This window comes from Candidatus Kuenenia sp. (genome assembly GCF_027493735.1).
GTDB classification, from domain to species: Bacteria; Planctomycetota; Brocadiia; order Brocadiales; family Brocadiaceae; genus Kuenenia; species Kuenenia stuttgartiensis_A.
Genome location: NZ_JAOSKF010000012.1, coordinates 105,418 through 220,760, shown reverse-complemented (window position 1 = coordinate 220,760; position 115,343 = coordinate 105,418). Strand labels below are relative to the sequence as shown.

Annotated in this window: 102 protein-coding genes and 1 tRNA gene (2 of these 103 only partly in view); 74 read left to right on the top strand and 29 right to left on the bottom strand. The window is 40.8% G+C overall.

Going from position 1 to position 115,343, the window contains the following annotated elements; all coding sequences use genetic code 11:
* Positions 1-409, top strand: partial view of an SBBP repeat-containing protein gene (locus M5U24_RS07575; RefSeq protein ID WP_099324078.1) — the end only. It extends 1,994 nt beyond the left edge of the window; only the last 409 of its 2,403 coding nucleotides appear in the window; its start codon lies beyond the left edge, outside the window; its stop codon occupies positions 407-409.
* Between the two features lie 88 nt (positions 410-497).
* Here M5U24_RS07575 and M5U24_RS07570 read toward each other — a convergent pair.
* A tRNA-Pro gene (locus tag M5U24_RS07570) sits at positions 498-575 on the bottom strand.
* A 463-nt stretch (positions 576-1,038) separates the two neighbouring features.
* On the opposite strand from M5U24_RS07570, the gene M5U24_RS07565 reads away from it, so the two are divergent.
* On the top strand, positions 1,039-1,296 hold the full coding sequence (locus M5U24_RS07565) for a hypothetical protein (RefSeq protein ID WP_099324079.1): 258 nt from the start codon (positions 1,039-1,041) through the stop codon (positions 1,294-1,296).
* Between the two features lie 89 nt (positions 1,297-1,385).
* On the opposite strand, the gene rtcA is transcribed toward M5U24_RS07565, so the two are convergent.
* The gene (gene rtcA / locus M5U24_RS07560) at positions 1,386-2,429 is read right to left on the bottom strand and encodes an RNA 3'-terminal phosphate cyclase (RefSeq protein WP_099324080.1); all 1,044 of its coding nucleotides are present in this window, start codon (positions 2,427-2,429) and stop codon (positions 1,386-1,388) included.
* 80 nt (positions 2,430-2,509) lie between these two features.
* The gene (locus M5U24_RS07555; RefSeq protein WP_164994828.1) at positions 2,510-2,854 is read right to left on the bottom strand and encodes a hypothetical protein; all 345 of its coding nucleotides are present in this window, start codon (positions 2,852-2,854) and stop codon (positions 2,510-2,512) included.
* 689 nt (positions 2,855-3,543) lie between these two features.
* Here M5U24_RS07555 and M5U24_RS07550 point away from each other — a divergent pair.
* The 12 genes from M5U24_RS07550 (at position 3,544) to M5U24_RS07495 (ending at position 14,699) form a co-directional block, all read left to right on the top strand.
* A complete protein-coding gene (locus tag M5U24_RS07550; protein ID WP_099324082.1) occupies positions 3,544-4,533 on the top strand; it encodes a MoxR family ATPase in 990 nt (329 codons plus the stop codon).
* A 9-nt stretch (positions 4,534-4,542) separates the two neighbouring features.
* On the top strand, positions 4,543-5,424 hold the full coding sequence (locus M5U24_RS07545) for a DUF58 domain-containing protein (RefSeq protein WP_099324083.1): 882 nt from the start codon (positions 4,543-4,545) through the stop codon (positions 5,422-5,424).
* A 73-nt stretch (positions 5,425-5,497) separates the two neighbouring features.
* Positions 5,498-6,475, top strand: coding sequence for a hypothetical protein (locus M5U24_RS07540; RefSeq protein ID WP_164994827.1), 978 nt, complete (start codon positions 5,498-5,500; stop codon positions 6,473-6,475).
* Between the two features lie 64 nt (positions 6,476-6,539).
* Complete coding sequence (locus tag M5U24_RS07535; protein WP_099324085.1) at positions 6,540-7,055, top strand: hypothetical protein; 516 nt, start codon at positions 6,540-6,542, stop codon at positions 7,053-7,055.
* A 177-nt stretch (positions 7,056-7,232) separates the two neighbouring features.
* Complete coding sequence (locus M5U24_RS07530) at positions 7,233-8,228, top strand: VWA domain-containing protein (RefSeq protein WP_099324086.1); 996 nt, start codon at positions 7,233-7,235, stop codon at positions 8,226-8,228.
* 156 nt (positions 8,229-8,384) lie between these two features.
* Entirely contained in the window at positions 8,385-9,299 is a 915-nt protein-coding gene (locus tag M5U24_RS07525; RefSeq protein ID WP_157820360.1) for a VWA domain-containing protein, read from the top strand.
* Positions 9,300-9,315: 16 nt separating this feature from the next.
* The gene (locus M5U24_RS07520) at positions 9,316-10,197 is read left to right on the top strand and encodes a tetratricopeptide repeat protein (RefSeq protein WP_099324088.1); all 882 of its coding nucleotides are present in this window, start codon (positions 9,316-9,318) and stop codon (positions 10,195-10,197) included.
* 459 nt (positions 10,198-10,656) lie between these two features.
* A complete protein-coding gene (locus M5U24_RS07515) occupies positions 10,657-12,498 on the top strand; it encodes a BatD family protein (protein WP_099324089.1) in 1,842 nt (613 codons plus the stop codon).
* Positions 12,495-13,364: a tetratricopeptide repeat protein gene (locus M5U24_RS07510; protein WP_099324090.1), complete on the top strand. Its 870-nt coding sequence runs from the start codon at positions 12,495-12,497 to the stop codon at positions 13,362-13,364. The genes M5U24_RS07515 and M5U24_RS07510 overlap by 4 nt, the downstream gene beginning before the upstream one ends.
* A gap of 514 nt (positions 13,365-13,878) precedes the next feature.
* The gene (locus tag M5U24_RS07505; protein WP_261341080.1) at positions 13,879-14,001 is read left to right on the top strand and encodes a hypothetical protein; all 123 of its coding nucleotides are present in this window, start codon (positions 13,879-13,881) and stop codon (positions 13,999-14,001) included.
* Positions 14,002-14,055: 54 nt separating this feature from the next.
* Positions 14,056-14,184 carry a hypothetical protein gene (locus tag M5U24_RS07500; protein ID WP_261341081.1) on the top strand — a complete coding sequence of 43 codons (129 nt, stop codon included), beginning with the start codon at positions 14,056-14,058 and terminating at the stop codon, positions 14,182-14,184.
* A 95-nt stretch (positions 14,185-14,279) separates the two neighbouring features.
* The gene (locus M5U24_RS07495) at positions 14,280-14,699 is read left to right on the top strand and encodes a hypothetical protein (protein WP_099324092.1); all 420 of its coding nucleotides are present in this window, start codon (positions 14,280-14,282) and stop codon (positions 14,697-14,699) included.
* A gap of 155 nt (positions 14,700-14,854) precedes the next feature.
* Here the strand turns inward: M5U24_RS07495 and M5U24_RS07490 are convergent, their stop codons facing one another.
* Positions 14,855-17,230: a PDZ domain-containing protein gene (locus M5U24_RS07490; protein ID WP_157820361.1), complete on the bottom strand. Its 2,376-nt coding sequence runs from the start codon at positions 17,228-17,230 to the stop codon at positions 14,855-14,857.
* A 304-nt stretch (positions 17,231-17,534) separates the two neighbouring features.
* Here M5U24_RS07490 and M5U24_RS07485 point away from each other — a divergent pair, with 304 nt between their 5' ends.
* The 4 genes from M5U24_RS07485 (at position 17,535) to M5U24_RS07470 (ending at position 24,074) form a co-directional block, all read left to right on the top strand.
* Positions 17,535-18,542 (top strand): HD domain-containing phosphohydrolase, encoded by a 1,008-nt coding sequence (locus M5U24_RS07485; RefSeq protein WP_099324094.1) that lies wholly within the window; start codon positions 17,535-17,537, stop codon positions 18,540-18,542.
* 103 nt (positions 18,543-18,645) lie between these two features.
* Complete coding sequence (locus tag M5U24_RS07480; RefSeq protein ID WP_099324095.1) at positions 18,646-18,834, top strand: hypothetical protein; 189 nt, start codon at positions 18,646-18,648, stop codon at positions 18,832-18,834.
* A gap of 487 nt (positions 18,835-19,321) precedes the next feature.
* Positions 19,322-22,654: a diguanylate cyclase gene (locus M5U24_RS07475; RefSeq protein WP_164994825.1), complete on the top strand. Its 3,333-nt coding sequence runs from the start codon at positions 19,322-19,324 to the stop codon at positions 22,652-22,654.
* Between the two features lie 346 nt (positions 22,655-23,000).
* A complete protein-coding gene (locus M5U24_RS07470) occupies positions 23,001-24,074 on the top strand; it encodes a DUF362 domain-containing protein (RefSeq protein ID WP_099324097.1) in 1,074 nt (357 codons plus the stop codon).
* A 145-nt stretch (positions 24,075-24,219) separates the two neighbouring features.
* Here the strand turns inward: M5U24_RS07470 and phoU are convergent, their stop codons facing one another.
* From phoU to M5U24_RS07435, 7 genes are all read right to left on the bottom strand, one after another.
* Positions 24,220-24,885 carry a phosphate signaling complex protein PhoU gene (gene phoU / locus M5U24_RS07465; protein WP_099326961.1) on the bottom strand — a complete coding sequence of 222 codons (666 nt, stop codon included), beginning with the start codon at positions 24,883-24,885 and terminating at the stop codon, positions 24,220-24,222.
* Positions 24,875-25,012: a hypothetical protein gene (locus M5U24_RS07460; RefSeq protein ID WP_157820363.1), complete on the bottom strand. Its 138-nt coding sequence runs from the start codon at positions 25,010-25,012 to the stop codon at positions 24,875-24,877. The genes phoU and M5U24_RS07460 overlap by 11 nt, the downstream gene beginning before the upstream one ends.
* Before the next feature lie 4 nt (positions 25,013-25,016).
* A complete protein-coding gene (gene pstB, locus M5U24_RS07455) occupies positions 25,017-25,784 on the bottom strand; it encodes a phosphate ABC transporter ATP-binding protein PstB (protein WP_099324098.1) in 768 nt (255 codons plus the stop codon).
* 64 nt (positions 25,785-25,848) lie between these two features.
* The gene (gene pstA, locus M5U24_RS07450) at positions 25,849-27,450 is read right to left on the bottom strand and encodes a phosphate ABC transporter permease PstA (RefSeq protein ID WP_099324099.1); all 1,602 of its coding nucleotides are present in this window, start codon (positions 27,448-27,450) and stop codon (positions 25,849-25,851) included.
* Positions 27,447-29,711, bottom strand: a complete 2,265-nt coding sequence (locus M5U24_RS07445) for an ABC transporter permease subunit (protein WP_099324100.1) — start codon at positions 29,709-29,711, stop codon at positions 27,447-27,449. Before M5U24_RS07445 ends, pstA begins: the two co-directional genes overlap by 4 nt.
* 131 nt (positions 29,712-29,842) lie before the next feature.
* On the bottom strand, positions 29,843-30,817 hold the full coding sequence (locus M5U24_RS07440) for a PstS family phosphate ABC transporter substrate-binding protein (RefSeq protein WP_099324101.1): 975 nt from the start codon (positions 30,815-30,817) through the stop codon (positions 29,843-29,845).
* A 78-nt stretch (positions 30,818-30,895) separates the two neighbouring features.
* Positions 30,896-32,275: a porin gene (locus M5U24_RS07435; RefSeq protein ID WP_099324102.1), complete on the bottom strand. Its 1,380-nt coding sequence runs from the start codon at positions 32,273-32,275 to the stop codon at positions 30,896-30,898.
* A 582-nt stretch (positions 32,276-32,857) separates the two neighbouring features.
* Between M5U24_RS07435 and nifU the strand changes: the two genes are divergently transcribed.
* Positions 32,858-33,712 carry a Fe-S cluster assembly protein NifU gene (gene nifU, locus M5U24_RS07430; protein ID WP_099324103.1) on the top strand — a complete coding sequence of 285 codons (855 nt, stop codon included), beginning with the start codon at positions 32,858-32,860 and terminating at the stop codon, positions 33,710-33,712.
* Positions 33,709-34,902, top strand: a complete 1,194-nt coding sequence (nifS, locus tag M5U24_RS07425; protein ID WP_099324104.1) for a cysteine desulfurase NifS — start codon at positions 33,709-33,711, stop codon at positions 34,900-34,902. The genes nifU and nifS overlap by 4 nt, the downstream gene beginning before the upstream one ends.
* Before the next feature lie 231 nt (positions 34,903-35,133).
* On the opposite strand, the gene M5U24_RS07420 is transcribed toward nifS, so the two are convergent.
* Positions 35,134-36,672: a DegQ family serine endoprotease gene (locus M5U24_RS07420; protein ID WP_099324105.1), complete on the bottom strand. Its 1,539-nt coding sequence runs from the start codon at positions 36,670-36,672 to the stop codon at positions 35,134-35,136.
* A 431-nt stretch (positions 36,673-37,103) separates the two neighbouring features.
* Here M5U24_RS07420 and M5U24_RS07415 point away from each other — a divergent pair, with 431 nt between their 5' ends.
* The gene (locus M5U24_RS07415; protein WP_099324106.1) at positions 37,104-38,519 is read left to right on the top strand and encodes a phospholipase D-like domain-containing protein; all 1,416 of its coding nucleotides are present in this window, start codon (positions 37,104-37,106) and stop codon (positions 38,517-38,519) included.
* A gap of 289 nt (positions 38,520-38,808) precedes the next feature.
* Entirely contained in the window at positions 38,809-40,641 is a 1,833-nt protein-coding gene (locus M5U24_RS07410; RefSeq protein ID WP_169703550.1) for a tetratricopeptide repeat protein, read from the top strand.
* A gap of 129 nt (positions 40,642-40,770) precedes the next feature.
* Here M5U24_RS07410 and tilS read toward each other — a convergent pair whose 3' ends face one another.
* Positions 40,771-42,219, bottom strand: coding sequence for a tRNA lysidine(34) synthetase TilS (gene tilS / locus M5U24_RS07405; RefSeq protein ID WP_099324108.1), 1,449 nt, complete (start codon positions 42,217-42,219; stop codon positions 40,771-40,773).
* Positions 42,220-42,479: 260 nt separating this feature from the next.
* Between tilS and M5U24_RS07400 the strand changes: the two genes are divergently transcribed.
* Both M5U24_RS07400 and M5U24_RS07395 read left to right on the top strand, forming a co-directional pair.
* A complete protein-coding gene (locus tag M5U24_RS07400) occupies positions 42,480-42,974 on the top strand; it encodes a DUF192 domain-containing protein (protein ID WP_197705320.1) in 495 nt (164 codons plus the stop codon).
* Positions 42,975-43,246: 272 nt separating this feature from the next.
* On the top strand, positions 43,247-43,885 hold the full coding sequence (locus M5U24_RS07395; RefSeq protein WP_157820364.1) for an SUMF1/EgtB/PvdO family nonheme iron enzyme: 639 nt from the start codon (positions 43,247-43,249) through the stop codon (positions 43,883-43,885).
* A gap of 29 nt (positions 43,886-43,914) precedes the next feature.
* Here M5U24_RS07395 and M5U24_RS07390 read toward each other — a convergent pair whose 3' ends face one another.
* The 3 genes from M5U24_RS07390 to hisD all read right to left on the bottom strand — a co-directional run bounded on the left by M5U24_RS07390 (position 43,915) and on the right by hisD (position 46,997).
* Positions 43,915-44,352: a Minf_1886 family protein gene (locus M5U24_RS07390; protein WP_099324110.1), complete on the bottom strand. Its 438-nt coding sequence runs from the start codon at positions 44,350-44,352 to the stop codon at positions 43,915-43,917.
* A gap of 198 nt (positions 44,353-44,550) precedes the next feature.
* Positions 44,551-45,618: a histidinol-phosphate transaminase gene (gene hisC, locus M5U24_RS07385; RefSeq protein WP_099324111.1), complete on the bottom strand. Its 1,068-nt coding sequence runs from the start codon at positions 45,616-45,618 to the stop codon at positions 44,551-44,553.
* Positions 45,619-45,674: 56 nt separating this feature from the next.
* The gene (gene hisD / locus M5U24_RS07380; protein ID WP_169703824.1) at positions 45,675-46,997 is read right to left on the bottom strand and encodes a histidinol dehydrogenase; all 1,323 of its coding nucleotides are present in this window, start codon (positions 46,995-46,997) and stop codon (positions 45,675-45,677) included.
* A gap of 394 nt (positions 46,998-47,391) precedes the next feature.
* On the opposite strand from hisD, the gene udp reads away from it, so the two are divergent.
* The 4 genes from udp to M5U24_RS07360 all read left to right on the top strand — a co-directional run bounded on the left by udp (position 47,392) and on the right by M5U24_RS07360 (position 51,394).
* Positions 47,392-48,171: a uridine phosphorylase gene (gene udp, locus M5U24_RS07375; RefSeq protein ID WP_099324113.1), complete on the top strand. Its 780-nt coding sequence runs from the start codon at positions 47,392-47,394 to the stop codon at positions 48,169-48,171.
* Between the two features lie 89 nt (positions 48,172-48,260).
* A complete protein-coding gene (gene era / locus M5U24_RS07370; protein ID WP_099324114.1) occupies positions 48,261-49,157 on the top strand; it encodes a GTPase Era in 897 nt (298 codons plus the stop codon).
* A gap of 2 nt (positions 49,158-49,159) precedes the next feature.
* Entirely contained in the window at positions 49,160-50,725 is a 1,566-nt protein-coding gene (locus M5U24_RS07365; protein ID WP_099324115.1) for a DUF2851 family protein, read from the top strand.
* 24 nt (positions 50,726-50,749) lie between these two features.
* Positions 50,750-51,394 (top strand): lysophospholipid acyltransferase family protein, encoded by a 645-nt coding sequence (locus M5U24_RS07360; RefSeq protein WP_099324116.1) that lies wholly within the window; start codon positions 50,750-50,752, stop codon positions 51,392-51,394.
* 843 nt (positions 51,395-52,237) lie between these two features.
* Here M5U24_RS07360 and M5U24_RS07355 read toward each other — a convergent pair.
* The 8 genes from M5U24_RS07355 to M5U24_RS07320 form a co-directional block, all read right to left on the bottom strand.
* Positions 52,238-56,209 carry a tetratricopeptide repeat protein gene (locus M5U24_RS07355; protein WP_298202028.1) on the bottom strand — a complete coding sequence of 1,324 codons (3,972 nt, stop codon included), beginning with the start codon at positions 56,207-56,209 and terminating at the stop codon, positions 52,238-52,240.
* Positions 56,210-56,263: 54 nt separating this feature from the next.
* Positions 56,264-57,298: a glycosyl hydrolase family 8 gene (locus M5U24_RS07350; protein WP_298202027.1), complete on the bottom strand. Its 1,035-nt coding sequence runs from the start codon at positions 57,296-57,298 to the stop codon at positions 56,264-56,266.
* Complete coding sequence (locus tag M5U24_RS07345; protein ID WP_298202025.1) at positions 57,291-58,271, bottom strand: cellulose biosynthesis cyclic di-GMP-binding regulatory protein BcsB; 981 nt, start codon at positions 58,269-58,271, stop codon at positions 57,291-57,293. Before M5U24_RS07345 ends, M5U24_RS07350 begins: the two co-directional genes overlap by 8 nt.
* Before the next feature lie 97 nt (positions 58,272-58,368).
* Positions 58,369-60,252: an IS1634 family transposase gene (locus M5U24_RS07340; RefSeq protein WP_099324133.1), complete on the bottom strand. Its 1,884-nt coding sequence runs from the start codon at positions 60,250-60,252 to the stop codon at positions 58,369-58,371.
* Between the two features lie 18 nt (positions 60,253-60,270).
* Entirely contained in the window at positions 60,271-61,500 is a 1,230-nt protein-coding gene (locus M5U24_RS07335; protein WP_298202023.1) for a cellulose biosynthesis cyclic di-GMP-binding regulatory protein BcsB, read from the bottom strand.
* A complete protein-coding gene (gene bcsA / locus M5U24_RS07330; protein ID WP_157820365.1) occupies positions 61,497-63,770 on the bottom strand; it encodes a UDP-forming cellulose synthase catalytic subunit in 2,274 nt (757 codons plus the stop codon). The genes M5U24_RS07335 and bcsA overlap by 4 nt, the downstream gene beginning before the upstream one ends.
* A 164-nt stretch (positions 63,771-63,934) precedes the next feature.
* A complete protein-coding gene (locus tag M5U24_RS07325; RefSeq protein WP_211436218.1) occupies positions 63,935-64,087 on the bottom strand; it encodes a type II toxin-antitoxin system HicA family toxin in 153 nt (50 codons plus the stop codon).
* Between the two features lie 73 nt (positions 64,088-64,160).
* Positions 64,161-64,409, bottom strand: a complete 249-nt coding sequence (locus M5U24_RS07320) for a type II toxin-antitoxin system HicB family antitoxin (protein WP_099324121.1) — start codon at positions 64,407-64,409, stop codon at positions 64,161-64,163.
* Between the two features lie 495 nt (positions 64,410-64,904).
* Between M5U24_RS07320 and M5U24_RS07315 the strand changes: the two genes are divergently transcribed.
* The 14 genes from M5U24_RS07315 to M5U24_RS07250 all read left to right on the top strand — a co-directional run bounded on the left by M5U24_RS07315 (position 64,905) and on the right by M5U24_RS07250 (position 79,860).
* Entirely contained in the window at positions 64,905-65,156 is a 252-nt protein-coding gene (locus M5U24_RS07315; RefSeq protein ID WP_298202019.1) for a hypothetical protein, read from the top strand.
* Between the two features lie 223 nt (positions 65,157-65,379).
* Positions 65,380-66,240 (top strand): hypothetical protein, encoded by an 861-nt coding sequence (locus tag M5U24_RS07310; protein WP_157820366.1) that lies wholly within the window; start codon positions 65,380-65,382, stop codon positions 66,238-66,240.
* A gap of 280 nt (positions 66,241-66,520) precedes the next feature.
* Entirely contained in the window at positions 66,521-67,519 is a 999-nt protein-coding gene (locus tag M5U24_RS07305) for a hypothetical protein (RefSeq protein WP_197705322.1), read from the top strand.
* 116 nt (positions 67,520-67,635) lie between these two features.
* Positions 67,636-68,103, top strand: coding sequence for a GIY-YIG nuclease family protein (locus M5U24_RS07300; RefSeq protein WP_099324124.1), 468 nt, complete (start codon positions 67,636-67,638; stop codon positions 68,101-68,103).
* Positions 68,100-70,712, top strand: a complete 2,613-nt coding sequence (gene mutS, locus M5U24_RS07295; RefSeq protein ID WP_230408037.1) for a DNA mismatch repair protein MutS — start codon at positions 68,100-68,102, stop codon at positions 70,710-70,712. The genes M5U24_RS07300 and mutS overlap by 4 nt, the downstream gene beginning before the upstream one ends.
* A 287-nt stretch (positions 70,713-70,999) precedes the next feature.
* On the top strand, positions 71,000-72,016 hold the full coding sequence (locus M5U24_RS07290) for an Rpn family recombination-promoting nuclease/putative transposase (protein WP_298202016.1): 1,017 nt from the start codon (positions 71,000-71,002) through the stop codon (positions 72,014-72,016).
* 166 nt (positions 72,017-72,182) lie between these two features.
* Positions 72,183-73,199: a flotillin-like protein FloA gene (gene floA, locus M5U24_RS07285; RefSeq protein ID WP_099324126.1), complete on the top strand. Its 1,017-nt coding sequence runs from the start codon at positions 72,183-72,185 to the stop codon at positions 73,197-73,199.
* A gap of 334 nt (positions 73,200-73,533) precedes the next feature.
* Positions 73,534-74,316 carry an MlaE family lipid ABC transporter permease subunit gene (locus M5U24_RS07280; RefSeq protein ID WP_099324127.1) on the top strand — a complete coding sequence of 261 codons (783 nt, stop codon included), beginning with the start codon at positions 73,534-73,536 and terminating at the stop codon, positions 74,314-74,316.
* 13 nt (positions 74,317-74,329) lie between these two features.
* On the top strand, positions 74,330-75,076 hold the full coding sequence (locus M5U24_RS07275; protein ID WP_099324128.1) for an ABC transporter ATP-binding protein: 747 nt from the start codon (positions 74,330-74,332) through the stop codon (positions 75,074-75,076).
* A gap of 211 nt (positions 75,077-75,287) precedes the next feature.
* The gene (mlaD, locus tag M5U24_RS07270; protein ID WP_099326965.1) at positions 75,288-75,734 is read left to right on the top strand and encodes an outer membrane lipid asymmetry maintenance protein MlaD; all 447 of its coding nucleotides are present in this window, start codon (positions 75,288-75,290) and stop codon (positions 75,732-75,734) included.
* 4 nt (positions 75,735-75,738) lie between these two features.
* On the top strand, positions 75,739-76,341 hold the full coding sequence (locus tag M5U24_RS07265) for an ABC transporter substrate-binding protein (protein WP_164994755.1): 603 nt from the start codon (positions 75,739-75,741) through the stop codon (positions 76,339-76,341).
* A 152-nt stretch (positions 76,342-76,493) separates the two neighbouring features.
* Positions 76,494-77,429 carry a VacJ family lipoprotein gene (locus M5U24_RS07260; RefSeq protein WP_157820367.1) on the top strand — a complete coding sequence of 312 codons (936 nt, stop codon included), beginning with the start codon at positions 76,494-76,496 and terminating at the stop codon, positions 77,427-77,429.
* 22 nt (positions 77,430-77,451) lie between these two features.
* Positions 77,452-79,029 (top strand): bifunctional phosphoribosylaminoimidazolecarboxamide formyltransferase/IMP cyclohydrolase, encoded by a 1,578-nt coding sequence (purH, locus tag M5U24_RS07255; RefSeq protein ID WP_099326967.1) that lies wholly within the window; start codon positions 77,452-77,454, stop codon positions 79,027-79,029.
* Between the two features lie 222 nt (positions 79,030-79,251).
* The gene (locus M5U24_RS07250; protein ID WP_298202013.1) at positions 79,252-79,860 is read left to right on the top strand and encodes a phosphoribosylanthranilate isomerase; all 609 of its coding nucleotides are present in this window, start codon (positions 79,252-79,254) and stop codon (positions 79,858-79,860) included.
* Between the two features lie 10 nt (positions 79,861-79,870).
* Here M5U24_RS07250 and M5U24_RS07245 read toward each other — a convergent pair whose 3' ends face one another.
* The gene (locus M5U24_RS07245) at positions 79,871-80,095 is read right to left on the bottom strand and encodes a DUF2905 domain-containing protein (protein WP_099326968.1); all 225 of its coding nucleotides are present in this window, start codon (positions 80,093-80,095) and stop codon (positions 79,871-79,873) included.
* A gap of 196 nt (positions 80,096-80,291) precedes the next feature.
* Here M5U24_RS07245 and M5U24_RS07240 point away from each other — a divergent pair, with 196 nt between their 5' ends.
* The 32 genes from M5U24_RS07240 (at position 80,292) to M5U24_RS07085 (ending at position 111,531) form a co-directional block, all read left to right on the top strand.
* The gene (locus M5U24_RS07240) at positions 80,292-80,771 is read left to right on the top strand and encodes a nucleoside deaminase (protein WP_230408068.1); all 480 of its coding nucleotides are present in this window, start codon (positions 80,292-80,294) and stop codon (positions 80,769-80,771) included.
* Positions 80,772-80,823: 52 nt separating this feature from the next.
* Positions 80,824-81,261 (top strand): nucleoside deaminase, encoded by a 438-nt coding sequence (locus M5U24_RS07235; RefSeq protein ID WP_099324131.1) that lies wholly within the window; start codon positions 80,824-80,826, stop codon positions 81,259-81,261.
* A 679-nt stretch (positions 81,262-81,940) separates the two neighbouring features.
* A complete protein-coding gene (locus tag M5U24_RS07230) occupies positions 81,941-82,714 on the top strand; it encodes a lysophospholipid acyltransferase family protein (protein ID WP_298202010.1) in 774 nt (257 codons plus the stop codon).
* Between the two features lie 33 nt (positions 82,715-82,747).
* Complete coding sequence (locus tag M5U24_RS07225; protein ID WP_099324135.1) at positions 82,748-83,581, top strand: outer membrane lipoprotein carrier protein LolA; 834 nt, start codon at positions 82,748-82,750, stop codon at positions 83,579-83,581.
* Positions 83,581-84,213, top strand: a complete 633-nt coding sequence (locus tag M5U24_RS07220; protein WP_099324136.1) for a VTT domain-containing protein — start codon at positions 83,581-83,583, stop codon at positions 84,211-84,213. Before M5U24_RS07225 ends, M5U24_RS07220 begins: the two co-directional genes overlap by 1 nt.
* Positions 84,206-85,264, top strand: a complete 1,059-nt coding sequence (locus tag M5U24_RS07215) for a radical SAM protein (protein WP_099324137.1) — start codon at positions 84,206-84,208, stop codon at positions 85,262-85,264. The genes M5U24_RS07220 and M5U24_RS07215 overlap by 8 nt, the downstream gene beginning before the upstream one ends.
* 13 nt (positions 85,265-85,277) lie before the next feature.
* Complete coding sequence (locus M5U24_RS07210) at positions 85,278-86,159, top strand: hypothetical protein (RefSeq protein WP_157820370.1); 882 nt, start codon at positions 85,278-85,280, stop codon at positions 86,157-86,159.
* A 68-nt stretch (positions 86,160-86,227) separates the two neighbouring features.
* Positions 86,228-86,794: a DUF4823 domain-containing protein gene (locus tag M5U24_RS07205; protein ID WP_099324139.1), complete on the top strand. Its 567-nt coding sequence runs from the start codon at positions 86,228-86,230 to the stop codon at positions 86,792-86,794.
* A 224-nt stretch (positions 86,795-87,018) separates the two neighbouring features.
* On the top strand, positions 87,019-88,362 hold the full coding sequence (locus M5U24_RS07200; RefSeq protein ID WP_099324141.1) for a radical SAM protein: 1,344 nt from the start codon (positions 87,019-87,021) through the stop codon (positions 88,360-88,362).
* Complete coding sequence (locus tag M5U24_RS07195) at positions 88,340-89,503, top strand: ATP-grasp domain-containing protein (RefSeq protein ID WP_099324142.1); 1,164 nt, start codon at positions 88,340-88,342, stop codon at positions 89,501-89,503. The genes M5U24_RS07200 and M5U24_RS07195 overlap by 23 nt, the downstream gene beginning before the upstream one ends.
* A 267-nt stretch (positions 89,504-89,770) precedes the next feature.
* A complete protein-coding gene (locus M5U24_RS07190) occupies positions 89,771-90,067 on the top strand; it encodes a nucleotidyltransferase domain-containing protein (protein ID WP_099324143.1) in 297 nt (98 codons plus the stop codon).
* Positions 90,054-90,515, top strand: coding sequence for a hypothetical protein (locus M5U24_RS07185; RefSeq protein ID WP_099324144.1), 462 nt, complete (start codon positions 90,054-90,056; stop codon positions 90,513-90,515). Before M5U24_RS07190 ends, M5U24_RS07185 begins: the two co-directional genes overlap by 14 nt.
* A 377-nt stretch (positions 90,516-90,892) precedes the next feature.
* A complete protein-coding gene (locus M5U24_RS07180; protein ID WP_099324146.1) occupies positions 90,893-91,684 on the top strand; it encodes a hypothetical protein in 792 nt (263 codons plus the stop codon).
* A complete protein-coding gene (locus M5U24_RS07175) occupies positions 91,681-92,505 on the top strand; it encodes a polysaccharide deacetylase family protein (RefSeq protein ID WP_099324147.1) in 825 nt (274 codons plus the stop codon). The genes M5U24_RS07180 and M5U24_RS07175 overlap by 4 nt, the downstream gene beginning before the upstream one ends.
* A 193-nt stretch (positions 92,506-92,698) precedes the next feature.
* Positions 92,699-93,913 carry a beta-ketoacyl-[acyl-carrier-protein] synthase family protein gene (locus M5U24_RS07170; RefSeq protein WP_099324149.1) on the top strand — a complete coding sequence of 405 codons (1,215 nt, stop codon included), beginning with the start codon at positions 92,699-92,701 and terminating at the stop codon, positions 93,911-93,913.
* Positions 93,901-94,962, top strand: a complete 1,062-nt coding sequence (locus M5U24_RS07165) for a beta-ketoacyl synthase N-terminal-like domain-containing protein (RefSeq protein ID WP_099324150.1) — start codon at positions 93,901-93,903, stop codon at positions 94,960-94,962. The genes M5U24_RS07170 and M5U24_RS07165 overlap by 13 nt, the downstream gene beginning before the upstream one ends.
* A 25-nt stretch (positions 94,963-94,987) precedes the next feature.
* Positions 94,988-95,485, top strand: a complete 498-nt coding sequence (locus M5U24_RS07160) for a hypothetical protein (protein ID WP_298202005.1) — start codon at positions 94,988-94,990, stop codon at positions 95,483-95,485.
* A gap of 8 nt (positions 95,486-95,493) precedes the next feature.
* Entirely contained in the window at positions 95,494-96,048 is a 555-nt protein-coding gene (locus M5U24_RS07155) for a class I SAM-dependent methyltransferase (RefSeq protein WP_298201985.1), read from the top strand.
* On the top strand, positions 96,045-97,226 hold the full coding sequence (locus tag M5U24_RS07150; RefSeq protein WP_298201984.1) for a beta-ketoacyl-[acyl-carrier-protein] synthase family protein: 1,182 nt from the start codon (positions 96,045-96,047) through the stop codon (positions 97,224-97,226). Before M5U24_RS07155 ends, M5U24_RS07150 begins: the two co-directional genes overlap by 4 nt.
* Positions 97,223-97,810 carry a hypothetical protein gene (locus M5U24_RS07145; protein WP_099324153.1) on the top strand — a complete coding sequence of 196 codons (588 nt, stop codon included), beginning with the start codon at positions 97,223-97,225 and terminating at the stop codon, positions 97,808-97,810. Before M5U24_RS07150 ends, M5U24_RS07145 begins: the two co-directional genes overlap by 4 nt.
* Positions 97,807-99,114 (top strand): AMP-binding protein, encoded by a 1,308-nt coding sequence (locus tag M5U24_RS07140; protein WP_298201982.1) that lies wholly within the window; start codon positions 97,807-97,809, stop codon positions 99,112-99,114. The genes M5U24_RS07145 and M5U24_RS07140 overlap by 4 nt, the downstream gene beginning before the upstream one ends.
* On the top strand, positions 99,107-100,159 hold the full coding sequence (locus M5U24_RS07135; protein WP_298201980.1) for a radical SAM protein: 1,053 nt from the start codon (positions 99,107-99,109) through the stop codon (positions 100,157-100,159). Before M5U24_RS07140 ends, M5U24_RS07135 begins: the two co-directional genes overlap by 8 nt.
* Positions 100,156-101,517, top strand: coding sequence for a lipid biosynthesis B12-binding/radical SAM protein (locus M5U24_RS07130; RefSeq protein WP_298201978.1), 1,362 nt, complete (start codon positions 100,156-100,158; stop codon positions 101,515-101,517). The genes M5U24_RS07135 and M5U24_RS07130 overlap by 4 nt, the downstream gene beginning before the upstream one ends.
* Positions 101,502-102,254 (top strand): beta-ketoacyl-ACP reductase, encoded by a 753-nt coding sequence (locus tag M5U24_RS07125; protein WP_099324157.1) that lies wholly within the window; start codon positions 101,502-101,504, stop codon positions 102,252-102,254. Before M5U24_RS07130 ends, M5U24_RS07125 begins: the two co-directional genes overlap by 16 nt.
* A gap of 2 nt (positions 102,255-102,256) precedes the next feature.
* Positions 102,257-102,508, top strand: coding sequence for a phosphopantetheine-binding protein (locus M5U24_RS07120; protein ID WP_099324158.1), 252 nt, complete (start codon positions 102,257-102,259; stop codon positions 102,506-102,508).
* Positions 102,505-102,945 carry a 3-hydroxyacyl-ACP dehydratase FabZ gene (gene fabZ / locus M5U24_RS07115; RefSeq protein ID WP_099324159.1) on the top strand — a complete coding sequence of 147 codons (441 nt, stop codon included), beginning with the start codon at positions 102,505-102,507 and terminating at the stop codon, positions 102,943-102,945. The genes M5U24_RS07120 and fabZ overlap by 4 nt, the downstream gene beginning before the upstream one ends.
* Complete coding sequence (locus tag M5U24_RS07110; protein WP_099324160.1) at positions 102,942-103,790, top strand: class I SAM-dependent methyltransferase; 849 nt, start codon at positions 102,942-102,944, stop codon at positions 103,788-103,790. Before fabZ ends, M5U24_RS07110 begins: the two co-directional genes overlap by 4 nt.
* Before the next feature lie 133 nt (positions 103,791-103,923).
* On the top strand, positions 103,924-106,323 hold the full coding sequence (locus M5U24_RS07105) for an MMPL family transporter (RefSeq protein ID WP_164994746.1): 2,400 nt from the start codon (positions 103,924-103,926) through the stop codon (positions 106,321-106,323).
* Positions 106,320-107,774 carry an NAD(P)/FAD-dependent oxidoreductase gene (locus M5U24_RS07100; RefSeq protein WP_099324162.1) on the top strand — a complete coding sequence of 485 codons (1,455 nt, stop codon included), beginning with the start codon at positions 106,320-106,322 and terminating at the stop codon, positions 107,772-107,774. Before M5U24_RS07105 ends, M5U24_RS07100 begins: the two co-directional genes overlap by 4 nt.
* Complete coding sequence (locus M5U24_RS07095) at positions 107,764-108,594, top strand: glycosyltransferase family 2 protein (protein WP_298201973.1); 831 nt, start codon at positions 107,764-107,766, stop codon at positions 108,592-108,594. Before M5U24_RS07100 ends, M5U24_RS07095 begins: the two co-directional genes overlap by 11 nt.
* Positions 108,595-109,306: 712 nt before the next feature.
* Complete coding sequence (locus tag M5U24_RS07090) at positions 109,307-110,494, top strand: OmpA family protein (protein ID WP_298201971.1); 1,188 nt, start codon at positions 109,307-109,309, stop codon at positions 110,492-110,494.
* 83 nt (positions 110,495-110,577) lie between these two features.
* Positions 110,578-111,531 (top strand): DUF523 and DUF1722 domain-containing protein, encoded by a 954-nt coding sequence (locus tag M5U24_RS07085; protein ID WP_298201969.1) that lies wholly within the window; start codon positions 110,578-110,580, stop codon positions 111,529-111,531.
* 145 nt (positions 111,532-111,676) lie between these two features.
* Here M5U24_RS07085 and M5U24_RS07080 read toward each other — a convergent pair whose 3' ends face one another.
* The 4 genes from M5U24_RS07080 to M5U24_RS07065 form a co-directional block, all read right to left on the bottom strand.
* Positions 111,677-112,168 carry a hypothetical protein gene (locus tag M5U24_RS07080; protein ID WP_099324166.1) on the bottom strand — a complete coding sequence of 164 codons (492 nt, stop codon included), beginning with the start codon at positions 112,166-112,168 and terminating at the stop codon, positions 111,677-111,679.
* Between the two features lie 35 nt (positions 112,169-112,203).
* On the bottom strand, positions 112,204-113,106 hold the full coding sequence (gene murB, locus M5U24_RS07075) for a UDP-N-acetylmuramate dehydrogenase (RefSeq protein WP_099324167.1): 903 nt from the start codon (positions 113,104-113,106) through the stop codon (positions 112,204-112,206).
* 255 nt (positions 113,107-113,361) lie between these two features.
* Complete coding sequence (locus M5U24_RS07070; protein ID WP_295101938.1) at positions 113,362-114,999, bottom strand: 2Fe-2S iron-sulfur cluster-binding protein; 1,638 nt, start codon at positions 114,997-114,999, stop codon at positions 113,362-113,364.
* 12 nt (positions 115,000-115,011) lie between these two features.
* Positions 115,012-115,343, bottom strand: the 3' end of a protein-coding gene (locus tag M5U24_RS07065) for an Rnf-Nqr domain containing protein (RefSeq protein ID WP_099324169.1). It continues 1,087 nt past the right edge of the window; 332 of the gene's 1,419 nt are visible here — the last part of the coding sequence; its start codon lies off the right edge, out of view; its stop codon occupies positions 115,012-115,014.

Sequence of the window (115,343 nt, the reverse complement as noted above, 5' to 3'; positions counted from 1 at the left end):
AACAGGGCCGGAGGGAGATATTTATGTTGCCGGATTTACGAATGCTTCAAATTTCCCGGTTACCAGTGGGGTTCTTTATGCAAATTATAGCGGTAAGATAGACACCTTTATTTCACAACTGGATAGTGATCTATCTGCATTTTTGGGGAAAATATCGGGAAGTTTGAGCGATGAGAATAAAAACCCCGTTGAATCTGCTAAGATAGCACTGAAGGGAAAAACTACAAAAATTAAAAGGAAAACCTTTTCTGATGAAAATGGACTTTTCGAGTTTGGCAATTTAAAGGCGGATACGTATAATATTACAGCTACAAAGAATAGCTACAGGAAATACAAAACAAAGGTTGATCTGGAAGAGGGAGAAAAGAAGGAAATTAAGGCAGAGATGAAGAAAACAAAGACCCGATGAACAGCAAAAAAGAATCTTTTCGCGGTGGCTTAATTAATTACGTTAAAGCGGTGTTCCGCGAGGGATTAAAAAAGAGGTGAAACATAAGTGGTCGGGGCGAGAGGATTTGAACCTCCGACCTCCTGCTCCCAAGGCAGGCGCGCTAGCCAAACTGCGCTACGCCCCGTCATATTGAAAATATTCGTTTTTTCAGGTTAATTGTAGTTCACATTATACGTTACATCTGTATAAATACAAGCAAAAACAGAATAAAAACGTACCCATCATTGCCTACATGCCTTCGCTAGCACCTTATCATACTTACTTTACATTTTTTGACAAAATATTTAAATGTATGATGCTTCTAAGATATTATTTTACAAGAAGATAGCGCATGCATTCCGGCGTTTTAAGTAATAATGGTTAATTATTGCCCGCCAAAAAGCAAAAAACACCGAAAATCTTTTATTCTGTTTTCGATTAAATTTGCAAAAGAGTAGCATGGCATAAGTAATTACACCTCAATGTATTAAAAAAACAGTAAAATATTTTTTTACAAATGGAACAATATTTTGTGTTGCCTTGTTTTAAGATTGAGTTATAATCGTACCTTATTTTTTATTGTAATTTTGAAGGGGTAGGAGTAGTAGATGAACATTCAGCAAAAAGAAAAGTCGAGAAAAAAATATAACGAAAGAAGCCTTTCTTTAAAAAACGTATTTATTGACAAGGCGGAGAGAAGTTGTTTAATGTGCGGTAAAAAATTCATTAGCCGCGGGCCGCACAACAGAAGATGTGCGAGGTGCAATCAAAAGATTGATCAGGCGGCAGAAAATACATTTTACATGCCAACAGTGTACGGAAATGATGGCTCTGTAGGAGGCGAAACATACACGGTAGCTGAATAAAGATTAATCCTGTTTTTTTGACAAAAGGGCTATGCGATTATTGAAAAGCATAGCCCTTTTGTCATTTATCCGCGTTATTGTTACGCATGTTAAAGAGGTTTTATTGTTATAGAACCTTCTTCATTTATCCTGCCCGTTATTGTAACACCAATAGGGATAAACTGTTTTGTAATTTCAATGTTCGTTAACAGATGTTTGGTAATTATGGACGTGGTAAAGGTTGTCTCTTCCTCCTTTACCAGGGCAAGTGGCACAATAAGCTGATCGGCCAGGTATTCATCGAATACGCCTTTAGTTTTTAAAAAATTGTTTAGTTTGTTACACGCCTCTTCTGCTACCGTTTCAGCGCGTTTGCCAATTTCACCCAAGCTAAAATAACAACATTGGCTATATTCAAATTCCCCAATGAGAAGCAACAGGGTGCCCTTGCCGATTGCAGGCATTTCAAATAAGGCTATTTCATGTGGTATGTTTTGTACTGAAAACTGTTTCTGAGCCTCCATTTGTTGTCTTTTTGCGATGTTTGTGTCCAGATTGCTTACTACAGAGAGACCTTTAATCCGGAGAAGACGCCCCCTATCCTTTATTCGTATGGCGTGCTGTGTATGTGACGGACTTATTTTCATTACAACTTCGCCTCCGCCACGTGGATAAAAGCCGGCTCTCGTCGTTTGCATTTCAGCATCATATCCCATTTTTCTCAGGAAAAACAACCATTGCCGCTCAAGATAATCCGTACAAGGACTATGGCTTACATGCGTACCGCCGGTAATGGTGATTGTGGATGGGCCTTCTGCGAAACTGAGTGGATAGAATATCGTTTGTAATACAAGGGCAATTGAACCCGCAGTCCCGATATTGAAAGAATATGTTCCGTGCAGGATATTACCAGGATAAAATCTGATGGTTGTAGAGCGAAGGGTGTTCCCGGCTACCTCCGCATTGCAAATCCTGGCGGTAGCGTTTATTGCCTGTAAATGCTGATGGCTGATTCCGGGTGTTTTTCTGTTGGCTCTGATGCTATGTATTTCAAAAGGCTTTTTAGTAATGGCTGACAGAGAAAGCGAAGTCCGCAGTATTTGCCCCCCGCCTTCCCCAAAAGAACCATCAATTTTGATAATATCATCGGCCATAGTTGAAAGAAAAAGGGCAGAACATGAGAATGCCCTGCCCTTGCCATTTTGATTTTTATTATTACATTTTGTGTAAAGGCCTATTTGCTAAATCCACGTACAATCTGAACGAGTTCGTCAAGGTGTGAGAGATCGACCCCAAGGTCTCCGAGCGGCACGTAATTTGGATTTTTGGTTCCCTTTGTCATAGATTCTTTCATATCTTCGTCGGTTCTTGACCTCTGGTAGTCAGGGTCGCTGAAATCAGGCACTCCAAATTGTTTTCCAGCTTCAGAGCCTTTTCCATCAGAGCCGTGGCATAATTCGCAGGTATCTTTATAAATTAGTTTAACGTCATTTGCAGATGCAGTGAAGCTTGGTTGTACAAAATAGAGACTAAAAATTGCTGTTGTAGGAATAACACAATAACTAAAAAGTTTTTTCAACGGTAAGCCCTCCAATAAATAAAATGTTAATGTATTGTTATTAAGATTTTTCATAAGGCACGTTTCGCTTTTGATATTATCGCGAAAAGTCTTTTTCTTAAAAACATCACCCCCAATCAAGAATTATGATTAATAGGTATTATCAAATAAAATACCGGAATAAAGACCCTCTTTCGGCGCAAAATATCCTCCTTACACACGGTACTCTTTAACTTTAATAAAAAAATTATTCAAAATGTATTCTGTGAAAATACTGATTTATATCAGGCCGAAGTCGCAAGCAAAAATCGTAACATCCACTCCATAAGGTGTCAAGTACTTTCCGGCGTAAGCGAATATTTGCAAAATACATGTTCACATGCAAATACAATTATTATATAATCACATTTTTATGTTTGCAAAATAGGTCTGATTTACAACATCACAGCGACATTTTTATTTCAGATGTTGCAACGATTTCTTGGTAGATATATGTTTCATAACCTGCCTATGAAAGAAATAACCCTGACAGGGTTAATGCCCTGCCGACTTTGTGCAGGACTTAATAATAAAATGTCGCTGTAGTGATAACGAAGGAACAAATCAGGGGACAATTTTTGTTTATTTACACTGATTTATAATCAAAATAAATTCTCGCTAATTTACTTTATATCTTATAAACGAAAGATGAATTTGCTATGGAGGAATAAATGGATTCTGGTGTTAGAAGTATTACAGAAAGGGTAAAGGCGGAAAGTGATTTAATAAATACCCTTCTGTACGAGGTAGGTAAGGTAATTGTAGGACAAAAATACCTGATCGAGAGATTATTAATCGGGATGCTTTCCAACGGACATGTTTTATTAGAGGGTGTTCCCGGATTGGCAAAGACAATGTCCATTATGACCCTCGCAAAAGCAATGCATGCCTCCTTTCAAAGGATACAATTTACCCCTGATTTACTGCCTGCGGATTTGCTTGGCACGCTTATTTACAATCCCAAGAGCGGTGAATTTACCGTTCGCAAGGGACCGGTTTTTACGAATATCGTGCTGGCGGATGAGATAAACCGCGCTCCGGCGAAGGTGCAAAGCGCACTTTTAGAGGCCATGCAGGATCGGGAGGTTACCATTGGCGATGAGACGTTTAAACTGGAGGAACCGTTTCTGGTATTGGCAACTCAGAACCCAATTGAGCACGAAGGCACGTATCCGCTGCCGGAAGCACAGTTGGACCGTTTTATGCTGAAATTGAATATTACGTATCCTGACAAAAAAGAGGAACGTGAAATATTAGAGCGTATGGCTACCACCAAAAGCGATATTAAGGTAAATCCGGTAATTTCTCCGAACGATATCTTACGGTTACGCACGGTGGTGGACGGGATTTACATCGACGACAAGATTAAAGATTATATTATAGATATTGTCTTTGCCTCCAGAGAACCGAAGACGTATAACCTGGATTTGGATCAATTCATTGAATATGGAGCGTCTCCGCGTGCAACAATAAATCTGACATTAGCGGCAAAGGCGCACGCGTTTCTCAAGGGTAGGGGATTTGTCACTCCTCAGGACGTAAAATCTATAGGAATGGACGTCCTCCGGCATAGAATAATCATAACATATGAAGCAGAGGCAGAAGAAATACGGCCGGAAGATATTATTAATAAAATTTTTGATAACGTGGAAGTTCCTTAATTAACAGACATGATTTCAGCAGATGTTTTAAAACAAATTCGTCAGATCCAGATTCACACAAGCCGCCTTGTCAATGAAGCGTTAGTGGGCGAGTACCACAGTATTTTCAAAGGAGTTGGTATTGAATTCGAGGAGGTGCGCGAATATCAGCCCGGAGATGAAATACGGATGATTGACTGGAATGTGACGGCACGCATGGGACGCCCCTTTATTAAACGCTTTGTTGAGGAACGGGAATTAACCGTAATGCTTCTGGTGGATGTAAGCGCGTCAGAAAATTTCGGCTCGGTAAAATATTTAAAAAATAAAGTGGCAATAGAAATATGCTCTCTCCTTGCCTTTTCTGCAATTAAAAACAATGATAAAGTGGGTGTTATTATGTTTACGGATAAAATCGAGAAATTCATACCTCCGAAAAAAGGGGCAAAACACGTCTTCAAAGTTATTCGGGAACTTTTGTGTTCAAAGCCGTCGGGAAAAGGCACGAACATCGCCATGGCGCTGGACTACTTAAATAAGATTGCTTCCCGAAAGACGATTACCTTTATCGTGTCTGACTTCATTGCGGAAGAAAATGCTTATGCGCGTTCATTAAGAACCGCAAATAAGAAACATGATGTGATCGCGGTTAATATTATTGATCCGAGAGAACAGAAATTGCCCAATGTAGGTTTTATCGAATTAGAGGATGCGGAATCAGGCGAGAGAATAATAACAGATACCTCGAATTCAAGTGCAAGAAAAGAGTATAGCATGATGGCCCTACGGCAAAAAGAAGAACGGTCTCAATTATTTCGTTCAACAGGTGTTGATGAAGTTGTCGTTAATACTCAAAAAAATTACGTAGAACCCATAATTCGTTTTTTCAGAATAAGAGAGAAGAGGATTTAAAATCTTTTCACATGGTAGTTATATGCCCAACATAAAGCGCTTTATGCCCCTTTATAGACTATTTATAGTACTAATGGCAGCAGTATATACCTTACTTTCCTGGAGCGCAATCCAGGCAAGCGAATCGGGCGACCTTAATAACGTACCGATTGAGGTTGCAGCGAGTGTTGAGAAAAGCGATGTGACGATTGGCGACAAAATAAACGTAATAATTCAGGCAAAGAGTCCTGTTGGTGTAAATGTTACAATACCCGATCCCGGAGACCGTATCGGAGAATTTTTTGTAAAAGATGCGGGCGAGACAAAGGAAGCCGTCGGAGGAAAAGAGGGGGACAGGATTGTTGAACGCCGCTATATTTTGCGTTCTTACAAAACCGGGCTGCAAATAATTCCGCCAATAAAAATAAAATACCATGCAGAAGGTTACGGAGAGGGGGAAGTTGCTACAAATGAACTTGAAATAAACATCAAAGGCATGATAAAAGAAGGTGAAGAGATCACTGACATTCGTGACATTGCCCCTCCTCTCGGCATTGACACAAACTATGCGCGTTTACTACAATGGATTTTTGCAGGAGTTGCGGCAATTGCCCTGTTCATGCTCGCCTACCGGATATTGAAAAAGCAAAAGGGCGGAAAGCGTGTTCAAACAAGAGTAGCAGCAAAGAAGCTGCCACATGAGACAGCTTATGAATTGCTTGAGATATTATTAAAAGAAGACCTTGTCGGGAAAGGTCTGGTAAAAGAATATTATTACCGCATTACCAATATTTTGCGGCATTATATAGAAGACCGGTTTGGATTGTCCGCCCCCGAACGTACTACGGAAGAATTCCTGGTTGAAATGGCATATACAAATAAATTAAATACCGCTCATAAAAAATATATTCAGGAATTTCTTGAGAAATGTGACTGTGTAAAATATGCAAAATACGGCCCTTCTTTATTGGAAAGTCAGGAAACATACCATCTTGCAAGGCGGTTGGTAGACGAAACAAAGAGCGAAGGGGAAGGGAAAAAAGAAGAGGCCGTGATTGTTGATGCGAAATGATAATAGCAGATGTGTCGTTAATTACTGTTTTGTATCGCGTTAACCTTTTTAAAAAGGATGAAAAATGGTAAAAGCGCCGGAAAAATTTATGGAAACATATTTAAGTCGTGAAAAAGAGCTTAGTGGTAAAAAGGAAAGGAGACCTTCCCGTGAGCATGCAGCGGTATTCTCCCCGGAAAAAACGAACAGACTTAAAAGGAATATGCAAATAATCTGGGGAATTTATGGCACTCCGGAAATTAAGGAAATCCTGGCAAAAAAAGAGAGGATTCATTTTTTAGATTTGAAAAATGCCAGGGCTTGCCTGAATCTTTACTATGTAAACAGAGGGGTACTGGCTGAATACGAAGTAGATATGGGAGACCAAAGAGATCTTGCCGGCGCCAGGATATACAAGCAATCGGAAACGCTTATTAGTAGGTATTTCTATACGGAAAAGGGAGCGGAAGAACTATTGAAGTCAACAAATGAGGCGTACCAGGCTTTTGTCGATGCTCTTTCGGCAAATGATATAGAAGAAAATGCCCTATGGGATGCAATTGCAAAGCAAGAAAGCATTAAACTATCGCCGGGATATTAAAAACCTTCATGCATGCTGCTAAATCCTCTCTATCGAGAGGGGCCTGGGAGGGGTGTTATCTGTCCCGTTCCCAAACTCCAGCCTGAGAACGAGCATTTTTACATTTTCAAAAACCAAACTATTACCGTATATTTAATTTATATTATTAATACGTTTTTCCATGATATGTTGTTTTAAATGATTCTTCGAGACCCTTTATTACTACTGTTACTGGTTATTATTCCCTTTCTGTTGTATGTTTATTTCCGGCAAAAGGGAACACATCCGCTGATTTTTTCTTCAATAAGAAATCTAAAAAAATTAAAACCTTCACTTGCACAAAGGTATCGCCACATCATTGTTGTTTTACGCTCGCTGGCTATTGCATTATGTATTATTGCATTAGCGCGTCCGCAGCAAGGCAATGAACAAACAAAGGTAAAGACAGAAGGGATAGACATTGTTCTCGCCGTGGACATTTCAGGAAGTATGCTGGCGGAAGATTTCGAGATGGACGGCAAACGCCAGAACCGTTTGTATGTGGTAAAGCAGGTGGTAAAGGATTTTATAAACAAACGCTCAACCGACCCTATCGGCCTGGTGGTATTTTCGGCTAATGCCTACACACAATGCCCTTTAACGCTCGACTATGGGATATTACTGCAGTTTTTGGAAAAAACAGAGATTGGGCTACTTGAAGACGGCACAGCAATCGGCTCTGCGATTGCTTCCTCTGTAGACCGTTTGAGAAATACAAAAGCACAAAGCAAGGTGATTGTGCTTTTAACGGACGGCAGAAATAATTCAGGGCAAATTGACCCTCTTACCGCAGCGGAACTTGCACAGGCATTTAATATTAAAATTTATACGATCGGGGCAGGGTCAAAGGGATTGGTCCCTTATCCTGCAAGAGATTTATTTGGAAACAGGGTGATGAGACAGGTAAAGATAGATATTGATGATGAAAGCCTGGCGGAAATAGCAAATATTACCGGAGGCCGGTATTACCGGGCTACCGATACGGGGTCGCTCAAAGAAATTTACCAGCAAATAGATGCGCTCGAAAAAACAGAAACGGAAATAACCCATTACAAGGAATACAAGGAATTGTTTCATTATTTTCTGCTTCCGGCATTTGGGTGTTTATTGATTGAATTGTGCCTGAAAAAAACAAAATTAAGGAAAATTCCTTAATAACTGTGCCTGTTTTTACACATACTACAGAAAACAAAACTATTATATCGGGAATACAATTTACCACATATGCAATACGGCAATCTTAATTACTTATACCTGCTTTTCATTGTACCTGTTCTGGCTATAGGGTATATACTCTTCTTTCAAAGAAGAATGAGAGATTTAAACCGGTTTGCCAGTCTCGATCTGTTGAAGATGGCAGGCTTTTCCCTTAGCAGAAAAAAACAATGGCTCAAGGCTGTTCTGATGATTATTGGAGTCCTCTTTCTTATCATCACACTCATAGAGCCCAAATGGGGATATCATTGGGAAGAGGTGGAAAAAAAGGGCATTGATATTATGATTGCGGTTGATACTTCCCGAAGTATGCTGGCAGATGATGTAAAACCAAACCGCCTGGAAGTCGCAAAACGGGAAATTGAAGACCTGTTGAAAATACTGGAAGGCGACCGTGTCGGGTTGATTGCATTTGCGGGTAGGGCGTTTACTTATTGTCCACTCACCTCTGATTATAGCGCATTCCGGCTTTTTTTGAATGATTTGAATGTAAACATTATCCCCGTAGGCGGGACTGCAATAGCCGAGGCGATTTATAAGGGCATCGACGCCTTTGGCGAAAACGAGAACAACCATAAAGCAATGATAATAATTACCGATGGGGAAAACCACGAAACCGATCCATTAAAAGCGGCAAGTAAAGCAAAAGAAAAGGGGATAGTCATCTATACGGTCGGCGTTGGCAAAAAAGAAGGGTCGTACATCAAAATCATTGATGAACAGGGAAAAGAGACTTTATTAAAAGACGCACATGGGCAGGTAGTAAAATCAAGGCTGGACGAAATAACCCTGAATAAAATAGCGCTTGAAACAGGCGGACTTTATACACCCGCATATGGTACTAAATGGGGACTGGCGAAGATTTATAATGAAAGCTTCGCACAAATAGAAGGGTCTGTTTACAAGACACAAAGGGTTAAAAAATATGTAAACCGGTTTCAGATCCCCCTTTTCTTTGCCATTATTTTCATATGCCTCGAATGTTTTGTGAAAGAAACGAAATACTCTTGAGAGAAAAAAGGATTCTATGACGAATGTGCTGCCTTTCATTATAAGCGGTTGGTTGTTTCTCGGCTGGATAGACCCCTTTGCCGATCAGGTCCGGCAGGGAAATGAACTCTATAAAAACGGAAATTATGACCAAGCCCTGGAAAAATATCTTAACGTACAGGTAGATTCCCCAGATGTTCCGCAATTGAGTTTTAATGTTGCTGATACGCAATACAAGCGGGGTAAATACGATGAAGCACTTAAATCATTTGAGAAGGTGCTGAAAACGGGAACCCCGGAAATGCAGGCGAAAACCAGTTTTAACATAGGAAACACACTCTATAAGCAGGGGAAGATGGGCGAGGCATTAGACTGGTATAAAAAAACGGTTGATATTATTGATGAAATAGCACCAAAAAAAGGCGGTGAACTTGAACAATTAAAAAACGATGCAATGTATAATCATGAATTTGTCGAAAAAAAATTAGAGGAACAGCAACAACAGGGGCAGGATAATCAACAGGAACAGGAACAAGAACATAAACAAAGTGAACAGGAACAGCAAAATGACCAGAACGAAGGCGATGATCAATCTGCTGAAAATAAAGAACAAGAGGGTAAGGAACAAGAACCGGATGGAGGTAACCAGCCATCCGAAGATAAGCAGGAAGAAGATTTAAACAAGGAGAATGAACAACCTTCTCACGCGAATGAAGAGCAGCAGCAGCAGCAGCAGCAGAAAGATAAACCTCCTACACAGCAGCAGGATGCGCAAACCCAGGAAGAGGGAAATCGACAAATGTCGAAAGAAGAAGCGGAGCGTATTCTTGATGCGTTGAATCAGGTTGAAAAAGAGGCGAGACCAGTAAACAGAGAAAAACAACACCAGCCACACAGGTCGGTAGAAAAAGACTGGTAATTCCTAAGCTGGTAAAGCCGGAACCAAAAAAGTACTAATACATCGTTTCGTTAAAATGTGTACTTAAAAAAATGTCATTGCGAGGAGTGGAGCGACTAAGCAATCTCTTGTTCCTAAAAGACTTAAGATTGCTTCGCTGTCGCTCGCAATGACGGTATCAATGTAGATATTTTAATTAAACATTATACTAGATAAAAAATATGAAGCACGAAATACGAAACAAATTCTAAATTTCAATTCCACCCCCTGCACCCCCGCCAGCAGGGGACATTTTCCCCTTTTGGAGGGGGTTGAGAGGGAGGATTTTAGAATTTGTTTCGCATTTCGGATTTTACCATTAAATGTTTTGCCAAAAAGCACGCACTGACGAATGGAAGTGTGCAAAGAAATTACTGATAAGGTGCTAATTCAGAGTGGAGCGGTAAATAGGAATTTATTTGGTATAGGAAATATTTTAAAATGAAGAAACTTACAGGCTTTGTTTGGCTTTTTATGTTACTGGCAATTATTTTCGGAGGCATGGAAAAGGTATATGCCTCGGAGATTGGTTTAACCGTCACGGTAGATAAAAACATATTAACATTGGACGATAAGTTGAAACTCACATTGACCGTCTACGGCGCACAGGATGTATCTCAGCCAACATTCCCGGAAATAGAAGGCTTTAGCGTGTTGTATGGACCTCAAATTACCGCACAGACGCGAATAATCAACGGGGAGGTATCGATAAGCAAGGGATACACCTATATGTTGCAACCCGTTGCAAAGGGCAAATACACCATCGGCTCATCAACTCTGACGCACAACGGAAGGCAATATACCTCAAATCCGATAAATATTGAAGTGATAGAATCAAAACCTTCCACAGGCACAAAAACGATTGATCTTGATAAGTTGGTTTTTGTGGAATTGTATACGGATAAAGATGCGGCATATTTATATGAACAGGTAACCCTTTACTTCCGGCTCTATTTCCAGAAAGGATTGCCGGTTGCTGATATTGATTACACTGCGCCTGCTACAAGAAATTTTATGGAAGAAAAACTGGGTGACCAGCGCCAATATGAAGTAGTAAGGGATGGCATACTCTATAGTGTACTGGAACTGCGCACCGCGATATTTCCAATAGTGTCTGGAGAATTGGCAATAACGCCGGCAAAAGTAAAATGTAACTTAATTGTTCAGGAACAGAGGAATCGCAGGGGGACGCCGTTTGATGATTTTTTTAACGATTCATTTTTTGATGACTTTTTTGGCAGTGGACAAAGGAAATATCCCGTAGAAAGGACAACAAACCCTGTTCTCTTAAAAATAAAACCTTTGCCGGAAGACGGAAAACCAAAGGAATTTAAAGGCGCCGTGGGAAATTTTAATATGGAAGCTTCCGTTAAAACATCCCGGGTAAGGATAGGAGACCCGATAACATTGTCTATTTCTGTATATGGAGACGGGTATATTCAGACCATAAATGAACCTGAGCTGGCATTCAATAATGACGAAGATTTTAAGGTTTATCCCGCAGAAGCAACTACACAAATTACCAATAGAGAAGAAGTTCTTCGCGGCAGAAAAGTATTCAGCAAGGTAATTGAACCACAAAATACAGAGGTAAGAAACATCCCTGCAATCGTATTCAGCTATTTCGATCCTCGTGAAAATCAATATAAAACAATTACAAAAGAACCGATTCCTATCACGGTGGATTCATGGGAACAGGAAATACCCATTCAATTGGCACACTCTCTGGAAAAATCGCCGTCTTCCCGGCGGCAGGTACAGTTGCTAACACAGGATATCCTCCCCATCATGACCAATCTTTCTTCTTTGAAGAATCAGGGAAATCCTCTCTATAAAAACCCCTTCATCGTAGGAGGCCTTTTTCTTCCCGCTATTGCCCTGGCAACCACTTTTTTTGTTGTACGGCATAAAGACCGTCTTCAAACGGATATCGGTTATGCGAGAAACAGAAGGGCACGTTCCGTGGCAAACAAAAGACTCACCCTTGCGCAATCTGCGCTTTTTGGGGATTCATCCCCCATGTTTTATGCATACCTTTCCAGGGGAATTACCGAATACCTTGCGGATAAATTCAATATTCCCGCCGCAAGCGCGTCGGGTGGAAAAGTGGAGGAATTGCTGCGAAATAACAGAGTTTCGGATGACGTCATTGCTGAAGTAGCCCAATGCCTGTCTGATTTTGATTACCGCAGGTTTTCCAGCGACGCCGGCACGATAAATGAGAGGGAAAACTCTTTAAAGGTTGCAGCGCAGCTCATTACAAAATTGGAGAAACAACTATGATTCGAACACAATTCCAAATATTCATTTTTGTTATACTGTTTATTTTCGGAGGGGTGGCATTTGCAGATGCCCTTTTGAAGGATGAGGTGATAAAAATGTTTACCGCTGCAAACGAAGACCATTTGCAGGCCATGAAGCTCATAGCGGAAAAGAAACTTCCGGAAGCAAATAAAAAACTCGAAGAAGCCGCGCTACAGTATGAGATAATCCTTTCCAAAGGTTTTCGGCACGGCCAGATTCACTATAACCTCGGAAATACTTACTATCGTTTGGGAGAAGTGGGCAAAGCAATTTTAAACTATCGAAAAGCCGAGAGGTTGATGCCGGGAAACGCAGAGATTAAAGCAAACCTGAGACTGGCAAAAAACTCCATCGAAGACAAAGAGGTTATTCATGAGACGCCGGCAGTCATTCAACGGATATTTTTCTGGTTTTTCCTCTTGAATCAGAGTGGACTCGCGGTCTTTTCGGTATTAATTTATGTAATGACCATGTTGTTACTTATTGCGTTGGTGATTTTAAAATATAGATGGTTGAAACGTCTTATCGTAGGCTTCGCGGTTGGATTGCTGATCGCTGTTGTATCGCTGGGAATAAAAATGTACGTGGAACGGGGCATTGATCACGGAGTGATAATAGCAAAAAATTGTTTGGTGCGGTATGGTCCAGGGGAAGAATATGAAACGAAATATGAAATTCACGAAGGGGCGGAATGTGTCATTGAACAAGTAAAAGGGCAATGGTATAAGGTATATGTGCATGTAGGTATAAAACAGGGAGATCCCCTGCGGGCTGATGCTGATAAAAAAGAGGATAAGGAAATAAGAAGGGGCTGGCTGCACAAAGACGCCGTGGGCATCATTTAGTAGCGACGTGCCGGGTCTTCAGGCAGATAGAGATATGGGGGGTTAATAATCAGTGGATTTTAATCGTACAAAATCTGTGGTCACTGCAATTGTGAAAATCCAAAATACTAAACACGAAATCCGAAACAACTTCTAATGACAAAATGATTTGAAATTCTAAACGAGAGTATCTTTCGTATCTCGCTTTTCGTGCTTCATATTATTGCCTGCCTGTGCGTGATCTCATGCAGACAGGGATGTTTTGGATTTGTTTTGAATTTTATACTTTGTTATTCGGATTTGTTTCGTATTTCGGGAGCATTCCCGATTTTTTGTAAGCGTTCATGGAGTTGGAGCAAAACAACCCTGACAGGGTTTGAAACCCTGTCAGGGTTAACACTACTGTACGTTTTATTAAAACAGGCGGAAGTCACAAAAAATCGGGAATGCACCCCGTATTTCGTATTTTTTATTTCTTGTTTGTTTGGTTCTTGGCTATGCCATCTCAGGAATTTTAACATTTTTGGAGTTTATAATGGGCGGAATATACGGCAAATTAACGATTACCGCATTTATTTTATTTGTGGCAATCCAGGTCGGTTTTATTATCATGTGCGCAGCGTTTGGCAGAAGAAATAAAAATGTCTTAAAACCATAGAAATAGTAAAACGTAAGATAAAGTAAAAACGGCTGAATTATTTAGGGGATTTTTATGAAGACAATTAATTTAAAAGCTCATTTTGATGGCAAAAAAATACTTTTAGATGAACCATTTGACATTGAACCAGATACAAAACTCATCATAACTGTTTTGCCGAAGCACTTGGATGAAGAGCGGTAAGACTGGATGGTCATCTATACAAAGAGGCTTGCAACAGGCTTGTGGAAAAAATGAGCCAGAATATTCTACGGATTTAATAAAATTGGAGGAGAAAAATGACAGAGATTGATAAGCAAGACGAAAGAATTGGTTTCATCTTTGGTGGTGAGATTCCAGATGTCACGGAAGAATCTTTAGCGACATATCTGACCTACTTAAAGGAGCATATCGAATTGCCATGTGAGCTAACCGGCATCGAAGATTTTGATTGGGAAGAGTATTATGTGATTGGTCCAGGAGACCAAAAGGAGTATGAGAAGCTAAAAAAGACCAAACCCTCTTATACTGATAAGTACGATATGCTCTCGTTAGCAACTGAAGTAGATGAATGGGTGGGGATTTTGGTCAATTTGAAGCGAGTCTCAGATAAGAAGAAATTCACTTTACCATTAGCGGAGCTGAAAGCAACAGATGAGAAATTGAAGAACTATCAGTTGCTGGATGATTATTCTGTCTGGTTTGTAAATAATCGATAGCAAAGCGGTAAACAGGTATTGGTGATTGTGTGGTGAATCGCCGCATAACCGTTGCACACAGGTTGGGTCAAATGGGCAATTTTATCCTGTTTTTGCGATATGCATTCCCCACTTCAAAAAAATAGTACTGAATAGGGCATATGCTTCGCCCCTACTTACTTTTTGTTTAGGAGAAGGCCGCCATTTGCCCTGTAAAAGAGGGAATCCCCCCGTACAACATCACAAAAGACGTCGCTCTCTCCCTGGTTGTCAAGCAGCATGCCTATGCCGGTGATTTCTTCTGTTTTTGACGGAAAGGAAAAACCCTGGCTGCTGTCCTTTGCCCGGTAAACGTCATCTCCCTGAAAATCCGCCAACACTCCGATACCCTTCTCCATGCCCGCCCCCTGCGAGACGATTTCGCCCGTATAGATGTCATTCCCCATGGTATCAACAAGAAACCCTATGCCGGTATCGTGCCCACACCCCTGCGAAACGCCAAAAGAACACTCGTATTTGTCGTCACCCCCGTTATCCCCCAGTATTCCAATTGCAGAATGTATGCCGGCGCCCTGGGCATAGCGGCTTGCATAGTAGGTATCGCTCCCTTCGGAATCAAACAATAACCCCATTGAAAAATAATATCCGCTGCCCTGAGAGAAATAGTCGCCATAATACCTGTCCGAGCCTTTTTTATCTATTAATATCCCTATGCCACCGGAAGCCCCCACTATGGTAGTTTCAGGTCTGATGCCCATGCCCATTCCCTGCGACATGGATTGAAAGGATTTTTCAGGATCCCTGAAATCAGGGTATTTTCCGCCGGTAAAATAAAAATCGTTTCCATTATCATCTTCCAATATCCCTATTCCTTTTGTAAACCCGACTCCCTGCGAAAACTGGCGGCTGAAATAAACGTCGTTACCATTGGCGTCTATCAATTGTCCCAATCCAAAAAAACCAACCCCGCTATTCAACGCATTTCCGCTATAGAAATCATCGCCTTCATTATCTAGTAATAGCCCTACTCCAAATAAACCTGCTCCCTGCGCAAAATCCCGTCCCAAATACTTGTCATCACCTTTAACATCCTCAAGAATACCAATTCCAAATCTGCCGGTTCCCTGAACAAATGATTTTGCGGCATTATACGTGTCATTACCTGAAAAATCAATGCAAACGGAAACGGGTATTTCTTTACCCGATGCGCCTGCATTATTAGAATAATAATCATTTCCGCCAAGATCCACGATGACCGCTGCATCATTATAATAATAGGTAGCGCCGGTTCCACCGATGACGATCTTCCCTATGCTTGTATCCTGCACCAGTAAAACATCGCCGGCATAGTCATCGTCTCCCCCTGCTTCTTTACCGGAAGGAATTTTAATGTTATCTGCACCCTGGAGGAATGCTGGCAGGGTAAACGGCTGTAAAGCCGTTTGCGTCAGATCGCCGTCATATTTTTTTATATCTTCAATCCTGTGCAGCATCAGTGTTACGGCTTCAAATAATCCTGAAAGATCAACCTTTTGAGACAACTCAAGCACTCTTGCCATATCGGATGGCTCAATAGTTTCTTCCTGAACCCATATTTTTTGAGCGGATTGATACAAAAAATCAAACTCATCCTCTGTTAAAGCGTCAAACACTTCCTTGATAAGCGAAACACAGGGGACAATATCATTGATGAGCCTTTGTATGCTTGCCTGCAAGTCCCCCTCATGGTTTATTTCTTCTCTTTCTGAAAATTCAACATCTAATAACTTTGCCGCAGACAGCACCTGGCCGGCAATGCTTTCTTCCAGAAAAAGATCCCGGATAATTTTACCGGTTTCATACGTATTCATTGGATTTTGCAGCGAATAATCTATTATGGACAAACGAAACGGATTTGATGCTTCATTTGTCTGATATCCTTCCCTTACGTAAACTTCCTCCCCTATTCTTTGAATAGTATCGCTGCACATTTTTCTATATGCCCTGTTTTCCATTACAAAGTCCATAAACGATTGCCCTTGTCCTTTTTTGGCACCTTGGGTTAAAAATGTTTTCGGGGATAAAACAGGGAGACTAACGGGTTTTTTCACATTTTTTAAAAGTTTTGCGATAAGCTCCGGCCTGCACTCAATTACATTGCCATCCCTTAAGACCGTCAGTGTCGGAACGGCTCCGGCGCCCATAGTTTCTATACTATTTTTGAACCTGATTAAATTCTTCCCTTCATTATCGACAAGAGGTTCATTGTTAATCTTTGTTATAATATCTCCCGTTTTCATGCCTGCCTTTTCTGCCGGAGAACCTTTTGTTGTTTCTACAACCAAAATGCCTTTGTCCTTTTCATTTTCCATAAAGATGCCAATCCACCCCTTATTGAAATGTACCTTTTCCTTATCAAAGCCTGTCTCCGAAAGTTCAAAAAAATTTTCAGGAGAAAAGCTTACATCCCTGACTGATACCGGCACAGCCTCTTTTGCAAAGGCATGGTGAGGTAACATATTTACTGTAAGTGTACAAAAAAGGATTACCCTGTATAAAATTTTTATAACCATATTCATATTCATCCTCATTTATCTTCGTTCGTAACGAAGCAACCGCTTCGTTCTACAAGTTTGAAATTCCTAAGCCGGCATAGCCAGAACCAAACTAGAAATAAAAAACATGAAAACACTTTCCGGCAGCATAATCAACATTGTGTGTTTATACGCCCTTTATATTTGCTTGACAAGATAAATTAAAGCTAATATCATAACCAAACGTCACGTTTTTAACCCGCCGCGATGAGGCTTGCAGCATGGGTAAACCATCAGTACGCCCATCAAAAATAACATAACATTTAACCAATATACCTATACAATGGAACTTTTGTATCCGGAAAAAGAAAAACCACCATTAATCCTCGTTGTAGATGACGTTGAGGCACACCTTGAACTCATAGAAGCGGTATTGACCACAGAAAGATATAGGGTTGAAGCTACCACCGACGTAAAAAAAGCCATTCGGTTCACTGAAACTCATTCTCCTGAATTAGCCATTCTGGATGTAATGATGCCGGGGATGAATGGCTACGAATTGTGTAAAAGACTGAAGTCTACCTCCAGGAGAAAGTTCTTCCCTATAATCCTCGTGACAAGTCTCAATCAGGTAGAAGACAAAATAACAGGACTTGAGGCAGGGGCAGACGATTTTTTCAGCAAACCATTCAACACCCTCGAACTTATTACAAAGATTCGCTCCCTCATTAAACTTGAGAGACTCCAGGATGAACTGGAATGCTCAGAAGATATAATCTTTACCCTCGCAATTACCATCGAGGCTAAAGATTACTATACAAAAGGACATTCAGAAAGGGTTGGCAATTTGTCGGCGGAATTTGCCGGTTTTTTAGGATTTCCTGATAAAGATATCATTAGTATCAGAAAAGGCGGCATATTGCACGACATTGGAAAGATTGGAATAAATGAAGCAATACTTCTAAAAAGCGCCCGTCTTTCCGAAGATGAAACAACCCTGGTGAGAGACCACCCTGTGATCGGATCAAAAATCTGCAAACCATTATATTCCTTACGCCAGGCACTCCCTATTATAAGAAGCCACCACGAGAGATGGGACGGAAAAGGCTACCCTGACGGACTTACGGGCAATGAAATACCTGTTATGGCAAGAATGGTAAATATTATTGACACATTCGATGCGATGACGTCTATAAGACCTTACAGGAATGGTGTTTTTACGCGGGAAGAAGTCATAGCCACCATGAAGAAGGAAAAAATGTCAGGACAATGGGATCCCCATCTTACGGGAAAATTTATAGAAATGATGGAAAAGCAGTATCTGAATCAATGGCCGCTGAAAAGAGATTAACGTTAATGAGTCTGTGATTGGCTCATAGCAATCTGGCTAATGGCTATCGTTTTTAATCTGTACTACTATCCATCAACTCGTGGCTAAATAAAAAGGAGACTATGTGAAAAATATAACACTTGAAACTATTTGCAAAAAGATTACTGATCTGCAGCATGATATAAATCTGATTAAGAAGATTCTTTTAGAGGAGCCAGAGTTACGTGAAGATTTTATTTTACGGATAAGAGATATTGACCTGGAAAGGTCCATTATAGTTGATGACTTCAAAGAGAGATACGGACTAAAATAGTGTATAAGCTTGCCACTAAGGAAAGTCTTGACAAGAAGTTCAAAAGACTTCAGAAAAAAGACAAAGAAATGCTGCGGTTAATTAATCGGAAAGTACAAGAGATATTGGCAGATCCTTATCGTTTTAAACCGCTGAAAAAACCATTGCAAAATAAACAAAGAGTTCACGTCTGAGGATCATTCGTTTTGGTTTATGAGATAAATAAAAAAGAAAAGATTGTAACACTTTTCGATTTTGATCGTCATGATAATATCTATAAAGATTAACTACAGTGTTACGTTTTTTGACATTTGAATTTGTTTCGTATTTCGAATTTGGTTGCGGCCAAAGGCCGCGCCAGGAAATCTGTGGTTCCCTCGTCGGCAGTCTTCAGTCTACAATCGACAATCGGCAATCGGCAAATTGCAGATTGAGGACTGAGGATTGCAGATTGAGGATTGATGACTGTTAACAGATTGTTTCTTTAAATAATATGGAGTCTGGCAGTATGATAAAAATTGCCATAGCGGGTGCAGGAAAGGGCGGCAAAGCCCTTCTTGATATATTTCACAACAATGGCGAGACACAGGTAGTCGGCATAACCGATAAGGACAAGAATGCGCCCGCCCTGCGCCTCGCTAAAGAATGTGGAATTTTTAGTACAGATACCATTGATGAACTCTATTGTCAAAAACCAGACATTATTCTCAACGTTACCGGCAACGCTGAGATAAGTGAATATATCAGAAAATCTTCCCCCAATCCTGTAGAGGTTATAGAGGGTACAGGGGCAAGATTCCTCTGGGAATTAGTAAGTAAACAGCAAGAAGCCAGAAAGGACATGGAGGCACTGTATCAAAGCGGGCTACTCATTACACGATCTAAAAGTTTAACCGGCGCCCTTGACGAGGCGCTTGGTTCCGCCTTGAGGCTTACGGACACACCTGCCGGGAGCATTGCAATCATTGACGGCGAAGAAATGATTATGGCCTCTCAAAAAGGCTTAAGCCGCGATTTCCTGAAATCATTGCGATGGAAACCCAGAGGGGATGGCATTACCCGATATATACTGGAACAAACCAAGCCGGTCGAGTTTCAGGATGTTGAGAAGGAACCGATGTTTAATGATACGGTGATTTTAAAAGAAGGTATAAAATCTCTCCTTGCAGCGCCGCTCCTTCTAAACGGCAGTGTAGTCGGCATACTCTATTTAGACGATTTCAAGCCACGGGTATTTACCGAAAGACATAAAAACCTCATAAAACTCTTTTCTACAATGGCCGCCCAGACAATTGAAAAGTATAAATTACTCCACGACCTGGAAGCATCCTTAATGTATTTTCAGGGGATGCTGGATGATTCGGGCGACATAATTATCACCACTGACTGCGAAGGCAATATTGTGAAGTTTTCAAAGGGCGGCGAGAAAATTTTAGGCTACAAGGAACATGAGATCAGAGGCAAAAAATGCTCCGAACTCTACGTAAATAAAGGGGAACGGACGAATATCCTCGAAGCACTCAGGGGAAAGAGTTCTCTCTCCAATTATGAAACAACACTCCTCAAAAAAGATAACACCCCGGTTGATATAAGCCTCACTATTTCGGAGTTGCGGGATAAGACAGGTAACGTCATAGGCACCGTAGGGATAAGCAAAGACATTACCGAAGAAAAACGCATGAAAGGTGAACTGGAGAAGAAGAATAAGGAACTTGAGGAACTGACCAACAACCTGGAAGAAAAGGTGCTTGAGAGAACAAACGCGCTTGAAAAAATGAACAGGGAGCTTGTCAGGGCAAACGAACTGAAAGGACGTTTCATCGCAAACGCAAGCCACGAACTCAGGACACCTCTTCATTCCATAATAGGTTTCTCAGAAATACTGCTCCAAAAAACCTTTGGAGATTTAACCGAAAAACAACAAAGATACCTGAACACCATCTTTGGTTCTGCCAAACATCTCCTTTATCTGGTGAATAATATCCTGGATCTGGCAAAAATAGATGCTGGTAAGGCTGAAATTTCCTATCAGACATTTCCGGTGAAAAGCGTCATTGATGAAGTATTAGTGGTAATAAGGCCACTTGCGGACCGGAAGATGATAGTGCCTGAGACAGTGGTCCATCATGACGTCTATTTTACCGCAGACAAGATAAAGTTTAAGCAAATCCTCTACAACCTGATAAGCAATGCAATTAAGTTTACGGCGGATAGCGGCAATGTAGGCATTGCCATTGAAAAGATAATCAGCGATAAAAAAACCTTCCCATGGGTAACAGAATCGCAGGAGTTCCTTAAGGTCTCCGTGTGGGATACGGGAATAGGCATCAAACCGGAAGACAGAGAGCGGATCTTTGAGGAATTTGAGCAGATCGATTCCTCAAAATCCACGGAGGGCACGGGACTCGGCCTTTCGCTTACGAAAAAACTCGTGGAAATACACGGGGGACATATCACGGTTGAAGGCATTTATGGGCAGGGTTCGGTCTTTAATGTCTACATGCCCTTCATAGTCAGGGAAGGATACGGTGCTGTAAAGGCATCCATGACTTCCCTGACGGCCTTGCCAGAAGAAGAACAACAAGGGCCACTGATACTTGTGGTGGAAGATGATTTACCGACAGCCGAGATTCTGGACATCCATCTTACCCAGGCAGGTTACCGGGCAGCGCATGCCTATGACGGAGAAGAAGCATTACGTAAGGCAAAGGAACTCAGGCCATTTGCGATTACCCTTGATATTATGCTTCCAAAAAAAGACGGTTTGGCGGTACTTCAGGAGCTTAAGGCGGATGCGGAAACCAGAAATATTCCGGTAATAATCCATTCTATTGTGGAGAATAAAGAGCTGGCTTTTGCCTTGGGGGCAGCAGACTACCTGGTAAAACCAGTGGAAAAGACAACTCTTCTCGAGAAACTTTCGGAAATGTCTTTTGTCACAAAGAAAAGCCATTTTCCAGTAAACATTCTTGTTATTACCAGCGATGAAACCACCATGGGGACCCTTCATAGCACCATTGAAAATGAAGGGTTTCTGATGCAGACTGCCACTGATGTTGAAAGTGGACTTAGCCTTGCATTGGCGACAAAGCCGAATTCTATTATCATTGATTTGGGCATACAGGAGGGAGGATTTAAAATAATCAGAGAATTTCAGGAAAATCCCGCCTTGAAAGACATACCCATTTTTGCCATTGCCGCAGAAACACTTTCTCCAAACGAACGGTTGGAAATGGTAGATCAGATAGAATGGGTTTTATGGAGGGAATCATTAAGCTCAAAATCATTTATAAATCATTTGAAGGATATCGAGATCATGCACCCGAAAAGGGCGGGGCTTATTGATGAACTGACCATGATTTTCAATCACCGGTATTTTCAGATACGGCTGGTGCAGGAAACATTGAGGGCGGAACGATATAATCTGCCGCTGGCGCTTATACTTTTCGATATTGATCACTTTGACAACTATGTTGCCCGGAAGGGAGAGTACTATGGCAATCTCGTCATTAAAAAAACCTCCGGGCTTGTCAAGAAAAACACAAGGGGGTCTGATATTTTTATCCGGTACGGAAACAGCACTTTTGCCCTGCTGCTGACAAATACCATTATGTCGTCCGCAACCAACCTCGCAAAGAGATTTGTCTCAACAATCCACGATTATCCGTTCCTTTATGAAGAGGTTCAGCCTATGGGCAAGATCACCATAAGCCTGGGTCTTGTTGAATTTAAGGCGCAGTCTCCTGAAGAATTCGTCTATGCCGCCGAATTTTCACTCTCTGCTGCAGCAGCAAAGGGCAGAAACAGGGTAGAAGTGTATAGGAAAGGCGATAAAACATAAATACAGTATCAATTTAGAAATACAAGCAGTCATCATGTTTCATTTGCACAACACACAGAAACAATGAAAATGGTTTTATAACCATATCGTGTTGTAGTATATGTGCTTAAGCTATTTTTTGTAGTCTTACTTTCGAGGCAGAAGAATAGATGCTGATCAACCCTGTTTTACTGCATGCCGACAGGGGGGATTATTGGGGTGTTTGAAACTCCTAAACTTTAAATTAGGTTGGGTTTTTAAAAGACAAAAACCTAACGGCATTCATTTTTACCCACCCCTCCCAAAAGGAGGAATTTGATAATCCTTCTCTTGGGAGGGGTGGGTTTGTTCAAAGAAGGATAGAAATATGAAGTCTAAAGTATATTTTATAAAAACTGAAAATGGAGAAAAGGTCCCTTCCCTCGCTGAAAAAGCGGGAAAATTGTTTGATTATGCCAATTTTAAGGACGCCATTAAGAAAAATGACATGGTGGCGGTAAAAACAAGTTTCGGCGAAAAAGGGAATATCGGATACCTCAAACCACCAATTATTAAATCAATTGTCAACAAGGTAAAAGAGCATGACGGGAAACCTTTTTTAATTGAAACAAACACGTTGTACCTGGGGAGAAGGACAAATGCCGTTGATCATATCGCACATGCGCACGAACATGGTTTCAGTTATGAAAGTGTTGGCGCTCCGATCATCATCGGAGACGGCCTTTTCGGAGAACATGATGTGCAGGTAGAGATCAACCAGAAAATGTGCAAATATGCCCATGTTGCGGGAGTGGCAAGGGCGTCCAATGCAATCGTCTCTATTTCCCATGTAACAGGACACCTCGCAACCGGCATGGGGGCAACGTTGAAAAACATCGGGATGGGACTCTCTTCACGCGGTGGAAAATTATCACAACATTCTGGAGTCATACCGCAGATTCTTAAGAAAAAATGCACCACCTGCGGGGTATGCGGAAAGTGGTGTCCGGTTGGAGCGATTAAAATTGGGGAAGAATATGCAATCATTGACCCGCAAATATGCATCGGCTGCGGAGAATGCCTGGCAGTATGCCAGTTTCAGGCGGTAAAGATTGCATGGGACGAAAATGCCGTAAATCTCCAGAAAAAGGTGGCGGAACACTGTCTTGCTCTTTTAAAGGGAAAAGAAGGGAAGGCGGTTTTCTTTAACTTCCTCACGCACATTACCCATCATTGCGATTGTATGGACAAACCCTTTGAGCCTGATATTGCAGACATCGGCATCATCGCCTCATGGGACCCCGTTGCAATTGAAAAAGCGACCACCGATCTAATCAGGGAACACATCGGCAAGGACTTTTTTAAGGAATCCTGGCCAAAAATAGATTACACCGTTCAGATGAATTACGCCCAGGAAATAGGTTTGGGGAGTATGGCGTATGAACTGGTGAGTTGTGGATAAAAAAATTTGCAACACTTTAATCTTTGAAAAAGTAGAGGCGAAGCATTTGCTGTAAATTGTAATAAATGTATCCATACCCAAAATGGCAAATGCTTCGCCCCCTGCTTTTTCAAAAAACCAAATTGTTATATTTCAACGACTTTCACTAATATTTCGACACATTTAATTCTTCCATTTCACCCGTAACCATATATACCGTCCTTTCCGCTATATTTGTCACCCTGTCCGCAATACGTTCCAGATTGTGAGAAACCCATGTAAGGTAGGTTGCCAGATTGATTATCTTTGGATTACCCATCATCAGCAGCAAAAGTTCGTGGTAAATCTGGTCGTGGAGCGCATCCACTTTATCATCTTCATCACATACACTCCTTGCCGCTTCCACATCTCTTTCCATAAAGGCCTTGAGAGATTTTTCCAGCATGGCAATGCCTATCTCCCCCATTCGTGGAATATCAACCAATGGTTTTATCAAAGGTTCCTCGCCAATCATAATATTTATCTTGGCATTGCCCTCCGCATGATCACCCATCCGTTCAAGGTCGGTTATTATGCTCAGAATAGCGGTCAACGTCCTTAAATCCACCGCCAGAGGCTGTTGTGTCGCAATGAGTACAATACATTTCTCCTCAATGTCAAACCGCTTTTTGTTAATCTCCAGGTCTTTTTTTATAATTTCCTTCGATGCCTCTATGTCTCTGGTTTGCAATGCCTGTATGGAATCCTGTATCGCCTGCGAAACCATTTTCCCCATATCAAGCACTTCGTCCTGCAGCGCTTTTAAAGCCTTGTGATATACTTCACGTACCATAACGTCCCCGCCTCCCCTCTCTTTTAAACCGGCAAAACCCGTCCTTTCCCAGCACCATAACATGGCGTAATTGTTCCAGGATACCCTGCGAAATAACCGCTGTTTTTGCAATGAAAATTGTTTTCACGTTTCTACCCGAACCTGCCCGTTATATAATCCTCTGTCCTTTGTTTTTTCGGTTTCGTAAATAATTCAGTCGTATCATCATACTCTACAAGTTCCCCCATCATAAAGAACCCGGTATAATCGGAAACCCTTGCCGCCTGCTGCATATTGTGGGTTACGATAACCACCGTGTAGTCCTTTTTCAGTTCGACAAGCATGTCCTCTATCTTTGCCGTGGCAATCGGGTCTAACGCGGAACAAGGTTCGTCGAGAAGTACAATTTCCGGTTCCATGGCGATTGCCCTTGCGATACACACCCTCTGTTGCTGTCCTCCTGACAGTTCAAGGGCGCTGAGATGGAGGCGGTCCTTTACCTCGTTCCATAGCGCCGCCTTTATAAGCGTCTTTTCGCAGATATCATCCAGTGTATTTTTTTTCTTTATTCCCAATACACGCGGACCGTACACCACATTCTCATAAATTGTTTTCGGGAACGGGTTTGGTTTCTGGAATACCATGCCAACCCGCTTCCTGAGTTCAGTGACATTGACAGAGGGGTCGTAAATGTCTTTTCCGGCAATCTTAATGGAACCCTCAATCCGCACCCCTTCTATAAGATCATTCATGCGGTTTAAACACCGGATTAACGTTGACTTTCCGCATCCGGAAGGCCCGATAAACGCTGTGATCATTTTTTCTGAAATATCCAGGTTTATGCCATTCAGGGCTAAATTGTCGCCGTAATACAATTTCAGGTCTGTAATATTAACTACCGGATTAGGTTTTTTTTTCATTTTACCGGGAGAAATGGTACACCTCTCTTGTTTTCAAAATTACTTCTTTAGAAACATACATCTCTTATACAGATGACATCCTGTATTTTTTTCTCAACTTGTTACGCACTATTATTGCCGTAATATTTAATACCAGCACGCTAAATAGTAATGCAAGGGTTGTGGTATATACCATGGGAATTGCAGCCTCGACATTTGGCGACTGAAACCCTACATCGTAAATGTGGAAACCCAGATGCATAAATTTTCTTTCTAAATGAAGAAAAGGAAAATGATGGTCTATGGGGAGAGAAGGTGCAAGTTTCACAACACCCGTAATCATAAGCGGTGCAACCTCTCCCGCTGCCCTAGCCATTGCCAGAATAGTACCGGTAAGTATGCCCGGGGCGGCCTGGGGAAGCACAACCCGCCATAACGTTTCAAATTTTGTTGCGCCAAGGGCGTAAGAACCTTCCCTTATCGATCCGGGCACGGAAGACAGCCCCTCTTCCGTAGAAACGACCACTACCGGCACCGTTAATAATGCCAACGTAAGCGCTGCCCACAAAATACCGCCCGTTCCAAACGTAGGGGACGGCAATGCAGATTTAAAAAACACATTGTCAATAGTACCCCCTATTAAATAGATAAAAAAGCCAAGCCCGAATACCCCGAAAACAATTGAGGGAACACCTGCCAGATTGTTGACCGAGATGCGTACTATCCGTGAAATAAAATTATCACCGGCATATTCTTTCAGATAGACTGCCGTCAATACTCCAAGGGGAACGACGGCAATACTCATGATAAATACCATCATGACCGTACCAAATATTGCAGGGAATATCCCCCCTTCCGTATTGGCCTCCCTTGGTTCATCGGCAATAAACTCCCACAATTTTGTCAGATAAAAACCTGTTTTTGCGAATACATGCATCGAATTGGGTGTGTACATACGTACTACCTGAAAAACAGGAAGTATTTTTTCTTCTCCACCGGCAAGACGTATGATGAATTCTTTCTCTCTTGCCTTTTGGTAAAGGTTTGAAAGCAAGGCCTCCTTTTCGCGATATATTTTCTCAAGGGCGTCAATTTTTATTTTGACGCCATCCATTTTTTTTTGAACTATATCAGACGGCGGCAGCGACTGTAATTGTTTTACGATAATTCGTTTTTTTTCCATCTGATAGTTAATGTCGCCAATTTCCTTTTTTTCGAGCCGCCTTATTTTTTTGAAAAGTTTTTTATTTTCGTTTATAAACCCCATTGCCCCTTCCGGTTGTATTGCTTCAATCCCGCCGTTCTTTCCTATAATGCCCTGCAAAAACCCATACATATTTCCCCACTCGCGCCTCTCGATGGCAACAGCATCGGCGGGATATTCCAGTAAAACTATTTTGTCATCATCAATCCATCTGAAATCAAGTCCGTAAATATCACGGTTGCCTATTTTGATCTTTGTCCGGTAACCATCTTTTTCGTAGGGAATAGGCTCTTTTTTTGCCACCTCCCCTAAAACCGTTGTCCCGTCTTTGAGATGAAAATGAACAATGGTATGCGGCCAAAATATACCAAGCCCTTTTATCATAATAAGCGTAATCAGCCCGCAAACCATCAAAAGGCATATGGTCAGAGAGCTTGCGGTTAACCACACATATGGATCACCTGACTTTAAAAACTTTTTCATAGTTTACTGTATTTTTTCTTCATCTTTTGCCGGACTACTTCGGCAAGGGTGTTAACAATAAATGTTGTCACAAAAAGCAGAAGTGATGCAAGAAAAAGCACCCGGTAAAGAGTTCCGCCAAACGGCGCTTCGGGTATTTCCACGGCAATATTTGCAGCCAATGCCCTGAATCCGCTGAAAAGATTCCAGTCCATCACAGGGGTATTACCCGTTGCCATAAGCACGATCATGGTTTCCCCCACTGCCCTCCCAAAACCGATCATAACTGCAGAAAAAATAGCCGGGCTTGCGGTGGGGAGCACAATCTTCATCGCGGTTTGCCACGGTGTAGCGCCAAGTGCCAAAGAAGCGAAAATAAGGCTTCCGGGAACATTGCTCATGGCATCTTCTGATATGGTAAAAACAAGCGGTATCACCGCAAATCCCATGGCAAACCCTACTACAACTGCATTTCTCTGGTCATAATGCAGCCCTAAAACATGTAATAACCACTGCCGGTAATCTCCTCCAAAAGCAAACGATTCAAATACCCCCGAAAGGCAAATAGATCCAAAAATTGCGCTGATGATAAATGGTATCAAAAATACCAATTCCACGCCATGTTTGTATTTACTTTTGCAGAATAGAGGAGTCACCTTCCAGATAATCATCGCGGCAGAAATGGAAAGTACAATGAAAAATGGCATAATTACCAAAGCCGGAAAGATTTTTTCAATTAACGGAGCAAGCCATAATCCTGCGAGAAAACCCAGAATCACACTGGGAAGTGCCGCCATTAATTCAATAACAGGCTTGATTACCTTTAAAGACCGGTGGAGAAATTGCGAAGTATAGAGCGCCCCGAATATGCCGATTGGCACGGCAATAAGCAGCGCATACACCGTGCCTTTGATCGTACCGAAGATTAAAGGAATCAGGCTGAACTTTGGCTCAAAATCGTCCGTACCGCCGGTTGATTGCCATATGTATTCAGGTTTTTCGTATCCCTCATACCATACCTTGCCAAACAGTGTCTTTAATGTAGTTTCAGGATGCGGGTTAGAAATGTTCCACAAATATAATGCGCCTGATGCATCGGCTGCCAGGATGCCGTTTGCCTTTTGAGAGAAGGCAAGTGCGGTTACAGGAGAAGACGTTTTCACATTTAACAATGTTTGTTCTGATGTGGCGTGGCGGAGAAGTACCAAACCGTTTGAATCGGCAGTAACAAAACCCTTGTCTCTCACAGACCCGGCAATAGCCACTACCGGGGCGTTATGGGATTGAAACGTATGTATTTTTTTCAGCGACCATCCCGAGAGAGACAATGCATCTCTCACCTTCATCCAGGAGGAAACTTTGCCTTCTGAGTCGCCAATCACCAGTGAAATATCGCCCAACAAAAACCTCATTGCGGAGACGACGCTGCCGGAAACCTTTACCCGTTCCAAAACTACGGGTTCCTCTTTCTCCCTTATGTCAATACATATTACCTCCCCTGAATCTGTGCCGACATAAAGATTATCCATAAAAATGTCAAGGGCAAGGGCAGTTATGGCAATCGTCCCTTCCCGCAGTGGCTGTTCCGTCTGATTATGTATAAAAGGGGTAATTCTACGTAACGATTTTTTAATGAGGCGGGTAATATCCTGGCATAAATCCCTCTTTTCCCCTTCTCCAAAAAGAGAGGTCTCTATTATTGAAGAAAGCAGCAACAACCGGCCATCGTCAGTATGTACCGCAGTAACACTTGTTTCTTCATCCTCCCGCGAAACAATGTGTTTCACTGCAAAAGGCAAAGAATCGCCTTCTTCATTCGTATGAATCGCTTTACGCGAAGAAATTACCGGGGATATTATCCGTTTTCCGTTTTCAAACGATTGGGTAAAACCAATGGAAACCGTTAAAATTCTCCCGTCATCCATTCCCATAACATGATGGTCTTTATATTTGTCAACCGATGTGATATGCGCGTTACCAATCCCGGGAAGATCGTGTTTCCTGATAATACTGCCGTCCCGCAGCGAGACAAATTCTGTTTTGCCATTATTATACACGACATACGCAATCTCCAGATGTTCATCAGCGCCAATACAAACCGCCGCCTTACGAATGGCAAATGTATTTTCTTTTACAACCTTCGCTCCTTTTAAAAGGGGAAGGACTTCCATGAAGATAAAGACAAAGAGGGCAAGTATTACAAATATGGTGGCTACACCGCTGCATGTGATCATCCAGCGGGCAGTTTTGTCGGTAAGTTTTCTGCTTTTCAGGCTTTTCATATGCGAACAAACAGTGCGGTCTAAAAGAAAACCACCCCTCTTCCCTAATTTTCAGTTTCTTAGGAATACAAAGGGGTGATTATTAAAACAATTTGATTGAATGCAGATATTGAGAATCGCAATGATGGATGCTATTCTATTTTTTTCAGTTCTTTTTCCACAACTGACGACGGCAATGGCATATATCCATCTTTTATCACTATTTGCTGGCCCTCATTGCTCAGGATAAATCTGACAAATTCTCGAATCAGAGGGTCAAGAGGCTGCCCCGGTTTTTTGTTAATATAGATATAGAGAAATCGTGCAAGGGGATAAGAACCGTTCAGCACGTTCTCTGATTTTGCCTCTACAAAATGCCTTCCCTCTTTCAACGCAACAGGCACGGTTTTGATACCCGATGTCTGATATCCTATACCGCTATATCCGATGCTATAACGGTCTTCAGTAATCCCCTGAACCACAGAGGCAGAACCAGGCTGTTCTTTTACCGTATTTTTAAAATCTCCTTTAAAAAGTGCATGTTCCTTGAAATAACCGTAGGTGCCGGAAGCGGAATTGCGCCCATAAAGACTTATCGGTTTTGACGCCCAATCTGCCGTCAGCCCAAGTTGTCCCCAGGTCTTAATATCTTCTTTATATCCGCCTCTTCTGGTACTTGAAAAAATCGCGTCTATCTGCGGCAGGCTCAGGCCTTTTATAGGATTATCCTTGTTTACATATACCGCCAATGCATCGAGCGCTGTTCTTATTTCTGTTGGTTTGTAACCATACTTTTTTTCAAATGCATCGATTTCCGTTGGTTTCATAGCCCTGCTCATCGGGCCAATCTGTGCTGTCCCTGAAATCAGCGCAGGAGGCGCTGTTGTAGACCCTTTGCCTTCAATCTGTACCTTCACGTTGGGGTATAACCTATTGAAACCCTCTGCCCAAAACGTCATGAGGTTATTCATGGTATCAGAACCGATGCTGTTCAGATTTCCCGAGACACCGCCTATCTTTGCATAGGATTTAATCTCCGGTTCAGCCGTTAATGGTTCTTCGGCATAGGCCGCACCTATTATTCCCCAACTTGCAATAGTTAACAATAACAATAATTTTTTCATCATTATAATCATTCCTCCTTAAATTATATGAGCGATATATTACTCGAATTTATATTGAAAATCGACTTATTTTTCTCCTTTTTAGAACATAATCTGGTATTGTACCCGTACCCTATTCTCCTCTTTATCCTCTTCTTCCCCCTCTGTTACAAGATGCCCGAAGTCCGCCTGAATTTTTGAGCGATGGCCGCGAAAGTAATAATTGACTCCAAAAGTATACTCTCGTTGAATATCATTTGAAATATCGTCATCGGGGTCTATCACGGAGTAACGTCCGGCAAGTTCCAGTTTTTTAGGTAATACAAAGTAACCAAGTTGCGTATGAAAGCCTTCTGATTCCAGGGATTCCCCGCCTGATTCAGGATCTCTTGACATAAGATAATATTCATTATTCCAGGAAATCCCTTTATATACTAATCCGCAATCAACTACACCCGTAATGTTGTCATAATCTTCCTCTTTAACATCTTTTCGTTTTCCGTTAAAGGCAACGGATGCGCCAATGGTTGCTTTTAATGTATCGGAATAAGCCAAATCGGTTTCATCATAATAGTTATACTTTCCAAACGGATTATACCGGGCGTTCAGAACAAACATAAGTTCATTGTCAAAATTTTCCTTGCCCTGAAACCAGTCCGCCTGATCCTCTCCCGCCCCCTGAAACACCGCTGCGTGATATTCCATATATCCATCAAAGGGTTTTCCATACAAATCTACACCGTAATCACGGTCCTGGTCAAAGAACTCGCTGGCAATAGACCTTTCCTGAAGCAAAAGTGTTGCAGAGGATGCTAGCCGCTGCCTGTTAAACGGCACCTTAAAGTAACCAATTTTAGTGTTTAATTCTTCCAAGGGCGTCCAGTATACGTAAAAATCCCTCACCCCTACGTCGAATTTATCCCCGTCTATTTCCACATAATAATGCAGGTCTTTGCTGTAGATATTACCACCAAAATTAAGCCTTGCACGACGGACGTCGATATTTTGTGTATCCGACTCGCCAAAATCATCGTCCTTGTCTTTATATTCATATTGCATCTGCAATCGTCCGCCAATGTTAAGGGAATAATTGCCATCGGTCGTTCTGATACTTAAGGCTGATTTTTTATCGTCCGGCGTATACTCAACGATCATATCGGGCATGCCAACTCCCAAAATTTCTTTGGCCTCATCTGTGGAAAAATAGTCCTGCACTGCCTGCTTTGTCTCTTCTTTCACGACAACCTTGGTTTCCGTGCTGATTATCTCTATACGATTTTTTAAAACATCCATCTGTTCCTGTTGCCGTGCAAATGCCTCTTCCATCAGTTTTAATTGCTGCTTTAATTCTTCTACCTCACTTCTGGCATCGGTACTGGATTCTCCCTGTGCAAACACTATCGGAGATACACCGCCCATGCATAACACACAAAAAACAAAGAAATTTGGTAGCATAAAATTACGCCATTTACGGCCGATCATTTAAAATTTCTCCTTTTAAAAACAACACATATAAAATAAAAAAATACAAACTCTTTTCGGTTTCTCTATAGCACAATCATGCCTGCAACACGTCTTCTGTTATGTCTTTTTGTATTGTTACGATAGGCAACAGACTATAATGAAAACGCAAGGATTATAAATTACAAATATTAAGGCCATATAAAGAAATTATTAAGATTTTGTTAAGATTTTCCATGTATCAGAATTGCCAGAAAAGCGGGATTAACGCGACGGCCGTAATCCAGAGCATCAGGTTAAAGGAAAAATATTTAATGGTGAAATACGAAACGCGAAACAAATTCTAATTTTCAATTTTCAAATGTTCAAAACCAGGTTTTTTATTGGGATTTTGTATTTTTGAATTTGTATCGTATTTCGTACTTCGAATTTCGTATTTTTTCATCTTGCTTGTTTGGTTCTGGCTGCTATGCCACCTTGGGTGTAACAAGGTCAGGCAATGCTTGACATGACAATGAGAAAAGAATATATTCGAATACATGCATTAGTGTATATTGGCAGTGAAAATCTGTTTCTTATCAGTTGTAAAGAAAGGAATAAAAGGTGTGGGACTATTCTGAAAAGGTAAAAGACCATTTTTTGCATCCGAGAAATGTTGGCGATATCGAAAATCCGGATGCTGTGGGAGAAGTAGGCAGTTTAGCCTGCGGTGATGCGCTTAAACTGATGCTGAAAATAGATGCCGGGGGCGTTATATCGGATGTAAAATTTAAGACCTTCGGCTGCGGGAGCGCCATTGCCTCGGCAAGCGCCCTGACAGAGATGATAAAAGGGAAAACAATCGCTGAAGCAGAGAAGGTCGCTGATAGTGATATTGCAGAGTATCTTGACGGTTTGCCTGAACAAAAAATGCATTGTTCTGTTATGGGACGTGAGGCGCTGGAAGCTGCTATTGCGAATTATCGCGGGATAAAGCTGGAGAAAGCTGTTGATGAGGGAACAATTGTGTGTAAATGCTTTGGGGTAACCGACAATAAGATCGCTCATGAAGTCAGGGAGCATAAGCTGACGACTATTGACCAGGTAACAAACTATTGCAAAGCGGGAGGAGGCTGCCAGTCGTGTCATCCTCAAATCCAGGCTATTATCGATGAAATCTGGCACAAGGAAAAAGAGAAAGAAATTATTAAAAAGGTACAGAAACCCGTTAAAAAATTAACGAATATTCAAAAAATGAAGCTTGTGCAGGAGACGATAGAAAGGGAGATTCGCCCTGCCCTGCTGGCGGATGGAGGTGATATTGAATTGATTGATATCGACGGCGACCGGGTAATGGTTTCTTTCCGGGGAAGTTGTTCCGCATGCCCGAGTTCGGGAGTAACCTTAAAATCGACGGTAGAGGCTAAATTAAGAGAATTCGTCACCGATACGCTCATTGTGGAGGAGGTAATATCATGAAGGTTGTTTATGCGGATAACAATGCGACTACAAAGGTTGCTCCTGAGGTTTTGGAAGAAATGCTGCCTTTTTTTTCTGAATATTACGGCAATCCTTCCAGCATGCATATTTTTGGCGGTCAGGTTGCAAAGAAAATAGACAAGGCAAGGCAGCAGGTTGCGGACCTCATTGGCGCCGGGCCGGAAGAGATATTATTTACCAGTTGCGGCACGGAGAGTGATAATACTGCGATATTGGGCATCCTCCGGGCGAATCCGGGTAAAAAGCATATTGTGACGTCACGGGTCGAGCACCCTGCGGTTTATAACTTGTGTACATATCTCACCCAACATGGGTATCATGTCACAGAATTGGGGGTAGATAGAAATGGAATGCTCAATGTGGATGAATTGTCTGAAGCGGTGAGAGAAGATACGGCAATTGTGTCTATTATGCATGCAAACAATGAAACCGGCGTCATTTTCCCTATTGAGGAAGTTGCCGGCATTGTAAAACAAAAGGGGTCTTTTTTGCATACCGACGCGGTGCAGGCAGTAGGTAAAATACCGATAAATCTCGCTGATAGTGCAATTGATTTATTGACGCTTTCAGGGCATAAATTACATGCACCAAAAGGGGTTGGTGCCTTGTACATAAGGAAAGGCACATCCATCGCACCCTTTATTATCGGAGGGCATCAGGAGAAAAACCGCAGAGGAGGTACGGAGAATGTGCCTTCTATTATTGGACTTGGCAAGGCATGTGAACTGGCAAAAAAATTTATGCAGGAGGAACAGACAAGGGTAAAACAATTGTGCGACAGATTAGAGAGTGAAATTGTGGCAAAGGCCCCTGATGCGATAATAAACGGTTATAAATCTCCCAGGTTACCCAATACTACAAATATAAGTTTTGAATATGTTGAAGGCGAAGCTATTTTGTTGCTGCTTAATGAGAAGGGAATTTGTGCTTCTTCCGGTTCCGCCTGTACTTCTGGTTCACTGGAACCTTCGCATGTATTAAGGGCAATGGGCATTCCTTTTACCGCAGTACACGGTTCCATCCGGTTGAGCCTGAGCAGATATACGACAACAGACGATGTAGAATATATAATTGAACACCTTCCACCCGTTGTGAGGAGACTCAGGGAAATATCACCATACAACAGGGATTCTAAATTTCAGGGACACGTTTCTGCGGGTTATTGCTAGCGTAATCTATTAGACTACCGAGCGCGACTCGTTCCCAAACCTTGTGCTGAACATAGTGAAGTATCTGTTTGGGAACGTAATGGTGCTGGAAACTATGTGCGCACAACCGAACGGTTGCAAACATGAACCCGCCTGGCCCGGGAACGAGATCTAAAAAACCAAAGTGTTAACAAAAATGGCAATCGTAACGATTGCCATTTTTGTTTTGTTTTTGTACTGGGAGAAGTTTTCTTACTCTTTATCTGATTTTACAATAATATATTGAGCGTATTCGCCGCGTTTCACAAGCAACAAAATGCCCTTTTTCTTGTCACCCTTCTGCACGGCGCTGTTAAATTCTTCCACGGTAGTTATTTTTTTACGGTTAACTTCCCTGATAATGTCTCCTTCTCTTATGCCTACCATTGCGGCAGGGCCTCCGGGCTGTACCGCGGAGACGATAATGCCTGTTTCATTTTCCAACCCCAGATTTTTTGCAATTTCACTTGTAATATTTTGCACCGTCATACCAAGTTCTTTTTCCGGCAATGTCCCGGCCGGCGCTGAAGCAAACAAATCGGAAGGTTGTTCGCCTATTTTTACTGTTAGTGTTTTTTCATTCCCTTCTCTCAGGACGGTTATCTTCACTTTTTTGCCTGCTTCCGTTTGCGCAACCGTATTGCGCAGGTGATTAACATCCCGTATTGGCTTGTCGTTAAACTTGATTATAATATCACCACGTTCAAGACCTGCTTCTTTTGCCGGGGAATTTTCCTGCACATCGCTGATGATAACGCCTTCTGCGATGGCTACCTCAAATGATTTTGCCAGATCCGGGCTGATATCCTGTATCGCAACACCGAGCCAACCACGCGTGACCTTCCCTTTCTCAATGAGGTCTTTCATGACGATTTTTACCATATTAACGGGTATGGCAAACCCAATACCCTGATAACCGCCGCTTCTGGTAAAAATTGCGGTGTTTATGCCAATCACTTCCCCGCTTAAATTGACCAGCGGCCCTCCGCTATTACCGGGGTTTATCGCTGCATCTGTCTGGATCATATCTTCGTACTGCGCAACACCAACATTAGCCCTTCCCATGGCGCTAATAACGCCCACGGAAACGGTCTGTGATAAACCAAAGGGATTTCCTATTGCAATAGCCCACTGCCCTACTTTAATGGAATCCGAATTCCCTAGCTTTGCAAAAGGCAAATCCTTTCCTTCGATCTTTACAATTGCTATATCCGTTTGCGGATCGGTGCCAACGATTGTGCCTTTAAATTCACGCCTATCTCCGAGGGCAACCGTTAGTTCGTCAGCATTTTCAACAACATGGTTATTGGTGACGATATACCCGTTTTCGCTGTCAACAATTACACCGGAACCTAGTCCCTGAACCTTGAAATCTTCTTCAGGATACCGGGGTTTTAAGTACTTGTCAAAAAAGTCATCTCCAAAAAAATCCCAAAAATCGCGAAATTGCTCCTGTTCCTGTCTCGGTTGAGGTTGGGGATGGTTACGGTCTCTCGGCATTTCACGCTGACGTTCTCTTTTGTGTTTAAAGCTTTTTACTGAAGTTATTGACACAACTGCAGGCTTTACCTGTTCCACCACTTGTGCGAAAATCTTCTCAAAGCTTTGTGCGGCTTCAACTACCGAAGTGTCGCTATTTGTCTTATTTGAAGCGAAGATGATTGATTTTTGGGGCAAACATAAATTTATGCCTGCAAATATCCCCAGAATGCATAGTATGCGTATACAGTTGCTTCGTGCTTTGTTCAACATTTATATGCTCCCTTTTTTTAAATGACTAACGTATAAAATACTGAGCTTCAATTCTATTTTAGGCAGTGTTTTTTGTCAATATAATTCAAAATACCTTGCAGGGCAAAAAGATGCGGACAGCCTTCCTAATTTCTTGCATTATTCTGTTTTCGCTGATATTATCTAAACAGTCATAATTTTCCATTCCGATAACATGCGCCGATATTATTCTCAATTATTTACAAACATCATCTCGCTACTATTGTTACCATCAATTTTTAAAGCAGCGCGTATGGCTTTTTTATGTAAGCACAGGTCGCCTCGTTCTTTCCGGGGAAATCTGAATAATCAATCCTTTCGGGTGTTTTATTTTAAAACTACCGGATACGCTGAATTCAACAATAAACAATGTGCATTTGTTCCTTAATAAAAAATTAAGAAAGGGTGTGGGTATGAAAAAGATTCATGCGGTTATTATTACAGGGATTGTAATCCTTATGTGTATTCAGGTGAAGGCATTTTCATCTGAAGTCTATTTTACTCCTGATGAAATTAAAGAGAAAATCCTTAGCGAGATAGACGCTTGCCGCGAATCTATTGATATTGCCACGAGAAACATCACTTCAGTCGATATAGTAAATGCACTTGCGAAGGCAAAGGAGAGAGGGGTAGAGATAAGGATTGTTATTGACAGAAAACGTTTTCTCTCGAAGGGGATACTATCACAATATTGCGGGGAAAACGGGTTTGCCGTGAAGATATTGATCCAGAAAGGTATTATGAACAATAACTATGCCATCTTTGATTCCAAACTGCTTGCAACAGGGTCTTATCTTTGGCATGAAAAAACAAGCAGGTTTAATTGCGAAAATGTCATTTTTATGGACAAAACTCCTGTATTGGTAAAATATCAAAGAGAATTTGACAGGTTATTTCATAAGGGTAAAGCCTCTCCTCTTAAAAAACAGACGTATATTGCGGAAGAAGCAGAGAAAAAGAGACCTGTAAAAGCGGTATCTGAAAACAGTGAAAAAAAGGCAGTTGAAGGAAAGGTGATAGCTTCAGGGTATGGCATAACAATTACAGAAAATGCGGATGGCTTTATTGATATGAATTTTGAGGAGTTTGATAAAATATTTGGGGTGATAAGCGATTTGTCGGATAATCAAAAGGAAAATTTGTGGCGGAAATGTGAGGGCAGAAAGGTTAAGTGGCGCGGAAGGGTCAAATATATTGGATGGACGATTATTAACGGATGGCTAATGAATACTACTCACGGACATACGAGTGTGGAAACAGACCTGAACCCTGAGCATAAGAAAAACTTTGCCGATGTTAAATATGGCAGTCTGGTAACGTACACAGGAGAACTTGCTTCGCTGGTAACAAAGGTATATCCTTATAAACTGAAAAACGGCAATGTAATCCGAATTGAAGACGATACTTCCAAACCATTAACAAAAGAGGAACTAACCGCTGACCCTTATACGACAGTTTTGTGTCAGGGACCCGGAAAAGAATATATAATAGAAACGCTTGCAGATTTGGAAAGTATGTTTGGCGAAGAGAGCGGTTTTTCCGCAGATCAAAAAAGGGACAAATGGGACAAATTTGAGGGCAAATACCTGAGCTGGATGGGGAAGATCATATACAAGCATCTGGCGGCAGAAAACGATTTGCGCATAGGGTTTGAACAACAGGAGGGCGGCCTGTGCAAATTAGAACTCAAGGTGAAAAAATCAAGAATAGATAATGTATCGGGATTTAATGAGGGTGATACAGTAATCTATCAGGGGATGCTAACCAAAAGGTGGGGATTAGATATCCCTTATATCATAGAAGATGGAGATATATTGACCTTCAAGTAACATGGTATGCGGGCAGGAGCACCATAAGCACTAAGTTGTTTTTGATATTTTTCAGATGGAGTCCAATACGAAAGTCGGCAGTCGGCAATCGAATATTGAACAATTAAACTGGATTTATTTAACAGGGTGAAATATTCGTTATTCATTCGCGTCTATTAGCGTGTATTCGCGGTTAATAAAGTAACCGCGAATACACGCTAATAAACGCGAATATGGAAATTTCATTACACGGTTAAATTAATCCGTGGTTTAGTTGCTTTCTGTTTTTTGCAATGAGGAGATGGTAGTTATGGCAAAAAATGTATTCATAATAAAAAGTCTTCTTTTTTTCATGCTTGCCGTGCTAAACACAGTAGCGTTTGGGGAAGAAAATTATGAAGAGTGTATCAATAAGGGGAATATCCTTATACATAAACAGAACTATCAGGATGCGCTTCACGAGTACGAACGCGCCATTTCCCTGAAACCCGATGCGCCGGAGGCATGGTATAACAAAGCAGCCGTACTTGATTATATGGGTGATTTTGAAAGAGCCATAGAAGCCGCTGATATGGCAGTTCAATCGAAACCTGATTACTGGGAAGCGTGGTATATGAAAGGAAGGGCTTCAGACCACACAGGAAAATATTATGAGGCAATTAAGGCATTCGACAAGGCATTAGAAATAAAACCGGATGCTTTGATGGTTTTATATAACAAGGGAAACGTACATGACCACATAGGCGATATCGAAGCATCGGTAAAGACGTATGACTCTATCCTGAAATTAAAACCTGATGAATATGAAGCATGGAATAATAAAGGATTGGCATTGGCGAGAATTCCGGAAAAAAGGGGCATAGCGCTGGAAGCTTATGATCAGGCAATAAGAATAAATCCGGTATATTATGAAGCCTGGATTAATAAGGGAAACTGTTTCGTTAGGTTGCGCAGGTATGGCGAAGCGATTGATGCATACGATACCGCAATAAAAATAAGGCCTAAGGAACATGCGGCATGGGCGAATAAAGGCTTTACACTCGCTGACATGGGAAAACATGAAGAGGCCGTAGACGCTTTTAATAAAGCAATTGAGCTGAGCCCGGGTTCGTATGCAGCATGGAATGGCAAAGGACTCGCATTGGACTCACTGTCCAGATACGAGGATGCCCTGAAAGCATATGAGAAGACCATTGAGATACAACCGGATTCTTATGGGGCATGGACAAATATGGGGTTGACCTTGTCCCGTTTAAAAAGACATGATGAAGCCGTTGCTGCATATGAAAAGGCATTGATAATACAGCCTGATTCGTATGAAACAATGACGAATAAAGGCTGCGAATTGTTTCACCTCGGAAACTATGTTGAAGCAATAAAGGCATTTGACCGGGCAATAGAATTGCAGCCGGATTACGCGGAGGCTTGGAAAAACAAGGGAAATGCCCTGGCCAGGATGGGGTGGCTTGAAGAGGCGACAGAATCATTTGCAAAGGTAGGACAAATTATTACTGATGAAGAAGCTGTGAACGTTCCCCGTTTATCAAAAATCAAACTGGAAGCGTTACAAAACAACGGCATTGCACTTATCCGTCTCAACAAGTATGCTGACGCCGTAAACGTTTACAATAATGCGTTACGGATTAAAAATGATGATTTTGATGTATGGATGAATAAAGGGATTTCCCATTCATTTTTAAATGAATACGAAGAGGCGTTAACCGCCTTTGATAAAGCGGCGTTATTAGAAAGCAATGCATATGAAGCATTTAATTACAAAGGGTACGTATTGGAAGAAATGGGAAAATATCAGGAGGCGCTTGATGCTTATGACAATGCGCTCCGGTTAAAACCAGACTTTCCTGAAGCAATGAACAATAAGGGACTTTTGCTGGATAACATTGGCAATCACGAAGATGCTGTAAAAATGTATAACAACGCACTACGTATCAACCCCGATTTTGACGCAGTATTATTTAATAAGGCCTGCGCACTTTCATTGCTATCAAGAAAAGAAGAAGCCCTTGATTCATTAGAGAAAGCGGTGCAATTAAATCCCCTGCATAAGAATGCCGCCCGCAACAGCCCTGATTTTATAAAATATAAGGGAGATGCCGGCTTCGGGAAGATTGTAAGTGAATAGTATGGTCAAATAATATAATAATGGTTTTTTGTAACCCTTCGGCTAAGCTCACTACGAAGCCTGAACCACACGTTTTATACTTTCAAACCAGCCTTCGATTAGCACTACAAATTCAAAATTCGCAACACTTTAGCTTCCGGATGGTTGAAAGGTTAATTTGAGTATTTTTTTTGTATTGCCAGTAACCTTAACGCTGTTATCCAGACATATTCCGACGATCCATACCGGTTTATTATTCATAGCAATTATAGGTATGAGGCTGCGTTTTCCCTGGGGTATTTTTTTATCGATAAATAGTTTTTTCACTTTCTTACTGCCCCGAGTTCCCAATGGAGAAATGGTATCTCCGCTATTTCTCTTTCTTAAGAGAAGTGGTTCTTTAACGCTTTCGAAATCCAGTATCTCTTCATATCTTGTTTTCGTTAATATAAATTTTTCGAGCGACACATCCTTACTCTCCGGAAGCTCTGCGGTTAAACTGCCAAGACCCACAATTTGGGTTGTCCCGGGTATTTTCAAGGGAATCTCCGGTAATTCTGTAAATGTTTCCCGGGAAAACCCCTTTTCTAAAAAAAGCCTTCCCCGCTCATACCGTAAGGTAATTTTACCCGGTAATTGGAATTTCCTGGCATTCCCTTTTTGCGCCAGACCTTCGAGTATCATGGAATAATGTCCATAATGTATGGCTTTCAGAGGGATATGCATTACGTGCAACAATTTCTGCAGCAGCAGGAATTGCAGAATTTTTGGTTGTTTCAGGAGAAACCCGGCGTTAAGAACATATGCATTGTCTGGTTCTTTCACAATGGCGTTTTCAAATACTGATTCGCATGCTGCAAGGAGGTATTCATTGTTTATCGTAAGTATCTGCGATAATCGGGACAGGGCGTTTTTTATATTAGGATTGTATTTATGTTCCAATAAAGGAATGAGTTCATGACGTATCCTGTTCCTCGTGTATTCCTTTTCATAATTAGATGCGTCGACCCGGTATTTCGTCTTATCTTTATTGAGATATTCGAGAATCTCTTTTTTCCATGCAAATAACAGAGGCCGAATGATCAACTGCGGCGTACCCGGAGATAACAGACGTTTAATGGGTATTCCTCCAAGACCGGGAGCGCCGGTTCCCCTGATTATTCTGTGGAGAATGGTTTCTGCATTGTCATCGGCATTGTGTCCGGTTGCTACATGAGAAACATTGTAGTTTTGCGATGCCTCGGAATAAAATGTATATCTCTCTTTGCGTGCCATTTCTTCCAGCGAAAGTTTGGTTTCTGAAGCGATCTTTCCGATATTTACCCTTTTTGAAATAAATGGCAGTGAGAGTTTGTTTGCTAAATCCTGGACGAATTGTTCATCTTCTTCTGAAAAATCACCACGAAGCTGATGATTAAGGTGCGCCACATATAATCGCAAACGCAGGTTTTTTGCAGCATTAAGAAAATGAAGGGTTTTCAGTAGAGCGACAGAATCAGGCCCGCCGGAAACACCGACAATGACTGAATCATCTGGTTGAATAAGCTGGTATTTACAGATAATTTTGAATATGTTTTCGACAAATGGATACAGTTTCATAATTAATGGGAAGAAGACACTATTCTACTGTTTTTGGTTAAAATAGGATATAAGCATCATTTGATGAGAACTATATCCCTTCCCCCCTAATAAATCAAGCAGAGAAATGGATTGACTTTGCAGGTGAGGTGCGTAAAATATTCATACATAGTGAAATTGTTGATTTTAGTAATTTTCTAATTAAACAAATGTATTACATCCATCTCCGTGTATTGACGTTTTTTTGCTTCTTCATTACAGGTTTAGAAAAAGATATGCGTATGAACAGGACATTAAAATATTTTTTTCCTGCTGTACTTTCCCTTTGCATTATAGTATACCATTGCATAAAAAATGATTGCTACGGGAACCATGAAAAGAAAACAGAGCAAATAACGGTATCCGGAACAGACATAGAGGTAGAGTTGGCGATTACCCCTGAAGAACACATGGCAGGGCTAATGTATCGTAATACCTTAGAAGATAATAAAGGCATGCTCTTTGTCTTTCCGGATGAAAAGAGGCTTTCATTCTGGATGAAGAATACCTATGTGCCTCTTTCTGTTGCATTTATAGATGAGAATGGACGGATTACCCAGATAGAAACAATGAAACCCAGGAGCCTCGATCTTCATGACTCACGCGAAAAGGTTCGCTACGCCCTGGAAATGAAATCTAATTGGTTTGAAATACATAATGTGCGGGAAGGAGATGTAGTGAAAATGCCACCGCGCATTATCGCAAATGGAGAATCTCGTAATGGTAAGAATTGGTAACACTTTAGTTCTTTGAAAAATTCCAATAATCCCGAAGGGATGAAATGATTATAGAAATTATACAAAAAACCCATAATTAACCCCGAAGGGGTGATATAATTTTATCTTTCATGAAACACCGAACATTCTATAATCATATTACCCCTTCGGGGTTATTCTTTTTTCCCGGAATTTTTCAAAAAGCTAAAGTGTTACAAGAATTGAAATTTTAAGCAACAATGTAGTTTTTGAAAAATCTCCATTTTAACTATTTTTACAGAAAATATATGCATATGACACAGCAAAGTATTATTAACGAAAAAGATGGCTCTGAAATGGTGTATGTGTCTGCCGGTAATTTTGTTATGGGAGAGGACAGGAAGGTTGTGTATGTCGATGCATTTTATATTGATAAGTTTCCCATAACGAATTCCCAATATAAGAAGTTTATTGATGAAGCTGGCGCGAAACACCCTTCTTTCTGGAATAATGAACGATTTAACAAACCACTGCAACCAGTGGTAGGGGTAAGCTGGAGTGATGCGGTTGCATATGCGAAATGGGCGGGAAAACGACTCCCTAAAGAAAAAGAGTGGGGCAAGGCTGCCCGGGGGATTGACGGAAGGGAATACCCGTGGGGAAACATGCAGCCTGACCATACGCTGGCCGTATTTAATCTCGACCCTAATACTGGCGCCCCGGCGGCGGTAGGAGCCAGAAAGGAAGGCGCAAGTCCTTATGGGTGCTATGATATGTCGGGGAATGTTTGGGAATGGTGCGAGGATTGGTATGAAGAAGGAAAATACCGTGTAGTGAGAGGAGGCTCATGGTTGAATCATCATTATATTCTCAGGAGCGCTTATCGTAGTTGCAGTTATCCCGAAGGACGGGATAACAACGTAGGTTTTCGTTGCGTAAAAGACGCTGAATAAAATACCAAGTATATATTGGGATGAGATATTTAACTTTTTTTGATACCAAGCGCACTTAATGACATCCGGATATCATAGTTGCCTTTAAATTCGTACTCTTCATCAAAGACCTTTTTAAAGTTATAAATATTTTTAAAATCATCTTTCGAATCCGTTTCTGTTTTCCCCATCAAACCGCTTTCAACAAGATTGAAGACGATATTCCCAAAATCAATATCCTCCTTTATACCCCATTGTTCAAATACAGTTAAGGCCATAAAACCAAATTGCTTCAAAGCATAACGTTTAATCCCCTCCAAAAGTTCTTTTCCCGTCACATGACGGCCTGAATCAGCGGCCTTATATTGAGTTTTGCCTAGCATGTTTGTGGTAAATTCCAGTGCCTCGAATACAAATTGATAAGCCATCGGGGAATAGCGCGGGTCTTTTTTTTCTATTTCCTTTATTTTGTTCCAGGGGTTTTTCATTTTCGTTTCTCTAAGAAAAAGCTTACCGTATTTCCGGGGAAAAGTATTAATTATTGGTAATTTTTCAGCATTGTAAAACTAAGCGATTGCTTAGTTAAGAGCGAAGTGACACTTCGCTCTGCATTTCAGCCACAGAGCCGCAAAGTTTTTTAGAAAACATCACCTCTGTAGCTACATAGTTACAATTATTGTAACAATTTAATGTATGTTTCCTGCTCCGGCAATTAGCAGGTCTTTTAGATTTTTTATTAAGAGGTCAATTTCTTCCTGCGTTCCTATCGTAATGCGCAGGCAATCATCAAGCCGTCTTATGTTAAAGTATCTTACCAAAATCTTCCGTTTTTTTAATTCATTATATAAATTCTGTGCAGAAACCCCCTTCATACATCTGGCTAAAACAAAATTGGCATGAGATGGATAAATGAAAAAACCCATTCCCTGCAATGCCTTTGTAAGGTACTCTCTTGTTTTTATGATTTTCTCGACATGCTCCATCATGGTCTTTTGATCTTCCATAGCTGCCACTGCGGCTACTATGCCTAACCGGTCAACATTATATGAATCTTTTACCTTCATCATCCCTTGTATAAGAGATTCTTGCGCTACGCAAAAACCAAACCGAATGCCTGCAAGTGAATACGATTTTGAGAGTGTACGCAAAAGGAGTACATTATCATGCCTTTCTACCAATGGCAAGCAGTTCTCGTCGGAGAAATCCGCATATGCTTCATCAATAACAAGCACTCCATCAATTTCAGACGCCAGTCTTGATATTTCCCGGGGAGAAATCATTGTGCCCGAAGGCGAATTGGGATTTGCGATAAAAGAAACTTTTGCCCCTTTTACGATGAAATCTTCAGGGAGGATATAATCTTCCGTAAAATCAATCATACATGCAGCGCCGTTTTGTAATTCAGAAAGGGTTTTATAGAGCATATAGGAAGGGTAGGGAAAAACTATTTTATCACCAGGCCCTGCAAAACTGCGAACTATTATAGAAAGAAGATCGTCCGACCCATTCCCGGCCATGACACGTTCCGGTTTTGTTTTAAGTACTTCCGCAATTTTTAATCGTGCCGCCATTGCGACCGGGTCAGGATACAAACGAAGCGTTTCGTTTAATGAATTACGTATTGCTTCCAAAACATGCTGTGACGGCGGATAGGGATTTTCATTTGTATTTAGCTTTGTGTAAACACCATCCCTTGGTTGTTCACCCGGTATATAACCGGTCATTTTTTCAATATGTTCTTTAAAATAACTCAAGAGAATGCTCCAATGAATAAAACAGTAGTGATAGTGAGCCAGGAACTACGTTACTTTCAACGCACGGACGGCTTTTTCCTGCCTGAATCCAATCTGATTTTAACCGATTTTGCATGCGCATCAAGTCCCTCAGATGCTGAAATTTCAGACACATCCTGCTGTACGCTCCTCAGCGCTGATTGTGAATAGGTGATAACACTTGTCCTCTTAATGAAATCATTTACCGATAAACCGGATGAAAAACGCGCAGTGCCTCCGGTAGGGAGCACATGGGATGGTCCGGCGATATAATCTCCCAGAGCCACAGGGGTGTAATCTCCCACAAATACCGCGCCGGCGTGTTTAATGCCTGATAACACGGCTTTTGGATTCTGCGTCATAATCTGCAAATGCTCTGGAGCAATGGCATTGGAGAGCGCTATGCATTCGTTCATATTTTTTGTGATAAAAATTACTCCATATTTGCTGAGGCATTCATTTGTGCCGGCGGAACGGCTGAGTGTTTTTATCTGCAGGGTTATTTCTGCTAAAACTTGCTTTGCCAACAATTTTGAAGAAGTGACTAAAAGAGAAATACCCGGAGTATGTTCCGCCTGAGAAAGCAAATCAGAAGCGATATATGATGGGTTTGCATGGTTATCGGCAATAATTAACACCTCGCTCGGGCCGGCAAGCATGTCTATTCCCGCATATCCGAAAATTTCTTTTTTGGCAAGCGTCACAAACACATTTCCAGGGCCTACGATTTTGTCCACACTTGGAATGGTTTTCGTTCCAAAAGCGAGCGCAGCAATTGCCTGAACACCGCCGATTTTGTATATCTCACTAACGCCTGCCTCTTTTGCCGCCACCAATCTCTCCGGAGGAATGTTTCCGTCTTCCTTTGGGGGAGAGACCATGACTATTTTCTCCACTCCGGCAACCTGGGCGGGAATAGCGTTCATCAATACGGTAGAGGGGTACGAAGCCGCCCCCCCGGGGACATATATCCCTGCGCTGTCTATTGGGGTATAGATTGTGTCAAGAATCACCCCTTTAGACCTTAGCGGTTTTACGTTTTGAATGCGAATATGGTTCTGATATGTTTGAATATTTTTTATTGCAAGGCGTATTGCCTTTATAAATTTACCGGTTACATATTTATAAGCGTCTTCAATTTCCTCTTCTTTTACCCTGAATTGTTCCGGCGAAAGAGGTGCCTTGTCAAAACGTTTGCCATATGCGGCAATGGCCTTGTCGCCATTTTTTTTTACATCCTGAATGATTTTGAGTACGGTTGTTCTGATGTCTGAAGAACTGTTTAAAGGGTCTAAGCCTTGTTTGATTTTTTCAATCTCCAGGCTTGCATCGCATTCCCATGTTTTAAGTATCCGCATCATTCATCATCCAAAAAATTAACGAGGCCGTTGGCCTCGTGTTATAAAGACGTAGAAAGAAATTATTGAAAAAAATTATATTTACTATGGTAAATGTTGTCAAGGAAAATGAAAAGACGTTCATCAACAACAAGGACTGGTAGTTCATGGATATTGTCTGATGCCGGATTATTGTCATCTTGAAGTGAGAAGTCCGGCCATTACTACACGAAACAAATAAGCTTGCAAATCAGAAATAGGGTTTCTATAATGCAAACATGCCACTGGTAAAATGATCAATCCCGGCAAAATTGTACAAACATCTCAACAAGTTAAATCGGGCATTTTCAGCTATTTTCCTCTCCCACGTTTAAATAATTCCGCTTGTATAAAGGCTAATAGCATATAAACAAGTACCATGGATAATGTATACCACTTAGACCTGAATAGCAAAAACATACAAGGGGCGAAGATCGCTTTATTGCCAGGCGACCCCTTTCGATCCCAAATTATTGCAGAGAGCATTTCGAAGACATACGGAACCGGCAACGAGAGACTCGCCTGGAAACGCGAGTATTGCTCATATCTTACTGAGGTGAGTGGACAAAAAATCCTCATTACCTCAACGGGAATCGGGGGTCCCTCCGCATCAATCGCCGTAGACGAGTTGGCACAATTGGGGATACAAACTTTTATCAGAGTGGGGACATCAGGTGCAATACAGGAATATATCGATATTGGAGACGTTATTATCACTACCGGAGCGGTTAGGCTTGATGGCGCATCGACGCATTATGCCCCCATTGAATACCCCGCAGTTGCCAACCATGAAATTATTTATTCCCTGATAGAAGGCGCAAAATATTCCCGGATAAAATATCATGTCGGTATCACCGCATCATCGGATACTTTTTATCAGGGCGAAGAAAGAAGCGATTCGTTTAGAAAATATACCTTAAGAAAATTTCAGGGAATAACAAAGGAATTGCAGTCCCTTAATGTACTCAATTACGAAATGGAGGCGTCCACGGTATTAACCCTGACCGCATCCATGGGGTTGAAAGGGGGATGTATTACCGGGGTGGTAAATAAAAGAGGCATGGAGAAGATAACGGAACAATGTCTTAAAACAGGGGAAACTCATTTAATTAAGGCGGCAATCGCATCCCTGAAATATCTGACAGATCTCTCCGGTTAATTGCAGACAGAGACGCATTGTCCTGCGTTGGTACTATTTTCCGAAACATCTTATTATAAACATTTAGAAAAAAGAGAAGATTGCTATTTATGCAAAACAAAAAAGATTTCAGATCAGGATATGTTGCGGTAATAGGGGAGCCAAATGTAGGCAAATCCACCCTCATTAACAATTATATGGGGTGTAAATTATCCATCGTTACTCATAAACCCCAAACGACAAGAAAAAAAATTATGGGTATATTAACGAAGGAAGATTACCAGATTATCTTTTTTGATACGCCGGGCATTATAGAACCAACATACGAACTACAAAAATACATGGTGAAAACCGCTTACAGTGTTATTAAAGAAGCGGATATACTCCTTATGATGGTGGAACCTTTTAAACAACCTGCAAAAATACACAGAGATGTAGTGAAGAAACTCGCCACCTTTAACAAGCCGATACTGCTGGTAATCAATAAAGTGGATATGGTAGAAAAGGATAAACTCCTTCCCATTATCGCTTCATATAATACGTTAATGAAGTTTTCCGAAATTATTCCCATTTCCGCAAAGGAAGGAACTAATCTTGAACGCCTGCTTTCTCTTATTGTGCAGTATTTGCCAGAAGGCGAGCCGCTGTATCCGGAGGATTCTATTACCGATTACAATGAGAGATTCCTTGCCGCCGAAATTATCAGGGAAAAGGTCTTTGAGTTTTATGGAGAAGAAATTCCTTATTCTTCAACGGTGGAAATTGAAGAATTCAAGGAGAGGGAAAAAGGCAGGGACTATATCAAGGCGATTATTTATGTTGAACGGAAATCGCAGAAGGGAATTATTATCGGCGAAGAGGGCAAGGCAATCAAGCACGTGGGCGTCATTGCACGAAAAGATATCGAGGATCAACTGGGAAGGGAAGTATTTCTTGAACTGCACGTTAAGGTCATGGAGAAATGGCGAAAAGATACACATAAGTTAAAAAGGTTGGGTTATCAATAACAATGTTGGATATTGAATCGTTTTCCACAGAAAATTTTTCGACGGCTTACCGTAATATAGTTGCCATGTGCAGCGCTGCCGCACGTCATGAAAACATCTCTTTCATACTGGAAGGCACAGAAAAATTAATAAAGGAAGAACTTGTCCGGTGTATCTGGTTCGGACAGCACATTGAAAAGAAAAATTTGCGCACGGACGATGGCCTCCGCCTGGAAATCCTTTCTCCGGGATGGTGGAACAATGAAGAAGGGCCTGATTTCAAGCACGCGGAGTTTTTTCTGGAGGGAAAGGGGTTAATAAGAGGCAGTGTCGAAATCCATGTATTTGCCTCCGACTGGATACATCACAAACATGAAAACCAAAAAACCTACGATGCCGTATGCCTGCACGTGGTTATGTGGAATGATCTGAAGGGGAGATGCGTCAAAAACTTCTCCGGAAAAGTAATCCCACAAATAACATTATCACTCTATCTGGAGGCAGAACTTGATGAGATAATCGAAACCATTGATGTTGGCTCTTACATCGGCAACAAACAGGTTATCCCGGGATATTGCAATCTGGAGATGCGAAAACAAAAAATAACACAACAATGGATCGGGGGTTTTCTTGATTACGCAGGAGATGAACGCATCCTTCAAAAGGCAAAAAAATATGAAAAATGGATTGAAAACAAACCTTTCGAACGGGTTCTTTATGAAGCAATAATGGAATCGCTGGGATACAAAAACAATAAAAAACCTTTTCTGATGCTGGCCTCACTCGTTACCGCAGAAACGATTCAATCTTTTGTGCCGGAATATACTCCTGCTCAGGAGAAAAAAATCATAGCCCAGTCCCTGTTGCTGGGTATGGCAGGATTATTACCCCTGAATGAGGAGGAGACAAAAAGATTTGATGATGAAACCATACAGTATTTTGACCGTATTTTCTCAACATGGCAGGGCATAAAACCAAAGATACATCAGACGCCCCTGACCAGGGAAAGCTGGTCGTATACAGGGATCAGGCCTGCAAATTTTCCCGACAGGAGAATTGTTGCCATTGCCAACATCCTATCAGAACACCTTGACAATGGCCTCTTCCGGTATATATTGCGTATCTTCCAAAAAAGAGATGATACGAAAAAAAACACGCGGGGATTTAAATCATTCGTCAATGAATTCCTCTCTCCCTTTCTGGAAACCCATGACGCATATTGGTCGTATCGTTACACCCCCGGTGGCAAGAAGCTGAACAAACCGCAAAAACTCCTTGGAAAAGAAAGGACATCAAACATTTTTGTTAATGTGATCATCCCGGTCATGCTCGTATACGCAAGAAAGCATAACGACAAGGCATTAGAAGAAAGATTGCACTACATTTACAGAAACTACACACCTCATCCTTCCACCAGCGTTACAAAATTTATGGGTACTCGTATATTTGGAACATCAATGGTTTCAAATAAAGTGATACATTCCGCAAGAAGACAGCAAGGGCTTTATCAGCTATTTAAGGACTTTTGTGAAAACGATACGATCAGTTGTAACAAATGCGCCTTATATGCAGCCATGAACAAAGAATAACGTATTAAAAAACAGAGTACCAAAATGAAAAATCTAAAGTTCTACATTACAGGGATACTTGGCTGTTTTTTAGTCAGGATATTGCTGTTTACCCTGCGAATAGAACACGAACCAGGGGGAAGTCTGGAAAAGGTAAAAAAGTCATTAAATATTTATGCTATATGGCACTGTACGCTGCTTTGCCTTGCCTATATTGGCCGCAATGCAAATATACAAGTACTTGTCAGCCAGCATTCTGATGGTGAATACATTGCAGGGGTAATTAAACGGCTTGGTTTCGGCGTTATCAGAGGCTCTACCACCCGTGGAGGCGCCAGGGCAGTAAAGGCGTTAGTGGATAAAACAAAGGCAGGGTATTCAATTGCAATTACACCTGACGGGCCCAGAGGGCCGCGATGCGTGGTGCAATCAGGGTGTATATACCTTGGCAAAAAAACAGGCGTACCCATTCTCCCTGTTACAGTCGGAATGTCAAATTACTGGAAACTTCCAAGTTGGGACGAATTTCGCATACCAAAGCCGTTTTCCCGTGTGTTAATACTCTATGGCAAACCCTTGTTTATCCCCCCACAACTTAACGATGAAGAAATGGAAGCATACCGTCTATTGCTGGAAAGAACCATGTGCGAAATGATGAAAAAAGCAGATTTACTGGCACAACAAAAATAACCCGTGTTTAGCACCTTCTCAATAGTTTCTTTGTATTTTTTGTAACTATTCAGCGTAAACATTACACGACTCCCGGCGGGTTCCGGTTTGCAAGCCTGAACTCTCGAAGGTAATGGGTAATTGGGGCCACTTCCCATATTTTCAAATCAAATCAAGTTGGAAAATATGGGAAGTGGCCCTACATTTACTTTTTATTTAGCTCATCGTAAAGGGCTATTTGTTCTTCCACGCTAAGCTGTCTTGGTTTTTTCTTGTTGCACAAGCACATGGAACAGCGTTCATCGCTGCAAAACTGACAACTAAAGCAGTCGTCGCACGGATATTTTTTGTCTTTACAATTTCCCATTATCGTATAACCATGCCTGCCAAGAAAATCTTACGGGCACAAATATTTAATTTTTTTAACACTTTAGTCTTTTGAAAAATCTGACCACGCATTAACTCCCATGCTTCAGCATGGAAAATAGCTCGATCTCGTTCCCCAAGCCGGAGCTTGGGAATGAGCATTTTTAATTTAAAATTCAAAATTTCTAATCTAACATTTCAAAGAAATACCTTTTAAACTTGTTGAGGACATTCCTATTTTTTAACAGTTTATTTTAAAAAAAATGCTCCTTCCCAAGCTCCGGCTTGGGAACGTAATTGCTGGAAGCTCTAGCTTCCATTTAGCCGGAAACGTTATTATTCTATTCAAAGATGTTTCTAAATATCTTGGGTAACATACTGAAAACCTCCAAGCTGACATCATGGTTCATTCCCTTTTCCATTCGAAGCTGGAGCTTCCAAACAATCCCGTTCCCGCCGGAGCTTGGGAACGAGCGGTTTTTTCATAGGACTAAAGTATTACAATTCTTTGTAAAAACAAAATGTGTGAAATATACAAAAATCGGGAATGCACCCCACTGCTGAAATATTCTTCAGTTCACCGGGGGGCAGCGCATAAAAACCTTTCCGCATCCCTTCTTTATCACACCGCAATGATACGTCAAAAATATCATTTATTCCGCCATCTCGGATAATCTCAAATCTCTCCCCTTTTTTATCTTCTCCCTGATACGGCACTATTTTCCCCATGACATAATTCTGCAGACTCTCTTTAAAATCTTTATGTGACGTCGCCATTAAACGATCCGTTGTCGCTCTGCCAAATTTTCTAAAATACATTACTTTGTCTTCAACACTAAGCGCATGGTCCATTGACGCCGGCAAATCCATCGCAAGATACCTGTTCACCCTTCCTGACAACGGGAGCAAAAAATCTCCATTTCCGCTGCCGCCTTTTGCACCGTTACACCCCTGAAAAACAATCGATGTCCCCTGTTTCCACTTCCCCGTTGTTTGATCAAAGGAATAGCCCATTGCGCCAGCATCCTGTTCAGGCATTTCATGGCGAAGGCCTTCCCTTCCACCGCCGGATTCACCATAAAAGGCAACCGGTTCCAAATAGGGAAAGAAATGACTCTTTCCCCTGTAATTCATAGTAAATGCATCCTGCAGAAACATTGACTCTTGTGTTTCGTTTATCTCAGACCTCTTTGCCTCCCACTCCCAACAACCGCTGTAATCCCCCGGCATACGCTGGCTAACCATCGCAAACACCATGTCGGATTGTTTTTTGCGCAGCGCACAATGATTAATGAATTCTCTTTCCCGGCGGGCAATGGCGTCTGACGGCCTTGTTTTTAAATAGAGACCATACCATTTCTGCGATTCCTCAAATTCATGCATCTGCCTGTTCAGTTTCCCCATCCATATCATAGCGCGGGTATCTCTGGAATTTGATTCCCACATTGCCAAAAATTGTTTCTTTGCCATTTCATACTCTTCGTGCAAAGCCAGGAACCTTGCATACTGATACTGAATGCCGGTATTTTCAGGATATAATTCCACGGCATCGTTCAGCCAGTTTTTTGCAAACTGATAGTGTTTCCCCTCCCGCCCTTTGTCAAAATCTCCCGCCTTATCCATGATTAACTGAAAGAGGGAGAGAGAGATCTGATTATTTAAGAGATATTCCGTTACTATATTATTTGCAAGAAAGTAGTCGCCGTAATGAATATTTGCCATTGCTATCGCTGTTATGACACGCGTGTTTTTTGTCAAATCCTCCGGCAATTCCATGATTATCCTGTAAAACGCCTCTCTTTCAATGCCACATTTCACCACATTTTCCAAATAACGGGGCATTTCCTGGCGAGGCAGATTCGATAATTGTATTTCATCACATACTTCCTTCGCCTTCTTTTTATTGTTCATTGCCATGAAACATTCCATCATGCCCAGTTTATATGATGCATCTTCACGCATACAATAGAGTTGTTCATAAACCTCCAGCGCCTCCTGAAAATTCCCTGCTCTATATTCAGCCATTGCCAACTGCTCCGTTATGTCTGCATTATTATGCCCGGACAGTTCATCCGCAATTTTCCAGGCATGAAGCATGCGGAGGGCAGTCACCTTTGATGCATCAAAGAATAATTCATCCTCAAAAAATTGCTGCGGCATCGTATCAAACCAAGAAGAAGATTCTGCCAGTGATGCTCCAAGCGCCTGAATGGATTGGTAATGTTCTTCCATTTGTCCGCTTGAAGCGAACAACGATATTGAAAAAACCGCCGAACCATAATCGGCATTCTCCAGCGCTGCTAGCAATTCAACACCTTTGTATGCATAGAGCAAAACGGAAAGCATTGCGGCTGTATATTTTTCTTTCTGCGTTTCTAAAAGCACCCCAATCTCTCTTTCCGCTTCCCTATGCAAGCCCACTTTGATTTGCGAAAGTATCCGCAATGCCGACACCCTTGATTTAGGAAAAGATTCATCCGCGCCCCATTTTTGCAATAATGAAGCGGATTTTTCGATAAGTGCCTCGTAATCTTCCAGGCCATAATAACATTCCAGTTCAATAAGCTGCGCCTTGTAATCATTGCCGGTATTTTGTTCAAAAGCTTGTAACATTGACAATGCTGTTTCATAATTTTTTACAATAGAGAAAAGCCCTGCCTTTGCAATATTCAGTGCGCTACTGGTCTCCGGCGTGTTTTCAAATTGACGCAAAATTTCCATACCGTTCTCCGGCATATCCATGGAAGCGTATTGAAGAGACAACTCCCCGGCGATAAGGCTATTCGCACCGTCCATTTCCAATGCCTGCTTCAGAACCTGAACAGCCGCTTCCCGTTTCTTATTGGCAGTTAATGTGTTCACTATGGCGAAAAGAGTCTTCCTCCATCGTTCCGAAGCAACCTCCATACCTCTCCATAAACATAGCGCTTTCTCTGTCTCCTCCAAAGACAAATACATCTCCACCAGGAAATCCCGCCTGTCATCGGACATTTCTATTTTGTCTATTCCTTCTTTTATCGCCTTTGACAGCAGCGACCATTCCTGCGCTGATGAAAGTGCTTTAAAATACCCAAACCAGATATCGCCATTTTCCGGCCATCTACTGATCAAATCCTGATAGAGGACAATAGCGCTCCCATAATTCCCCAGCCAAAACTCAAGGTCCGCGCGAAGTTGCAACGTCTTCAATGTGTCGTTTTCCTTTGGCATATGGGCAAGTATCATCCTCGCTTCCCTAAATTGCCAGGTTTGCACGAGTATGTTCAATTTCAAACATAAGACTTCCCTGTTAGAAGGATCAAAAAATAACATCGTGTCGCACAATTCAAGTGCTTCGTCAAATTGTCCTGTTCTGAAAAAAGCGTCTGCAAGTTTTTCTAACGCATAATTCTTTTCCTTTAGCTCATTTAATAGGGGAACAGCCTTTGTGGAGTCATTTTGCATCACAAAACAACACGCCTTGCCCAGTTTTGCCTCTAACACCGTTTCAGAATAAGAAAGAACCCTGTGAAAAAGTTCCAATGCCTGCGCATAATCGCCAGACCGGTAATAGTCCCATGCCCGCACGATATCCTCATTTTCCCTGCCGTTTCCGCCTTCGTCAGAAACCCCCATTCCTTCTATTGAATAATGCGGGGCGTCCATTTCGTCAAACACGCCATAATCATCCTCCCCATAATGAGTTTTCCGTACAATCGATAACAGGTTCGACTGTCTTTCCTTCGTTACCGCGATATGAGGCGAATTTTCCGTCGCTTCCTGAGGCTTCGCACGATGATTGTTGATAATAGTCGCCTGGGGATATCCGTTTTTCCGCAACATATCAATATCTCGCTGCAAATCCGACCGTTTCCCTGCCACTCCTGCAAGAAGAAGAGAGTAGTTGCCGTCCTCCTTTATCCGTGTGCGAATACCGAAGGTATGAGAGATATGTTTCGCGCGCTTTTCCGCTTCTTCCCGATTGGTGATATGGGCAACCCGGATGGCATAGAAAGCGGCGGAATCATCCGCTCTTTCCGGTGTATTCTTTGATATTGGCGGCCTGGCGTTTGTTTGATCCGGCAATATTTCCATAATAACAGGAATCGCTCCGTATGGGTCATTCACCACAGATGCCTGTGGATATCCATTCGCCCTGATAATGCTTTCAGACTCCGACAGATCAGAACGTCTCTCCGCTTTCCCCGCAAGGATGACATAATAATTTTGAGCGGTTCTTTTTATACAAACGGGAAGAAATATGCGTTGCGACAACTGCTTCGCACGCTTCTTTGCTTCTTCCGGATCAGTGACATAAGCGACTTGAATGGTGTACAAACGGGACGCCGGCTTTTGCGCTGATGTATCGGGACTACTGAAAGAAGCGTATCCACCCGGCAAACCCAAAGAATATGCAATGGTTCTCTGTGCCGCAAAAAAGATACAACATAAAATGAAGAAACCGATATTTACTTTCATTCGTATAGACAATATATTTTAAATTCCAAATTACAATTTCTGTAACTTCTCAATAAGTTATTATAGTCACTTTTCCGCCAGGAGGTACAGACAATACGAATAATAATCTTTTTTATCATACGCCAGCCTTTCACTCGCTTCTTTGAACAATTTCTTGCTTAACGTTTTTTCACCCATCTTCTCCGCCGCCCTGGCAAATACAGCGTAAAAACCCGGTGGAGCATTTTGCAGCGAAATGCTGTCGTTTGCAACATCCACCCAAAGTGGAATAAAGCCCAGCTTATTATAAATATCCAGCATCTTCGCCAAACCTTCCGGAAACGGGGGATTTTCTTCCCACGAGAGATAGAGGAATACACGGATTGCCTCATAACCGAAATACGGTTTTCTTTCATTACAAACAGCTATGTCCCTGCCCTCCAGCATTACCCAGTCTGCAGGCATTTTCAGCGACCCAAAACAAGATTTTGCAACGAGCAGCATGCTGTCTTTGTAAACCTTTTGCCAGAATGCTTCGGCGTCAACCTTTGCAAACGCACGATACGCTGAAAAAATAACATAGGAGGGGTTTACGATAAAACGATCATTCTCCCTTATAAATCCGTGATAACCGGGCAAAAGAAGCTGATGTCCGTTCCACTCCACCGCAAGATTCTCCCGCACACTTCTGACGATTTTCAAGGCGGTATTTTTATAATTATTGTTGGGCCATTCTTCATCGGCCTTGATCAGTGCGTATGCGATGAGAATATCGCCGTCAGTGGCATTATTATAATCGACTACCCCCCAGACGCCACTCGTTCTCTCTCCCCATTTCCACGCAAACAAATGATCATTCCTTACCGCAATATTATCCTGCGTCCACTGCCAAAGCTTATCAAACACGGCCTTATCATCATACTTTACCGCCAGCAACATTCCGTATCCCTGCCCTTCGGAATGACTGACACGGCCATTGTAATAATCGACCACCCTGCCGTCCTGTCCGATAAAATTCGACTTAAACGCTTCCCAAACAGCCGGCTGCCGCCCGTATGTCATTTTGCACATACCCAGCATAAAAAACATACATATAATAATGCAACTTAATTTCTTATGCACTTTTCAACCTCCTCTTTCTAAAGCGATATAACAGATAGAAAACGGTTATCCCCAAAAACAGAAAGATAAAAACTAACAGGTAGGCATAATACTTACTCATGGAATATATATACGCCTTTATCCGGGATATCTTCCCGCCTTTACCGCTGAAATATTTTTTCCCTATATCAAAAGAATAGACCTTGTAATGTGGGGCGGAAACAAGGTCAACCAATGCCAGATCGCCTTTGCACGCGCCTTCTACCGCAGGTTCTGTAAGCATTTCGCTAAAGGCATACAGCTCTTTTGGAGAAAACGCCGTGACCATCAATATCGTGCGCCCCACCCTGTAAGGGGATTTGAATTGCATTATAGCACCTTTCGCCTTTCCAAAATCGCTTATCTGCCCGCTGAAAGCAAGGGTTTTTTCATCCCGCCAGCTCTTCACCACCGGGTAAGGGACAGATGTATTTTTTGTAAGTTTCAAAGGAGCAAGTTCCTTTAAATCGTCCGGAATGCTTTCTGCGCTTCCCAAAATAATAATCTCACCGTCCCATGCGTCTGGTTTGCGAAAACCCATTTTAAATTCCAGGAGGGGAAATCCGTTTTTTTGAGTGATAGAACCAATGATGTTAAAGGCGGAAGCTATCACGCTGGACGTTGACTGCGTCATAAAGAGAAACGTTTCGTGTCCGTCAGGCCAGCGGGTAAAAGGAAACCCGTTTAAAAAAAACAGCTCCAGCCTGGGCAATTCAACAAGATGCGGCATTGGCGGAAAAATAAATGTTGAATTATCGAATATGGTGAAGAAGAGATTGTCTATGGGCATCGGTTCACAGTTGCTACTCATTATCGGGGCTAACATCGGCGCAAAGGAAATAACGTTCGTTCCTGCCCGGAACAAATAGGTAGGGATTGAGAGGTTATATCCTTCCACAATGTTCCCAAATTCGTTATCAAGGCGAACCGCCCGTATATGTATTCCATTCAGCAATACATCCCATGTTCCGGAAAGAAATTACTAAAGTCAAATTTGGCAAACACTTATAAACATTGATTCTGCGACTACATGTCTTTTGGAAGTCTTTTAATTACTGGCCGAAAACAACATTGGACATTCCAAGTTTTTCCAATAGCATTTGTGTGACGGCGGGAAGTTTCACGGCTTTCTTTAAGGTTTCACCGGTATTTTTAGCCTCAAGAGTGGCGATATCTATATCTTTGAACGGCGCATAGAGTTCCTTTGAGTTTAAAAAATCTTTTTCTCCTATTGCCTTTCGTTGGTTTGATAGATAACGGTTTATAAAATATGCCAGGATGCAGATAGTATAGACGGCTTTAACATGTGCCTCGGTATTGACAAAGAAGGGCCTGATTTTTAAGAACGATTTTACATTTTTAAAGACATCTTCTATTTTTGTCTTGTCCCGATAGGCTCTAACTATAGATTGGGGTTTTGCTTTAAACGCACCTCCATCTTCCCGTTCTGTATGGTTAGTGATAAAAACACATACGCCATCCAACAATCTATCTGCGGCTATAACATCAGTTAACAGCTTGATTTCTATTTTGAAACTTTTGACGGATTTGACCTGCCCGTTTTTCAGTCTATGGGTAACGGTGATGGACGTCAGAACAGGGTCTTCGAAATATTTATGAATCTTTAACCTTTTCAGCTCATCTACAATGCGGCTCTTTGTTGCGTCATATTGCCGGTCTCTTTGGGCATTTTTAAGGTTTTTATTCTCTTCTTTGAGATAATCCTTAAAAAAGGTTATTTTCTCGTCTCTATTATTGCGGTCTTCTATAAATAAAGTGGGATTAAAACCGGTAATAAAACGCTTGTTTCCTATGACGCCATTGTCATGGTAGTATAATTCATCATCATAGTTTAAAAACCCTTGCGGGATAGGTATATCGGAGGCGTCCTTATCTTCTATGGATAACCCATTAAGAGACTTTAAACTGACACCGCAAGAGGGTATCTGATTTCTATCCAATGCCGAGATGTATTTGAGTTTGGCTTCTTCTATCAAATTGGCATTGTCCTCAGAGATTATGCCTCTGTCAAATACAAGGGTGACGTTTTTATCAGTCAATTTGAATCTGGTTTTACAGGCATTGATATTCTGTTTGAGGGTTTTTACCTCAGCGGTGTTCCCGGGGAATACATCCCATTTGAAAGGATATCCCTCAGAGTTGATAAGAACACCCAGTAAGACCTGCCGCCTGCCATGACACTCTATTTTGCCCTTGCCAAATGCCGATAGATCACAGTTATATCCCACAAAGTAGGAAGTAGTTAGGTCGTAGTTGATAAATTTATAGGATTCCGGACGTTTCCAGAAGGTTTGGTTAAAAAGGTGGTTCTCTATAGATATTTTGTTTTTGTGTATTTTATCTAATTCATAATAGATTTTATCGTCATTTAGGCCTGAAAGATCAATTTTAAGAATGTCCTCCAGCGCGCTCTTTTTCGCCCAATGAGGAATGGAATAATGAGAACACGGATCGGTGCACCTGTTAATAGTCAGTATCTTTGCAATCATATTGGTAGGAAGGGCGCCTGCAGTGACATCGTAGTCAAAAGCCTGATCAAGCTGCCACTGGTTCCACAACTCATTAACAACGGCTATATCGAGATATGCCCTGCTTTCCAGGACTGCAACGTCTTTGAGCTGAGTCTGCAATTGATCTGTGTTTTCAACTGTTTTACATATCAGTTTGATTTGCTCGGCTTGAATATCGGAAAGTTTCCCGATGGGCCAAAGTATTCTTTTTCTGACCTTTTTGCCATCCCTGTAGGATTCGGCAATAGAGTAAGATTTATAGGTTTTCCCTTTGTATTTAGAATCGCTATAAGTAAGGTGCATAATGTAGTCCCAATATTCTTTGACTACACTATCATTAATAAAATATTTTGTCAAGTCAGTATTTATAGGGTTATAAAGGATTTGTATTAATAAATAGGCCATTTATTCTGCGACTACATATTATTTTGAATTTGTGGAAACCCGCTTAAAATAAGGATTTTGTTGAAATCTTTCCGGAAAGGGGGATACATTCAGTACGGAAAAATTCCTCATGCCGGCGCCATATGCAAAGTGCAGGGAAAGATTCGCATATTGATTTTGCTTCACCATAAAATCGGGCGGCAGACGAAAGGTGATTTCTTTCGGATTAGGGGATAATCCCTTAAAAGTATACGTTTCAAGGTTAAGGGTTTTAAAGGGATATTTTTTATCGGGAACCAGCATATGTTTGCCGCTGTACTGTGCAACATCAGGGAGTTCAAACTTCACCGGCGTCATTTCGTCGGTGTCGGGAAATGGAAAAGACATAATGGCAAAAGTTTCCGATGCCAATTTCACCTGCTCAATATTATCTCCGGTAATTATAATTAAGGCGTGATGAGGATCACGTACGAATTTTTCCAGCGGAAGGTGTGTTATTTTCAAAAGGGCGCCAGCATCTTCATTTATTTCAACGCCCTTTTTTCTTAAAAAATCGTATATAAAATCCCTTTTCCCCAAAAGGATATTGTCCACATTGGGCTTGATATCTTTACTCAGGCTGAAAAATACCTGCCGGTAATCATATCGCAGCGCAATTCCGGAAGCCACGATGCCTGCATAATTGATTAACTCCTCGGAAGTAAGTCCTTCAGCAATGAAATTCACCCTGCCGTGGGGAAAGATTTTCGGGTCAAATATAAATTCAGGAATCGCAGATAACCGCAAAGGAACCGGTTTTAATCGGTATTCCACGCGTAAAATGGATTCGTCAATCTTAATGGTTGTCCAAAGACCTGGAGCGCACGGGTCTTCACATTCATCGGTATAATGCTGCGTAACGGCAAAGCTGATGTTGTTGTAGCCGGTATCCAGTAAAATAGCAGGAATTGCCACCTTTACCTCCCCCTCAGGAACAATGGGGCTTAGCTTGATTTGCGCAATCGGATATCCATTCACTTTCACTACCAGGGTAGACTTGTTTTCCAGCAGAGAAGATGAATTTACATATTGAAAACGCATGACTGCCTTTTCAATTTCCCATCGTTCAGGAACACTGACCGGGATTGTGTATTCAGCGCTAATACATTTTAAATCGATGCTTTTAACAAGGGTATTGGTAAATTTATATAAGGGCACTTCTACTACTGCCGCATGCGCCAGATGTGCCAGGCAGAAGATGGTTGCTATACAGAGAAATAATTGTTTCATTTTGTATGCAATCCCTCAAGCTTCATCTTTTTCAGCCACAATGACTGCATTTTCCCATATATTACAAAAAAACTTTTTTTCAGTACGCTATACAATAATTTCGACGAAAGTGTAACGCAGTCCCTGCTCCCCTTTATACCCATACGCACAATAAAATAGAAGATCCCCCACGGACTTACACGCTTAAACCGCTTCTGCAAAAAATCTTCCCATCTTTGACTGTCGCCATACACATATTTAATCAAACGCAATTGCGCCGCTTTTCCTTTTGCAACAAAATCACATCCGCAGAAAACATACTCTTTCTTTTTTATCTTACGGAATATTCTTGCATCAAATGCATATTTTTCCCCATAAATATCTCTGACGTTTAATACAACATCCTCTTCCGGTTTTATAGGAAACGGCGTTTTCAACTGCACCCCCATCCCTGAATACGAGATATCCTTTATTTCACCCTGCACAATATACTTCATGCGCGGAAAATACACATTGACCTCGCCCCGCGCCCACATGCGATGATGACGGCGTATCTGCCTTCTCTCTACAAACGCACCCAGCGACGCCACAGCGATAAAAAGATTAAACATCGTCCATGACAGGGTAATAAGGATAATATCCCGGTATAATGGGAATTGTATCCACTTTACTATCCCCACAGGAACACACACGGCAATTACCAGTACCATGAGAAGGAATGGAATTGCCTGCCTGGTGAGAACCGTTTCGTCCAGACTCTGTCCTTTCGGGGTAACCTTAAAGGTGGGATGCCGTGGATTTCTGATAACGGAAAATATCACGGGTATAAGGAATATAGACAGCACGCTTTCATATATTTCCGAAAAAAACGGCCATCTGAATTTGCCGTGGAGAAAGTCCGTCACAACAATACACCCAATAACGTGGGGCAATGCATATGCCACTATCTCTGCAAAAGATGCATGGTATACCTTCAATCCGAATAATAAAAATGCCGCAGGGACAATATAAAAAATAAACCTCGAAAACCCAAAAAACCAGAATAGGGAAGCGCTCATATAACAGAGACGCTGATACCATTTCATTCCTTTTGCGAATAAGGGATTCTTCAGTATGAAAATTTGTATCATACCCTGCGCCCAGCGGCTCCTTTGTACAAGCATATCATCAAAGTTCTCAGGCGACAATCCGCATACCATTGGCCTGTCGATATACACGCTATTATAGCCCTTGCTATGTAAAGCAACGGTTGTTTCCGCGTCTTCAGTTATCGTTTCGCCGGCAATTCCCCCAACCTCCATTAAATATTTTCTACGCAAAAGGGCGGCGGAACCGCAGAAATACGAAGCATTCCAGGAATCAAGGCCATGATGGATACCGTGATAAAACATCTCATTCTCGCCGGGGGCTTCGCCAAATATCGCAAGATTTTTTTCAAACGGGTCAGGATTTATGAAAAAATGAGGTGTTTGCACAAGAAAAAGCATTTCATCTTTCAGAAACCATCCTGCCGTATTCCGTAAAATATCCCTTGTGGGTACATGGTCGCAATCCAATATGAGTACAAGCTCAGCGCTTGTGTGCTGCAGGGCATGGTTCAGATTCCCCGCCTTGGCATGCACATTTTGCTGCCGCGTAATATAACTGATACCCAGTTCCTTCGCCATCCTCTTCAGGGAATAATGCCTTTTCCACGCATCCATTCCCTTTTCGGGATGATTCCTTTTGGCGACAGTGCCGCCGTCATCCAGTATATAAACATTAAACTTGTCCTTTGGGTAGTCAATCTGCGTACACGAAAGGGCAGTAGTTCTTATAACATCTTCAGGTTCATGGTAAGTGGGGATAAAAATATCCACCGTGGGATACAGCCGGGAGTCGGCAGGCAAGGGCGCTATCTTGTGGTTAAGCGGCCATATATTGACAAATAAACCGAAAAAGTGAATGGCAACCGCATATGCCTCCGCAAGATAAAGCAAAATGGTTGCCGCATAATCCAATGGCCCCGTGTACACCAAACTCTGGAAAGTACGCCAGAGCAAATACCGCAGGGTAATAAACACAATGATCAGGATGAAGAGGATTCGCAAGGGCGGGCGTTTAAATACCTCTATTTTACCAGCAACTATTATAAAACCTATAAGACCCCAGAATATCCCAAGCTGGTAGTAAATATCCAGATAACATCCCGCCATGAAAATAAAAAAAAATGCCCCCACACCCGCAAAAATACACATCAGATAAAAAATGGATTTTTCGGCATCAAACTTTCCGGTTTTTATTTTTGGCATATTTCCAATAGGAAGCATGGTGTTTATTTACGTTTTACGATTTACGATTTGAGAGAGAGAGAGTAGGGACACGCCATGGCGTGTCTCAAAAGAAACCACAGATTTCACCGATTAAAAAATCGTAACAGTTCACCCCCCCCTGCTGTGGAAAAAACCTTTTCTGTTTATACCTCGTTCTTTATCCAATCATTTTTTGTAATCCCTGCTTGCCTGATTATTCCTGTTAACAGATCAATACTTATTTCTTTCCTGTGAGGATTTGGAATTGTTAGTCTTAAACTGCCCTTTACCATAATAAAGGTGCTTTCCGCCTCCATAAGGACCTTCAAAGCCGAACATTCTTAGTTTCTTCACAAGTTCATTATAAGAAGTGGGAGTAAGTTTAGGCATTTATATACTTACTTCCTCTACTTCTTTAATTTCAGTATTACCAAGTTTTGGCATAGAAAGCCCTTTTCTAATACTAATAAGAATCCAACCCTCTATAACTTCTTTCAAGTTATTTCTGCATTCTTCAAGTGTTTTGCCCGTAGCCCAGACACCGTTAAGCCCATGCACCTCACCATAGTAAGGTTCTTCGTCTTCTATTATCTCATAATGTGCCTTTTTTAATGCCTCGTTTATATATTCAGTAATCATAAGTATTTATCCCCAAAAAGTTCTTTTTCAATCCACAGAGCGCAGACTTCGTAGTGAGCTCAGTCGAACGATTAACACCGATTTTAACCAAGCTTTTCTCTTCTTTTTAACATTCCTAAACACTTTGGTTTTTTGAAAAATTCCAATAATATAATAACATTGTTTTGCCGCACGGTGTAGAGGCGAAGCATTTGCAATAACTGGCATATATGCGTTCATGCCCAAACATGCAAATGCATCACCCCTACGGTTTCATAAAACTAAATTGTTACCAAAAAAATGTCCTTAAATAAATTCCATATCTCCTGAATACTTTTTTCCGTTTCTTTGGCGGTCATTTTTTGCCTCCTTAACAAACTTATTGAAAAATTATGCCGGAAAACTAATGCGTTATAAAAATACTATTGTTAAACATGATTAAATATGTTAACAGATGAGACTTTCAGACAGCAATAACTTCATGCAATCATTTCATTCTTATCTATCTGAAACAAAATGGGTTCTATAAAAGATACGTGCGTAGCCATTATACCTACCATACACAATATTGCACCATCAAAATCCGTTGAATGTTACCTGCAACAAATGATGCTTGAAGGCTTTGTCATGCCAATGTGCATTGTCGATAATTCCGAAAGCCCTATCTATGAAAAGAACCGCATATACCTTGAAGAAGTAAAGAATCGTCTCAAAGGAAAGATTGCGCTGTATCATTTCGGAAAAGGAAAAAAAAAGTTTTTTTTGTGAACTGGCAAAAGGTATCGACCGTAAATCCATTGAGATATATCAAATAAATCTATTTTCGAAAAACATTACAGGTAGGGGCGAAGCATTTGCCTCATATAAGAGAGAGACGTAAATGCTGTCCGTCAAACCCGCTACGTTGAAGAAATTATGCTGTCGCTGCAAATTTTTCGCCCCCATTTTCCAAAAAGCCAAATTACCGCTAAGGTTCTAAAATCAGATTTGTTTGACTATACTAAAAACTGCCTCGGGGTACGGGGCGTCAAGAAATAAATGCTTTCTCCTCGCAAAGTATTTGGGTGCGGAATCAATATTTTTCTTTGACGACGATACCCGCCCTGATGGCGCCATATTTAAGGCCCACTTTGAAATACTTGGCGGGGAAAAAGGTTCACGAAAAATATCAATCGTGAGCGGGCCGTACACGGGGGTACGAGGCATAAATTTTACCTTTATAGAAAACCGGGAAGACCAATTAAGATTTTTGGCGGCATTGGGTCACCACGGCGAAAGCTCTTTACGCTATCTGAAGCATAAGGATACAGCAACAGAAAATGCGATGGACGAAAACGTTGAACACCATCTTGAAATCGTAAAAAATATACGCGGAGGAAATTTTGTTATTGATAATATTTACGAGGATATCGTTTGCCCAATCATAAAACAAGCGCCAGGCATCGACGATACCTTTGTCGCCCAAAGGGTTATTGAAAAAGGCCGCCAGGTAGTGAAAAGCCGGAAATCCGTTATTCACGAACATTTTAAATATAAAAGCAACAAACACTCCATTCTTGCCTATTTAGAATCATGGGCGCGAACAATTTCATTTGAATCGCTCTACCATGGAATGAATTTTGAAAACACAAAACAACATATTTTACATTACGGAAACACCCTGCTTACCCTTGAAAATAAATACTGCAAATCTATTGGCAAAAAAATACAGGATGAAGAATATATAACCTCCCTTATTCATGAAATTTCCGGAAGCATTAACGATTATCAAAGACTCAAAAAGACATGGAAACACATCATCGATATGTGCAGTAGTGCAGAACTTTTACCTATTGAAAAACTGAAAGTATAGTCAAACCAACTGGGGAAATACGAAATACGAAGTACGAAACAAATCCGAATAACAAAGCATAAAATTCAAAACAAACCCAAAACTTCCCTGTCTGCGTGCGATCACGCACAGGCAGGCAACAATATGAAGCGCGAAATGCGAGATACAAAAGATGCACTTGTTTAGAATTTCAAATCATTTTGTCATTAGAATTTGTTTCGGATTTCGTGTTTCGTGCTTCGGATTTCACAGTTACCGGATTTCACCAGTAAATATTTTGCCAAAAAGCACGCACTGACGAATGGAAGTGTGCAAAGAAATTACTGATAAGGTACTAAACATGGACATAAAACAATACCGGTTAGTTACAAAGGGCGATTTTGACGGTTTGGGATGTGCGATTCTTTTTAAGTCGCTGGGGATAATAGAAGACATCCTCTTCACCCATCCAAAAGAAATCGAAAGTGGAAATATTCAAATCACAAGCAATGATATCATGGCAGGATTACCCTATAGAGAGAAAGCCTATTTGGTATTTGACAATTATCCCGGTAGCATAAAAAACAGCGTTGGCAAAAAGAACAATTTCATTATCGACACCAATACCCCATCAACTACAAGGGTGGTATATAATTATTTCGAGGGAGGGAAAAGTTTTTCTGACATCAGTGATGAGTTGTTATCCGCGGTAGATAAAGGATACACCTCCAACTTCACTACGTATGAAATTCTTTATCCTGCAGGCTGGAATCTTTTGAATTACATAATCGATCAAAGAACCGGCCTTGAAAAATTCGGAAAGTTCCGGTCTTCGCATTACCAGTTGTTGCTTACATTAGTTGACTACTGTAAAAATCACACCATATTGGAAATACTCGGTTTGCCTGAAATGGAGGAAAGGATTGAGATCTATTTTTCCGTTGTCGATCAGTGCAAAGAACAGGTTTTACGACGTGCTTCCATATATCACAATTTAGTGGTAATTGACCTTCGGCATAAAGACGTAATTTATCCCGGCAACAGGTTTATTGTATATGCGTTATATCCGGAATGCAACGTGTCGCTCCATATCCTGTCTGATACCGCTCGTAACAAAACCATCTTTGTGGCGGGGAAATCCATTATCGACAGGTCGTATAAGGCACATATCGGGAAAATAATGTCGTTACATGGCGGAGGTGGCCACGCAAACGCCGGAACATGCCAGGTTTCCAATGAGAATGCGGAAGAGGTGCTGGAGGCATTAATCCGAAAATTACAATACGGCGTCCTCAAAAATCTCATTATGGGCTATTTTTAATAACCGGAACCTGTATAAAAATACTGACTTCCCATTTATAACATATTCATTTATACTATTCGGGGAACTTGTTGTGAGTTTGCAACCTGAACCTCTAATTTAACCTGCGGGAAGAAATGGGTTTTTCTGTAAAAAAAGGAATTTATTGCCTTATAATTAAACTTTCTCAGGAACGGGAAATACCCATAGGCAAATTAGGCACGTTTCATTTTCCGGCGGGTTTTTACGTCTACGTTGGGAGCGCACAAAACAGCCTGCGCCTAAGAATTGAACGGCATTTGCGTCAAACAAAAAACAACCGCTGGCACATTGACTACCTGCTGGATTACGGACAAATCATAACAGTGTATTCTTACGCGAAGGATAAAAGTCTTGAATGTGTACTGGGGCATAAGATTGCCTCTTTACCAAAGGCAATTTTTCCCATAAAAGGTTTTGGTTCATCAGACTGTTCATGCATCACACACCTTTATTTTTTCCCGGATAATCCCTCTGGCGCATTGGCTTCTTTCAAAGGCAAATTTGCCTTGCTGGAATGCAGGCACTATAATACAAATGGAGAAGATGAGAGGTATAGCAAATGATCACTGAAACCCCTATGATACGCCAATATAATGAGATCAAAAAAGATCACAAAGATGCGCTGCTTTTCTTCCGCATGGGCGATTTTTATGAATTATTTTTTGAAGACGCAAAAATTGCCTCAAAGATATTAGGGATTACCCTTACTTCCCGTTCCAAGGGTGAAAATGCGGTTCCTATGGCAGGCATTCCTCATCACGCCTCAGAATCCTATACCCGAAAACTAATCAAAGCAGGTCATAAAGTGGCGATCTGCGAACAACTGCAAGACCCCGGCGAGGCGAAAGGAATTGTTGACCGCGGGGTTATCAGAATCATTACCCCGGGCACGGTTACAGAAGATGCGCTCCTTGATGGTAAAAACAATAATTATTTATTGGCACTGTGGAAGGATAAGGAAATTTTTGGCTTGTCATGGATAGACCTGTCAACCGGAAAATTTGAAATTGAAGATATTCGGGAAGAACGCCTTTTTGACGAATTAGCCCGGTTAAACCCCTCCGAAATAGTGCTGCCCGACGATATTACGGAAAGCAACGCCACCTTCACACAAAGGATAAGAACCGAATGCAATGCCATGATTACACCGCTGCCCGCCTGGGAATTCTCGGAAAGCACCGGCTATCAGGCATTATTGGAACACTTCGGCACACATTCCCTGGAAGGATTCGGATGCCAGGACGCAGGAGTTGCCCTGGGCGCCGCAGGCGCAATATTGCATTACCTGAAAGAGACACAAAAGACGTCGCTCAAACACATCGCCAAAATACAAAAGTACGAAACAAACAACCGGGTGATTATGGACAGGGCGACGCAACAAAGCCTGGAACTAACACAAACTATCCGAAACAAAAACCGCGAGGGATCGCTTCTTGGAGCGCTTGATCAGACAAAAACACCTATGGGCGCAAGATTGCTTAAGGATTGGGTCATAAGCCCGCTGAAAAATCACGATGAGATCAAATATCGCCAGCTTGGGGTAAGAGAATTCACCGAAAAACCGGAGTTGCGAAGAGAAATCATCGCCATCTTACACGATATTTATGATATTGAAAGGATTGCGGCAAAGGTAAGCTGCGGACGTGCAAACGCACGCGACCTCATATCGCTGCAGCAATCTCTCTCAAAATTGCCGGAACTCAAGGAAAAACTGGATTTTTTTATCACCGCTATTATTTCAGACAGAGAAAAGGAGATCGACCCCCTTGATGAATTAAGAACGCTGATAGGCATGGCAATATCACTTGATTCGCCGCATTCTCTCAAAGAAGGCGGTATTATTAAAGAAGGGTATGATGCAGCGCTTGATGAACTACGCTACATATCCAAAAATGGAAAACAATGGATTGCACATTTTCAGGCGGAAGAAATTGCCAGGACAAATATTAATTCCCTTAAGGTAGGATACAACAAGGTTTTTGGGTATTATATTGAAATTACCAACACTCACCGGGAAAATATCCCCCCTGCCTATATCAGAAAACAAACCTTAAAGAATGCCGAGCGGTATATCACGCCGGAGTTAAAAGAGTATGAAACAAAAGTGCTCACCGCGGAAGAACGCGCAAAAGACCTGGAATATGATCTTTTTATTCAATTACGGGACAAGGCGGGCACTTTTACGAAACAGCTCCAGGGCATTTCAGAGGCAATTGCCCAAATTGACGTCCTGTCAACATTGGCTAAGATTGCAGTAGAAAACAGATATGCCATGCCTGAAATTACAGACAGTTTGGAACTCAATATAAACGACGGCTGCCATCCTGTGCTTACTATGGAACTTGATAGAGAAAGGTTTGTGCCTAACGATATAAATTTAGACGGCGTCCAGGATAAGACGATGGTCATAACTGGTCCCAACATGGCTGGAAAAAGCACCTATATCCGCCAAACGGCGCTTCTCGTAATTATGGCGCAAATGGGCAGTTTTATCCCGGCAAAAAATGCGACTATCGGCACTGTAGACCGTATTTTTGCGCGCGTCGGCGCATCCGACGAGCTATCAAAAGGGCAAAGCACCTTCATGGTGGAAATGAATGAAACCGCAAACATCCTGAATAATGCCACAGAACGTAGTCTGATTATCTTAGATGAAGTAGGAAGAGGGACAAGCACTTTTGACGGTATCAGCATTGCATGGGCAATTACAGAATATATTTACCAAAATATCGGGGCACGAACGTTATTTGCCACACATTATCACGAATTAACGGAATTATCGCTGCTCTTCGCCGGCATTAAGAATTTCAATGTCGCGGTGAAGGAATGGGGAGAAGAGATAATCTTCCTGCGAAAAATTGTTGCAGGCGGAACAGATAAAAGCTACGGAATACATGTTGCGCGGCTTGCAGGAATACCGAAGCAGATTATTCAGCGTGCGCGCTCTATTTTGAACAACCTGGAAGCGGCGACCTTAGACATAAACGGCAAACCGAAGTTTGCCCCTTTAAAAACAGACCATGTAAAAAAGCCCCGTCAACGAAAACTCTTTGCCTCAAAGGAAGATTTGGTAATCGATGAAATAAAAAAACTTTCTCTCGATGAAATAGCGCCGGCTGACGCCCTAAATAAACTTGCCGAATTAAAGAAAAGGCTTTATGAAGATGAGTAATGAACAAAAAACGGATAATGAAGTAACAATTTAGCTTTTTGAAAAAGTAGGGGCGAAGCATTTGCCAGTTTGGGTATGTACGCCTTTATGACAATTTACAGCAAGTGCTTCGCCCCTACACTATGCGGCAAACATCGCTATTATTAGATTTTTCGAAAAGCTAAATTGTTGCTAAATAAAAGACATCTCTTGCTTTTTCTCCTTTTTTTAGTACAAATATATGCAATAAAAAGCAACCGTTTTGGCTCTTCGAAAGAAATCCCCGGCGGGTTATAGAAAGATCATCTATGGAAATTCTCAATCCTCACGACAAATTCTTCAAAGAGACGTTTTCCATACGAGAAAATGCAATCGATTTTCTTAGCGGGAGATTTCCGCCGGAAATTTTAAAAAAGCTGGATTTATCCACTTTAACACAGGATAATAGCTCATATATCGACGAGGAACTCAAAGAACATTTTTCAGACATTGTATATACCTGTTTCTGTAAAGACAAAGAGATCAGGATAACCCTTTTATTTGAGCATAAGAGTTATGCCGTAGCATGTCCATATCTTCAGTTGATGAAATACCTTTTAAAGATATGGGAAGCAAACAGCAAGCAGGCACAAAGGCTCATACCGGTAATTCCGGTGATATTGTATCATGGTAAAGAGGCGTGGAAAGTCAGGAGGTTCAGAGAATATTTTGAAGGGATAGACGAAGTATTCTACAGGTTTATACCGGAGTTTGAATATCTGCTGACGGATATAAGTTGCTATAGTAATGAGGAAATAAAAGACAGGGTCTTCAGAAGGGTATCCCTTCAAATAACCATGTTATTAATGAGGAACATATTTGATGAGAAGTATTTGGAAGATAAGCTAAAGGGTTTCTTCGAAATAGGGATACAATATTTTGAAGAGGATGAAGGGTTAAAGTTTCTGGAAAGTGCAATCAGGTATTTGTACTATGCGTCGGATATAGCGGAAAAACGGGTAATAGATACCCTAAAGGAGATATCGGAAGAAGGAGGTAAATTAAGTATGACAATAGCAGCTAAATTAATAGAAAAAGGCAAAATAGCTGGTAGAGTGGAAGGTAGAGCGGAAGGTAGAGCGGAAGGTGCAATAGAGGGCGAGAGGAAAGGCAGGATAGAAGGCCTAAAAGAAGCGATAGAGATTGGTTTGGAGCTAAAGTATGGCGTTAAAGGTTTAAAGCTTCTGGAACGTATCAGGAAAATAGTAGTGATAGAGAAGCTGGAGGCAATAAAGGAAGCGGTGAAAATAGCGAAGAATATGGAAGAAATTGAAAAACTGCTCTAAAGGGGTTTTTTGAAATAGGGAGGCAGTATTTTGAAGAGGATGAAGGGTTAAAGTTTCTGGAAAGTGTAACAGACTGTTCCTACGTAGCTTATCGGTAATACGTTTTTCAAAAAACTAACGTGTTGCCCGAATTATTTGTTTAAAAAATTTCATACAAGGGAAAACTATGCAATATTCGCCACTCCTTCTTCTTCCAGTAGCAATTTCATTGTCGCTCTATTTATTGCTCTTTTTGTTTATTTTCGCCATTTTATTCATTTTTTTAACGTACGGCAGGCTTTATATAAATGCCATTTCTTCCGGAGCCGCTATCTCCTTTTCGAAAATAATTGGCATGGCCATGAAACGCATCGATGTTAAATCGATGGTAAAATATTGTATTATGGCAAAAAAAGCGGGGATAGATATCGCACCTTCGTCCCTGGAAGCACATTACCTTGCTGGAGGAAATGTTGATCAGGCAGTACACGCCATTATTGCAGCAAGCAAAGCAAATATAGAGCTTAGCTTCGATAATGCCTGTGCTATAGACCTTGCAGGAAGAAATATTTTCGACATAGTCAAGGCCGGTATTTATCCAAGGGAATTTGCCTGTCCGGATCCGGCAAAGGGTTCTTCAACGCTCGACGCAATAACAAAAGATGGTATTCAAATAAAAGTAAAGGTACGCATTACCCTGCGTACCAATATTGAAAAACTGGTGGGGAGCGCTGCGGAAGAAACCATCACTGCAAGGGTGGGGGAAAGCATCATTACCGCTATCGGGTCATCGGACTGTTATCGAAAAGTCCTTGAAAGACCGGATCTCATTTCACTATATGTAATGGAAAAGAAGCTGGACGCCGATACAGCCTTTACCATACTTTCAATTAACATTATCGATATCACTGTTGGTGAAAACATAGGGGCAAAATTGCAATCTGCGCAAACGGAAGTAGATAGAAAAGTAGCGCTTGTGGAAGCGGAAAAAAGGGAAAAGGCCGCCATTGCACGCCAGCAGGAAGCAAAAGCGCTTGCGGAAGAGAGCAGGGTAAAAATACTCACGGCAGAGGCCGAAGTGCCAAAAGCAATTGTGCAGGCATTTCGCGAAGGGAATATGGGCATAATGGATTATTGTCATATAAAAAATATTGAAGCCGATACTGAAATGAAATCAGCGCTTTCAAAACAAGGCACACCCTAAGCTGGCAAAGCCAGAACCAAACAAGCACGAAAACAGTCCTCAGCCTGCAATCTGCAATCTGCCGATTGTAGATTGCAGATTGCCTACTGCAGAAGGGACAATTAAATATTTTGCCAAAAATGTAAAGAAATTACTGTTAAAGTAACACGCATCCAAGAAACGTCATGCGGCATACGTGTTTGTCCTTGATAATGAAAAAAGTTTATGCTAAATTACTCCTCTTATGTAAATATTACTTATTTGAAATTCTTTCATTTTTCGATCTTAAAGTCTCACAAGGACAATGTTAACATTAATTAATTGCTTACACCATAAATGATATTTTCAATCACAGATGAATCAAATCTTTTTCCCCTTTAAAATTATAGGAAACTCCCTCCATAAATTCATCAGAGAATTGGGAAAAATGGGGTGTTTTTTTGCGAACGCCTTGTTTTATATGTTATTCCCCCCTTATCTGTTCAGGCGGATTATCAAACAAATCAATTTCATCGGGGTAAAGACGGTCCTTGTCATCGTCTTAACCGGCACATTTACCGGAATGGTGCTAGCCTTACAGATGTATTACGTATTAATAAAGTTTGGGGCAGAAGCAAGGCTTGGGCCTGCGGTAGCCATGTCATTGATCAAAGAGTTAGGGCCGGTTATTTGCGCATTAATGGTTACCGGACGAGCAGGCTCTGCAATAACAGCGGAAATTGGAATTATGAGGATATCAGAACAAGTAGATGCGCTTGACGCTATGGCTTTAAACCCATACAAATATCTTATCATACCCAATATTATAGCCGGAGTAATATCACTCCCACTCCTGAATGCGATCTTTGTAGTCCTTGGAGTTTTTGGTGGCTATGCGGTCGGCGTAGGGCTTATGGGCGTATCGAGCGGCACCTACTTTGGCGGCATCAACGATTTTGTCGCGGCAAGGGACGTTTTTGAAGGATTTTATAAATCGCTGAGTTTTGGCGTTTTAATAACATGGATATCCTGCTATAAAGGATTTTATACAGGATATGGGGCAGAGGGGGTAAGCAAAGCCACAACGCAGTCCGTGGTAATTTCCTCCGTTGTGATACTTATATGGGATTATTTTATGACATCTTTACTGGTTGCATAGCTTTAAACAAAAAATGATAGAGATCGTCGATTTACACAAAAGCTTTAATGAACACAAAATACTACGTGGAGTCAATTTAAAGATAGAAGACGATCAAATGTTGGCATTGATTGGTGGTAGCGGGACGGGAAAGTCGGTGCTGTTAAAGCACATAATCGGGCTTGCAAAACCTGATAAAGGCAAAGTATTGGTGGATAATCAGGATATTAGCAAATTGAGGAGAAAGGCATTAAAACGTCTGAAAGAGCGATTTGGCGTCGTTTTTCAGGGCGGAGCACTTTTCGACTCTCTTACCGTCTTTGAAAACGTAGCATTTCCCCTCAGAGAAAAGACGAGGATGAAGGCATTGGAGATAAGGGAAACGGTATTCAGGGAACTTGCCAATGTGGGACTTTCCGGTGCTGAAAATAAATACCCGGCAGAAATCAGCGGCGGGATGAAAAAACGTGTTGCCCTTGCGCGGTGCCTGGTAATGCAACCGGAAATAATTTTATTTGATGAACCTACGACAGGACTCGATCCTTTGATCGCAAAAGCAATTCACAATTTGATACGGTCATTACAAAAGAATTTACACTTCACGGCAATTATGGTGACACATGAAATTCCCGAAGTATTTTCTTTCGTTGACCGTGTTGCAATGTTATATAACGGAAAAATCATTGCGGAAGGCACTCCGCAGGAAATACAAGATTCAAAAAACCCTATCGTACACCAGTTTATTCACGGGGAACTGGAAGGCCCTATTTCTATAAAATAATTGTAATGGTTCGTCACAGAGGCACAAAGTGCGCAAAAGTTATTATTTTTAGAAGCTAAAGGTTGCGAATTCTGAAAAACTTTATGATTTTATTGCAGAAGATATCCCTTTTTTGAAATTTTCTATCGTTTTTTCCTTGCGTCCTTTGCGATGGACTGCTGAACTGTCACAAATAATTTATTTATGCCTCTTGTTAACAAAGGTGAAATTTATGAAAAAATTTGATGTCGAAATTGCCGTAGGTATATTTATCTTCTGTGGTATACTTTGCATGGGTTATATCTCGGTAAAGCTTGGCAAGATCAATTTTTTAAGCGATAATTATTATCAGGTGAATGCCATTTTTAGCACGGTAAAAGGACTCAAAAAAAATACTGCCGTGGAAATAGCCGGTGTTGAAGTAGGCAAGGTCGATAACATAGTGCTCGAAAATTACGAAGTAGTGGTATCTATGAAAATCAGAAAAGACATAAAACTACAGGAAGATGCCATTGCCTCTATCCGCACGAAAGGACTTTTAGGCGAAAAATACGTTGAAATTACACCGGGCGGTTCAGACCACATAATAGAACATGGCGGCACCTTGATAGAAACAGAGCCGCCCCTTGATTTAGAAAAGCTTATTGGAAATTTTGTTTTTGGAAAAGTTGGAGATTAATTACATGAAAAATCAAAGAATTGCATTAAATCTGCTTGTTTTCGCATTACTTCTGGCGCCCGTTTCTTCTTTATGGGCAGGCGAAACAGGCGCACTGGTCATGAAATATATCGAAAGTGGAATGGCAATATTAGAAGATGAAACCCTTAAAGGAGAAGATAAAAAAGAGGAACGTAAAGAAAAGTTATGGGCTGAGCTTACCAATATTTTTAATTTTACTGAAATGTCGCAAAGGGCACTCGGGCAATACTGGCAAAAAATCAGCCCCGAAGAAAAAGCAGAATTCATAGGATTGTTTACTAGTATTCTCAAAAATACCTACCTGGGAGAAACAGGCACTTATTCGGCAAAGAAAATTGTTCTGGTCGGGGAAAAGGAAAGAGGGAAATACGCCACAATACAAACAAATTTCATTCTAAATACCGGCAAAGAAGCCGCTGTGGATTTTCGTATGATGAGTAACGACGGTAAATGGAAGATATATGATGTGATTATTGAAGGGGTGAGCCTGGTAAATAATTACCGCAGCCAGTTTAGCAGCATCCTTGTGAAATCACCCTATGCAGAATTAATAAAACGGCTGAAGAAAAAAATCACCGAAGAGTAGACCCCCCTTGTGGCACTAACAGGCAGACTAAACAATTATTTCCCATCAACCTTAACTTCAGGAGCATACAAGTGAAATTCCCCGTTTTATTGTCGTTTATTTTTATACTCACTCTCCCGTTTTTAACTATTTCTTTGAGGATGAAAACCACAATGGCATCTGAAGAATATGCCGCGAAAATTGCACCTAACGATGAATCAAAGACCGAAGGTGACTCTGTTAAAGAGAATACAGATATGCACAAACATGGGGAAGCAGTCGGAGTTGAAATGGAAGTTGTTTTTGCAAAAGAGGCAAACAACACTTCTGAGGAAATTTCATCCGTAGAAAATAATGACGCACCAAAAGAAATCACATTGGAAGCTTTGGATGTTGCTGAAACCGAAGTGCCAGAGGAAACAACAGAAGCAACTGACGCAGAAGAAGAGATTGAATATGAAGACGACTTCGGGGAAGACGAAGAATACCTTCAGATAAAAGATTCAATCGAACCATTTAACCGCGCTATGTTTGTCTTGAATGACAAATTCTATTATTATCTTTTTAAACCCGTATATAAAGGATACAGCTTTGTCGTACCTGAACCTGCAAGAAAGAGTGTGAGAAATTTTTACACTAATTTACAAATGCCGGGGCGCTTTTTCAATTGTCTGTTCCAGGGTAAGGGGAAAGGCGCAGGCACAGAATTGTTGCGTTTTACCATTAACAGCACACTGGGGCTTGCAGGTTTTTTTGATGTGGCAAAGGCCGGATTTGATTTAAAGGAATATGACGAAGACGTTGGGCAGACTCTTGCCAAAGCTAATATGGGAGAAGGCACATACATAGTACTGCCATTTTTCGGGCCATCCAATGTGCGGGATACCGTAGGACTTGCGGGAGATACCCTTCTTAACCCGATAACGTGGGTCACTTACTTCTTTCTTGCGCCCATAGAGGGATTCGGAATTAATGCGTATGATGTCACAAACACCGGTTCTCTGGAAGCGGAAGACGCGTATGAAAAAATAACAAAACCTGCCATCGACCCCTACATTGCACTCCAGGATGCTTATACAAAAAACCGAATCAAAAAGATCAAGGAATAACAGCGAAAAGGAGAAGAAAAATATGGCAAAATTGGAACGGGCGCTTATCAGCGTATCAGATAAAACAGGAATCGTAACGTTTGCAAAAGAATTACAATCGTTAGGCATAGAAATAATTTCCACCGGAGGTACCTGTAAATTACTGAAGGAAAACGGCATTGCCGTAATTGAAATCTCAGAATATACAGGGTTCCCGGAGATTATGGACGGCCGTGTGAAAACACTGCATCCGAAGGTGCATGGAGGACTCCTGGCATTAAGGAATAATGACTCCCACAAAAAACAAATGAAAGAACTGGGGATAAAACCCATCGATATGGTGGTGGTAAATCTGTATCCTTTTGAAAAAACAATTGCAAAAGAAGGCGTTTCCATGGAAGAAGCCATAGAAAATATTGATATCGGAGGGCCTTCCATGATACGCTCTGCCTCTAAAAATTACAGGGATGTCATCGTCATTGTCAACCCAAAGCGTTATGAATTTATTATCGGGGAACTACAGGCAGGGCATAACGATATTTCTGAAAAAATGCGCTTTGAACTGGCCGTTGAAGCATTCAGAACAACAGGACGCTATGACAGAGTCATTGCAAATTACTTCGACAGTCTTGGGGAAGAAAAAGGCGGGTATCCAACGGCGCTGTCCCTTGATTATATTAAACGTCAGTCATTGCGTTATGGTGAAAACCCGCATCAATCGGCAGCTTTTTATGCAGAAGAAAATATAAACGAACCATGCGTCTCCAATGCGCAGCAATTGTGCGGAAAAGAGCTTTCATACAATAATATAATAGACCTTCACGCAGCATTGGAATTAGTAAGAGAATTTGAAAAACCGTCCGCCATCGTAATAAAACATACCAATCCCTGCGGCGCAGCTTCAGCAAATACACTGGCGGCAGCATTTACAAAGGCATATAACGGAGACCCTGTTTCCGCATTCGGATGTATCCTGGGATTAAACAAAAACGTAGATGCGGCAACCGCTGAGGCAATTACCGGACCGGGGCATTTTGTTGAAGCAATAATAGCTCCCGATTACGATCCGCAAGCCATTGAAATACTTACAACAAAAAGAAAATGGGGGAACAGTTTAAGGCTTTTAAAGACAGGTCCCCTTTCGGCAAAGACGAGAGACGCAAGGATTCAGGAAATAAAAGGCGTTGGCGGAGGCGTCCTTTTGCAAAGCAGGGACATCTCCCTCTATGAACCTGAAAATCTTAAAACAGTTTCGAAAAAGCAGCCTTCCGAACAAGAAATGGCTGATCTTCGTTTCGCGTTTACTATCTGCAAACATGTTAAATCAAACTGCATTGTTTTGGCAAAAGACGAAGCGGTTGTGGGAGTCGGTGCAGGGCAAATGAGCAGAATTGATTCTACGGAAATTTCCATAAAAAAGGCCGGCGAAAGAACGAAAGGCGCCGTGATGGCATCCGATGCCTTTTTCCCCTTCAGGGACTGCGTTGATGTTGCTGCAAAGGCAGGAATAACCGCCATCATTCAACCAGGAGGTTCTAACAGGGATGATGAATCAATTGCCGCATCTGATGAACACGGAATCTGCATGGTACTTACCGGACAACGGCATTTCAAACATTAGAAACCCATACAAAAGCCGGCAGTCCATAATCGACAGTCTGCCATCGGCAGTCAGCAGAATGATGAAATTAGAAGCACGAAATACGAAAGAAGCACTTGTTTAGAATTTCAAATCATTTTGTCATTCGAATTTGTTTCGTATCTCGTACTTCGAATTTCGTATTTTTTATCTCGTGCTTGTTTTATTCTGGCTATGCCAGCTTAAGTATAATAAGGTGAGTACATGAGGATAAAAATCTGTGGGATCACGAACATCAAAGACGCGGAGACTGCAGTGGAATACGGTGCAGATGCACTGGGATTTGTCTTTGCAATAAGCCCCCGTCAGGTAACAAAGGAACAAGCAAGGGATATTGTTGCAGCATTGCCTCCCTTCGTTTCCCCCGTAGGAGTGTTTGCCGATGAGCAAGCCGATAAGATCAAGGGGATTTGTGATTTCTGCGGCATACACACCGTGCAGCTTCACGGCAACGAATCCCCCCACTATTTAAACGATTTAAAGGGATACAAGATTATAAAGGCATTCCGGGTTAAGGATGAAAATGACTTAAAACAACTGGCTAATTACAAACCTCACGCCTTTTTACTGGATAGCTATATAAAAGGAGTTATGGGAGGCACCGGAAAAACGTTTAATTGGGAAATTGCCAAACAGGCGTGTAAATACGGAACTATTATTTTATCGGGTGGGTTGACTCCCGATAATGTAAAGGAAGCAATTCGCATTGTCTCCCCCTATGCAGTGGACGTGTCTTCCGGGGTTGAATCCTCTCCGGGGACAAAAAACGCCTATCTCATAAAGGAATTTATAACAAATGCGAAGTGGCAGTAAACCATCCCTTTTATTTCCTGCCCAGCAGCCACATTATGATAGAAAGAACAATGCTGATAATAATACACGTAGTGAGGGGAAAATAAAAACTGAAATTCTTCTTTTGCACGGCAATATCTCCGGGAAGCCTTCCTAAAAACGGAATTTTGTTTACAAACAAAAACAAGGCGCCGGCAATAATCAGGATAATGCCTGTTATTATCAGAACCTTTCCAAACGAACCAAATTCGCCCATAATACCCCCCCCTTCCCAATCCAAAAAAACATTATTAACGATTATATTATAAACCACTGAGAATGCAACCGCCCGAAGCATCCCGCAAAAACACTCACTATTATAATTATTATTTGCAAACTATTTCTTGCCCGATTGCCGGATACTTTGTACAATGCGACGGAATAGTATACGAGAAGAGGAATTTTTGACGATTATGAAAGAAACCACCTGCGAAAAATGGATGTGCCTTGCCATAAACAAGGCAAAAGAAGGAATCCTTGACGGCCAAACGCCTTTTGGCGCATGCATAATTAAAAACAATCGGCTAATAAGCTGTGTCCATAACCATGTATGGAAGAATACAGACATTACCGCCCACGCTGAAATTATCGCAATCAGAGAAGCCTGCAAAATATTAAACACGGTAGACTTATCCGGCTGCACAATATATTCCACCTGCGAACCCTGTCCCATGTGTTTTTCTGCGTGCCACTGGGCAAGGATAGCAAAAATTGTGTACGGCGCCAGCATTAAAGATGCGTTAGCAATTGGATTTAATGAACTTTCAATTTCCAACGAAGCCATGAAAAAAAACGGCGGAAGCCCTGTTGAAATAAAAGGGAACGTTCTCCCGAAAGAAAATATTGCGCTTTTCGCCTTGTGGCTTAAACAACAGAATAGAAGAATTTATTAAACGCAACAATTCGGTTTTTTGAGCATAGTTTCAGGACAGGAGAAAACAGCATATGGATCGTTTTATGCGCACCGCAATAGAAGAAGCAAAGCAGGGATTGCTGGAAGGAGGCATACCCATCGGTTCCGTTTTGGTAAAGGACGGGGAAATTATTGGCAGGGGACACAATAAGCGCGTGCAGGAAAACAACCCTATAGCGCACGCGGAAATTGATTGCCTTGTCAATTCAGGAAGGGTAGGGAAATACAGTGGTACAACACTTTATTCCACCCTCATGCCCTGCTACCTTTGTGCCGGAGCAATTGTACAATTCCGCATAAAAAAAATCGTTGTAGGAGAATCGGAAACCTTTAGCGGCGCAAAAGAATTTATGGAACTGCATGGGGTAGAAATCATTGATTTAAACATTGAAGAGTGTAAACAGTTAATGAAAGATTTTATACAAAACAATCCTGAACTGTGGAATGAAGATATCGGAGAGCTTCAGTAGAAACAAATAATATAAAACTGCCGGAGAATCAAATTTCCACTAACACGCTAGATATGGGTGCATTCCCGATTTTTTGTAACCGTTCATGAGGTTAGGACGAAACAACCCTGACAGGGATTCAAACCCTGTCAGGGTTAATATTCTGCAATGTTTCACCGAAACCAGCGGAAGTCACAAAAAATCAGGAATGCCCTCTGAGGTATCTATGATATCTATTTGGAGCAAGATTAAGGCGATAGGCTGGTTAATGCTTGCACAATTTCACGTGCTATTTACTTTACTTAAAAAACTCAATAATCGTAACGCTTTAGTTTTTTTAAAAATTCTAATAATAGCGCTGTTTACCGCATAGTGTAGGGACGAAACATTTGCCCGTTTGGGTATGAATGCATTTATGACAATTTGCAGCAAATACTTCGCCTATATTTTTTCAAAAAACTAAAGTGTTACCTATAATCATTTTTTTAAAGTGGCAAGTTTATTCGGCAACAAATTGTTACCGATCATTGCATAAAAACAATTTTTTCGCATGATTTTGTCCTTTACTTTCTATTACTTGCACTTGTAAATTATCGCATATTTGAAGGAATAATTTTTTAAAAATATCTTTTTTTTTTAATTTTTTTTTAATAAGAAAAAAAAGGGGGGGGCTTTTCTCCCCCCATTACCTTTATATTTATTGGGCAGATACATAGCAGATTTAAGCTATTTGTTTTGCAGGTCGGCAAGAACTAACGTGAAAAAAATCTTCGGCTGGTATTTCCCGATATTTCACAAAAAAACTCTCCTTCATTGCAAAAATCTTTTTAGAAACTACAGTAGATATTTGATAGATTATTGTAGATTTACAAATCTAAATAAACGCTCCATTCTTGATCAAATCACTTATTATGAAGGAAAGCAAAACCTTGAACTTGCATTGCAGATGAATAAAGGTTTACTATTGCTTACCGCACACCTTGGTAATTGGGAACTGGGTGGTATTTTCTTTGGCAGTTATGGGATAAAGACAAATGTGTTAACGTTGCCTGACGAAAATCCTGAAATCGGAAATATTCGCTCATGGTATAGAGAGATATTTAACGTTAAAACCATAACGATTGATAAATCTCCATTTTCTTCAATAGAAATGGTGAAAGCTCTCAGTAATAATGAATTAATTGCCATGTTAATTGACCGCTATGATGAGAAAACAGATGGTATAATCGTGGATTTTTTTAAGAAACCAACACAATTCCCGAGAGGGCCATTAATTTTAAGCAGACTAACAGGCGCTCCAATTGTTGTCGCATTTGTTGTGAAAGAAAAAAACACATATACGGGAGTGATTAAAGGGCCTTTCATTGTTACACATGAAAAAGAAGAATATGAGACAATGAAAAATATCGTAAATATACTTGAAGAATATATAAATATGTATCCTGACCAGTGGTATAATTTTACCCAGGTTTAAACGGTTAATTTTTTTGATACTGTTGCTCAGTTTATGGTTGAGAGCAGAACGCTGTCTGGGTTCAGTCCATCCATTTTTCATATTGTAAATCCATTTTCGCTACCCTATATTTGGTTATCCTGGAGAAAGAATATGCTGGTTATAAAAAATATTTCTGTATGCTTTTTTCTTGCAATATTATCTATCGGGTTTGTTTTTATTATCCCTGGTAATGTATCATGCGAAACTTTACCGAGTGAATCTTCTGAAACCAACCATAACGTATTTGAAAGGTTTTTAGAGCTCACACAGAACAATCATTCAATAATTGCCAAGATACATCAAGAGAAGCATCTCTCATTATTGGGGAAAAAAGTACACATTTACGGGACTCTAACCATGAAAAAGCCTAATATGCTGCGGTGGGATATAAACAAACCGGACAAATCCATCATTGCCATTGACGGTAAGGATATGATTGTATACCATCCTGAAGCAAAAGAAGCTCAAATATATAGCGTCTCTGGTAATTTTACGGCACGCAATACTATGCGTTTTTTTTCGGAAATTCTATCCGGATCGTTGGAAGAAATGGAAAAAAAGTTTACCCTGGAGATTTCTCGTGAAGAAGATGGGATTTCCTTTCATTTAACGCCAAAATCCAAGATGGCAAGACGATATTTGTCCCATATTGTTATTCATTATGATAAAGATTCAAGTATTCCGTCGGGTATTGGAATGTTTACCCCTAAGGGGGACAAGATAATTACAAGATTATCAGAGGTGAAAATTAATCCAGAGATTAGTGCTGACATCTTTACCATAAAATTACCCGCTGATGTTTTGATAACAAACCGAAGAGACACACATGATGGTTTAGTTGAATAATGGTGACAATAATTAAAATTGTATCTTTTATCGCCTTATCCTTTTTGTGTGCTTATTTGTATCCATATCTCAATCCTACCAATATTGCAGCGTTTATTGAAAAAAACAAGTTGTCGGTCCCTCTGGTCTTTATTTTGATAACCTCCGTAAGACCAGTTCTTTTTTTTCTTCCGTCAATGGGTTTGACAATAGTAGCGGGTATATTATTCGGGAAGTATTGGGGAACGGCCTATGTGGTGCTAGGCGGTGCACTTTCAACAGTGGTGGGTTATTATTTTGCTCAGTGGTTTGGCAGAAACACGGCTAAAAAACTAATTAAGAAAAACAGTTATCTTCTGTTCCTAGAAAAAAAATCGACAAACAATGGGAAGAATATGGTGCTTTACATGAGGCTATTTAATCTGCCCTGGGACCTGGTAAGTTATTGGGCGGGAGTTTCCGGTATTAATTTTAAGGATTTTTATATAGCAAGCATGATTCCTATTGTACCGATTAGTTTTTTATATACCTATTTTGGGAGTACGGTCTTTAATCCCACATGCGCCGGGTTCTTCATAGCTTTAACTATCATGTTTGCATTAGGTGCTATTCCGTTTGTAAGGGCAAAACTTAAGGGGAATAGTTATGTCTGAGTATGTAGGAGTAATAAAATTTCCTATTAACAGACTTCATATGGAACTAACAAATGTCTGTGACTTTTCCTGTGAATTTTGTCCTGATTCGAGGATGAAAAGAAAACGGGGTTTTATGGATGTTAAAATGGCGAAATCAATAATAGATGAAGTAAGTGTCGCAAATATGGTGAAATTATTGGTTTTTCATGTTATGGGAGAACCTACCCTGCATCCACGTTTGGTGGAGATAGTTGGATATGCACATCAAAAAAACGTGGTTGTTTGTATTACAACACATGGTGCTAATCTGGGTGATGATTTGTTGAATGACTTAATAAAAGCAGGTGCAAAAAAGATAATCGTATCGCTTCAAACTCCTGACGAAAAGACCTTTTCAATGAGAGGCGTTAGCGGGTTGTCTTTTCAGGAGTATGCAGACAAAATAGCATCCATTGCAGGATCTTTTATTGATCAAAGACACGGAACAGAGCTAACTATTGGTTTCCTTTCTTCTCCTTTAAGGAAATTAATAATACCGATAGCAAAAGATTTATGTATTGCAGATACATCAAAAAAATTAAGAGCTTATTTGAAATTGTGGGCAGAGAAAATATTGGTTAATTCTAAGATTGAATATCGTCTGCCTGACGTATTTAGACAGATTTCACGTGCAAAATGTTTTAAAGAAAATACAGTGATTATTAGCGATAAGATTTCTTTTCAAACTAGAATAGTTGGAGATTGGGCAACCCATTTTAACCAAAAAAATGTAAATGCAAGATTTGGATATTGCCCCGGAATGCAAGATAACTTTGGCATACTTTGGAATGGGGATTATACCTTTTGCTGTACAGATTATGACGGTAAGACCTCGATGTATAATTATAACGACACCTCTATTAAAAATTATATAAACAGTAAGCCAGTACAAGAAATAGTACGTGGGTTCAAAAGATATAGAGTTTTACATCCCCATTGCAGGCAATGTCTCGGCGATAGAAATATGCTCAATTCGTTCGTAAAGCAGATAGGTTCAATTGTTTACTTTAAATGGATTAAAAGGAACTAAAAAGGAGAACGACATGAAGCCCTTCAAAGTTATGGCCGTACTTATCTCAATATTTTTTGTTATAAACTTTAAGTTAGCAGTGGCGGAAACCATTACCAACGAGACAATTTTGACAATGGTTGAGGCGGGATTAGGAGAAGAACTGATTAACAGTAAGATAAAAACTTCTCAAAATCAATTTGATGTCTCAACAGAAGGTATCTTGAAGTTAAAAAAAGAAGGGGTAAGTGAAAAAATTATTAAAACAATGATTGAGGTCTCCACAAAGTCGGATACCTTAGAACAGAAGACTATTTCAACCGTTAACCGTGCTGAATCCCCTTATTTGGTAGAAAAAGCGCCACCTATTGAAAAAGAACAAAAAGAATTAAGTTCAACCGCTTCAAACACAAACCACAATGAGGACAACATTTATTACGCTCGTTGTAATCTGAAAGTGATAAAAGGCAATCATATTACCTGGGTTAACTGGCAATCCACTCCAACATTCATTCACGCGGGCACCAGGTTGAAAGTTACCAGAACGGGCAACACTGCATCCGTTGTAAATATTGAAACAGGCAGCAGCTACACCTTAGATATCGGCGCTGATGGGGAGGTATTCCTTGAAAAATTTGTTACGAAAAAACCGTTAGATATTAACCAGTTCTCTGCCGATGTTCTGAACAATATAAAAAATACTGTAGCAAGAATTGGAATGACAAAAGAAGAGGTGTACACAGCGATGGGACCTCCTACCAATATCGGAAATGTCAGGTCTAACACAAAAACGTATGAAGATATCATGAGTGCTGATTTGTGGGTTTATGCAAGACGACGTTTTGGCAAAAACATTGGAGTTGAATTTGATGCGGGTACAGGAAGAGTAAACAGGACGGAAGGGATCTGGAAATAAGTTTTGTTTATGTTTTTTTGATATTGTGGCTTTTCTGTTAATTTATTTATTTGGATAGGGAAGATTCAATGAAATTGACTTATAAAAATGTAAGTAAAGGCGGTATTCTTATTTTTGTTTTATTAATTGGTCTATTATTTCAAGGATGCGCAAGCTTAAAAGCAAATAGAGATATGGGAGTAAAGATTTCTAAGGCAGAAAATAAAATTATGGTATTCCCCTTTAGGAATCCATATTACAAAGGTGTGGAATTAGAAGGAATTGGTGATACTTTCGCAATTTCTGTTGTTGGCGAAATCCAGTCTACGGGGAGAACATGTGCGCTTGCTGAGAGTGATGCTTTCAAGGCAAATAAATCAGTCAAAGTTGATGATGCGTGCGCCTACGCTCACCAAAAAGGGGCAGGTATTGCCGTTATAGGTGTTGTTACCGAATGGCTTGACGGTGCTACACAATGGTCTGGTACCGTAGATGTGGCATCTGTTACTGTGAATGCTTATAATACAGAAAATTGTAACCTCATATCTTCTGCTTCTGGCAGGCAAAACGGACAATGGTTTACCTTCGTAAACGCACCGGCAACAAGATTTATGCGTCCATTATCCCAAGAGATAGTGCAGGCTCTGTTTGAATGATTTTTTCGCTGTGGTTATCAAATTCCATTATTGAAAGTAAGATGGTACATGGTCTAAGACTTATGCAGAAACTCAGGGGGATTCAGGGGAGTTGTTTTAACCAAATAATCCTTAGCTTAATGACATTGAATTGCAAACTTGAACCCGCCATGAATACAATATTAATCACAATCAAGACGACTTTCATGGAGATTTAAAAAATTAAAGGCCGACTTTGTAGAACCATGAAAAAACTTTTATTGGTCTCTCCCCTTGCATCAAAAAGCTTTCTGGGAGGCGATTTTTACTTTCGCCTCCCGTATCTGGGACTTTTGAAGGTTGCTTCCCTTACTCCGTCCGATTGGGACGTTAGTATTATTGATGAAAAGGTTGAACCGCTCGATTTGACTCAAGATGCCGATCTTGTAGGTATTACTGCCATGACGCCTGCCGTTAATCGCGCTTATGAAATAGCAGACAGTTTTCGGTTACGGGGAATAAAGGTCATTATGGGCGGCATGCATGTGTCGAAGATGCCTGATGAGGCGTTGCAGCATTGTGACAGTGTGGTTATAGGTGAGGCAGAGCAGCTATGGGACAAAGCACTGGATGATTGTAAAAGGGACGAACTAAAAAGTATCTATCGGCATGGCAACGAATATCCTTCCCTTGCCAATTTCCCTGCACCAAATTGGAAATTATACGAAGGGAAAAGATACCTCCCTGTGCATTTCCTTGAAACGACCCGTGGATGTCCACACAACTGCGAATTTTGCTCTGTAACAAATTCATTCGGAGGTAAATTTCGAAACAGACCTGTTGATGAGGTTGAAAAGGAGATACAAAACCTGAAGCCTTTTGAGGGGATGTTTGTTCTTAAAAATGGGGTCTTTTTCGTAGACGATAACATAATAAGCAACAGGGTGCACGCAAAAGAGCTTTTAAAACGGATCATACCTTATAACCTCAAGTGGACAGGACAAGCATCTGTCAATATCGCAAAAAACGACGAAATCCTCGAACTCTGCAAAAAGAGCGGCTGTATGGGACTTATTGTAGGGTTTGAGTCGTTATCTCAGGGTAACCTTGCAAATATGGGAAAGACGTTCAATACACCCGATACGTATATCGATGTGGTAAAAAAATTGCATGATTATGGTATAGGGGTCACCGGCGCCTTTGTTTTTGGCTTTGATCACGACGACGAAAGTGTCTTTGACAGAACTATTGAGTTTGTCATTAAGGCAAAGATTGATGTTTGTTATTTTTCAATTTTAACGCCGTATCCCGGCACGCGGGTTTATTCACAGATGCTGCATGAAGGAAGAATAATAGACCGGGACTGGTCTAACTACAATACGAACCATGTCGTTTTTATGCCAAAATTGATGCGACCGGAAAAGCTCCTTGACGGTTTTCATCATGCCTTAAAAGAGAGTTTCTCTTATACTGCAATTTTTAAAAGACTCTGGGGCAACGGGACATACAAGAATTTCTTCTACCCCATGAACTTTGGTTTCAGGCAGACCGTTAGAAAAACAATACAAAACAAGCAGGATTTTTCCTATGAACAGGGTTCTGGTTCTTGACGGAATGTGGAATAAGTCCCTTGCTGCCGTAAGGTCTTTTGGCAGGAAGGGATTTTATGTCACAGCAGGCGAAAGGACACGGCTTGCAACGGCAATTTTTTCTAAATACTGCAGCCGGAGATGGATCTATTCATCTCCGGTACTATCCCAGGTTAATTTCCTTACTGACCTTGAAGCGGAACTGAAAGCGGGGAGGTACGATGTTATCTTTCCTATGGAATTTTCTACACAGGTTCTTTTAACTGAAGTTGCAAACAGGCAGATGATTGAAAAATATACAAGATTGCCTTTTGCCGATGCTGATCTTGCCAAAAAAGGGAATGATAAAGCATTTATTATGCAGTATGCAAGAGAACGAGGGATTGGCGTCCCGACAACGTATATGGTAAATGATATTGAGCAGCTTGCGGTGATTGCAAAAGAAACTGCGTACCCTGTTCTTATAAAACCACGGAATAGTTCCGGTTCAAGAGGTATTGTATATGTTAAAGAAAAAGAGGAATTATTAACATTATACCTTAAAGTACATAAAGAGTATCCATTTCCCATCATTCAGGAATATATACCAGATGGCGGTGATGTGTACGGAGTTGGGTTACTTTTCAATTTTCAATCGGAGATACGTGCATCTTTTGTATACAAGCGTTTACGTTCACATCCCGTAAGTGGTGGTCCGAGTACTCTAAGGGAAAGCGTGAAAAGGGAAGACGTCAGGGAGATCGCCGGGTTATTTATGAAGTCGCTTCGGTGGACAGGGGTTGCCCATGTGGAATTTAAAATTGATCCAAGAGACAGGAAGCCTAAATTACTTGAAGTAAATCCGAGATTCTGGGGGTCTTTACAACTGGCGGTTGAATCAGGCATTGACTTTCCTTTTCTATTGTTCAGGCTGGCAATGGAAGGTGATATTGAGCCTGTTATGGACTATAATGCCGGTGTCAGATGCAGGTGGCTTATTCCGGGAGATTTATTGCACTTTATCAAAAACCCGGAGAGGTTAAGACTAAAACCTAATTTTTTTGATTTCAACACAAAAGATGATATTATTTCTCTGAGCGATCCCATGCCGGTAATTGGAAGGCTCTCATCTGTATTGATGTTTTTATATGATAAGGAAATGAAACACCTTTTACATGGATGAAGATATTTTGCAGACATGAGAAGAAATTATGTAACACTTTAGTTTTTTGAAAAATCTGTCCCTGCTTTAACCACATGTTTCAGCATGGGGGTTAACAAAATAAAAATGTCAGGTCATATAAGTTTTGATACTCTTTAATGGAGTAATGGCGCAGATTTAGAACCTGAAATGTTATATACAGAAAGTATTTTTATTACGGATATAAAGAATGATGTTTATTCATGAATTGTCCTTCTAATCACACTTTATACACTGAGGAGCCACTCAATGCGTAAAAAAGAAGAATTAAAATTATTAGCAAATAAATGTATTGCAATACTCACTAACAAATATCAGGTTAAAAAAATCTTCCTTATCGGATCGCTTGTACATGGTATTGTCCATGAAAGGTCTGATATTGATTTGGTTGTTGAAGGGTTGCCTTCAGAGTTTTATATAAAAGCCCTGTCAGAATTGAGCGATATCATGCCTCCCGGTGTCGAGATTAATCTCATTCCATTTGAAGATGCGTTTGAAAGTTTAAAGGAAAAAACAATAAAGGAAGGGGAACTTGTTTACGGATAGGGAACGACTGAAGAAGGACATTGAAATAGAACTCGAAAATCTGCAAAGGCTCGTACAAGAGATGGAAGAACTAATCCGTGAGTTACCTGAAAATCCCGGTTCTGTTGAAACACGGGCTGCGGGAAGCATTCTTCATGATTTCTATTGTGGTATCGAAAAGATTTTTGAAAGGATCGCTATTACTGTTGATAACAACTTGCCAGGGGGAGAAGACTGGCATAAACAATTGCAGAAACAAATGGCAACCCCTTATAAGGGAGCAAGAAGAGAGGTCATAACGGAGGAGGAGTTAATGTTAGAATTAAAAGAATACTTAAGTTTCCGTCACCTTTTCAGACATATCTATGGTTTTAATTTAAAGTGGGAACAATTTTCTCGACTTTGCTATTCTTTGGGGTCTTTATACAAAAAATTAAAGATTGCATTAATCGACTTCTTGAAAAACTAAACAGAGAAGAAGATATGATTACCTATATAATTGGGAACCTATTTGAATCCCCGGCTCATGTGTTGATCAATACTGTCAATACTGGGAGAGTTATGGGGAAGGGTATTGCCAAAGATTTTAAGACAATTTACCCTGAAATGTTTAGAGAATACCTACGCTGGCATAGCCAGAACCAAACAAGCAAGAAATCCGAAACAAATTCCAAAATTCTCCCCCTTACCCCCTCCAAAGGGGGAGAATGTCCCCTGCTGGCGGGGATGCAGAGGGTGGATTCGTATTGAACATTTCAGATTCGCCATTAAATATTTTGCCAAAAAGCACGCACTGACGAATGGAAGTGTGCAAAGAAATTATTTTTAACGGTAAGGAGCCAATGTATGACAATGAAAAAAACTTGTATTTTATTGGTATGGTTAATAGCAATTGTCGTTTTTTACGAGACTAAAACAAGCAATGCCGAAGAATCCATTACGCAACTGGCTCATGACGATTTATATAAAAAGGCGATGTTTCTTAAAGAAGAGGGTAAAAGTGATGAGGCTATAAACACGTTTAATAAATTCATGGAAGTCAGCAAGGACGAATTGAAAAGAACTGATGCCATGTTAGAACAATGCATGATTATGAAAGACATGAAAGCCCCTGCGTGGAAGTATAAGGCAAAAGAAGCACAGCAAAAGGTTAAAATTCTTTACCGGTCTCATTATTTGAACCCGGAATACTGGCTTGTCTATGCAAAATTTGCAGCGCTTATCAATAGGGAGCGTGATGTATATGGGGCATTTAAAAAAGCTTTCTTTTATAAGCCGGATTATCCGGAAGGTTACATCGTAAAGGGAGATTTGTACGGCTACCTTGCAAAAAATACCGATCCGTCAGAATCCACAGTTAGTACTTCAATCGATTCTGCATATGAGCCTGTTAGTAAAGAGAATTCGGCCCGTTACAATAAAGGAAAAGAGGCAAAGAAGTCTTACGAAATTGCACTCAGAAATTCAACACTGGGCAACGACAAAAAGGCTTATATTCATTATAAAATTGGTACACTGGAAATGGATATTTTATCAAATAAAGAAGATGCCATAAGAAACTGGAAGAAGACGGCTGAGCTTTCTCCTGACAGTATTTATGGGAAAAAATCCGTAGAACTCCTGAGCGGGAATCCGTGATTAATGGCTTGACCGTTGATCTTGAGGATTGGTATCACATCTGTGGCGTAGAGGGCTATTCTGATCCGCAAAAATGGGATACTTATGAAAACCGTATAATAAGGAATACTGACAAGGTACTTACTCTTTTAAGAACGTATAAAGTAAAGGCTACTTTTTTTGTCCTCGGATACATTGCCTTCAAGGAACCTGGTCTTATAAAGACAATTAAGAGCGAGGGACATGAAATAGCAACTCATGGCTTTTATCATAAGAGGATCTTTGAGATGACGGAACGGGAGTTTGAAGAAGATGTCAATAAATCCATTTCTGTTATATCATCAAATATCAACGAGAGGGTACTGGGTTTTAGGGCGCCGGAATGGTCGATCCGGAAGAATACTTTATGGATGCTTAATGCATTAAGGAAATACGGTATTCTTTATGATTCAAGCATGGTTCCTCTTACAAGAATGGGATATAGGGATTACCCTGTTTATCCATGTTGCTACAATACTGATTATGGAAAGATTTGGGAATTTCCGCTCACCACAACAAGGCTGTTTTGGGAACGTCTTCCCTTTACGGGTGGCTTACCGTTAAGACTATGTCCTTATTTTTATATTGTATCAGAAATAAAAAAAATTAACCGCATGGGGTTTCCTGCAATGGTCTATATACATCCGTGGGAATTTGACAAAGAACAACCACGCATTGATTTGCCGTTAAGCAGGAGATTTATGCACTATTTCAACATAAGTGCCACTCCCAGGAAGACAGAAGGCTTACTTAGCAATTTTCAATTTGCCCCTATCAAAAATATATTGGGGATTACAACATGAGAGATATGTATTATCTTAAATCCGTATCCACCTTTTGCATTATTTATAGCTTAATAGTCGCCTTCTTATATGTATTTACAGTTGTTACGGGTTTTGTCGGGAGTATTTTTATTTTTGTAACGATTTTGTTTCTGCTTTTTTTTTATTATAATGGGTTCGTAAAATTTAAAAAAATAAGGAACCGTTTTCTACGTTGAAGAAGAGAGTTGTTATTACTGGAATGGGCATAATTACCGCCCACGGTATTGGTAAGGAAATAACCTGGAAAAAGATCGTTTCAGGCGCATCAGGTATTAAAGAAATAGAGTCTTTCGATTCCTCAAAATATCCCGGAAAGTGCGGTGGAGAGGCAAAGCAGTTTACCTCTGCTTCCGAAATAAGAAATTTAAATGCGGCACGTCTTGACAGGGCATCGCATTTATTGATTCATGCTTCACGTGAAGCGCTTCTGGAATCAAACGTACTCCCATACATCAAAAATACAAATATACTTTTATCTTTAGGGACAACACTTGGTGGAATGATTTCCGGAGAGTTGTTTCATAAAGAAGTTCTGAAAAAAGGGCTGAAAAAGGCACGCATTTCTTTATTAACTGATTATCTTGCAAATTGCCAGGCGATTAATTTATTCAGGGAATTTCAATTAAAAGGAAATTACAATATATTTTCTAACGCATGTGCATCCGGTACAAATGCCATAGGTTGTGCGTATAATTCTATACAATCAGGCCTTTATAAAATTGCCATTTGCGGAGGATACGATACTATGAGTGAATTTACCTTTGCCGGTTTCAGCTCTCTTATGGCAATGACTCCTACTAAGTGCAGGCCGTTTGATAAGAATAGAAACGGGCTGGTACTGGGGGAGGGAGTAGGAATTTTAATTTTAGAGGAATTGGAACACGCCGTGAAACGAAATGTACGAATATTGGGCGAAATAATCGGGTACGGGGAATCTTCCGATGCGTATCATATGACAAGCCCCGACCCGACAGGTGAGTTCGCATTTCGTGCCATTATGAATGCCTTGAATGATGCGGATAATCCAAAAATTGATTATATCAATGCACATGGCACCGGAACTATTTATAATGACGCGCAGGAATCCAATGCAATATTGAAAGCGTTTGGAGAGGAAACACAAAACATACCCGTAAGTTCAATAAAACCCATGGTTGGCCATATCCTTGGTGGGGCTGGGGCGGTAGAGGCTATAGTATCATTGCTTTCAATTGAGCGTAAAGCCGTTCCTCCAAATATAAATTATTGCACGCCTGATCCCGTTTGCAATTTGAACATATCAAAGGAAACAGTGTATTGCGATATAAAAACCGTTTTGTCCAATTCATTTGGTTTTGGGGGGACTAACGCAACTTTAATACTCAGGGAATATACATGGATCGGATAGTGTTAACAGGCGTGGGGCCATTGACGCCTATTGGAAAAGGAAAAGAAGATTTCTGGAATGCAGTAGTGAACAACTTCCCAGGCATAAAGAAGATAACAAAGTTCATGCCCGATCAAGAATTTTACGGGGGAGAAATTAATGATATCCATTTTGACGAATATATCCCCGACACAAAATTCAGACGTGCCACTGAAATATCTAAATTTACTATGTCCGCCGCAAAGATGGCAATGGATGACGCTCAGGTTGATTCTCCCAATATTAAAAATCTTGGGCTAGTTGTCGGCTTAACCCACGGTGCTCTAAACTATACACAATCCTATCACGAACTTCTGGTAACCGAAGGTCCTGAATCTGCCAGTCCCATACTCTTTTCTGATTCTATATTGAACGCCCCCGCAGGTAATACTTCTATCTGCTTAGGTATTCACGGTCCCGTTCATACTTTGATTGGGGGCAGTGTAACAACCATACGGGCGATCATGCTCGCAGTACAATTATTAGCCACAAAAAAAATGGAAAAGTCAGTTATTGCTTCTGCCGAAGAATTAAACAAATTTTCACTATACTGTTACTACAGGCTGGGGATAAACACATTGTCTGAAGGTGCCGGTGCTCTCTTAATAGAACCGGAAGATACAAAGAACAATCAAGTCCCGTATTGTTATATTTCCGGCTTTGCTTCACAAACCAATCCTTCAAATTTACAGTCCGCGTTGGAAGAATCCGTTGAAACCGCGTTGAAAAAAGCCAATTTAAAAGCAAAAGACGTTGATCTGTTAATGACGTCCCCTTCTTTCCCCAAAGTACAGCAGCTTGATGCATATGAAATTCCCATGGGTAGTTTGGATTCAATTACGGGAAATGCATTTGCTGTTTCTACCATATGGAACGTTATTCTATCGGCGTTGTGTATAAGGCATGGGGCAATACCATTGCCTATTCTCAAAAATTCAGCGCCGATTAACAACGAGATCAGGAACGTAATGATTTGTGCAACTGAGAGCGAAGGGGTTGCGGGAGTATTAATTTTATCGAAAATATCATGAAAATAAACGCGGCTTGTTTAAGACTATGAATTATAATTTTCCCGATACAAGATTATTATTAAGCCAATTTCTTGTACAAAGATATCAAACAGAAATGCTTTTGAAATTTGCGCAAGAAGAAGGAATCCTGCGGCTTCTTGAGTCTATTGATACATTTCACATCAATGAAGCTATAGAAGCGCTTCAAAATAAGCTCAATTATCAATTGCAGGACAGGTTGAGAAGAAGAATGATACATACACTTATTTATCTATTACAGGAGTGTGGATATTTAAGCCTTGAAAACACCAGATATCAATGGCATATGATTGAAAATGCTGCTCCGAAATTAAAAGACGAGGAATATAAAATTATTGAAGTTTCATTTAAGGGAGTGGTGGGGTTTTTTGAAGAGTGTATCAAATACAGCGGTGATTTTTGCGTGGAGCAACGCCACGTTTCAATTTTAATGCGGAATTTACGTCGATATGGGAAAGCTTTCTGGGTAATGCAGAGTTCAACTTTGCCAGATCCATTCTTATAGAATTGTTAATGTTTGAAAAAAAAGAAAACAGTAATATTCTCGTTCTTTGCTTTGGCCCAGGTTTTGATTTGGTAAAGATAAGTGAGCGATTTTCCAATGTGAAATTATTTGGTCTTGATTTTGCCGAGAACTTTTACGATAAAGCCAAAAGCAAATTATCAAATTCTCATACCATCGAATGGGTACGTTCTGACCGTTGGAAAGGTTTTGGCTTTCCATTACCTTTTCAGGATAATTGCATGGAAGTTGTGTTTTTTGGATGTGCTGATCCATATATCCCCGTTGAAAAAAGAAGATATGCTTATAAGGAAATCTTCAGGGTTTTGAAGCATGAGGGTTCACTTGGCATTTTGACCAACAGTTACCCTGACCAGGAGAAAAAATACGTAAAAGATAAATGGATAAGATTGGGAATACTTGCTCATGATTTCTGTGAAAGTGTCTGCGAGGGGTGGCAGGGTTTTCATGAAGCAGTGAATTCAATAAAACTTTTTAAAGAGATTGGGTACCATACGAATACCGTAATGCTCAATGCTTCGATCTGGAGATTGGACAAACCTTGAGCGGAAGAATATTGATAACGGGCATTGGTTTCATTACACCAATCAAACCTTTTCAGGGGGTGAACGAATTCTGGCATGCATTGTGTTCCGGGCAGGATCTTATAAAAAAAACGAGACTTCCTTTGCTTGAAATTGATGGGGAATGGCCAATGGCGGAAATTAGCCTTTCCTGCATAACGCAAACCGTTCAACCGGAAGACAAATTTCAATATCTTATGAAAAGAGCTTTGAACATGGCAATTGAGGATGCAAATCTGAAAGATTGCTCAAATATAGGTTTCTCCATGGGTACGGTTTTGGGAAATATGTTATTAAAGGAAAAAAAATTGGCTGATGCAAAAAACCAAAAGAAAGAATACTGTGGTGAACAAGATTCCCTTTCTAATGTGACATTGCAATTTTCTTCCCTATATAACCTAAACGGACCAAAATATACCGTCTCAACCGCATGTACTTCCGGTACTGATGCCATAGGGATTGCAGCCAGAAGCATACTATCCGGCAAAACTGATATTATGATTGCCGGTGGAGCTGATATTTTGAGTGATTTTGCTATTATCGGATTCCATGCCCTTCAGGCAATTACAACTGATAAGGTAAGACCCTTCGATAAAAACAGAAGCGGACTCGCACTCGGCGAAGGGGCGTCATTTGTTGTGCTTGAGTCCGAGAAAAGCGCGGCAAAAAGAAATGCAAAGGTATATGGCCGGGTCATGGGATATGCGTCGCGTGCTGACGCCAATCATTTAACAGGCCCTCATCGCGAAGGACGAGGCCTTGCCGAAGCAATAGACAGGGCAATGGGTCAGTCGGGAGTAAAACCGGGTGATATTAATTATATTAATGCACACGGGACTGGTACGGTTTACAATGATCTTATGGAAACAAAGGCAATAAAGCGGGTATTTGGAAGGTTGGCATATGATATCCCAATCAGTTCGACAAAGTCAATGCTGGGACATTCCCTGGGTGCGGCGGGGGCTATCGAAGCTATATGTTGCCTGCTGGCAATAAAAAACGGAATTGTACCTCCTACCATTAACTTTCAGGAATGCGATCCCGACTGCGATCTTGATTATACTCCGAATATTGCAAGAAACCACCACGTGAAAATGGCAATGTCTCTATCCGCCGGTTTTGGCGGCCAAAACTCAGCGATCATATTAGGTGGCGCATGATTCCAGCGGTTACCGGAATAAGTATATTGAACAGCAATACTCCGGATGGTAAAATTCCGGCTTTTGAGGGACTGGATAAGAAGTGCCGAATATATAATGCTCTTGATGGTTTGGTGGTTGCTTCCGTCGGTAATGTCTTGCTAAGCGCTGGAATTCCGGTTCCTGTTGCAAATGATGACATTAGTCTTTATCTAGGAATTGATATTTCCATCGAAGATATCAAAAATGAATATTTTAATAACATTCTGGACGAAGGAATTCTTGGAGCAAGTCCGCAACTTTTCCAATTTACAACACCAAATTCTCTTGCCGCTCAAGCGACAATAGCTTTCGATTTAAGGGGAGAGTGTATTACCATGCCCATCGGGTCTTCATTCAGGGAAGTTGTGGAATATGCATGCGAATGTATTATCGGACGAAATATCAAAATGGCAATTGCAGGTTGTATAAGAAAGGTCAAGGCATTAAATCTCCATACAAGTGGTCATGTATACAGTTCTGAATTTTTTTTTATTGAGGATAGGGAAAGCGCAATGCGGAGGGGTGTGAAAATTTACCCTAATGCGCTGGACAGTGTTTTATGAAGATCTTTTGTGCGCCAGACGGACTTTCCGCTGAGACAATCAATAATAATCAGAATGAATTGTTGCTTGCCACGATAGACTATGCGCGACAAATGTCTCCCTTTTATAAAGAAATCCTTCAAAATGCCGGTACCTTGCAATCCGCCGCCCATGCAAGGGAATACCTGGATAAATTGCCTTTTACCACAAAACAGGATATATCAAATAACAATTGGAATTTCCTGGCAGTAAAAAAACAGGATATCGCGGAGTTTGTGTCTACTTCCGGCACCACGGGTGAACCGGTATTTCTTGCGCTTACGGAAAACGACTTAGAACGTCTTACCTGTAGCGAAGAGCGAAATTTTAATACTATAAACGCTGGCAAAGAAGATTTATTTCACATTGTTGTAACCTGCGACAATCTATTTACCGCTGGCATTGCATATTACAGAGGACTCATAAGGCGCGGCGCTTCCGTCGCAAGGATAGGGCCTAAAAGCATTATCAGGCATTTTCAACTCATTAAAGAATTACGGCCTACCGGAATTGTCGCGGTACCATCGTTCATGCATTACCTGATACGCCATGCAAATGAAATTGGAATAAATATTCCCGATTTGGGCATTGAGAAAATAGTTCTCATAGGCGATAGCATACGAAATACGGATTTTAGTACGAATACACTTGGCAGCTTTATTGAGAATTCATTTAGAAGGAAAGTTTTTTCCACATACGGTATCTCAGAGGGGCAAATTTCATTTGGTGAATGTGAATTTCACCACGGACTACACGGACATACGGATTTTGTTTACGTAGAAATTGTGTCGGATGAGGGTATCCCGCTACAAGACGGCGAGATTGGCGAAATGGTAATTACCACCCTTCAACACGAAGGGATGCCTCTGATCCGTTACAAAACGGGAGATATTACCTTTAAACTTTCGGGACAGTGTTTATGCGGAAGAAACTCCGTTCGAATTGGTCCGGTTTTGGGACGTAAACACCACCGGTTAAAGGTAAAAGGGGTTACTCTCTATCCAAAGACAATTGAAAATGCAATTTTTCATTTAAAGGATGTGATAAACTACCAGTTGGAAGCATATACCGGCGATACCAAAACAGACCACATTATTTTACGAATAGGTTCCCATAGAAACGATGATAAATTCAGATCATCCTTAATTGATATTCTTCGTGCGAAAACAAGAGTAGTTCCTGAGATTGAGATAGCTTCGCCAAACGAGATAGAGAAGAAACTCTTTGAAGGGGGCAGTAGAAAGGCGATTACTTTTAAGGATAGGAGGATTAAATTACATGAGTAACACTATGGACATGATCAATGAACTAAGCTTTTCAAATGATGAGATCTCCGATTGCCTGGCGAATGGAAGCATTCTTTCAATAGAACTTGAATTTACCAAAAAGTGTAATCTCAGATGCCTTTACTGCTATTCCAGTGCTGGACCCGCAGCGGAAAATGAATTGAGCATGGAAGAAATGAAATCGGTGGTGGATCAGGCAAAAGGGCTGGGGGCAAAGAAAATAATCCTCCTGGGAGGCGGTGAACCACTTCTATACGAGGGTGTGGTAGATATCATTAAATATATTAATTCAATCGGATTGCAGCAAATACTCTTTACAAACGGCGTATTGATTGATAAAGAAATAGCGCAAACACTATACAGAAATAAAGTTTCTGTGGTAATAAAATATAATAGCTTTAATCCCGAGGTTCAGGACATGCTTGCAAATGCCAAAGGAACTTATAAACAAATAACCAGAGGACTAAAAATATTGATGGAATCGGGGTATCCCCGTGAAGATTTGGGACTGGGTATTCAGTCCGTAATATGCAAACAAAATATTAACGAGATCCCGGAAATGTGGATGTGGGCGCGGAAAAGAAATATAATTCCATATTTTGAAATATTGACTTACCAGGGCAGGGCAAGGGAAAACAAGGATTTGATTGTGCCTACCCTGGAAATTAAGGAGATATTTAAACGCCTGGAGCAAATCGACAAGGATCATTTTGGCATTCAGTGGGATTCTCGTCCGACAATTGCCGCCTTTTCCTGTAAACGCCATCTCTATAGCTGCCTTATCAATTCCCAGGGACATGTACAGCCGTGTACGGGCGTTGATATGTCGGTGGGAAACATCAGGGATAAATCACTTGGGGAAATTCTGGTAAGCAGTGGAGTTATAAAAGACCTGAGAAATATTTACGAAAACATAGAAGGACAGTGTAAAACGTGCGAATATAATAAAGAATGTTACGGTTGCAGGGGAAACGCTTACCAAATGACGGGAAATCATTTGGCTTCAGATTCCACATGTTGGCATTGTGAAAAAAACCCCAAATGAAAATTTTGCTTATCTCTGTTAATAACGAGATGAAACCGTACCCCGTGGCGCCATTAGGCATCGCATATATTGCAACTATTTTAAAAAATAAAGGGCATAGCGTATACGTTCTTGATCTTTGTTTTGCCGAAGATGATTACGTGGCAATAGAAGAATCGCTGAGAAAATTTTCTCCGGATCTCCTAGGTCTCTCCATCAGAAACATAGATAATTTAACCTTTAGAAAAAGCGTTTACTATCTTCCGCGGGTTAAGGAAATAGTTCGGCTTATCAAGCGCCTTACATCGGCTCAAATAATTGTTGGAGGATCGGGTTTTTCCCTTTTCCCGGAAGAAGTTTTGAGGTATTTGCAACTTGAAATGGGTATTGTTGGCGAGGGAGAAATATCTCTTCCGCAATATATAGACGTCATTATCCATGGTGGTGAAATTAACGATATACCTAACCTCTGTTATATAAAAGATGGGAAATACACCCGTAACAATACCCTCTGTAGTGTTGAACCTTTTACACCAAAACGGGAGTTGCTAAACAATAACAAATATCTGGAACTGGGCGGAATGGCCAATATTCAATCAAAAAGGGGTTGTCCGTTTCACTGTACCTATTGCACATATCCAAGTCTGAATGGTAATACGGTAAGGTTGAGAGAACCATTGGAAATTGTTGATGAGATTAAGGAGTTAAATTCCGAATATGGAGTTGACTATGTTTTCTTTGTGGATGACATATTTAATTGTCCTGAAAAACACACTGTTGCCCTCTGCGAGGAAATAATCAGGCATGAACTTAAAATTGATTGGGCATGTTTTGCCACACCAAAAGGAATGACGAAAGAACTTGCGCTTCTCATGTCGGACGCTGGTTGCAAGGGCATTGAATTCGGAACGGATGCCGGATCCCGAAAAACACTGAAAGCCATTGGCAAGTCTTTTACCATCGAAGACATAGCATTTGCCACAGAATGTTGCAATAGTATTAATTTGCCGAATGCTCATTACATTATTGTTGGTGGCCCAGACGAAGACGATTCAACGCTAAGCGAAACATTTTCACTTTTTAATAAAATAGAGCCAACCGCGGTTATTGTATTTGTGGGAATCAGGATATATCCAAACACATTGCTTTATTATAAAGCGATTGAAGATAAAATCATCGAAAAAGATCAAAATATATTGGAACCTGTTTTTTACATCTCACCTAAGATAGACAGGGACGTTCTGCTTCAAAAAATTTATGATTACGCACAACAAAGCCATAATTGGATTGTGCCTGGTCTTGATATTAGATGTGATACGGATATGTTAACCGTTATGAGAAAAATAGGAAAAAGAGGGCCTTTATGGGATATGATCTAGTTCATTCACAAAGAGTAGTGCTGGTGACCGGCGGCAGCAAAGGCATCGGAAAAGCCATTTGCAAGGTATTTATCGGGGAAGGCGATCATGTAATTGTAAATCACTGCAAACCAATTGATGATATAGAGAAATTAAGAGAAGAATTTTCATCTCCGCAAGGAAGCTTTTCAATTGAAAAAGCAGATGTCACCGATTATGCGCAAATAAAACAAATGGTTGACAATATTGTGAAAAAGCATGGAAAGATAGACGTGCTTATCAATAACGCAGGTATAATTAAAGACGGTTATATAATGCTTATGTCGGCAAAAGATTGGAACGACGTTATTAACGTAAACCTGACGGGCGTTTTCAATTGTACAAAAGCAGTGTCTGAACATATGATTGGGCAAAGGAGCGGAACAATCATCAATATAGCGTCTTTGAGTGGAATTACTGGATTACCCGGCCAGACAAATTACTCCGCCGCTAAAGGTGGTGTAATTGCATTTACCATGGCCCTTTCAAAAGAACTTGCGCCTTTTTGTATTAGGGTAAACACCGTCGCTCCGGGAGTCATTGAAACAGATATCATTGATTCCCTCGATAAAAATAAGAGAAATAGTTACAAGGAACATATTCCTCTAAAAAGATTTGGAAAGCCGGAGGAAGTTGCATCCGTTGTCCGCTTCCTTGCATCATCCGAAGCAAGTTATATTACAGGGGAAGTTATTCGTGTATCCGGGGGATTAAATTGAATATGCATGACACGATCCAAAAACTCAAGGAATTACTTGTTACAAAATTAAAACTAAAAATCGGTGTAGACCAGATAAAAGAAGACACTCTGCTTTTCGGCTCAAATAGTCTGGGACTTGATTCCATAGATGTCCTGGAATTAATTATTGCTATAAAAAAAGAGTTTGGCGTTGAAATCATGGACAGAGAAACATCGGAACAAGTCTTTACCTCCGTTGGCGCAATAGCAAGATATATAGATAAAAACAAATGAAGAAGGCATTCCCAAGTCCCCCGGAAATACTCCCACACGCATACCCGTTTATTATGATAGACAAAATCATTAAATTTGAGGAAAAGATAAGCATTGTATGCATAAAGAATGTAAGTTTAAATGATGAATATTTGGGTGGACATTATCAGAAAAATACAAACTTCCCGGCTTTGCCGCAAGTGCTTGTATTAGAGGCAATGGTGCAATCATCAGGATTGGTACTGGGTAACACTAAAGACAAAGTTGCATATCTGTGTTTGATAAAAGAAGCCACATTTGAAAAATCTGTTGTGGCAGGAGATCAACTCGTAATCACTTCCAGGATAACGCAATCGTTTACACCCTTTTATGTATTTGAAGCTGTTGCAACAGTAGATAGCGAGATTGCCTCCAAAGCGGTAATAACACTTTCGTTGACGATAAAAGGAACAACATGAATTTGCAGCATGTGAATTGTAACCTTTGTGGCGCTGATGATACTAAAATAATTACAGTTCAAAGCAATCATAACGTGGTAAGATGCAAGAAATGCAGCCTTGTATATGTAAATCCAAGACCGAATACTGAGCATTTAATCCATCTCTATGAAACCTATCACCAAAGAAATGGAAAGAGAGAGTACACATGGGCAAATCTTATGGAGAGAAATTACAGGGAAGTATCGGGGTTTTTGGCGCAGGTTTTTCCCGGAAAAGGTAAAATCCTCGATATTGGATGCGGCTATGGGCATTTTCTCGAAATAATGAGGATTCTTGGATGGGTTGTTAGCGGAATTGATCCATCGCCAAATACGGTGTGTGCTGCAAACAAAAAGAATCTCAATGTTATTGAAACGTCCATTGAAGACGTTTCCCTCCCGGAAGCTTCTTTCGATGCGATAACAGCTTTTTACGTCCTGGAACATCTTCCGGATCCATACTCTGCGGTAAAAAAAATCCATTCCCTGCTAAAACCTGGAGGCGTGTTCGTCCTGAGAGTTCCACACACGACTCCTATTGTCAGACTCCTTTCATTATTCCATATAAAAAATAATCTCTACGATACCCCATACCACTTGTACGATTTTTCACCCGAAACCATTACCGTTCTGTTAAAAAAAGCGGGGTTTACAACGGTTCAGGTAAAGCCTGGCACACCGACACTTCCGGTTAATTTTTTAGAGAAAATAGTCTCCATTACATCGGGAAATATTGCCCGAATATTTTTTGCGGTCAGCGGGGGAAAATTTCTTTTCCCAGGCACAAGTAAAACCACAATTGCTTGTAAAAATCTGACAGAATAAACTTAACGCGTCGCGATAGTAAAACATGGAATTTTTCTTAAAAAAGTGCGCATCATTTATCCATTCCTTTCACAAGCAAATAGTTGTTGTATTTGCTCTGCTCACGGCAGTCTCCATAGTAACAATTTTTTACATGGAAATTAAAACGGACATAATAGACGTTCTTCCATCTAAAAATAAGAAAGTAGGCCAGTTTAAGGACTTCATTGAAAAATACGGTATTTCGGATAATGTAGTATTGCTGTTGGAATCGACGGAGAATGAAATTGATGAACAAACAGAACTCATAGAAACGCTTGCAAACAAACTTGCAGCATCTCCATATATTGAGCACGTTGATTATAGCCCGTTAAAATACGAAAACAGTTTTTTTATCAATCATATACCGTTGCTTCTTGATGAAAAAGGATTGAAACGCCTTGAAAACAGACTTACCCCAAAAGGCATCGAACGGCAAATAAGATATAATCTCCAAAAACTTCTCTCTCCCCTTAGTTCTCCAATCGATTACGAAATGATTTCAAAAGACCCTCTTGATATTGCAGACATAGTAAAAGATTCTCTTATGAGCGCAAACAAAGAGGACAGCCTTGATATCAGTACCGGTTATTACATCACGTCGGATTATTCAACTGCCGTTATCTTCGTTAAACCAAAGGGCAAAGGAAGGGATATGGCCTTTGTCGGTAATTTGAAACGGGAACTGGACGACATTATCTCATTCTCAATGGAGAAAGCCGGCAATCCTTCGGACGTACGGGTGGAACTTACCGGCAACTGCGTTTTATCGGAAGAAGTGCGCCAAATTATCCGTCATGACGTAGCATACTCTTTTCTCTTATCCGTTTTTCTCATTGCCGCACTCATATGGTTTGCGTACAGAGTAAGAGTTAAGATTCTATTGGTTATCGGATTTACCTTGTTGACGTCTCTTTCCACTACACTTGCCTTTGCATACCTGGTTTTCGGTAGTCTGAATATAGTAACAAGCGTTGTTGCGGCGCTACTTATCGGCCTTTACGTGGATTATGCAATGCATTCGGTAAATAGATTCGGCGAGGTTTTTAGAAAACTGAACAACCGGCAAAAGGCCCTGGAACAAACCCTTACCAAAACTGGTTCTGCGATCATTATATCTGCAAGCACAACGTCGCTGTCTTTTTTCAGTATAATTGTGACCAAGTTCAATGGTTTGCATGAGTTGGGTATTGTTGCAGGAATAGGAGTTTTATTATGTTTGTTATCCACGCTCTTCCTGACAAACTCTCTTCTTTACTGGATAAGTAAAAAAGGGTTGCATAAAATCCAGTTGAAAAAAGAGGTCCCTACAGGAGTTGAAAATCTTATCAAACTGCTCGTTAAAAGACCCAATAGGATACTTGCTATTAGTATTATCGTTTTTATCATCGCGGGTTTTGGTGTAACAAGATTAAAGTTTAACAATGATCCCGATAGTATCATCCCAAAAGATTGCTCCTCGGTTGCTGTGGGAAAAAAACTTCAGAAAAAAATGGGTAATAAAGGGGAACCGCTTTCCATAGTAATTAAAGCTCTGGATAAAAAGGGACTATCCTTTGCCTTTGACGAACTTGAAAAACTGCTTATGCAATTGAAAGAGAATGGTCTGATTAAGGATTACAATTCGTTAAACATCTTCATGCCAGCTCCCTCCGTTCAGTTGGAAAGAAAAAGAAAAATAAAAACAATGCTGGCGGATAATGACATACAGCCTGACGCGCTGACGAAAACGCTACTGGACTCTCTTGAAAAAAATAAATTGGTATATGAGAAAACGTATGTAAACAACTACATAAAAAATGTAACAAATGCGCTGTATAACGCGCAATCCATTGGCCTGGAAGACGTTGAAATGCTATCTTCTCCAAGAGTAAAGCATTTTTACAATAAAGAAGACCTGTCCATTGCCTCTTATATTTATCAGGGGAATAATGGATGGGACATAGAAACCATTAACAAAATTCAGCAAATGGTTGATTCGAAAGGGCAGAATTGGATATTTACGGGGAAACCGATCTTGTTCAATGAAATAAAACCTACCATCATTTGGGGCAGCGCTTTAGCATCGATCATGGCGCTCCTGATGAATTTTGTTATTATTTATTTGTACTTCAGAAAAATACTTCATACGATATTTGTTTTGCTGCCGGTAACGCTGGGGTTTCTCCTGACGTTGGGGGCGATGGCCTTCCTGGGTATTCCTTTTAACGTCATTAACGTAGGCACTATAGCTTTAGTTTTCGGGCTAGGCGTGGATTATGGCATATACGTAATGCAGGCATATGTAAGAGAAGATGAAAAAAATATTTATAGTGCACTTCGAACGAGCGGTAAAAATGTGATGATGTGCTCGGCCACAACCGTTGCAGGTTGTGGAAGTCTCGCGCTTGCAAAATTTACCGGCATTGCAACCGTGGGCCTTGTACTTTCCATAGGAGCAATTGCTTGCGCCATTACCGCGTTGCTTGTATTGCCAACAATTATTTATCTGAATGAGAGACGAATTTCACAATGAAGGATTTTGATGTCATAGTTATCGGAAGTGGAATCGGGGGACTTATTAGTGCCGGAACGTTGGTCTCAAAAGGGATGAAAACCCTTCTGGTTGAAAAAAACAAAATTCCCGGCGGACTACTTGCCTCTTTCAAAAGGAAGGGGTTCCTCTTTAATTCCGCTGTTGACTGTATCTCGGGTGTTGCTAAAGGGGGGTACATTTCAAACGTTCTAGAGAGTCTCGACGTTGATTCCGAAATAAACTTTGTAAAGCTGAATCCCATAAGATTTAGTATTTTCCCAGATATCCGGATTCCCGTAGACTCAAACATGAATGTCTATATTGAAAGGCTCATTCAACTATTTCCCTCGGAAGCGTCGGGAATAAAAAAATTATTCAACTTCATGGATGGTTCATTTACCTTGGTACAGTCCATGCTAGATTCATTTTTATCCGGCAAGCCTGGATTAGGGAAAGCAACTCATGAAATTTTTGAACTAAGAAATATTTCATACAAGGATCTGCTGAGAAAATATATCACTAATTACCGCCTTACCATGGTTTTATCCGACCGATGTCCCTTTATCGGACTGCCGCCATCACGAGTATCGGCATTCTCAATGGTCAACATGATCATGAGCTATTTCAAATTGGGTGCCTACAGACCAATAGGTGGCTTCCAGAAACTTGCGGATATTCTTGTCAAAGGAATTGAAAACAAAGGAGGCATGGTACTGTTGGGAAACGGAGCTGATAAAATACTACTGGAAAATAATAATCGGTGTTATGGAGTTCGGTGCGAGAACGGCAATGAATATACTTCCGAATTTGTGGTCTCCAGCGTTGACTCGCATCATACATTCGGCGATCTGTTGGGAAGAGAATTTGAATCTATTCCAACGGAAATGCGAAAAAAAACGGGCATCTCAACGTCATTTTTCGTTGTATATGCCGGAGTCAAAGGTGAGGTTACCGAACATTCGAGCGTTGGTTATTTTCCCTCGTATGACATGGAAAGTTTTTTTTCTCCTAAAAGCTCCTTTAAGAATGACTCGACCATTGGTGTAACGGTTGCCAGTATGGAGGACAAACTCCTTGCCCCTGATGCCTGCAACACGGTGGTATTGCACGAAATGGCGGAAGCCTCCGATAAAGAGATAGACAAATCCGTATGTACGGGAATAGTGATTAAAAAAGCGGAAAAGATAATACCAGGATTGAAAGACAAAATTATTGTCCTTGATTCCGCTACACCTAAATCCATTGAACGATATACCGGAAATTTCAATGGCTCCGCATTTGGATGGAATCAAATACCAGGTTTTAAAAACGTAAAGGGGTATGGAATAAACAATCTATACATTGCCGGTCATTGGGGAGAAATAGGTGGCGGAGTATTGGCGGCAGCATATTCCGGGGCCAAAGCAGCGAAGGAAATCCTTACAAAGGAAAGCGTCACTAATGGAATCTAAAATATATGTTGCAATACCGGCGTATAATGCTTCCAAGACAATCGGCAATGTGGTTTCCGCTGCTTTAAAACATGTTTCCACAGTTATAGTCATAGATGACGGGTCCACTGATAATACCGCAATTGTTGCCTTTGAAGCAGGTGCTGGAATCATTACTCTGGGAAAAAACAAAGGTAAAGGTAACGCATTAAAGATATTTTTTCAAAAAGCAATTCAGGAAAAATTTGACGCGGTTATAACCTTGGACGCAGACGGACAACATGATCCGGAGGAAATACCTCTTTTCCTGCATGAACACAAATTGTTTCCAGAATCAACAATAGTAGGAAACAGGTTCCGTGAGAAGGAAAAGATACCAGACGCCCGATACAATGCCATGCGTATTGCCCAGTTTTATATTTCTCTTTCAGCAAACCAGTATTTGGAAGATTCCCAGTGCGGTTTTAGGTTGTATCCCGTGGCAATAATAAAAAACATACCACTAACGACAGAAAGATATGTTACTGAATCAGAAATATTAATGAAGGTTGGAGATATGGGCAAAACCATTAGATTTGTAGATATTAAGACGATATACAACAATAGTAAAAGTTATCTAACGCCGGTATATGATGTTTCAAGCATAGCGGCGTATGTTATTTCTTATATTCATATAAAGTGGTTTGTCGAGGGATTAACCCCAAATAATCCATATACTTATTCTACAATAGGCTATATAAGGGATACTCTCGGGGAAAAAAAAGAGCTTGAATATGTTTTTTCAAACTCTTACCGTGTTTACAGCGCTTCCTGCAAGCATATTTTTTTATTTGGAGTATAGTTTACTTCAATTCTTTATTCCTTATAATTTTGCTTCTATACGCAAACTTGATTGTGGGTTTTCGTGGATTGTTCTTGCAACACAGATGTTGCCTATATTACTTATTGTAGCCCTCATTGAAAAATGCTTAAAGACAACTGGATGTAAAATAAATCTTGTTAGCGGAACTATAAAAAAATTTTATCCAAACTTATGGAAAAACAAAAGATAGGAATGTCCTTTTTGAAAATATTTTTAACCAACGGCCTAAAGGGTATTTAATAATAAAAAAATGAATAGTTAAATGGAAATATCAAATGAAACATCCATGACCTAACTATCATAATTGAGTATAGAAATGTTTATTTTTTAGATAAGCGACTTCATTTTCCGACTAATATTCTCATGCTATTAAATTATTTGTGGTAAAATCATTAGGCATTATTAGCCTATATAAATTTCTGTACTTGACACCTCCGGATGAATTAATCAAAATGTTATAACATTTTCAGCGTGTTAGACGGATTTTGGATTATACTATTTCTATGTTTATTGATATTTTTATCTGCGAAAATAACGCAATCTGTGGTTTGCAGACAATTTCTTCTGAAATTTGACTTATGTGCGAAGATACATCGCACAAAAGAACAACGTGTTTAATAGCATTGTGTTTTCGTTCTTATGCAGAACTCTATGACGGCAAATTATCTTTTAATCTTATAAAGGAATAGTTATGAAAAAAACATGTTTGTTGGTATTGCTTGTCACAATGACGCTTGCTGTTCTTACAGGTTGTGCTCAACTCAAATCTATCACGTTTGAAAAAAAACACCCCGAACCTCTTGAATCATTCGTCCCACAAGATTTAAGCGCAAAATCCCTTAGTGTGAAGTATGCACCGAAGATTGAAAGTTTTGTTATCATTTTAGATGCCTCTGCCTCTATGGAAACAGCATATACCGGTATCGTTAATAAAGGGCATCCAAAATTTGACGTGGCCAAAGATATTATATCGCGCATGAACAAAACATTGCCTGAAGTCGATGTAAATAGCGCCCTTGTAACATTTGGACACGGATTTTTTACGCCGTTAAAGAAGACATTTATTGTTTATGAACTCACACATCACTCACGAGACCTTTTAGAAAACGCGTTAAATATGGCAATCTATCCTAAAGGAAGCAGCCCTGCCGGAAACGCTATTGCTGACGCATCAAATCAACTGCTAACGTCGGTGGGACAAAATGCGGTGATCTTTGTGAGTGACGGCGAAAATTTAATAGGCACTCCCCTGGAGAAAATAAAGGATTTAAAAGAACTGTATGGAGAGAAGACATGCTTTTATACCATTCATGTGGGAAATACTCCTGAGGGGAAAGAGGCGCTCAGAAAACTTGCACGGTCCGCAACCTGTGGTTTTTCTGTAACTGCTGATGAAATTGCTTCCAGCGGGAATATGGCAAACTTTGTTAAAAAAGTATTTTTGACCGATATTCCTAAACAAGACAGCGACGGCGATGGTGTTTACGATGAAGACGATGAATGTCCGGATACTCCGGAAGGAGCTATTGTGGATTCCAGAGGATGCTGGGTGGTAAAAGGAATCGCCTTTGAATATAAGAAATGGGATATTAAAGAAGAATTTGAATCGAACCTTACCAACATTGTGGATGTTTTGGAAAAAAATCCTGATTTGCAAATAAGAATAGAAGGGCACACGGATAATATCGGTTCAATGAAATATAATATCGACCTTTCCCAAAAAAGAGCGCTGGCGGTAAAAGATTATTTAGTAGAGAAGGGTATTCATGAATCGCGTATCTCTACGACGGGTTTTGGATTTAAACATCCTATTGCCCCCAATGTTACAGAAGAAGGCCGTGCCCTTAACAGAAGGGCTGAAATTGTTCCTGTAAGATAGCAATAGTAGGGGCAATAATTCATTTTGACAATTTGCATGCTTCCCCCTACACTATCCGGCAACACGTTTTAGCACAGAAGCAAATGGATGAAAAGATCAAATTGGGGATTAGCGCATGCCTGCTTGGTGAAAATGTTCGGCATGATGGAGGACACAAGCTTGACCATTATTTGAAATATACATTTGGAAAATTTATTCAGTGGGTTCCTGTGTGCCCCGAAGTGGAATGCGGCCTTCCCACTCCAAGAGAATCAATGCAGTTGGTTGGAGATCCTGAAAACCCTCGCATTCTTACCATAAAAACGCATAAAGACTACACCGTTCAGATGAAAAAATGGATCTGCAGTAAGGTGGTAGCGCTTAAACATGAAAACGTGAACGGTTTTGTGTTTAAGAGTAAATCTCCAAGCTGTGGTATGCAGGGAATAAAGGTATATCCATCTTCATCTGGCATTTCTGTCGGGAAGGGCATCGGCTTGTTTGCCAGGGGATTTATGGAAAAATTTACCTACGTTCCGACGGAAGACGATTGTCATCTTCAGGTTCCTGAAAGAAGGGAAAATTTTATAGAAAACGTATTTGTGTTTTACCGGTGGAAGAAATTCCTGAAAGAAGACGGCTCTATAAAGGGCCTTACAACTTTTCATGCAAACCATAAATTATTAATTATGTCCCATAGTACAGAAACAGTCAAAGACCTCGGTAAAATGGCGGCTCAGCCGGGCGGAACCGGAAAGAAAGATTTGTTTGATCAATATTGCAAGACATTAATGACGGCATTAAAATTAAAAGCAACCGTAAAGAAAAATATCAACGTTTTGCAGCATATTTTGGGGTATTTTAAAAGAGAGTTGTCTTCCTGGGAGAAAAAAGAATTATTGGGGATTATCGAACAGTATCGCGAAAAACAGAGTCCCCTGATTGTACCTGTAACTCTTCTACGGCATTATGCTCATAAATATGATAAAGAATACCTGAAATCGCAATATTATCTTAATCCACATCCGATGGAATTTAGACTGCGGAATCAGTTTTGATTGCGTAAAATAATTAAATCACAATTTATAAACCCATCCGTGTATATCACGACAGCGAATCCGCCGTTCCATTATTATATTGGTGGATTTGGTGCGAAAAAGCAGCACCTTAGGGTTGTTTCTTTTCATTTATGGTTACAGCAATTCAGGTATCGTTTGTTTTCCCCTTTGAAAGAGGTTTGAGTCTTCTCAGGCTGTGATTGCAATAAGGGCATTTTCTAATAAAAAGATACATAAAAAAGAGCAGAATTGCCCATAACCCTGCTGTAAAGAAAAAGAGTATAACATCGCCGAAATCCAATTTATGAATTCTCTCCGGCACAACACGCTTTTCACAATAGCGGCAAAAAGCCGTTTCTTGTTTTTTTGCCGATGGTCTGAAGTCAATAACTCTTTTTACATTTTTTAAGGAAATTGTACCGGACATTTTCCTCCCCCACCCAATACCCTTTATAATGTGATTATCGCATTCGTACTTTTTAAAGACATTATGTATTTGCTTGCATTTTCCTGCCAGAAATAATTCTATGCGAAAACCTTTCGGGGGCTTCGACCGGTAATATTTTTTAACCAAAAAATGTTCCGGGTCATTGAGTATTGCTATGGCAACCGTCTTAATTTTCTCTAAATCTATCATATGTGTTTTCTATGGATGTAGATTATACAATCAATTTATGGTTCTCCAACAACCATAATTTCTGTATTCAGCGAATAGCCTGATTTTTCTTTTACCGTTTTCTGTGTGTATTGAATTAGCGCCAAAACATCGTTTGCCTTAGCATTTCCCAAATTAACGATAAAATTTGCGTGTTTTCCGGAAATTTCTGCGTCGCCAATGCGCATTCCCTTCAGCCCCGCCTGTTCTATCAATCTTCCTGCCCCAACATCCTCTATTTTCTTAAAAACTGAGCCGCAACTGGGAAATTCCGGCAATTGAGGCTGTTTTGTTTTGCGCCACTCCCGATTCGCTTCCATAACTGATTTTATTTCTGATTTCGGTTTTTGTGAAAGCTGGAAGGTTACATCAAGCACAATATCTTTCTGTTTATGCAAGATACTCGTATCATATCCAAACCGGAAGTACTCACCATCAACCGTTGTACTATTCCCATCTTCCGCTAAAATACGGCTCTTGCTGACTATTCCGGAAATAAATATGGTGTGTTTTCTGTCAGGAGATAAAAAATGCAGATTTTGCCATATTGCGCCGCCTACAGTACTCGGAATATCCACAAAATGCTCAAACCCTGATAGTCCTCGTTGATAGCATAGATTAAGAAGGTCGCCAATAATCGCGCCACTTTCCGCAACCAATTTATTCTTTTCAAGGAAGGTCGTTTTGTTTGCAAGATTTCTGATCACAAGACCGCGAAATCCCTTATCGGTAAATAAGATATTTGCGCCGCAGCCAAGCAAAAAATAAGGGGTTTTTCTGCGCTTTGCCTCTAATACCGCTTGTGTTAATTCTTCGGTGGTATGTACTTCAACAAACCAATCAGCGGGACCGCCTATTTTATAAGTAGTAAAAGGGGCGAGAGGTATGTTTTTTTTCAGGTTTGGTATGCTGAGTACCATTTATTGTTTTTATTTTACTCTTTCTATAAAAGAGTGTAATTTGTCAGAGTGTGTAACACTTTAGTTTTTTGAAAAATTCTAATAATAACGATGTTTACTGCACAGTGTAGGGGCTAAGCATTTGCTGTAAATTGTCATAAATACGTTCATGCTCAAATGGGCAAAACGCTTCACCCATACTTTTTCAAAAAAACTAGATCGTTACTCAGGTTTTAATCTTTGAGAAGAATGAATCATGCGGCGGGTAGGCAGGTGTTATTTTTTATATGAATCCAGCAAAGCAACGAGGTCCTTATCTTTTTGCCCTGAGGTTTCGAGGATATTTCTCACCTTCCCGATAAAACTGTAGCCTTCTTCAATTTTATCCCTTAAAAGTAGTTGTACAACCAGTGTGAAGGTAAGTTTTTCGATGATTTTCCCGGCATCTGGTATGTTTGCGGCAAGCATTTTTTCTTTTAACTCTAATTTTTGGTAAAGAATATCTACCGAAGGAGTAAGCGTGCCGGTAAAATCATCAAACAGTGCGTTTTCTTTTTGGAGATTCAGCACGTTGGCGGCAGCATCAATTACGGTAACGGTCATAGGCGCCGGCCCGCAGAGATAAAATGCTATATCAGGGTCAGGGGTAAGGTATTTATTGAGCAGCGGCCCTATAAATCCCTTCTCCCCCTGCCATTGTTGCTCCTGCTCATCAATGTATCCTTGTTTTTTAGCTAGTTGTTTACCCTCATCGGCAAGACTCAAAAAGCACTTCTTATCTATTTCATTTAACATGGCAGGGTCGTCATCGCGAAACGCACCGGAAAGTACAGGAATGAATTTAAAATTGGGGTTTTGCATTTGCCACTTTAACCATTTGGGCAAATACATCATTGGAATATCCTGGAGTCGCCTTTCTCCCAGGAAAAATATCGCCTTCTCCTGCCTTCCCTCTATGAACCATTGTTCCAATAACGCCAATATTGGTGCAAGTCCTGCCCCTCCAGCCACAAATACCGCAGTGTGTGGTTCTGTTTTCAGAGAAAAATGGCCGTAAGGTCCTGTAAAATGTATTTTTTCGCCGAGAAAGAAATTCCACAAACTCCGTTCCTGGGTATAGTGATGTACACAACTAGGCCCGATGCATGGGGCGCCACCACTTTCCACCGCCTTTGAAGGATCTACGGGGGCCAATCGAACAATAAGCTTTAAAAGGTCTGGTTCGTATGAAGCGAGCGAATAGCCTCTATACATGGCATTCCCCGGTTTATAAGGAATAAATTCTTTCCCCAGATTTTCACACGCCTTCTTTATATGAGTTTCGTATTTATTATAATGTTCCTCCACAAAATCTTCCGGAAGCATTAATTGAATATATTGACCGGGTTTATACGCAATAGGCTTTGAAGGTTTAAGCCATATTTCCATTTTATCGCTGGTGATCAGAATCTTTTTGACTGCCCTGGCTGTGTACTTTTTTACATTGAGGGTATCTTTTGACAGGTACAAACTAACATCCTTCTCCACCCGCACCTGACATGCCAGACGTTCATAACCATCTCCGATACCATCTTCCAGAAATTTTTTTGCATTTTCCCGGGAGCGCATATCAAAATGCGGCGTTTCAACGGCCGTATACAAACCGACATCGGTATAAAGTTTCACTTTACACTGACCGCATGTTGCCATCCCTCCACACGCCGCCGGAATATTAAAGCCATTGTTTTGTAATAATGATAAGAGCCTTTCTCCGCCTTCAATATTAAGCTCTTTCTTAAACTCATCATCACTTATAACAGTTAGCTTTTGTTTTGCCCCACGCCCGAAAAACTGGAAGATGATCTCGCACACTAAACTTAGTGCCAATATGAGTACGGCGAGAATACCTGCGCCTAAAAATAAAGGGGTAAGCATGTTTACTCCAACCTAAAAAATACGAATCATTCCAATGCCGGTAAATATAGCGGCCATTATGCCAAGTAAAAGGATTGCTATTGTATCTTCATCCCATGCATTTGTTGGCACAAAGAGACGCTGACGTCTCAACAATGCAAGCCAAACAGTAACCATTAGCCAGTGAAGTCCATACCCAAACGCAGTAATGGTTGAAACCATAAAAGATGTGCCTGTAGGAATGGTAAATGTTGCACTGGCAAGTACAATACAATTTACGGTAATTAGTTCAAGAAACTGCCCCATTTGTTCATATGCCGTTCGTGCAAATTTTCTAAGCATCACGCTTAATGTTTGCACAAATA

Excerpts from the sequence above, each read along its gene's own strand:
- M5U24_RS07565 (WP_099324079.1), top strand. The coding sequence starts at position 1,039 with ATGAACATTCAGCAAAAAGAAAAGTCGAGAAAAAAATATAACGAAAGA.
- rtcA (WP_099324080.1), bottom strand. The coding sequence starts at position 2,429 with ATGGCCGATGATATTATCAAAATTGATGGTTCTTTTGGGGAAGGCGGG.
- M5U24_RS07550 (WP_099324082.1), top strand. The coding sequence starts at position 3,544 with ATGGATTCTGGTGTTAGAAGTATTACAGAAAGGGTAAAGGCGGAAAGT.
- M5U24_RS07545 (WP_099324083.1), top strand. The coding sequence starts at position 4,543 with ATGATTTCAGCAGATGTTTTAAAACAAATTCGTCAGATCCAGATTCAC.
- M5U24_RS07540 (WP_164994827.1), top strand. The coding sequence starts at position 5,498 with ATGGCAGCAGTATATACCTTACTTTCCTGGAGCGCAATCCAGGCAAGC.
- M5U24_RS07535 (WP_099324085.1), top strand. The coding sequence starts at position 6,540 with ATGGTAAAAGCGCCGGAAAAATTTATGGAAACATATTTAAGTCGTGAA.
- M5U24_RS07530 (WP_099324086.1), top strand. The coding sequence starts at position 7,233 with ATGATTCTTCGAGACCCTTTATTACTACTGTTACTGGTTATTATTCCC.
- M5U24_RS07525 (WP_157820360.1), top strand. The coding sequence starts at position 8,385 with ATGAGAGATTTAAACCGGTTTGCCAGTCTCGATCTGTTGAAGATGGCA.
- M5U24_RS07520 (WP_099324088.1), top strand. The coding sequence starts at position 9,316 with ATGACGAATGTGCTGCCTTTCATTATAAGCGGTTGGTTGTTTCTCGGC.
- M5U24_RS07515 (WP_099324089.1), top strand. The coding sequence starts at position 10,657 with ATGAAGAAACTTACAGGCTTTGTTTGGCTTTTTATGTTACTGGCAATT.
- M5U24_RS07510 (WP_099324090.1), top strand. The coding sequence starts at position 12,495 with ATGATTCGAACACAATTCCAAATATTCATTTTTGTTATACTGTTTATT.
- M5U24_RS07505 (WP_261341080.1), top strand. The coding sequence starts at position 13,879 with ATGGGCGGAATATACGGCAAATTAACGATTACCGCATTTATTTTATTT.
- M5U24_RS07500 (WP_261341081.1), top strand. The coding sequence starts at position 14,056 with ATGAAGACAATTAATTTAAAAGCTCATTTTGATGGCAAAAAAATACTT.
- M5U24_RS07495 (WP_099324092.1), top strand. The coding sequence starts at position 14,280 with ATGACAGAGATTGATAAGCAAGACGAAAGAATTGGTTTCATCTTTGGT.
- M5U24_RS07490 (WP_157820361.1), bottom strand. The coding sequence starts at position 17,230 with ATGGTTATAAAAATTTTATACAGGGTAATCCTTTTTTGTACACTTACA.
- M5U24_RS07485 (WP_099324094.1), top strand. The coding sequence starts at position 17,535 with ATGGAACTTTTGTATCCGGAAAAAGAAAAACCACCATTAATCCTCGTT.
- M5U24_RS07475 (WP_164994825.1), top strand. The coding sequence starts at position 19,322 with ATGATAAAAATTGCCATAGCGGGTGCAGGAAAGGGCGGCAAAGCCCTT.
- M5U24_RS07470 (WP_099324097.1), top strand. The coding sequence starts at position 23,001 with ATGAAGTCTAAAGTATATTTTATAAAAACTGAAAATGGAGAAAAGGTC.
- phoU (WP_099326961.1), bottom strand. The coding sequence starts at position 24,885 with ATGGTACGTGAAGTATATCACAAGGCTTTAAAAGCGCTGCAGGACGAA.
- pstB (WP_099324098.1), bottom strand. The coding sequence starts at position 25,784 with ATGAAAAAAAAACCTAATCCGGTAGTTAATATTACAGACCTGAAATTG.
- pstA (WP_099324099.1), bottom strand. The coding sequence starts at position 27,450 with ATGAAAAAGTTTTTAAAGTCAGGTGATCCATATGTGTGGTTAACCGCA.
- M5U24_RS07445 (WP_099324100.1), bottom strand. The coding sequence starts at position 29,711 with ATGAAAAGCCTGAAAAGCAGAAAACTTACCGACAAAACTGCCCGCTGG.
- M5U24_RS07440 (WP_099324101.1), bottom strand. The coding sequence starts at position 30,817 with ATGATGAAAAAATTATTGTTATTGTTAACTATTGCAAGTTGGGGAATA.
- M5U24_RS07435 (WP_099324102.1), bottom strand. The coding sequence starts at position 32,275 with ATGATCGGCCGTAAATGGCGTAATTTTATGCTACCAAATTTCTTTGTT.
- nifS (WP_099324104.1), top strand. The coding sequence starts at position 33,709 with ATGAAGGTTGTTTATGCGGATAACAATGCGACTACAAAGGTTGCTCCT.
- M5U24_RS07420 (WP_099324105.1), bottom strand. The coding sequence starts at position 36,672 with ATGTTGAACAAAGCACGAAGCAACTGTATACGCATACTATGCATTCTG.
- M5U24_RS07415 (WP_099324106.1), top strand. The coding sequence starts at position 37,104 with ATGAAAAAGATTCATGCGGTTATTATTACAGGGATTGTAATCCTTATG.
- M5U24_RS07410 (WP_169703550.1), top strand. The coding sequence starts at position 38,809 with ATGGCAAAAAATGTATTCATAATAAAAAGTCTTCTTTTTTTCATGCTT.
- tilS (WP_099324108.1), bottom strand. The coding sequence starts at position 42,219 with ATGAAACTGTATCCATTTGTCGAAAACATATTCAAAATTATCTGTAAA.
- M5U24_RS07400 (WP_197705320.1), top strand. The coding sequence starts at position 42,480 with ATGAACAGGACATTAAAATATTTTTTTCCTGCTGTACTTTCCCTTTGC.
- M5U24_RS07395 (WP_157820364.1), top strand. The coding sequence starts at position 43,247 with ATGACACAGCAAAGTATTATTAACGAAAAAGATGGCTCTGAAATGGTG.
- M5U24_RS07390 (WP_099324110.1), bottom strand. The coding sequence starts at position 44,352 with ATGAAAAACCCCTGGAACAAAATAAAGGAAATAGAAAAAAAAGACCCG.
- hisD (WP_169703824.1), bottom strand. The coding sequence starts at position 46,997 with ATGATGCGGATACTTAAAACATGGGAATGCGATGCAAGCCTGGAGATT.
- udp (WP_099324113.1), top strand. The coding sequence starts at position 47,392 with ATGGATAATGTATACCACTTAGACCTGAATAGCAAAAACATACAAGGG.
- era (WP_099324114.1), top strand. The coding sequence starts at position 48,261 with ATGCAAAACAAAAAAGATTTCAGATCAGGATATGTTGCGGTAATAGGG.
- M5U24_RS07365 (WP_099324115.1), top strand. The coding sequence starts at position 49,160 with ATGTTGGATATTGAATCGTTTTCCACAGAAAATTTTTCGACGGCTTAC.
- M5U24_RS07360 (WP_099324116.1), top strand. The coding sequence starts at position 50,750 with ATGAAAAATCTAAAGTTCTACATTACAGGGATACTTGGCTGTTTTTTA.
- M5U24_RS07340 (WP_099324133.1), bottom strand. The coding sequence starts at position 60,252 with ATGGCCTATTTATTAATACAAATCCTTTATAACCCTATAAATACTGAC.
- M5U24_RS07335 (WP_298202023.1), bottom strand. The coding sequence starts at position 61,500 with ATGAAACAATTATTTCTCTGTATAGCAACCATCTTCTGCCTGGCACAT.
- bcsA (WP_157820365.1), bottom strand. The coding sequence starts at position 63,770 with ATGCCAAAAATAAAAACCGGAAAGTTTGATGCCGAAAAATCCATTTTT.
- M5U24_RS07325 (WP_211436218.1), bottom strand. The coding sequence starts at position 64,087 with ATGGAGGCGGAAAGCACCTTTATTATGGTAAAGGGCAGTTTAAGACTA.
- M5U24_RS07320 (WP_099324121.1), bottom strand. The coding sequence starts at position 64,409 with ATGATTACTGAATATATAAACGAGGCATTAAAAAAGGCACATTATGAG.
- M5U24_RS07315 (WP_298202019.1), top strand. The coding sequence starts at position 64,905 with ATGGGTTCTATAAAAGATACGTGCGTAGCCATTATACCTACCATACAC.
- M5U24_RS07305 (WP_197705322.1), top strand. The coding sequence starts at position 66,521 with ATGGAAGTGTGCAAAGAAATTACTGATAAGGTACTAAACATGGACATA.
- M5U24_RS07300 (WP_099324124.1), top strand. The coding sequence starts at position 67,636 with ATGGGTTTTTCTGTAAAAAAAGGAATTTATTGCCTTATAATTAAACTT.
- mutS (WP_230408037.1), top strand. The coding sequence starts at position 68,100 with ATGATCACTGAAACCCCTATGATACGCCAATATAATGAGATCAAAAAA.
- M5U24_RS07290 (WP_298202016.1), top strand. The coding sequence starts at position 71,000 with ATGGAAATTCTCAATCCTCACGACAAATTCTTCAAAGAGACGTTTTCC.
- floA (WP_099324126.1), top strand. The coding sequence starts at position 72,183 with ATGCAATATTCGCCACTCCTTCTTCTTCCAGTAGCAATTTCATTGTCG.
- M5U24_RS07280 (WP_099324127.1), top strand. The coding sequence starts at position 73,534 with ATGAATCAAATCTTTTTCCCCTTTAAAATTATAGGAAACTCCCTCCAT.
- M5U24_RS07275 (WP_099324128.1), top strand. The coding sequence starts at position 74,330 with ATGATAGAGATCGTCGATTTACACAAAAGCTTTAATGAACACAAAATA.
- mlaD (WP_099326965.1), top strand. The coding sequence starts at position 75,288 with ATGAAAAAATTTGATGTCGAAATTGCCGTAGGTATATTTATCTTCTGT.
- M5U24_RS07265 (WP_164994755.1), top strand. The coding sequence starts at position 75,739 with ATGAAAAATCAAAGAATTGCATTAAATCTGCTTGTTTTCGCATTACTT.
- M5U24_RS07260 (WP_157820367.1), top strand. The coding sequence starts at position 76,494 with ATGGCATCTGAAGAATATGCCGCGAAAATTGCACCTAACGATGAATCA.
- purH (WP_099326967.1), top strand. The coding sequence starts at position 77,452 with ATGGCAAAATTGGAACGGGCGCTTATCAGCGTATCAGATAAAACAGGA.
- M5U24_RS07250 (WP_298202013.1), top strand. The coding sequence starts at position 79,252 with ATGAGGATAAAAATCTGTGGGATCACGAACATCAAAGACGCGGAGACT.
- M5U24_RS07245 (WP_099326968.1), bottom strand. The coding sequence starts at position 80,095 with ATGGGCGAATTTGGTTCGTTTGGAAAGGTTCTGATAATAACAGGCATT.
- M5U24_RS07240 (WP_230408068.1), top strand. The coding sequence starts at position 80,292 with ATGAAAGAAACCACCTGCGAAAAATGGATGTGCCTTGCCATAAACAAG.
- M5U24_RS07235 (WP_099324131.1), top strand. The coding sequence starts at position 80,824 with ATGGATCGTTTTATGCGCACCGCAATAGAAGAAGCAAAGCAGGGATTG.
- M5U24_RS07225 (WP_099324135.1), top strand. The coding sequence starts at position 82,748 with ATGGTTGAGAGCAGAACGCTGTCTGGGTTCAGTCCATCCATTTTTCAT.
- M5U24_RS07220 (WP_099324136.1), top strand. The coding sequence starts at position 83,581 with ATGGTGACAATAATTAAAATTGTATCTTTTATCGCCTTATCCTTTTTG.
- M5U24_RS07215 (WP_099324137.1), top strand. The coding sequence starts at position 84,206 with ATGTCTGAGTATGTAGGAGTAATAAAATTTCCTATTAACAGACTTCAT.
- M5U24_RS07210 (WP_157820370.1), top strand. The coding sequence starts at position 85,278 with ATGAAGCCCTTCAAAGTTATGGCCGTACTTATCTCAATATTTTTTGTT.
- M5U24_RS07205 (WP_099324139.1), top strand. The coding sequence starts at position 86,228 with ATGAAATTGACTTATAAAAATGTAAGTAAAGGCGGTATTCTTATTTTT.
- M5U24_RS07200 (WP_099324141.1), top strand. The coding sequence starts at position 87,019 with ATGAAAAAACTTTTATTGGTCTCTCCCCTTGCATCAAAAAGCTTTCTG.
- M5U24_RS07195 (WP_099324142.1), top strand. The coding sequence starts at position 88,340 with ATGAACAGGGTTCTGGTTCTTGACGGAATGTGGAATAAGTCCCTTGCT.
- M5U24_RS07190 (WP_099324143.1), top strand. The coding sequence starts at position 89,771 with ATGCGTAAAAAAGAAGAATTAAAATTATTAGCAAATAAATGTATTGCA.
- M5U24_RS07180 (WP_099324146.1), top strand. The coding sequence starts at position 90,893 with ATGACAATGAAAAAAACTTGTATTTTATTGGTATGGTTAATAGCAATT.
- M5U24_RS07165 (WP_099324150.1), top strand. The coding sequence starts at position 93,901 with ATGGATCGGATAGTGTTAACAGGCGTGGGGCCATTGACGCCTATTGGA.
- M5U24_RS07160 (WP_298202005.1), top strand. The coding sequence starts at position 94,988 with ATGAATTATAATTTTCCCGATACAAGATTATTATTAAGCCAATTTCTT.
- M5U24_RS07155 (WP_298201985.1), top strand. The coding sequence starts at position 95,494 with ATGTTTGAAAAAAAAGAAAACAGTAATATTCTCGTTCTTTGCTTTGGC.
- M5U24_RS07145 (WP_099324153.1), top strand. The coding sequence starts at position 97,223 with ATGATTCCAGCGGTTACCGGAATAAGTATATTGAACAGCAATACTCCG.
- M5U24_RS07140 (WP_298201982.1), top strand. The coding sequence starts at position 97,807 with ATGAAGATCTTTTGTGCGCCAGACGGACTTTCCGCTGAGACAATCAAT.
- M5U24_RS07135 (WP_298201980.1), top strand. The coding sequence starts at position 99,107 with ATGAGTAACACTATGGACATGATCAATGAACTAAGCTTTTCAAATGAT.
- M5U24_RS07130 (WP_298201978.1), top strand. The coding sequence starts at position 100,156 with ATGAAAATTTTGCTTATCTCTGTTAATAACGAGATGAAACCGTACCCC.
- M5U24_RS07125 (WP_099324157.1), top strand. The coding sequence starts at position 101,502 with ATGGGATATGATCTAGTTCATTCACAAAGAGTAGTGCTGGTGACCGGC.
- M5U24_RS07120 (WP_099324158.1), top strand. The coding sequence starts at position 102,257 with ATGCATGACACGATCCAAAAACTCAAGGAATTACTTGTTACAAAATTA.
- fabZ (WP_099324159.1), top strand. The coding sequence starts at position 102,505 with ATGAAGAAGGCATTCCCAAGTCCCCCGGAAATACTCCCACACGCATAC.
- M5U24_RS07110 (WP_099324160.1), top strand. The coding sequence starts at position 102,942 with ATGAATTTGCAGCATGTGAATTGTAACCTTTGTGGCGCTGATGATACT.
- M5U24_RS07105 (WP_164994746.1), top strand. The coding sequence starts at position 103,924 with ATGGAAATTAAAACGGACATAATAGACGTTCTTCCATCTAAAAATAAG.
- M5U24_RS07100 (WP_099324162.1), top strand. The coding sequence starts at position 106,320 with ATGAAGGATTTTGATGTCATAGTTATCGGAAGTGGAATCGGGGGACTT.
- M5U24_RS07095 (WP_298201973.1), top strand. The coding sequence starts at position 107,764 with ATGGAATCTAAAATATATGTTGCAATACCGGCGTATAATGCTTCCAAG.
- M5U24_RS07090 (WP_298201971.1), top strand. The coding sequence starts at position 109,307 with ATGAAAAAAACATGTTTGTTGGTATTGCTTGTCACAATGACGCTTGCT.
- M5U24_RS07085 (WP_298201969.1), top strand. The coding sequence starts at position 110,578 with ATGGATGAAAAGATCAAATTGGGGATTAGCGCATGCCTGCTTGGTGAA.
- M5U24_RS07080 (WP_099324166.1), bottom strand. The coding sequence starts at position 112,168 with ATGATAGATTTAGAGAAAATTAAGACGGTTGCCATAGCAATACTCAAT.
- murB (WP_099324167.1), bottom strand. The coding sequence starts at position 113,106 with ATGGTACTCAGCATACCAAACCTGAAAAAAAACATACCTCTCGCCCCT.
- M5U24_RS07070 (WP_295101938.1), bottom strand. The coding sequence starts at position 114,999 with ATGCTTACCCCTTTATTTTTAGGCGCAGGTATTCTCGCCGTACTCATA.